This window comes from Saccharopolyspora spinosa NRRL 18395 (genome assembly GCF_000194155.1).
Classification (GTDB): Bacteria; Actinomycetota; Actinomycetes; order Mycobacteriales; family Pseudonocardiaceae; genus Saccharopolyspora; species Saccharopolyspora spinosa.
This window is the reverse complement of sequence record NZ_GL877879.1, coordinates 328818-420176: the sequence shown is the minus strand read 5'-3', so window position 1 is coordinate 420176 and position 91359 is coordinate 328818. Positions and strand designations below refer to the sequence as shown.

Below are 91359 nucleotides of genomic sequence, written 5' to 3'. Positions count from 1 at the left end.
GACCCGGGAATCGGGGTCGGGCTAGCTCGACCTGGCCGCGTCGGGCTCGACCTGGACGGCCCTCGCGAGGGTCCGGGCCAGCTCGTAGCGGTCACGCTCGAACCACGGCCCGCCGCGCTCGACCGCCGCCGCCACCCCCTGCCCCAGCCGTTCCCGGTCCCTGGCCGCCAGGTCGGCGGCCATCGTGGCGACGTAGGCGGCCAGGTTGTCCAACGGCAGCTGGGACAGCAGCTCGGTCGGGACCGGCGCGGCGTACAGCAGCGTTGTCGCCCCGTGCAGGCTCAACGTGGTCATCACGCCACCCCGTCCTGGTCGAAGCTCACGTCGAGCTGGCCGCCGATGACCGGATCGCGGGGGCTGGGCCCCCGGTTCGGGTGCACGCCGCGCCGGATCTCCTCCCACGTCACGATCGGGAAGTTCCGCGACCACACCTCGGCCAGGCCCAGCGCTTCCGGCGTGGTGCCGTAGACCGTGGCCAGCAGGTCCCGGTAGGTCTGCGAGACCGTGAGCTTGCCCTGTTCCCACCCGCAGATCAGGCCCTTGAGCGTGCCCAAAGCACCCAACCGGATGCCCCGCGCCTCCGCCGCCCTGATCACGTGGCTGGCCAGCTCGCCCTGAGTCCACCCGAGCATCTGCCGGACCTGCCGCAGCTTCGTCACCTTGGCGGCCATCACCGGCTCACCTTCGCCCGCGACCGCTTCCGCTGGGCCGGGGCCGACACCGGGGAGAAGATCTCCGCGACCCGCGCCCGGATGGCCTGCGCCAACTCGTATTCCTCGGTGCCGGGCTCCAGCTCGGCCATTTCCAGCCTGTTCGACTCGATGTTCTCCGCCGAGTCGTTGAACAGCGTGTCGAACAGCACCTCCCGGGCCCACGCCTCGTCGTCGAGGTCCGACAGCAGCCCGCCATCAGCGTGAGCTGCATGGCGGGCGGGGTGTCGTTGAACTCCCGGTGAGCTGCGGTGAACTCGGTGACCTGCCCGTTGGCCATGCCGTAAGCCTGCTTCGCCATCTCAGGCCACCTCCCCAACCTGCACACCCTGCGCGTCGTCAGCAGCCTCAGCGGCCGACTCGTCCCCGGTCACAAACGCCTCGTAGGCGGCCTGCGCACACTTCTCCAGGTAGATGTTCAGCGCCTCACCGGGGATCCGGATCGTGCCCTTGCCGGTGCCCAGCTTCAGCGCGTCCAGGTCGCCGGACTCGATCGCCCGGTAGATCGTGTTCACCGAAACGTCAAACATCTCGGCTACTGCCTTCACCCGGTACATCCCGCTATCCTCGAACTGCATCGATGCTCCCAACGTTTCGATGTCCGCCCCGGCTGGTGTTGCTGCACCGGTCGGGGCTTTCTCGTTTCCCTGTGCTCCCTGGGAGGAGTGGGACACGAGAGACGTTAGCCATGTCTGTCAAGACTGTCAACACACTTGGTTGTCTGTCAGTGTTGCTTGACCCCTCTGTACCCTGCCTGACATGGGCAAACTCGATCCGAAAAATCCCCAGCCGCCATACCTTCAGATCGCCGAAGACCTCATGTCCTCCATCCGCAACGGCGCGCTGAGTCCGGGCGATTCGCTGCCCTCCTACAACACTCTCGCCACCCAGTACGGCGTCGCGGTCGGAACCGTGCGCAGCGCGCTCGATGTCCTTCGCGATCGATCGGTGATCGTGACTCGGCACGGCACCGGCTCGTTTGTCCATCCCGACCTCGACATTGCGACGCTTCCCCCCTCGATTGATCGCCCAGTCGCGGTACAGGCCGCCGACCTCGCAGAAGTCTTGCGTCTCCTGCATGACATCAGCGAGCGCCTGGCGGTTCTGGAGAGTCGGCTCGGCACCGACTAACCACCGACGGCACGCCGTCACCGCATGACCTCTCGGAAGAACGAAACAAGCCCCTCAACGGCGCTGCCGACCAAGTCGAACGCAGCCTGAGCGAACGTTGCGGCGTCGTTGGGGTACTTGACCACCAGCACGACGAGCGCCACTCCCACCAGCGACCAGAGCAGCTTCGACAGAGCGCCCCCGCCGGCCTTCGGCATCATCGGCAACGAGTTCTTCGCCATCACAGTCTCCATCCCTCGATCAGCGACTCAGACAGTCCACTGCGGACCGCCTGATTGCTGGTTTTGCTCACGTCCCAAGGAAACCGGGGGCTGCGGGGTTGCAATAAGGTCGTGTCGAGTACCCACGCTGGGTAAACTCGCGAGTAACAAGTGCGGAGCTGCCGCCAAAGGGGGACGATCGACGTGGCAAGGCAACGACCATCGGACCACCTACCGCCTGAAGCCCTCTCCCGCCCTGAATTCGTCCAGGCATGCGCCGAACGGAACCTCGGCGAAGTGCTCCGCCTAGCGAAGCGCTGGGGCGGGGTGGGCTTCAGTGCCTCTCATCTGGCAAGGCGGTGCGAGCTGACGGTTTCCAGGGTTCAGGACTACATCAGCGGGCGGGTTCAAGCGCAGCGCGTGGAACTCTTCGAGCGAGTTGCGGACGGGTTGCATATTCCCGGATCGATGCTCGATCTCGCCCCCCGCCCTTGGGAGCGGCAGCCCGCCCAGGTGCAGGAAGTTGCCGACGCTAAGAGCACTGAAACCGCGAGCGGAAACGGAGACTCTTCGGTGTTGCGACGCGACTTCATGAAGCTAGGGGCTGGAATTGCGGCTACGGCGCTGGGAACGCAACTGCCAGGAGGTATTCCCTCAGGGACGGCGGGAAACCGTGTCGGGTCCAGCACAGTTGCCGAGCTAAAAGACAACATCGTTCGCCTTCGCCGACTTGACGACCACCTTGGTGGCGCCGACACCTACCGGCTGTATCGAGCGGAAGTCGAGAAGACAGCGAAGCTGCTAAAGGGCGGGAGCTTTTCGGGTGCGACACAGCGAGAATTGCTGAACCTCTTTGCCGAACAAGCCCAGCAAACTGGTTGGGCCGCTTTCGACGCTGGATGGCACGCGGAGGCAAAGCAACTCTTCGAGCGGAGCTACAGCGCGGCGAAAGAAGCGAACAACGCTGAGCTTGCCGGAAACGCATTAGCTCTTCGCTCGTACCAGCTTCTATCCACGGGAACTGCGGCAACTGACCTCACCGACAAGTCTCTCGCGATCGCAAAAAGCAGTGGAGAGCCAGCAGTGCAATCCCTACTTTTCCAGCGTGGCGCGTGGACCTACGCCGTCGCCGGGCAAGCCGAGCAAGCAGCCCGAGCTCTAGGAAATGCAGAAGAAGCGCTAGCGAATGGTAACAATGGCGGAACCGCCCCGGATTGGGCTGCATGGGCGCACAACTCGACCGAGTTTCAGATCATGGTGGGTCGATGCTGGACAGAACTTCGTCGACCGCTCCGCGCCGTTCCAGCCTTGGAAGCCGCAATGGCCAAGTACGACGACAGCCATGCTCGCGACAAGGCGCTGTACCTCTCGTGGCTGGCCGATTCCTACATAGATGCTGGTGAAATCGAGCCTGCGGCGACCGCGCTTGGCCGCGCATTCGACCTGTCAGCGAACATCGCTTCCGCCCGACCCCAACAGCGCCTTACTGCTGTGCTCGACAGGTTCGAAGACCACAAGGAAGTGGCAGGCGTCGCTGACTTACTTGCTCGTCGTCCGCCCAACCCAGTCCAGGTACGGCGCTAGACCAGCCGCAAGTGGCAGTGCAGTGATCTCGGGGTTCGTCCACTCATGCCGTGCAACAAGCAGCTGCTCCAGCTCCTTGTAGCGATCCTCGGTGGTCTTGAGGACGACCTGCCACTCTTCGCCGGTACCGAACTCGCCGAGGTGCCAGAACACGCTAGTCACTGGGCCGACGACCTGCCCACCAGCGGCTAGCCGGGCTTCCACGGCAGCACGCGCGAGCGCGGTCGCCAATTCCTTCGTTGGGGCGGCTACCTGTACCTGCCAAACCTGGGTCATGCGCGTGAGCGTATCGACTCGACAGGCCAGGCGGGAGGCTGAACCTGGGCCGGGGCAGGGGAGCTAGAAGAGGCTGGAACAGTGGGGGGATGGCTGGCGGCTGAGACTGCCCTCTAGGCCCTAGACCGCTGCTCACGGCCCGGATGGGTGTCTAGCGGCCCCTCTAGGTCTAGAGGGGCCGGGTTCTAGGCCTAGAGGACTGCCCGAGGCGTGGTTCAGCGGTCCGTAGGACGTCGATCGGCCGCTGAACCGCCTCGAAGCTACCGCGTGGTCTCTGTGCCTCAGCTGGGCTCTCAAAAGGCGCTGAGATCACCGTAGACGCCACGAACGCGCCGGGGCTATGTCGCTGGACCCGTCAGCACGAACACGAGCTCTCAGCCCGTCGAGATGATCGGCTCAGTTTCCGTCTCAGTCCGCACCCGTGCCAGCCATCCCCCACTGTTTCAGCCATGCCTGCGACCAGCGCGTTTGCACGGCTGAGAACCGGTGCGAACTATATTCCGGAGAACTTGTAAGCGGACGGTCAGGGGTTCGAGTCCCCTCAGCGGCTCCGACCGTACCCAACCAGCGCTTTTGACGAAGCCACCCGATCTGTCGAATTCAGCACACCGCCCCGCCCGGCAGCGGCCGAGCGGGGCGTTTCGTTCGGGCCGTCAACGCCCCTGGAGCGCCTTCACGTTGTCGGCGAAGGTCCAGGGACTTGGCGCCGTCCCAGTTGATCGACCAGGTCATCAGGCCCTTCAGGCTGCCGTTGTAGTGGTTCCAGGCCTGGGCGACCAGGTCGGGCGACATGTGACCGCCGCCCGCGCCCGGCTGGGCCGGCAGCCCGGGAACCTGCTTGTCGTAGGGAACCCGGATCGTGGTGCCCTGGACGACCAGCCCCTTGTCCAGGCAATCCGTCTGCACCGTGAATCCCTGCACCGTGCCGGCTTGGTACGAATCACCCGAACAGCCGTACATGCTGCCGTTGTAGTACTGCATGTTCAGCCACCAGAGCCGGCCGTTGTCCGCGTACTTCTTCACGATCGGCAGGTATGCGCCCCAGATCGATCCATAGGTCCCGCTGCCGCCGGTGACGTACGCGGTTTCCGGAGCCATCGTCAACCCGAATTCCGGGGGCAACTTGGCGAGCACGCCGTCGATGATGCGGATCAGGTTGGCCTGCGACGGCGAGAGTTCGTTGATGTTGCCGCTGCCGCTGAGGCCGGTCTCGATGTCGATGTCGATGCCGTCGAAGTTGTACTTCTGCAGGATTGGCACCACGGTCTCGACGAACCGGTCGGCGACGGCGCTGGAGGACAGGTCGATCCCCGCCGTCGCGCCGCCGATGGACATCAGGATCGTGAGCCCGTCCGCCTTGGCCTGGCACATCTCGGCCGGCGTGGCCACCTTCACCGTGCTGTCCATCCCGTCCTCCCACAGGACGCTGCCGTCCGAGCGGATGACCGGGAAAGCCGCGTTGATCACGTTGTAGCCGTGCTCGCGAATGGCCGGATCCGTGATTGGGGTCCAGCCGAACGGCGGGTGCACCCCGTTTACGGCGCCGTCCCAGTTTTCCCAGTACCCGTGGAGCACCTTGCCCGCCGGTTTCGATTTCACCGGACAGGTTTCCGCCGCCGGTCCAGGGTTCGAGGCGTCCGCCGCCTGCGGCGCCTCGTACCCCGCGGCGACCTGGGAGAACGACATAGCGGCGACGAACGACGCCACCAATCGGGTTCTCCGCAGGCGTTTCTTCCGACCAACCATTCCCGGCCCCCTCCGCGACAGGACCAATTTCGGAATTGGTCCGGGTCCGATGAAACCCGCTCGTCGTCCACCAAGAACTTTTATGACAAATTCCGCGACCGGAAACAAGGGTTGAAGAAATGTGGTATTTACCAATTTGCGCTGTCGTCCTCCGAGCTCTTCTCGATCATCGGCCGGGAAACGCACCATCCGATTCGCGGACCTGCCGGTCGAGGAGCGGGCGGCCCGGATGCGGGCAGCTGGCCGGCAACGCGCAAGATCGCTGGTCCGGGATTCAGCGCGCATCATGGCTTCATGGCCGCCGAAACCACGATGACGGACAAGCTGTTCCGCGTCGCCGTGCTACTCAAGGGACTGGACGGCGCGGTGCAGCTGATCGGTGGGGTGCTGCTGATCTTCTTGTCCCCCGACACCGTCACCCGGTTCGCGCACGCCGTCGTCACGCGGGACCTGCTGGGCCCGCCGGCGGGATCGCTGGCCGGGCACTTCGAGGAAGCTGCGCAGCACTTCGCCAGCGGCGGCAGCACGTTCGTGATCGCCTACCTGATCGCCCACGGCGTGATCAAGATCGGCCTGGTGATCGGCCTGCTGCTCAAGATCATGCCGCTGTACCCGGTGGCGCTGACCGCCCTGGGCCTGTTCGTGATCTTCGAGGTGCTGCGCGCGGTGCAGACGAGGTCGATCGCGCTGCCGTTCTTCGCGGCGCTGGATGTGGTGATCATCATCCTCGTGCTCCGGGAATACCTCGAATTGCGCCGCCGGTCCCAGTGACCCGGGCCGCGGATTGCGCCACGCTGGAGGTGCCGGGTTGTGGCCGACTCCGGAGGTGGCCATGCGGCGACGGCAGCACGACGAGCCGGTGCTGATCACCGATGCGGCGCCGTCCCTCGACGAGGAGCAGCGGCATCGCAAACGGGTCTACGCCGTGCTGATGGTGGTGCACCTGGTGGGCTTCACCGCCGCCGGGCTGCTGGCGCACATCTGGTGGCTCGCGCTCGGCATCGTGGCCGTCACCGGCGCTCTGCCGTGGGTCGCGGTCGTCCTGGCCAACGACCGCACGTCCCAGCGCGGTCAGCGCCGGATGCGACGCGTGGGCGGCCCCGCCATCGAGGACCGCCACCACGACCAGATCGATATTTGACGCCGCGAACCCCGTCTGGTGCGCCGCTGCCGCACCACCACCACCAGCAGCAGAATCCCGGCAAGTACGAGGCGGGCACGTCAGACCAGTCGGCTTGGCCGAGGCGGTCGGCTTCGTTATGAGTCGTCGTCATGAGTCGAGTCGGTGTCGCCGTCGTAGGCGTCGGCTTCGCCGCCCCGGGCCGCCGATACGAAGACCGAGCCACCGCTGTCGACGCGAGTTGATCTCCACCACGTTTCCGGAATACGGGAATTCAGCACGCTCGTTCAACTTCTCCCACGCCGCAGAGCTTGATCAATTTCGATCATTTCGCCAGTAATTGGCAAGTTGTGCCCAAGCGATGGACAACTTCACTCGATCGAGCGAAGAGTCTGCTTTCGGTTCGAACCAGTTGCCGCCGACCTGGCCCTGGGCAACATCGACCACGCGATGCAGACCGAGTACTCGCTGCCGGGCTCGTCCGGCGACGTCCAGCCCGGCCAGACCGTGCAGACCGTGCAGACCGTGCAGACCTACGGCTGCGGCGCGACCTGCACCGACCGCCCGGAGACCGAGTGTCAGTCGCAGATCCTCAAGGTCGCCGACGTGAACGTGACCGACATTGCGTGCAGCGACTACCGTGGCGGTACCGCGGTGTGCGCCAGCGCGGCGAAGGCATCCCGGCCGACGGTGGCTCCGGTGGCCCGATGTTCGCAGGGAACGTACAGGTGGGCGCGGCCTCGACCGGTGACCGGCAGACCACCACCGCCTACACCAACGTCACCGAGTACCGCGACTGGATCCAGTCCCTGGCGGGCATGCCGCAGCTCACGGGAGGGCGGTCCGCCCGGGCGTGTGCCAGCCTGGGAAAGCCGCCGCTTCAACATGTTCACCTGATTACCGGAGTTTGAATTTTCGAAAAACGGGTACGGTGCACTTGAGTATCGTATTAGATACACCCTTTCCCCAGGTCAGGGCGCTGACAAATGATCGAGTTCATAATCACCAACGCTCTCCTTAGCATCGACTTCGGGCGAATTGCAACGTTTCTGTAGTGCTTCTCACGTGCAAAATTACATCTCGCCTGGTAGATCGGTAGTTATCGCGTCGACAGCCTGGCGCGTTACGGATGGTCTGTTAAGTTGGCAAAGCATGACCGGCGATAAACCGAGCCATAACATCGACAACGGGAATGGCGGAGGCGGTTCAGCCGGGCGGTTGGAGATCGACACTCCGGTCGTCTCGGACGGCCCTGCGCTCTACCGAATCACTCGTGATTCGGCAGTGCTGGATGTGAACTCGTCCTACGCATATTTGTTGTGGTGCCGGGACTTCGCGCAAACCTCCGCGGTGGCACGCATCGACGGTGCGGTCGTGGGATTCGTGACCGGATACGTCCGGCCCGACGCCCCCGACACGCTCGTCGTGTGGCAGATCGCCGTCGATGCATCCCAGCGCGGTGGTGGCGTGGCAGGTCGGCTCCTGGGCCACCTGGTTGATCGCGGGCTGGCGCACGGTGTTCGCTACCTGGAGACGACGATCACGGCGGACAACGCCGCGTCGATCAACCTGTTCACCGCGCTGGCGCGCAAGCGCGCGGCGAACCTGGAGCGCAGCGAACTGTTCGCCGCCGACCTGTTCCCGGATGCGCACCTGGGGGAGGACCTGTACCGCATCGGGCCGTTCGAGCCCGTCCCGGCCGCCGCGGCCGGATCCTGACCGCTGCCGCCGTCAGTACCGGCACGAAATCTTGTTCTTGAGGTGCCGGGGCGCGCGAAGCGCGCGCTGCCCGGCCGAACGGAGGATCGTGAACGACATCTTCGCAACCCTGGAATCGGAAGTCCGCAGCTACAGCCGAACCTGGCCGACGGTCTTCGACCGCGCCGGCGGCAGCTACCTCTACGACGAAGACGGCACCGCCTACCTGGACTTCTTCGCCGGTGCCGGCGCGCTCAACTACGGGCACAACAACCCGTTGTTGAAACGAAAACTGATCGAGTACATCGAGCGCGACGGGGTGACCCACGGCCTCGACCAGTCCACTGTGGCCAAACGCGCGTTCCTGGAAGCCTTCCGGGACAACGTGCTCAAGCCGCGCGGGTACAACTACAAGGTCCAGTTCCCCGGCCCGACGGGCACCAACTCGGTGGAGTCGGCGCTGAAGCTCGTCCGCAAGATCACCGGGCGGGAATCGATCATCAGCTTCACCAACGCCTTCCACGGCATGACGCTGGGCTCACTGTCGGTCACCGGCAACTCGATGAAGCGCGGCGGCGCCGGCATCCCGCTGGTGCACGCCACCCCGATGCCCTACGACGACTACTTCGACGGCCAGGTCCCCGACTTCCTCTACTTCGAGAAGATGCTGGAAGACAGCGGCAGCGGCCTCAACGAGCCCGCCGCGGTGATCGTCGAGACGCTGCAGGGCGAGGGCGGCATCAACTCGTCGCGGCCGGAGTGGCTGCGCGGGCTCTACGACCTGTGCCAGAAGCACGGCATGCTGATGATCGTCGACGACGTGCAGATGGGCTGCGGTCGCACCGGCCCGTTCTTCAGCTTCGAGGAAGCGGGCATCCAGCCCGACATCGTCTGCCTGTCCAAGTCCATCGGGGGCTACGGGCTGCCGATGGCGCTGACGCTGATCAAGCCGGAGCACGACGTCTGGGAACCGGGCGAGCACAACGGCACCTTCCGCGGCAACAACCCGGCGTTCATCACCGCCACGGAGGCGCTGAAGCAGTACTGGGCCGACGACGCGCTGGAGAAGTCCACCATCGCCAAGGGCGAGCGGGTCGGCGAGGTGTTCGAAGAGATCGCTGCCAAGCACGGCGGCGCGGTGGCCAAGGGCCGCGGCCTGGCGCGCGGGCTCGGCTTCGAGGACACCAACGTCGCGGGCAAGGTCTCCAAGGCTGCGTTCGATCGCAAGCTGCTGCTGGAGACCTCAGGACCCAGCAACGAGGTCGTGAAGGTCATGCCGCCGTTGACCGTGTCGGATGACGAACTGGAGCAGGGGCTACAGATCGTCCGAGAATCGGTGCAGGCTGTCCTGGCCTGACTCGGCAACCGAATCGCAGCGATCGGACCGTTCACCTCGCCAGACGGCGTGAACAGGCCGATCGCTGCACTGCGGCAGAGCAGAACGAGGATCCATTGGAGGAAATGTGATCGTCCGGCACCTCTCGGACATTGAGGACACCGACGCCGACATCAAGACCGAGAACTGGCGCAGCAAGCGCATCGTGCTGGCCAAGGAGAAGGTCGGCTTCTCGGTGCATGAAACCACCCTCTACGCCGGCACGGTGAACGACTTCTGGTACGCCAACCACATCGAGGCGGTGTTCATCACCGAAGGCGACGGTGAAATCGAGGACAAGGCGACCGGCGAGCTGCTGAACAACCACGACAAGCACCAGGTCCGGCCCCGCACGACCATGCGCACGGTGTGCGTGTTCAACCCGCCCGTGACCGGGCGCGAGGTGCACGACGAGCACGGCGTGTACCCGCTGGTCGTCGAGGACGACGAGACACCCGTCGCAGGCTGATCCGGGCGACCGAGCTTGTTGACCGCGCGTGGCGGGTAACCGGAAACGGTTGCCCGCCACGCGCGTTGACGGGTCTTCCCCACGCGCGGACGTGGGGAATTGCGGGCGCATCCAGAATGCGCCGCTTCTAACCGAGGAACCGAGAAAAGGCGGCGGTGCCACCGGCACCAGCCGCTCCGGCGGGAATTCGCGAAGGAGGCGCAAACATGACCGTCGCTGATCTGAGCACCCAAGACCGCTACCCGACCCGGGTGGACGCCGAGCCGGCAATGATCCGGCGCTCCGATCCCACCGTCTGGCCCGGCGTGACGGCCGGCCCGGCCACCGCGGAGGAGCTCGCGGGGCACGAGGCCAAGGGCTTCCACGTCGTAGAGGGCTTGTTGTCCCCGGCCGAGGTGCAGACGTACTGGCGGGAGCTGGAGCGGCTCACGCGGGATCCGGGGGTGCGGGCCGACGAACGCACCATCGTGGAGCGCAGCTCCGACGAGGTCCGCTCGATCTTCGAGGTGCACTGGATGAGCGAGCTGATCGCCGAGCTGGTGCGGGACCCGCGAGTCCTGGACCGGGCCCGTCAGATCCTCGGATCTGACGTGTACGTGCACCAGAGCCGGATCAACTACATGCCCGGGTACCGGGGCACCGGCTTCTACTGGCACTCCGATTTCGAGACCTGGCACGCCGAGGACGGCATGCCGGCGATGCGCGCGGTGAGCATTTCGATCGCGCTGACCGACAACTACCCCTTCAACGGCGGCCTGATGATCATGCCCGGCTCGCACCGGACCTTCGTGTCCTGCGTGGGCGAGACACCGGACGACAACTACAAGTCGTCGCTTAAGGAACAGTGGGTCGGGGTACCGACGGAGGACGACATCACCAAGCTCGCCTACGAGCACGACATCGAGCAGTTCACCGGCCAAGCGGGGTCGGCGCTGTGGTTCGACTCGAACTGCATGCACGGATCGGGCAACAACATCACGCCGTTCCCGCGCTCGAACATCTTCGTGGTGTTCAACAGCGTGGAGAACGCCCTGGTGGACCCGTTCGCGGCGGGTCACCCGCGCCCGGGCTTCATCGCATCCCGCGACCCGGCACCGATCCTGCGCTGACCGACCGAGGCGAGGGGCACCCGCGACCCAGTTACTTGCCAGTCACTTGGTCGCGGGTGCCCTCGCCCGTTCGTTTCGCGCCGTGACATGGATTCGGTTGGCAATCCGCGGCTCAGATCACAAATAGTTTCGTAGCTCTGCGTGATCAGTCGGTTTCGGAATTGTTCGATTACCCCATTTTGACTAATCCAGCCGGGAAACCATCTAAGCCCAGCGGGTTTACTCGACGGTAAGTAATTGTCTGCGGCATATTCCAGCCAGAAAAGAGTATCCGACACACCCATAGGTGGGGTGGCGACGGTTACGCGCCGTGGCCTATGGTGTTCGTTATCAAAATTCCCGGCCTCGTCGGGAAGTTTCCCACCTGGGGTTCAGAAGGGAGGCCTGCGGTACCACCTGGCATGGGTCCTGTTGCAGCGCTTCAACAGGACTCGTCCTGTTGTTGTCAGGCCCGGCACCAGTCGGGCCGCGTTCGGCGTACGCCGAACGTTGGGATCAACAACGAAAGGAACATGCAGGTGAACCGCAAGAAGGCCCGGAAGGCACGTCAGGCTCGTCGTCGGCGGGGCGCAGCAAAGCGCCCGGCCCGGCCGCGTCGGACGACCCGGGCGCTCCTGCTGCTGATGCTGCGGGTCTCGTTGTGGTGGCTCGTCACTTGGTTCGACGACCACAGCTGATCCCCTTCGGGGGCGGGTTGAAGTGCCAGCTTCGGCCCGCCCCATCCCAGCCGACGCACCGCTAGGGCGCATCGTGCACGTGCAGTTACGGACAGTTGATCCGCAATCGCAATGCGCGGTCAGACTATCGGATTCCGGTCTCGCACGACACGGCGATCGGCAAAAAATAGTACGTGTGTCCGGCTACAAAAACTGCCGAGTTGCGCTGAAGCTGACCGGACGTTCCGCATTGCGAATTTCGATAAAAGGTCGCCGAAATCCCGGAAGGATCAGCGCACGGGGTGGGCGGCGAGGACTGCGCCTACCTGGTCGGCTACCGCCGGGTCGAGCATCGGGTAGCGGCCGCCGGCGACGAAGCGTTCGGACAGTTCGAACGTGACCACCTCGCCTTCGGCGAGCAGTTGGCCCGCCGCCACCGGGTCCACCGCGACGTTGTCCGGGTGCGTGATGGTGATGTTCGCGAACGTCGCGGCCAGGTACGGGCTGGCGAACTGGGTGAACGAGTCGCCGACCATCCGCACCGGCTGGGCGATCATGCCCGGCTTCGGCTGCGACTCCAGGTGCAGCGGCTGGTGGAAGTCGCTGGGCTTGAACTGCGTGTTGTCCGCCGCCCCGCCGTCGGGCGCCAGCGAGTACGCCTGGATCGGCACGGTCCGGTCCTGCCCGAGCAGGTCCGGGATGTCCGCGCTGTGCGGGTACTGGCGGGACGGCCGGACCTTCCAGCTGCTCGTCACGCCCGGCTGCAGGCGCTCGGCGAGCTGGTACGTCATGGTGATACCGCCCTCGTGGGTCCAGTGCGTGTCGATGTCGTGGTAGATCGGCCGCTGGTTGCGCGCCGCGACATCGCGCAGCTGGGCGCGCAGGTCGACCGCGCCGGTCGCGGCCGGCACCCGGCGCCAGAACTCCTCGCGGGCCTTCGTCGAGCAGTCCTTCCCGGCGTAGTCGTCCGGCATGTTCTCCGGGTACTCGGTGGACTTGTCAGGGGCGATGACCAGCTGGAACTTCCGGCCCGACGCCTCCACCACGGACCGCCAGCGGCGCAGTCCGGCGATCACCTGGTCCGTGGTCCGCTTCGGCACGCACCGGTAGGCCACGTCGTGGCCGAGGTACAGCCAGCCGTTCTTGCCCTCGATGACGGCGGGGAACACGTTCTCGTCGATCGGCGGCTTCTCGTCCACCTGCCCGGCACCGACCGGCGAGGTGTGCGAGCCGCTGGCCAGCCGGGCGGGCTCCCCGAATACTCCGCGGCTTAACGCGTTAACCGACTGCACCGCGCCCTTGCGGAACGGCAGGTTCTCGGTGGCCCAGGCGTTCAGCCCGGTGAAGAACCCCCAACCGTCGGTGACGCTGGGGAAAGCGGCCAGCGGGCGGTTCTCCAGCTGCTCGGCGCGCGCCCCAAAGACCCAGGTCACCACCGGCGCGGTGACGAACAGCACGGCGCAAACGAGCGCGGCCAGCTGGCGCCTGCCGTGCCGGGGCCGGTGCAGCGGATGCTCCCGCGGCAACCACGCCTCGTGGACCGGGGGAAGATCGGAGTGCTCCTGCCGCGACACGGAACCCACGTTAACCGGGTACGCAGCGCGACCGGCCGAGAACTCGCGGATCTCCTGCACAGCGGCGCGCGAGCGGGTCCGGCGGTAGCGTCCGCGCCCCCATGCTCAGCGGCTCGGGGCGCCAACCGACGACGTCCGCGTAGAAATCCGGGGATCGCCGCGAACAACGTCAACGCCGTCGGACCGGTACCGCATGGTCGGCGAGCACCTGCCAAGCGCCAAGGTCTGTTCGGGCAGTGCGACCGGTGGGTGTGATGATCGGGTGCCGGGATGACCCTTTTGCAGGTCCCTCAATAGCGTGTTACTCCTGACCTGCAACAACTCGTAGCAGCGTCTGGGGAAGGCGTACGGTAATGCATGAACATCCTTATGCGGCAACGCTTTCCGCGATCAGGTCACTCCACGTCCAGTGGTCCGCGGAAGCAGAACTGACATCCGATCCAGCGCATGCCGCTGTGTTATACCGTCGCCTGCTCGAACTTGCCGACACCGTAGCCCGGCTGGTCGCCTACGAACAGTTCCACCTCGAACAAGTGCGCAACACGATCCCGCCGCAACAATTTGTTTTGATCACTGGCACGAAGCCACGAGCAGGCAACCCCGTACATGGCGAAACGGGTTCGGTGCCAGCCGGAGTGGCAAGATGATCACTTCGGCTGCCCAGCACCGTTATTCGACGGCTCGCCCAAGTGCAGTGGAGTCAGGGCGCCCGTGGTCCAGATCTCCATCTCGGCGGCACCTGCGGGGCCCGCCTGCCTTCCGCTCGCGCCCGGCCATCGGCGGTGGGTTGGCGGGTGGCCGGTGACTGAGCGTATCCGTCTTGGGCTCGACTTGGTCCGCTACCGTGGCGCTATGAACGACCAGCGAGTGCCCGGTGGGGTGGTCCACCAGTTGCCCGCAGACCTGCGCAAGGCGCTGATCGCCAACACCACGGCACTCGATGCCTGGACGGACATCACGCCCTTGGCCCGCAACGAGTTCATCTGCTGGGTCGAGGATGCCAAGCAGGTGACAACCCGAGAGCGCCGTATTCGCCGGACCCAGGAGGAGCTGACAGAAGGCAAACGCCGGCCCTGCTGTTGGCCGGGATGCAAACACCGCGAACGCACCGGCAAGTAGCGGACGACGCACGACTGTCCACCACCGGCCCCGCAGACGATGCGGTCAATCGTGGTGCGTGCCTCACCGTTCAACGCGCTGTCCGACTACCTCGGGCAGTTCGATCCGGCTTCACACTGAAGGTCTACACCCGGCAACATGCCTGGTCAGGGCGCGATCTTCGTCAGAACTGGTAGTACAGGAAAGGGCTAAAGGAGCCGGTGGCGACGAGGAGGCCCGCGTAGCCGAGGCCGAGGGTCAGGACTCCGATCCGGAGGGCGTCGGCCTGCGGGGTTCGGACCGCTTCCAGGAACGGGCCGGTGCCCGAGTTCGCCGGGAGCGCCACGACCACCAGCGCCAGCAGGAGGAACACGAGGCGCTGATTCGTCACCGACGCCGACACGATGTCCGTCAGGCCCGCGAAATCCGGCACCAGCATGTGGCCCAGCATCACGAACGCGCTGCCCAGGTCCGGCGACCGGAAGAACACCCAGCCGACCACCACCAGCAGCAGCGTCAGCGCGCGGCGGCCGAGGCGGGCCCGGATGCCGCTCGGCGCGTGCGACCAGCCGAAGGCGCGCTCGACCATCAGCAGCGCGCCGTGGAACAGCCCCCACACCAGGTACGTCCACGCCGCGCCGTGCCAGAAACCGGTCAGCACGAAGATGATCGCCAGGTTCCGGTAGGTGCGCGCGGTGCCCCGGCGGTTGCCGCCCAGCGGGATGTAGACGTAGTCCCGGAACCAGCGCGACAGCGACATGTGCCAGCGCCGCCAGAACTCCGTGATCGTCACCGACGAGTAGGGCCGGGCGAAGTTTTCCGGCAGCCGGAACCCGAGCATCCGGCCCAGCCCGATCGCCATGTCCGAGTAGCCGGAGAAATCGAAGTACAGCTGCATCGCGTAGCCGATCGCACCGAGCCAGGCGATCGCGAAGGTCATGTCCTCGTTCGGGGTGGCGAAGCAGGCATCCACCATCGGCGCCAGCGTGTCGGCGATGACGACCTTCTTCGTCAGGCCCCACGCGAAGCGGGGGAAGCCCGCCGCGATGTCGTCGAGCCGGTGGGTGCGCCACTGCGGCAGCTGGTCGGCGATCTCCCGGTAGCGCACAATCGGACCGGCCACCAGCTGCGGGAACATCGCGATGTAGGTGACGAACGAGACCGGGTCGCGCAGCGCCGGGCGCTCTCCGCGGTAGATGTCCACCACGTAGGAGATGTGGTGGAACGTGTAGAAGGAGATCCCGATCGGCAGCGCCAGGTGCAGCACCGGGAAGTCGCCGCCGAACCACTGGGTCAGCACCGCCAGCTGCGCGGTGGCGAACCCGGCGTACTTCCACACCGCCAGGATCGTCAGGTTGAACGCGACGGTGCCGATCAGCAGCCACTTCCGCCGGTTCCGCTCGATGCCCCACTCGTCGGGTTCCAGGTGCCGCCCGGCGAAGTAGTTCACCACGATGCAGGCCAGCAGCAGCAGTGTCGTCCCGCCCGCGCCGCTGGCGTAGAACAGCAGGCTGGCGACTGCGATCACGGCGTTGCGTCCGCTGCGGGGTGCGATCAGCACAGCCGCGAGCACGGCCGGCAGGAAGTACCAGAGGAACAGCGGACTTGCGAACGACATCGGGGGCCTCGGGGTGCGGGAGGCCCGCGCCTCCCCTTTTGAGCGGGGTTCAGCTTTCTTGCTCGTCGGACTCTAGCCGAGCTCCGAACGTTCCCGGCCCGGAATGCGACGGGTCCAAATCCCGGACAGCCGGTGCCGCGATCACCTAGCCTGGGGTTCATGAACGCTCCGCCGCCTCCCGGTTGGTACCCGGACCAGGCAGATCAGCGTTATGTGCGCTGGTGGGACGGTAGGCAGTGGACCCAGCACGTCCAGCCCGCCCAGCACCCGCAGCAATACGCCCAGCAGCACCCGGCAGCACAGCAGAACGACGCGTCGGCCATCGAGCTCGCGATGGGCGGCACCGGCGACACCGCGTCCATCCAGCACCAGGTGCAGCAGCGGGCCGGCGTCGGAGGCGCGGTCGCAGGCGGCGGCACGCTGTTCACCGAGCCGGTTCTGGTGATCAACCAGAAGGCGAAGCTGATCGAGGTGGCGAACGAGTACGCGGTCTACGACCAGCACGGGCGCCAGCTCGGTTCGGTCATGCAGGTCGGCCAGAGCGGCGCGCAGAAGGCGCTGCGGATGCTCACCAAGCTCGACTCGCTGATGACCGTGACGCTGGAGATCCGCGACATCACCGGCCGCCCGGTCCTGGTGCTGACCCGCCCGGCGACCATGTGGAAGGGCACGGTCCACGTGCAGCGCCCGGACCAGTCGCCGGTCGGGGACATCAAGCTGACGAACGTCTGGGGCAAGGCCCGGTTCGACTTCGAGGTCAACGGGCAGCGCATCGGCGGCCTGCACGCCGAGAACTTGCGCGCCTGGGACATCAAGGTGCTCGACCACGCCGACGCGGAGATCGGGCGGATCACCAAGACCTGGCAGGGCCTGGCGAAGGCGGCGTTCACCACGGCGGACAACTACGTCCTGCAGATCCACCGGCCGCTGGCGGACCCGCTGCTGAGCATGGTCGTCGCATCAGCCCTGACGGTCGACACGATCCTCAGCCAGAACCAGCGGTAACCTGCAATTTAAAGGCTCTTGTGACGTATGTGTGGGTTAAGTGCGCCCGGGGAGGGCGAGTGTCGGGCCGCCGAGGTTGAGCATGACGAGGGCGATCAGGGCCTGGGGCGTGTGGAACCCGAAGGCCATGCGGGTGAAGAGTCTGATCTTGGTGTTAGTGGACTCGATCAGGCCCTGAGACAGCCCGTGCTCCAGGCTGGCCTCGATGGACGCGCGGATGCGGACCACGGACTTGCAGAGCTTCTGGATGGGTTCCAGGGTGCTGCGCCCGGCCTCTTTGATCCAGGCGTCGAGGATGCGTTTGCCCTGCTTACCCCTGGCTTGGAAGACGATGCGGAGTTTCTCTTTGAACGCGTAGGCCTCGTGGAGGCGGGGGCTGGAAGCCGTGATCCACTTCAGGGTGAGGCTTTGGTCCTGGGTGAGGTTGTCGGGATTTTTCAGCAGGGAGTAGCGGGCGTTTTTGAACTCCCTGGCCAGGTCCTGCCGTGGGGTTTCCGGCTTCGGATCATCGGCAGTGGGGCGGCCGACACGACGGTCCTGTTCTGCGCGTTCGGTGTCGGCGAGTGCTTTGAGGGCACGCCATTCCTGGCGGCGGACGGTATCGATGGCGTCGGTGGCCCAGGCCACGATGTGAAACGGGTCGGCGCACAAGATCGCTTGCGGGGCGCGTTGTGTGACCGTCGAGGCGATCCAGTGCGCCGCGTCAGCGCTGACGTGGGTCAAGGCCGCGGTGCGTTCGGGTCCGAGTTCGTCGAAGAACGTGCTCAACGTGGCGGCGCCCAGGCCCGGCGCGGCCCAGATGACCCGACCGGTGTCGTGGTCGACCACGATCGTCAGATAGCGATGGTTCTTCTTATAGGAAACCTCGTCGATCCCGATCTTGCGGACCCCGTCGAGCAGGTCGATCTCAGCGGAGATGTCGGCCCAGACCCGGTCGATGACCGACCCGACCGTTTTCCATGCGATTCGCAGCAACTCCCGCACGGTTGACTTCGAGGTTCGCACCGCCAGCCACGCCACCTGGGCGTCAAAGACAAGCGTGTGCCCGGCACCATGCCGAGCCCAGGGCACCCGAGCCACAGTCACCCCGTGCTCGGCACAGCGCACCCTGGGCGCGTCGGCTGCCAGCCACATCTGCGTCAGCCCGCAATCCACACTCCGCCACTCACGGCGCCTCCCGCCGTCGTATCCAGGGCTTCTCCGACCGCACCGGCCGCACCGGTCATTGCGGCCAGGACGGCCTTCTTCGAAAGCCACACGCTCGATCACGGTCCTGTCGTCCAGACCCGCCATCGCGCGCCATACACTGACATCCGGCACGTCGTTCGCTCCCTGATCAGCTTGTTGATCTCGCAACCAACAACCTAGCCCAAAGCGACGGCGTGCCTTCATCTTCCGGACCCAACCCCAGGCCACACGCCCACTAATCGATCACAAGAGCCAATTTAAATGAGCGTTTTCCGACCGCTTCTTGCGCAGCGGTGCGGTTAGCGGAACTTCAGCGGCCTTCTCGACTCCGGGATCCCGGACTTGTGCATGAACAATGCACGGCGTCCGGGCCGTCCTCGCGAGAAGACCGCTGAGAACCCCGGCGGTGCGAGCTGCGAGGGCGCGCTAAGGCGGCTACGCCGCTTGCGGCAGCCCCCGTACCGCAGGGCTTCCAGCCAGCATCACGGCTGCGGATCAGCCAAGTGAGGGCCGCGATTTCATCGAAGGTCCGATTTCCATTGAAATCGCAGTCCTCGGGCGTGTCGGCGCACGACACACCGGAAGATGTGGACAACTACCGCAATTTCCATTGAAATCGAGGGTTCGATTTCAATGGAAATTGCGGTTTGGTGGGGCCTGATGATCAGGACCGGCGGCGGCGGGCGACCTCGGCGAGGACCACGCCCGCGGCGACCGAGGCGTTTAGCGACTCCACACCGCTGGCCATCGGAATCGAGACCGTCTGGTCGCAGGTCTCCCGGACCAGCCGCGACAACCCGCGCCCCTCCGAGCCGACGACGACCACCAGCGGCTCCGTGGCCAGCTCCAGTTCATCCGAGGTGATGTCGGCGTCGGCGTCCAGACCGATGACCATCAGCCCGGCGTCCTTCAGGTCCTTCAACGTGCGGGTGAGGTTGACCGCCTTGGCCACCGGCAGCTTCGCTGCAGTGCCCGCGCTGGTGCGCCAGGCGACCGCCGTGATCCCGGCACTACGCCGCTGCGGCACGATCACGCCGTGCGCGCCGAACGCCGCCGCGGACCGGATTACCGCGCCCAGGTTGCGCGGGTCGGTCACGCCGTCGAGCGCGACGATCAGCGGCGGCATCCCGGAATCGCTGGCCGCCGCCAGCACGTCCTCCGGGTGCGCGTAGCTGAACTGCGGCACCTGCAGCGCAAGTCCTTGGTGCAGCGCGTTGTTCGTCATCCGGTCGAGCTCGATGCGCGGCACGTCGACCACGGAGATCCCGCGCGACTTCGCCTCCCGCACCGCCTCGGTGACCCGGTCGTCGATGTCGATGCCCTGCGCCACGTACAGCCCGGTCGCCGGCACGCCGGCCCGGATGCACTCCACCACCGGGTTGCGCCCGGCCACCAGTTCCGGCTGCGCGTCCTGCTGCGCCCGGCGCTTCGTGCGCAGCTGCTCCGTCTTGCTCCGGGCGTCGGCCCGCTTCTTCGCGGGGTGGCTGACCCGGTCCTCCGCCTTCGGCGTCGGGCCCTTGCCGCGCAGCCCCCGACGGCGCTGCCCGCCGGATCCGACGACCATGCCCTTCTTGTTGCTCTTGCGCATGCCGCCGCGGCGTTTGTCGTTGCCAGCCACGTGTTACCCGTCTTTCAATGTCCACATCGGACCGTCGGGGGTGTCCTCGACGGCAATCCCGCTGTCCTGCAACCGATCGCGCAGCAGGTCGGCGGTGGCGAAGTCGCGCTCCTTGCGCGCCTGCTGGCGTTGTTCCAGGAGGGCCTCGACCAGGTCGGACAACGCGCGGTGCGCGGCGTCGTCCGCGCCGGAGTCGTCAGCCCACTGCTCGGACAGCGGGTCCAACCCGAGCACGTTCGTCATGGCCCGCACCGACGCTGCCGCGTCCCGGGCCGCCTCGTCGCCGCCGCGGTCCAGGGCGGCGTTGCCTTCCCGGATCGCGTTGTGCACCGCCGCGATCGCCTGCGGCGTCGACAGGTCGTCGTCCATCGCCGCAGTGAACTCCGCGGCCAGCGCGCCGGGCTCGACGCTGCCGGCGCGCTGGCCGACGCGGCGGACGAACGACTCGATGCGGTGGTACGCGGCGACCGCTTCGGCCAGCCCCGCCTCGGAGAACTCGATCGTGGACCGGTAGTGCGGGGTGACCAGGTAGTAGCGCAGCTCGGCCGCGCGGGCGCGCTGGAGCACGGCCGGGATGGACAGGGTGTTGCCGAGCGACTTCGACATCTTCTCACCGCTCATGGTCACCCAGGCGTTGTGCATCCAGTACTGCGCGAAGCCGTCCCCGGCCGCATTCGACTGCGCCAGCTCGTTCTCGTGGTGCGGGAACACCAGGTCCAGGCCGCCGCCGTGGATGTCGAACTCGCTGCCGAGGTAGAAGGTGGCCATCGCCGAGCACTCCAGATGCCAGCCCGGCCGGCCGTGGCCCCACGGCGTCGGCCAGCTCGGCTCGCCCGGCTTGGCGCCCTTCCACAGCGTGAAGTCGCGCGGGTCGCGCTTGCCGCTGGCCAGGGTCTCGCCCTGCTGCACCTCTTCGAGGCGCTGCCCGGAAAGCTTGCCGTAGTGGTCGGCGTAGGAGGCCACCGAGAAATAGACGTCGCCACCAGCCGCGTAGGCGTGCCCCTTGTCGATCAGCCGCTGGATCAGGTCGGCCATCTGCGTGACGTGCCCGGTCGCGCGCGGCAGCACCGACGGCGGCTGGCAGCCGAGCTGGTCGTAGGCCCACTCGAAGGCGCGCTCGTGCGTCGCGGCCCACTCCCACCACGGGCGGCCGGCCTCGGCCGCCTTGGTGAGGATCTTGTCGTCGATGTCGGTGACGTTGCGGACCAGGCGCACGTCGTGGCCGGTGTGCTGCAGCCAGCGGCGCAACACGTCGAAGTTCAGGCCGCTGCGGACGTGTCCTACGTGGGGAATGCCCTGCACGGTGGCACCACAGACGTAGATCGAAGCCACTCCGTCGCAGCGCGGGTGGAATTCACGCGTCGTGCGGGTCGCGGTGTCATGCAGGTGCAGGCTCACGCCCCTGATGGTACGGGGGCAGGTCGACGCCCAATCACGACAGGGCCTGGCACGTCAAGGGGTAGTGATCGTCAGCGCAGCACGTCGCGGACGGCGGTCAGCAGTCCGTCCGGCCGCTCGGTGGTGGACACCGGGTCGACGATCGCGACCTGGCATCCGACCGCGGCCGCGCCGCCGTCCGCCTCCTCGCTGTCGCCGACCATCAGCGCCTCGCCGGGCGCGACGTCAAGCCGCTCGCAGGCCCGCAGGAAGATCTTCGAGTCCGGCTTGATCACGCCTTCGAGGTACGAGAGCAGGAATTCATCGACGTACCGGGTGACGCCGATCCGCTCGAAAGCAGGGCGGATGTCGAACGCGATGTTGCTGATCACGCCGATCTTGATGCCCGCCTCGTGCACCCGGCGCAGCACGTCGGCGGCGTCCGGGTACGGCGTCCAGAAGTCGGTGTCGATCAGCCGCTCGTAGAGGCGCTCTGCCTGGCCGTCCAGCACGCCGGAGCTGCGCAGCACCTCCAGGTAGACCTTGCGGTGCAGGGCGGGGTCCAGGTCGCGGTTCTCCCAGGCGTCCCGGAACTCGGGGCCGAGCTGCACGACCTGGCCGACCGGTGCGGTCATCCGGCGCATGACCTCGGCCTGCGCCGCAAGGTCGAAGAGGGTGCCGTCGGCGTCGGCGAGGTCGGAGAACCAGGACTCGTCTTCTTCCAGCCGGAGAAGAGCGTGCCGGAGAAGTCGAAGAGCACCGCGCGCAGAGTCACGAGATCCAAGGTAAGTGGACTCGACCGGGCCGAGCACGGACATGCGTCCAAGCTCACGACGCCGCCGCCCCGGCCGGTTGGTTCGCGGTTTCAATTGAAACCGCGAACCACGAGGTCCCAACCGCAGTTTCAATTGAAACTGCGGTGCGGTCAGCAGCGCGGGGTCTGGTGGTTCCGCATCGGGACGACGATCCCCGCGATGCAGATCGCCGCGCTCGCCCACAACAGGATCACGGCCGCCGCCAGCCCGAGGCCGTCGCCCCCGGACCACAACACGAACGACATCGGCCACGCCAGCACCGGCTGCACTACGAGCAGCCGACGCACCCACCGGTTCCGCTCGATCTCCATGCGTCGAGCATGGCGCGCACCGACCCCGGCATTCCAGACCGCGAGCCCTGAGTTTTCCCCGACTCCGCCTACCCGTTACACCCCGGTACCTGTCCGTTACTCCAGAAGCCGCTGATCAGCGCCCGTAAGTGCTTTTCGGTGCTACAGCGCCGGAAAACGCGGACCGGCTCAGGCCGTTGGGACGACCAGGGCGGTGGCGACGGCGGCAACGCCTTCGCCGCGGCCGGTGAGGCCCAGGCCGTCGGATGTCGTGCCGGACACCGAGACCGGCGCGCCGATCGCATCCGAGAGCACCTGCTGCGCTTCCTCGCGGCGTTTGCCGATGCGCGGCGCGTTGCCGATCACCTGCACGGTCGCGTTGCCGATCCGAAAACCCGCCGCAGCAACCCGGTCTCGCACCTCGACCAGGAAGTCCACCCCATGTGCGCCGGCCCAGCGGTCGTCATCGGTGCCGAATACCGCGCCAAGATCGCCGAGCCCAGCCGCCGACAGCAGGGCGTCACACAGCGCGTGCGCCGCGACGTCGCCGTCAGAATGCCCGGCGCAGCCGTCCGCGCCCGGCCAGAGCAGGCCCGCGATCCAGCAGTCGCGCCCAGTTTCGACGGGGTGGACGTCGACGCCTTGGCCAACGCGGGGCAGCAGCTCGGTCACTCGAGTTCTCCAGTGTTGTCCGCAACACCCGCATCCGAAGTCACGCCGGCCACGGCCAGCACCGACTCGGCGACGGCCAGATCGAAGGCGGTGGTGATCTTCAAGGCGTGCGGGTGCCCGTCGACGGTGTGCACCTTGCCCCCGACCCGCTCCACGAGCCCGGCGTCGTCGGTGGCCACATCACCGGCCGCGGCGTAGGCCTCCCGCAGCACATCGATGGCGAAGCCCTGCGGGGTCTGCACCGCCCGCAGCCGCGAGCGGTCCACGGTCGAAACGACGTCACCTGCGTCGTCGATCTGCTTGATCGTGTCTGTGACGGGCAGCACCGGGATCACCGCGGGAGCGCCCTGCTCGACCGCGGCCACGACGTCCCGGATCATCGAAGCTGGGGTGAAGGCCCGCGCCGCGTCGTGCACCAGCACCACCCGCGCGTCCGGCGCCACCCGCTCGACCGCGTCCAGCGCGCGCCGCACGGAATCGGTCCGCTCCGCTCCCCCGGGGACCACGTGCGCGGAGGGCAGCGCGGCCAGCTCCGCCGCCACTACCTCGACCTGATCGGCCGGTGCCGCGACCACGACGTGCTGCACGCAGCCCGAGGCCAGCAGGCCACGGACCGCGCGCAACAACAACGATTCACCGTTCACCGGGACCAGCGCCTTCGGCATCCCGGCACCCAAGCGCACCCCGCGACCCGCCGCGGGGACCAGCGCGACTACGCTCACGCTCTTCTGTTCCCGATGATCACACTGCGGTGGCGAGGACTTCGTCCAGCAGGGTCTCCGCTTTGCCTTCGTCGGTACCCTCAGCCAATGCCAGCTCGCTGACCAGGATCTGCCGTGCTTTCGCCAACATCCGCTTCTCGCCTGCGGACAGGCCACGATCCTTCTCGCGTCGCCAGAGGTCGCGCACCACTTCGGCCACCTTGTTCACATCGCCGGAGGCGAGCTTCTCCAGGTTGGCCTTGTACCGCCGAGACCAGTTCGTGGGCTCTTCGGTGTGCGGGGCCCGCAGCACATCGAAGACCCGATCGAGTCCCTCCTGACCGACAACGTCCCGGACACCGACGATCTCGGCGTTGTCCGCGGGAACGCGCACGGTCAGGTCGCCCTGCGCGACCTTGAGGACGAGGTACTGCTTCTCCTCGCCCTTGATCACACGAGTCTCGATTGCTTCGATGAGCGCGGCACCGTGATGCGGGTAGACGACGGTCTCTCCGACCTTGAAAACCATGTGTCCTCTGCCCCTTTCGCTATGCCCACTTTAACACGTGGAGCAACTGGGCCTCGACCACCTCACCATCCGTAATCGCAGGTCAGGCCGTGGACAGGGGTTGACAACAATGCCTCGGACGTGCAAGGACGCACATTTCGGCCCCCTGAAACCGTCCACTATGGACACTACGATGGGGGTGTCTTGGCGGCGCTCGGTGACCCCGAAATAGGTAGTTCGGCTAGCCCCCGGAACGCCCCGTGCAGGCGGGGATTAAGCTTCCCCCGGTTGTCCGGCAATCAGGAAGGACGCTGCAACCGTGAGCCGCCCTCAGCATCTCAAGGCCGTCCGCCTGCGGTTGATCCCGGCCGCTATCGGGCTCGGCGCCGTCGTCGCCCTCGCTGGGTGCAGTGCCGGTCAGGTGACCGAGACCGACACCCAGGTCGCCGCCGTCAACGGTGGTAGCGGCGATCTCAAGCAGATCGCGATCCGCAACGCCACGTTCACCTTCCCGACCTCCGACGCCAGCTACCCGGCCGGTTCCTCCGCGCCGATCCAGCTGGTGCTGATCAACGAGGGCCCGAACGACAAGCTGGTCCAGGTCACCAGCCCCTACGCCGCGTCGGCCACCCTCGGCGGCATCACCGAAGTGCCGAGCCGGACCGCGCTGCACGCCGTCGGCCAGTCCGCGGCGGTCCAGCAGGGCGAGACGCCCGCGGACCGCGAGGTGCAAATCACGCTGAACGGCTTCAAGCAGGACATCACGCCGGGCGTGACGGTCCCGGTGACCTTCGTCTTCGAGAAGGCCGGTTCGGTCACCGTGCAGGTCCCGATTGGCCCAGACCACACGCCGCGCCCCGAGCACGGCAGCCCGCTGCCGGACGCCGCGCAGGGCGGCGGGCACTGACCGCAGGCTTCACCGAAATCGGGCCGTCCCCGCGCAGGGACGGCCCGTTTCCGCATCTCAGGTGTCTTGCGCGCCTGGCCCGGCACCGCCCTTCGGGTCCGCTCGGCTGGTGTGAGGCAACGGACCTGCCCGCCGCTTGATCCACTCGAAGGTGGGGAATCCGGCGTGGTCGCCGCGACGCCGGTGATCGGGCCTGTCGTCGCGGGCGGATAACCTCGCGGCGTGCCCCCGAAGAACGCCCGCGCCGCCCGGCCCGCATACCGCTGCGCCGATTGCGGCCACGAGGTCGCCAAGTGGGTCGGCCGCTGCCCGAGCTGCCAGGCGTGGGGCACCGTCGACGAGATGGCCGCGGCCCGCCCGGTGCTGACGAAGGTCGCGGCGGGCGCACCCGCCACCCCTGCCCGCCCCATCGCCGAGGTCGACCTCGACTCCGCCCGCGCCGTGTCCACCGGCATCGCGGAGCTGGACCGGGTGCTGGGCGGTGGCATCGTGCCGGGCGCGGTCGTGCTGCTGGCCGGCGAGCCAGGTGTGGGCAAGTCCACACTGCTGCTGGAGGTCGCGCACCGCTGGGCCGCGGGCGCATCACCGGGCCCGTCGCTCTACGTCACCGGCGAGGAATCCGCAGGTCAGGTTCGCCTTCGCGCGGAGCGCACCAACTCGGTGCACTCGGAGCTCTTCCTAGGCGCCGAGAGCAACCTCTCCGCCGTGCTCGGGCACGTCGACGCGGTGAAACCGGGCCTGCTGATCGTCGACTCGGTGCAGACCGTGCAGTCGCCCGAGGCCGACGGCAGCCCCGGCGGCGTCACGCAGGTCCGCGCGGTGACCACGGCGCTGGTGGCGCTCGCCAAGGAGCGCGGCCTGCCGGTGGTGCTGGTGGGGCACGTCACGAAGGACGGCGCGGTGGCCGGTCCGCGCGTGCTGGAGCACCTGGTCGACGTCGTGCTGCACTTCGAGGGCGACCGGCACTCGGCGCTGCGGATGCTGCGCGGCGTGAAGAACCGGTTCGGCCCCGCCGACGAGGTCGGCTGCTTCGAGCAGCGCGACGACGGCATCGCCGAAGTCCCGGACCCGTCCGGGCTGTTCATCAACCGCCAGGAGACACAGGTCGACGGCACCGCGGTGACCGTGATGGTGGAGGGCAAGCGCCCGCTGCTGGTGGAGGTCCAGTCGCTGGTGATGAAGACCCAGATGGCCATGCCGAGGCGCTCGGTCAGCGGCCTGGACTCGGCGCGGGTGTCGATGATGCTCGCGGTGCTGGGCAAGCACGGCCAGGTGCACACCGGCGACTGCGACGTGTTCGCCGCGACGGTCGGCGGCACGAAGGTGCACGAGCCCGCCGCGGACCTCGCGATCGCGCTGGCCATCGCCTCGTCGAGGAAGGGCAAGGCGCTCCCGGCGAACCTGATCGCGGTCGGTGAGGTGGGGCTGGCCGGGGAGATCCGGCGGGTCAGCGGCGTCGGGCGGCGGCTGGCGGAAGCGGCCAGGCTCGGCTTCGACCGGGCGCTGGTGCCGCCGGACGCAGGCCCGCTGCCGAAGGGCGTGCGCGCCACGGTGGTGTCGAACCTCGGCGAGGCGCTCACGATCGTGAGGTGCAAATGAGCCACGAGCAGCTGCGCGGCACACTCGCCCGGCTGGCGCCCGGAACCGCGCTGCGGGACGGGCTGGAGCGCATCCTGCGCGGGCGCACCGGCGGCCTGATCGTGCTCGGTTACGACCCGGCGGTCGAGGCGCTCTGCGACGGCGGATTCCACCTGGACATCGAGTTCAGCGCCACCCGGCTGCGCGAACTGTCCAAGATGGACGGCGCGGTGGTGCTGTCCACGGATGCCAAGCGGATCATGCGGGCGAACGTGCACCTGGTGCCCGACGCAAGCACCCCCACCGAGGAATCCGGCACCCGGCACCGCACGGCGGAGCGCACCGCGATCCAGACCGGCTACCCGGTGGTGTCCGTCAGCCAGTCGATGAGCATCATCAGCGTCTACACGCAGGGCCACCGGCACGTGCTGATCGGCTCGCCGGAGATCCTGTCCCGCGCGAACCAGGCGCTGGCGACCCTGGAGCGCTACACCGCGCGGCTGGCCGAGGTCGCGCAGACGCTGTCGGCGCTGGAGATCGAGGATTACGTGACGTTGCGCGACGCGATGACCGTCGTGCAACGGATGGAGATGGTGCGGCGGATCGCCGACGAGATCGAGGGCGACGTCGTCGAGCTGGGCAAGGACGGCCGGCTCATCGAGCTGCAGCTGGACGAGCTGATCGGCTCCTCGCGGGAAGCGCGCGACCGCCGGGGCCACGCCCGCGACGGCATCGACCTCGACCGGGAGCTGATCGTGCAGGAGTACCTGCCGACCAGCGGCGCGATGCCTACGTCGGAGCAGGTCGAGACGGCGCTGCGCAAGCTCGACGGCACGGAGCTGCTGGACCTGACCGCGATCGCCGGCGCCTTCGGCTACCCGGACACGCCGGAGGCGCTGGACCAGCACCTGACCCCGCGCGGCTACCGGCTGCTCGCCAGGGTGCCGCGGCTGCCCGCCACCGTCCGCCGGCAGCTGGTGGAGCACTTCGGCTCGCTGCAACGGCTGCTCGCGGCGACGGTGGACGAGCTGCGCGCGGTGGAGTCGATCGGCGACACGCGGGCGAGCCTGGTCCGGGAAGGCCTCTCCCGGCTCGCCGAATCATCCATAGTGGACCGGTTCCCCTGAGCCGCTGCAGTCTCGCCGATTTCGCCCGGGCTGCGTGCTCTGCCGGTCAGGATGCGGCGGTCAGGCGGAACGGGGTGGGCGAGCTGTTGAGCGCCGCGACCCTGGCCACCACCTGGTAGTCGCCCGCCGGTGCGCGCCCCGGCTCGTCCCGGCAGTCCGCTGTGGACATCTGGCCGGACCACTGGACGTCGTTGCGCACCGACTGCCCAGGCTGCAGCAGCGGCTGCTCGTTGGTCGACTCCGAGTAGCAGTCGTTGCTGGACCACACGTGCTTGCCGCCCGGGGTCGACACGGTCAGCTCGCGCAGCATCCGGTTGATGTCCCGCACGCACGCCCGGTCGCCCGCGTTGGTCACCACGATGCTCATGCCGATCCGCTCGCCCACCTTGAACTCCGGGCGGGCCACCTCGGCGACGACACGCATCGACTCGTCCGTGCACGGCGGCGGGGCGTCGGCCGCCACCGCGACCGGCGGACCCGGCGGTTTCGCCTGGGCCGCCTGGGGCTCCGAGGTGCCGCCGATCAAGGCGATCGCACCCCAGCCGATGAGGACCGCTGCGAGTACGGCCGCACCAATTGCCACCGCGCGGCGACGCCAGTACACCGCGGGCGGGAGCGGCCCGGTCGGATCAAGCACGACACGACAGTAACTCGATGACTACTCCGAACGGCATTACAATTGATCACCCAATTGGGCGTATCGCATTCGATCATGGCTACAGCACCCGATTCCGGGCCTCGCACCCGAGCACGCGGTTTCGCGGTGCCTGCGTGGACGGCGGTTTCTCGCGAAACCGCGCCCCCCGGAAGCGCGCGGGGGGCATTTTTGCAGGTAGCCAGGGCCGTCTCGGTTCCAGTCGGGTGGAACTCCGTGCGGCGGGCGGGGCGGCGCCAGGCGACAGGCTCGGACGTGGTTCCGCGAGGGTTCGGGGACCTGGCAGGATCGGTCGTGCCATGAAGACCACCGCCGCACATCCCACCGTCCCGCCCCTGGACCCGGTCGACTTGATCGATTGGTTCGCCGCGACCGCCCGACCGCTGCCGTGGCGCGCGCCCGGCACGACGGGTTGGGGCGTGCTGGTCAGCGAGACGATGCTGCAGCAGACCCCGGTCAACCGGGTCCAGCCGATCTGGGAGGAGTGGATGCGCCGCTGGCCGCGTCCCTCCGACCTCGCCACCGAGCCGCAGGGCGAGGTGCTGCGCGCCTGGGGGAAGCTCGGCTACCCGCGCCGGGCACTGCGGCTGCACGAGGCGGCCGCGACCATCGCCGCCGAGCACGGCGATGTCGTCCCGTCCGACGTCGACACCCTGCTGGCGCTGCCGGGCATCGGCGCCTACACCGCCCGGGCCGTGGCAGCCTTCGCCTACGGCAAGCGGGCGCCGGTGGTCGACACGAACGTCCGGCGGGTGGTAGCGCGCGCCGTGCACGGCGCCGGCGATGCCGGTCCGCCGTCGACCAAGCGCGATCTCGACGACGTCGACGTCCTGCTCCCGGCCGACGACGCCAGCGCCGCGAAGCTGTCGGCGGCGTTGATGGAGCTCGGCCAGGTGGTGTGCACCGTGCGGTCGCCGCGGTGCGAGGCCTGCCCGATCGCGCCCGACTGCGCGTGGCAGCACGCTGGCCGACCGGCCTACGCCGGGCCGCCGAAGAAGGTGCAGAAGTTCGCCGGCACCGATCGCCAAGTGCGCGGCAAGCTGCTGGACGTGCTGCGCGGTTCGACCGGCCCGGTGCTGCGCGAGCAGCTGGACGCCGTGTGGTCGGACGCCGGGCAGCGGGACCGGTGCCTGGACTCCCTGCTGGTGGACGGGCTCGTCGAGCAGACCGACGACGGCCGCTTCGCGCTCCCCGGCGAGCACTGATGGCGCAGGCGTTGGTGTCGTTCTTCGACGACGCAGCGGAATCCGGGATCCGGGCGTTCTGGCGCCGCTTGGACGACGCCGGGGTGCCGAGCATCGCCACCCGATCCGACGGCAAGCACCGTCCGCACGTGACCTTCGCGGCGGCGGCCGGGATTCCTACCGCCGCGCGCAAGGCGCTGCGCACCGAACTGGAGCTGCTGTCCATTCCGGACCTCTGGCTGCACACCCTGGGGACGTTCCCCGGCGAGGACCGGGTCCTTCTGCTGGGAGCGGTCGTAGACACCGAGCTGCTGGCGGTTCACTCGGCGGTGCACGACGCGCTGGCCGGGCGCGTACAGCACCCGTCCGCCTACTACTTCCCCGGCGCCTGGATCCCGCACTGCACGCTCGCCCAGGGCATCACCGACAACCAGCTGGCAGTGGGCTTCCGGGCCCTGCAACCGCCGGAGCCGGTGCGGGCGGGGATCAGCGAGATCGCCATCGTCGACACGCGAACCGGCGACACCGAAACCATCATCACCCGCTGATCTCGGGTTCCACGCAGCGCCGCTGCCGCGGACCGGACACGCCGACGGTGCGGATTTCGGCAAGAGCGACCCACCTGGCACGAGGCCGAACGTCGGCCTTAATCCACTTTGGACATGAGTTGCCGAGATCCGCGCGAGCAGCCACTTTGGACGCAGTCGTGCGCTCAGGAGGGTCAATGTACGTCGACGGCGTGGCCATCCTCGCCCGCGGAATCGCCGCCAGGGGCCCCGCGGGCATCGTCTTCGCCAACCTGGACCTGCGCGTCGAACCCGGCGCGCTCGCCGTGGTGGCCGGGCCCGCCGGCACGGGCCGCACGTCGCTGCTGCTCGCCCTGTCCGGTCGCCTCCCGCTGATCACGGGGTACCTGGACGTCTCCGGGCACGTGCTGCCCGCGCAGGCCAAGGCAGTGCGCCAGCTGATCCTCCCAGCCCGGCTGCGCCCGGGCTACGAGCTGGAGAACAAGCACCGGGTCCGCGAGGCGATCATGGAACGCCGCCTGATCAGCGGCGTCTCCGAGCGTTCCATCGATGCCGCGCTCGACAAGGTGCGGATCGCCCCGGACCGCACCGCGCTGATCGACGAGCTGCATCCCGCCGAACGGCTGCTGCTCGCCGTGGCGCTGACGGTCGCCGCCGAGCCCGCCGGGATCCTCGTCGACGACGTGGACGCCGGTCTCCCCATGTCCGCACGGGCGCAGGTGTGGGCGGGGCTGCGCGAGGTGACCCGCACCGGGATGACGGTGCTGGCCAGCGCCACCGATCCACCCTCCGGTGACGTCGAGCTGATCCCGCTGCCCGCGCGCGAACCCGACCGCCCCACGAAGGTGCTCGACCTGCAGGAAGAGGTCACCCGGTGAAAGCGTTCAAGCTGGCCTGGCTGGAGGTGCGGCGCTTCCGCGGGCCGCTGCGCCGTCTCGTGCCGTTCGTGCTGGTCCTGGTCCCGCTGCTGTACGGGTCGCTGTACCTGTGGTCGAACTGGGATCCCTACGGCCGGTTGAACCGGGTGCCGGTCGCGGTGGTCAACTCGGACCAGCCGGTGGACAGCCGCGGCGAGCACATCAACGCCGGCGAGCAGTTCGTCCAGCAGCTCAAGGCCACCGACATCTTCGAGTGGAACTTCGTGGACTCCGCCGAGGCCCGGCACGGGCTGCAGGAGGGCCGGTACTACTTCACGATCGAGGTCCCGTCGGACTTCAGCACGAAGCTGGCGACCGCGGCCGACCACAACCCGGAGCGCGCCTCGCTGCAGTTCGTCAAGAACGACGCGAACGGCTACACCGCCGGGATCATGGCCGACACGGTGCAGACCGAGCTGCAGAACCAGATCAACGCCGCCGCGCACGCCACCTACGCCCGCGCGCTCTACGGCGAGCTCGACCAGGCGCGCGGGAAGCTGCAGCTCGCTTCGGAAGCGTCGAAGCAGCTCGTCGAGGGCACTGATCTGAGCAAGCAGGGCACCGCCGCGCTTTCCAAGGGCCTCAACGGGGTTCGCGACGGCACCGGCGAGGTTTCGCGCGGCGTGCAGAGCATCTCCGACGCCACCGCGCAGTTGGACCAGCAGCTGCGCACGATCAACAACTTCACCGCCGAACGGCTGCCGGACGCGGTCAACGCACTGGTCAACGCGAGCAACGTGGCGGTCAACAGCCTGAGCACGATCAAGGCCACCACCGGTTTCCTCGGCCAGCGCGCGGCAGAAGGCCGTGCGGCCATCGAGGAACTCGGCCAGAAGCACCCCGAGATCGCACAGGATTCCGCGTACCAGCGAGCGCTGGACAACGCCCGCAAGCTCGCCGACTCCGCGTCCGGCGCCGACAAGGACGCCCAACAGGCCCTGGCCACCGCGCAGGACGCCAACGGCCAAGCGCTGGCCCTGCAGAAAAACGTCGGTCCGCTGCAGAGCCAGATCCGCGCGATCACCGCTCCGGCGGACACGCTGCGCGCGGGCGCGGCGGAACTCTCGGGCGGTTCCAACGGCATCACCAACGGCCTCAACACGCTGGCCGCGAGCAGCGGGGTGCTGGAGACCGGCACCGGACAGCTCAACGACGGCGCGAAGAACCTGCAGAAACTGGTCGACGACACGCTGGACAAGATCCCGCCGACGAACCCCACTGAGGTCGCTAACGCCGCGGATGTCCTCGGGTCGCCGACCGAGATCCACACCGAGAACCTCAACCCGGCCAACGTGTACGGGCGGGGGCTGGCGCCGTTCTTTTTCGCGATCGCCCTCTGGGTGTTCGGCCTGCTCGCGTACCTGCTGCTCAAACCGGTGAACCTGCGCGCGCTCGCGGACCGCGTCGGGGCGTTCACGATCGCGTTCGCCGGGTTCCTGCCCGCGGCGGTGCTGGGCGTGCTTGGCGGGCTCGTGCTGTACACGGTGGTCGACTTCGGGCTCGGGCTCGACCCGGTGCACGTTTGGTGGACGATCGGGCTGGTCAGCCTGGCCGCCGTCGCGTTCGTGGCGATCGACCACTTCCTGCGCACGGCGCTCGGCGCGGTCGGCGGCCTGTTGTCGCTGGTGCTGCTGATCATCCAGATCACCGCCTCGGGCGGCCTGTACCCGATGGAGACGACTCCGGTGCCGTTCCAGGCGATCCACCCGTTCCTGCCGATGAGCTACCTGGTGGACGGGCTGCGGGTGACGATCTCCGGCGGTATGGCGGAGCACCTGCTGCGCGACGTCGCGGTGCTGACGGGATTCCTGGTGGTCTTCCTGGCCTTCACCACGGTGGCGGTGCAACGCCAGCGGTCCTGGACGATCGCCCGCCTGCACCCGCAATTCGAGCTGTAACGATCACCGGTGACCTCCGGCCGCGCGGTCGCAGGTCACCCCTTCAGGCTCGTAGGCTGACTACATGGCTGTTGTGAAGATCAATGCAATCGAGGTTCCCGAGGGCTCCGGCCCGGAGTTGGAGAAGCGGTTCGCTTCGCGGCACGGCTCCGTGGACAGCGCTCCCGGCTTCCTCGGCTTCGAGCTGCTGCGCCCGGTCAAGGGCGAGGACCGGTACTTCGTCTACACGAAGTGGGAGTCCGAGGAGGCGTTCCAGGCGTGGGCCAGCGGCCCGGCCAAGGCGGCGCACGCGGGTGAGGCCAAGAACCCGGTGGCCACCGGCTCCAGCCTCCTGGAGTTCGAGGTCGTCCAGGAGTCCCACCCGGGTGCCTGACTCGCTCAGGGCTCGTGACTGCTTCGGGCTGCCCTGGCGGCCCGAAGCGCTCCCGAGCAATGGGCTGGGCGAACGCTGATCGTGCTGGGGTGTGTCAGCGCGTCAGGACGAGCGTGGCGAGGATCGCGCGGTGGTCGGCGCCCGCCACGTCGAAGGTCCGGTAGGACTGCGCGGCGATGCCCTTGCTGGTGAGCACGTGGTCGATCGTGACCGGCGGCGGGAACCAGGAGCCCGGACCCGGCCAGGTCGGGTGCAGACCGGCACCGGTGACCTCGGCGGCGTCGGTGTAGCCCTGGTTGAGCAGGTACTTGAGGCGGGTGTGGTCGAGGGTCGCGTTGAAGTCGCCCGCCAGCATCCGGGGCGTTCCGTCGGCGGCCGGTCCCGGTAACGCGCGCAGGTCGCTGGCCCAGACCTCGGCGGTGTCGTGGCCCATCGGGTACAGCGGGTGCGCCGCCACGATCTCGAAGTCCCGCGCCCCCGGCACCTGCACCCGTGCCGAAGGCTGGGCCAGCGTCGTCTGCGGCACCAGCGCCAGTTCCTGCAGCGGATAGCGGGAGGCGATCCCGGTGCCGTCCGCCTTCGGCCCCGGTTGGAACACCCGGTGCGGCAACACTTCGGCGAGTCCGGCGGCGTCCAGCGAGGCCACCATCTCGGGCGTGAGTTCCTGCAGGCTGAGCACGTCGACCTGGTTCTGCCGCACCAGGTTCACGACCTGCGCGGCGTCCGCGCCGCCGAAGTAGGCGTTCAGCGACAGCACCCGCAGCGGCACGCCCTGCGCCGGGGTCGTGTTTGGAATCGCCCTAGGCACGACCGACAGCGCCAGGGCCGCGGTGACCAGGCCGACGACGAGCGCGGTCAACCAGCGCCGCAGCACCAAGCCGAGCAACGCCAGCACGATGCCGACCAGCAACGCGTACTGGGTGAGCGCCACCAGCGCGACCGTGTACCGGTCGCCGTCCAATCCGGCCAGCGGCAGCGCCGCCCACACCAGGAAGCCGAACGTGGCCAACAGCAGCAGCACCGTGATCGCACGCCCACCGGGCTTTCGGCGCGGCCGGTGCTCCTGCTCCGGCTCGGCCAGCAACGTCTGATCCATGTGACTCCCCTTGTCGTCCGCCTCACCCAGCCTGTCAGCGAGCTGTGCGCGGCCTGTCAGGACCCTCGGCGACATTGGTGGGCGCAAGCCGAAGGAGGTTGCATGTCATTCGCGATCCACGTCAAGGGCCTGGTCAAACGGTTCGGCTCCACCACCGCGCTGGCCGGGGTCGATCTCGCCGTGCCCGCCGGGACGATCCTCGGCGTGCCCGCCGGGACGATCCTCGGCGTGCTCGGCCCCAACGGTGCGGGCAAGACCACAACGGGTCCGCATCTGGCCACGCTACTTCGGCCCGATGCCGGAACGGCCAGCGTCGCCGGGTACGACGTGCTCCGCCAGCCGGTCGCGGTGCGCAGCCGCATCGGGCTCACCGGCCAGTACGCCTCGGTCGACGAGGATCTGACGGGCTGGCTGCAGGCCTGGGTGAACGTCAACCCGGTCACCAAGCTCGCGGACACCGCGCGGCCTGATGATCGGCGGCCCGGTCGTCGGACCGCCGACAGCCACCCTGATCTGGACGGTGGCGATCATGGCGGTGTTCTTCCCGCTGGCGATGTGGGCCTACCGCCGCTGGATGTGATCAAGCGCCGCGTGCAAGCTTCGGGCCGCTATAGCAAGCCCAACGCACGCACGAGACCTGACCAAGCGGTGGCGGTGGCCTGATGAGTGGGTCGCCCGGGATCTCCCCCCCGACCGAAGCGGAATAATCTTCACGACAGCCCACGGTCGATCCCTCCCGCGTCGGGGGCGGGAGGGATCGATCGAGGGTTTTGCCACAACCCGCTGTCGCAGGTGGCGCACCTCGGACAAGATGATCAAACGGGACACGTCGACCCGCCGCAGCGACCGGCGTACTGGGCTTTCCAGCGGCGGAAGTAGCGGTAGGCGAGCACGGCCCACACCACGAATCCGAAGATCATCACGGCCAGTGGAACATCGCGTTCCCAAGCCCTTCGCGGGTACATCGAAACCGCGAACAGGGTCAGCACGGAGCCGGTCACCGCGATCGTGCCGGGAAGTCAGCGCGGACACCGCTTTCAGCTGGGCCTTGAGCTCGTCGTGCTGCGCGGACAGCGACCAGTACCAGGTCATCGCCGCCCCCAACCGGATTCCCGGTCCGCGTCGCCGACCTCGGTCGCCCAGTGCAGTGCCGCGATGATGTTGTCGTGATCGGCGTCCAGCCGGTTCAGCCACCCAACCTGCTCCGAGTAGTGCAGGCCGGGCTGCGGCGGTCTGAGCGTCCGGTGCCGCGGCATGGAGGTGCGATTCCCGTTGGTGAGCAACCGAAATCGGTCGTCGAGCCGATCGGCGACCTGGCGGATGCTCATCGCCCGCAGCCGGGCTGTCGCCCTGCGACGGAACTCGGCGGCGGCCTCGATCACGTGCTCGCAGTTGTCCAGCACCACCAACGCCGGTTCCGCCGCGAAACAGGGGCTGGCTGCTGATCGACGAATCGTCCTAAATGGACAGATGGTTCGAGCGGGCGTTGCAGCACCCGCAACCGTGGGTTCGGCGGGCCGTTCGCCCGCCACCGGCGGCGAACGGCCTGTCCGCAGCGCTAGAGGGAACCAGCGGTCCGTTCGCTCCATCCGGTTCCTGGCGCGAACGGACCGTTCGCGCCACCAAACGAAGTGAACAGGCCGTTCGCTCCGATGGACGGAGCAACGGGCCCGGATATGGCATAGATCACCGCCGCGCCGGCGGGAAGGCTGCTGCGGGCTGGAATCATGGAGCAAACGGACATTCTGCCGATCAGTCGTTCCGCCGTTGCGGCTCGCGTGCTCGCGGCCGCCTGCGGGGCGCGCAATCCCGGAGCCGCTCGCATGGATCTGACGACGTTAGCCGCCACCCCCGCCGAACCGACCGGCTTCACCGCCTGGGTGATCGCGGTGATGGAAGCTCTCGGCGGTCCCGGCGCCGGGCTGATTATCGCGCTAGAGAACCTGTTCCCGCCGCTGCCCAGCGAGGTGATCCTGCCGCTGGCCGGGTTCACCGCCAGCCAGGGCAGCATGTCGGTGATCGGCGCGATCTTCTGGACCACGCTCGGCTCGCTGGTGGGCGCGCTGGCGCTCTACGGGTTCGGCGCGACACTCGGCCGCGAGCGCACCCGCGCCATCGCCGCGAAGATCCCGCTGGTCAAGATCTCCGACATCGACAAGACCGAGGCCTGGTTCGCCAAGCACGGCGTCAAGGCGGTGTTCTTCGGGCGGATGATCCCGCTGTTCCGCAGCTTCGTCTCGCTGCCCGCCGGGGTCGAGCGCATGCGCCTGACCGCGTTCGTTCTGTTCACCACGCTCGGCAGCCTGATCTGGAACACCGCCTTCGTGCTGGCGGGCTACCTGCTGGGCCAGCACTGGTACCTGGTCGAGGAGTACGCGGGCCTGCTCTCCCGGGCGGTCCTGATCACGGCGGTCCTGACGGTCGTGGCGTTCGTGGTGGTCCGCGTCCGCAACAACCGCCGGGAACGCCAGCTGTCCGAATCCCCCACCGTTCAGCTCGCCCGGGTCAGCGCCGACGCCCCCACCGAAGAAATCCGCCGCATCCGCTGACCACACCACTCGTCCGGCCCAAGGGTGCCCCTCACCTCGAAAAGTCAGCGGAAGTCCGACGCCCAGGCCAGCCCGGAATCGAGCACTGCCCGCTCGGCCGACGCGTGCAGCCGGACCAGCGGAGGTCGGAGCCGCCCGGGACCGTGACGACGTTTGCCGACAGCAGCACGAGGTGCTCCACGCCTGCGGCTCGGGCGTCGTCCAGGAAACCGCCCACTCCGCCGCGATCGGGGTAGCGGAACACCTTGGAAATCCCGTCCAGCACCGACGCCGGTGGTCCGGCCAGATCACCGCGAACTATCTCGACCTGCTCCGGCAGCCGGACGGCGGCGGGATCGCGGCTGATCACCCGCGCGACCGCTCTGCGCCTCGAGCCCGACATCGACAGGCCCGACGCGAATCCGCGTCGACCCCGGAGAAAATCGGCCAACTCAGGCCGCACCCAGCCCCTTCCACCGTTCCCGTTGCTCAAGCCCCGTGCGTGCTTTCAGCCGCCATAGCACGCCATAGCACCCGAAAGCACTCACGGACCCCGACCGGCCGAACCCAGCTCCGGCGACAGCAGAAGGCCCCGCGCCCTTAGTGGGCGCGGGGCCTTCTGGTGGTGCGTCAGGCGGACTCGGTGCCCGTGTCCTCCTGCTTGTCGTCGGAGCTCGCCGAGACCGCGACCGGCGGGGCGTCCGGGACCAGCGACGGCTTCTGCTCGCCGCGGAAGGTGAAGTGGGCCTTGTCGTCGGCTCCTTCGCCGTCCCAGCCCTCGACGTCGACGATCACGATCTGGCCCGGCTGGACCTCGCCGAAGAGGATCTTCTCGGACAGCTTGTCCTCGATCTCCCGCTGGATCGTCCGGCGCAGCGGCCGCGCACCCAGCACCGGGTCGAACCCGCGCTTGGCCAGCAACTTCTTCGCCTTGTCCGTCAGCTCCAGGTCCATGTCCTTGGCCTTGAGCGCCTTCTCCACCCGGCCCGCGAGCAGATCAACCATCTGGATGATCTCGGCCTCCGTGAGCTGGTGGAACACGATCACATCATCGATGCGGTTGAGGAACTCCGGCCGGAAATGCTTCTTCATCTCCTCATTGACCTTGTTCTTCATCCGCTCGTAGTTGGAATCGGCGCCCTGACCACTGGAGAAGCCCAGACCAACAGCCTTGGAGATGTCCTGCGTACCGAGGTTCGAGGTGAAGATCAGCACCGTGTTCTTGAAGTCCACCGTCCGGCCCTGACCATCGGTCAGGCGGCCGTCCTCCAACACCTGCAACAGCGTGTTGTAGATCTCCTGGTGGGCCTTCTCGATCTCGTCGAAGAGCACCACCGAGAACGGCTTGCGCCGCACCTTCTCGGTGAGCTGGCCACCCTCCTCGTAACCGACGTACCCGGGCGGGGCACCGAAGAGCCGCGACGCGGTGTAGCGGTCGTGGAACTCGCCCATGTCGATCTGCACCAGCGCGTCGTCGTCACCGAAGAGGAACTCCGCCAACGCCTTCGACAGCTCTGTCTTCCCCACACCGGAGGGGCCAGCGAAGATGAACGACCCCGACGGACGCTTCGGGTCCTTCAGGCCCGCACGAGTGCGGCGGATCGCCTGCGACACGGCCTTGACCGCATCGTTCTGGCCGATGATGCGCTTGTGGAGCTCGTCCTCCATGCGCAGCAGCCGGGTTGTCTCCTCCTCGGTGAGCTTGAACACCGGGATACCCGTCCAGTTCGCCAGCACCTCGGCGATCTGCTCGTCGTCGACCTCGGCGACCACGTCCAGGTCACCGGCCTTCCACTGCTTCTCCCGCTCCTCCTTCTGGCCGAGGAGCTGCTTCTCCTCGTCCCGCAGGCGGGCGGCCCGCTCGAAGTCCTGCGCGTCGATCGCGGACTCCTTCTCCCGACGCACATCAGCGATCTTCTCGTCGAACTCCCGCAGGTCCGGCGGCGCGGTCATCCGGCGGATCCGCATCCGGGCACCGGCCTCGTCGATCAAGTCGATCGCCTTGTCCGGCAGGAACCGGTCGTTGATGTAGCGGTCGGCCAGACTCGCCGCCGCCACCAGCGCCGAATCCGTGATCGACACCCGGTGGTGCGCCTCGTAGCGGTCCCGCAGGCCCTTGAGGATCTCCACCGTGTGCTGCAACGACGGCTCACCGACCTGGATCGGCTGGAACCGGCGCTCCAACGCCGGGTCCTTCTCCACGTACTTGCGGTACTCCTCCAGCGTGGTGGCACCAATGGTCTGCAACTCACCACGGGCCAGCATCGGCTTGAGGATGCTCGCCGCATCAATCGCGCCCTCGGCGGCACCCGCACCCACCAGAGTGTGGATCTCGTCGATGAACAAGATGATGTCGCCGCGGGTCTTGATCTCCTTGAGCACCTTCTTCAAGCGCTCTTCGAAATCACCGCGGTAACGCGAACCAGCGACCAGCGATCCCAGATCCAGGGTGTAGAGCTGCTTGTCCTTCAGCGTCTCAGGCACCTCGCCCTTGACGACCTTCTGCGCCAATCCCTCAACGACCGCCGTCTTACCGACACCGGCCTCACCGATGAGCACCGGGTTGTTCTTGGTGCGCCGCGAGAGGACCTGCATGATCCGCTCGATTTCCTTCTCCCGGCCGATCACCGGGTCCAGCTTGCCTTCGCGGGCGCTCTGCGTCAGGTTCCGCCCGAACTGGTCCAGCACCAGCGACGACGACGGCGTGCCTTCACCGCGGCCACCAGCCTCGGCCGGCTCCTTGCCCTGGTAACCCGACAGCAACTGCAGCACCTGCTGGCGCACCCGGTTCAAATCCGCACCAAGCTTGACCAGCACCTGCGCGGCCACGCCCTCGCCCTCGCGGATCAACCCGAGCAGGATGTGTTCCGTACCGATGTAGTTGTGGCCGAGCTGCAACGCCTCACGCAGCGACAGCTCCAGCACCTTTTTCGCCCGTGGGGTGAACGGGATGTGTCCGCTCGGAGCCTGCTGCCCCTGGCCGATGATCTCCTCGACCTGTTGGCGCACGCCCTCAAGCGCGATACCCAGCGACTCCAACGCCTTGGCGGCGACACCCTCACCCTCGTGGATCAAGCCCAGGAGAATGTGCTCGGTGCCGATGTAGTTGTGGTTGAGCATCCGGGCCTCTTCTTGGGCCAGGACGACCACCCGCCTCGCGCGGTCGGTGAACCTCTCGAACATTCGCACTCCCTGACTGCTGCGCCGGCGGTCTCGTTCCGGGACACGGCTCCTGCATCGCCGATGCCCACGACGGGTTCAGCACTCTTGAGGACCACTGTAGTAGCCCCACCCGGTCGCGGTCCGTGCCCGCTACGGCCTACTGCCCAAATTCTTGCCTGGCACCCTGACCAACGACCCGCTGGCCTGCGGGATTCCGGATTTCGGCCGATCGGATAGCCCTGTCCGCTCAGCGCGAACAGACCCTACGAGCTGGACTGATCGGCGGACGCACCACGTCGGCCGCCGATCGGGACCACCATCGGGGTACCCGCCACGGGATCAGCAATCACCCGCGCGTTCAGCTCAAAAACCTCGGCCAACAGTTCCTCGGTGAGCACTTCGCCCGGCTCGCCCTCGGCGACGATCGCGCCGCCCTTCATCGCCACCAGCCGGTCGGCGTAGCGGGCGGCCAGGTTCAGGTCGTGCAGCACCATCACGACGGTACGGCCACTCTCGTCGTGCAGTCGTCCGACGAGCTCCAGCACGTCCACCTGGTGGGACAGGTCGAGGTAGGTGGTCGGCTCGTCGAGCAGCAGCAGGTCGGTGCCCTGCGCCAACGCCATAGACAGCCAGGCGCGCTGCCGCTGGCCGCCGGAGAGCTCGTCCAGCGTGCGGTCGGCGAGGTCCTCGATGCCGGTCATGCCCAGCGCCTCGGCCACCGCCGACTCGTCGTCCGAGGACCACTGCCGGTACCAGGACTGGTGCGGGTGCCGACCGCGGGCGACCAGGTCGGCCACGGTCAGGCCCTCGGGCGCCACCGGCGACTGCGGGAGCACCCCGAGCACCTTGGCGACTTCCTTGGTGGACATCTTGTGGATCTGCTTGCCGTCCAGCAGCACGTTGCCGCGCTTCGGGTGCAACAGGCGCCCCAGCGCGCGCAGCAGCGTCGACTTGCCACAGCCGTTCGGGCCGATCACCGCGGTGATGGTGCCGTCCACGACGTCGAAGTCCAGGCCGTCGACGATGACGCGGTCGCCGTAGGCCAACTGCAGGTCGCTGGCGTGCAGCCGCTGCCGTTCCCCATTGGCCGACACGGCGCGCTGGTCCTCAGCCTTCTCGCTGGACGTGGCGGATGCGGTCATGCGCGGACCTCCCGGTACCGACGGACGAGCAGGTAGATCAGGTACGGAGCGCCGAGGATGGCGGTGATGATGCCGACCGGGAGCTCCAGGCCGCCGAAGGCGGTCCGGGAGATCACGTCGGAGCCGACGACCAGCGCGGCACCCAGCACCGCCGCGGTGAGCAGCGGCGGGCGCGAGGTGCGCGCGACGCGCAGCGCGATCTGCGGGGTGGCCAGTGCGACGAACTGGATCGGCCCGGCCGCGGCGGTGGCGATCGACGCCAGCGCGACCGATGCCAGCAGCAGCGCGCCGCGCGAGAAGTCCATCCGGACGCCCAGCCCGCGTACCATGTCGTCGTCGAACTGCAGCGCCCCGAGCACATGCGTGCCGATCAGCGTCAGCGGGATCAGCACGACGAGGACGATGGCCACCGGGATCACGTGCTCCCAGCCGCGCGCGTTGAGGCTGCCCGTCAGCCACACCAGGGCCCGGCTCGCGTCGGTGACGTCGCCGACGGTCAGCAGCCAGTAGGTCGCGTTGCCCGCCAGCGCGCTGACACCGACGCCGACCAGCACCAGCCGGAAGGAGTCCACGCCGCGGCGGTAGGCCAGCGCGTAGACCGCGATGCCGGTGATCAGCCCGCCCGCCAGCGCCACCAGCGGCAGGCCGTAGTTCGCCAGCGCGCCCGCGAGGCTGCCCGCCGTGCCGCCGAGCACAATCACCAGGGTCGCGGCGGTGCCCGCGCCCCAGGTGATGCCGAGCATGTCCGGGCTGGCCAGCGGGTTGCGGGCGAGCGCCTGCATGATCGCTCCGGAGAGGCCGAGCGCGGCGCCGACCAACAGACCGGTCAGCGACCTCGGCAACCGCAATTCCCAGATGATGATCTGCTGCGCCCGATCGCCGCCGCCAAACAGCGTGTTGAGCACCTCCAGCGGGCTGATCTGGTACTCGCCGAGGCCGACGTTGAGCACGAAGACCGCCAGCAGCACGACCAAACCGCCCAGCAGCGCCACCAGGGGCCGCCAGCGCAGCACCGCGGAGAACGGGCCGAGCCGGACCGGTCGGCGACCGGCGACGCCTGACTGCTCGTTGTCGAGAACCCGGGTCACAACCGCACCAACTTCCGGCGGCGCACGAGCGCGATGAAAAACGGTGCGCCGACCATCGCCAGCATCACCCCGACCTGCACCTCGGACGGCCGCGCCACGATCCGGCCGAGGACGTCGGCGAGCAGCACCAGCGACGCGCCCAGCAGCCCGGCGAACGGGAGCAGCCAGCGGTAGTCGGCGCCGGTGAAGAAGCGGGCCGCGTGCGGCACGATCAGCCCGACGAACCCGATCGGCCCGCAGATCGCGACCGCCCCGCCCACCAGGATCGCGATCCCGGCGATGCCCGCCCGGCGCGCCCACTCGACGCGGTGGCCGAGCGAGCGGGCCACGTCGTCGCCCAGCGACAGGGCGTTGAGGCTGGACGCGTTGGCCAGCGCCAGCACGACGCCCACCACCAAGAACGGCAGCACCTGCGGGATCACCGCGGTGTCGGTGATCGCGATGGATCCGACCTTCCAGAACCGGTAGGTGTCCATAGTCTGCTGGTCTGAGATCACCAGCGCCGAGGTGATGGCCTGCAGCAGGTGGCTGATCGCGGTGCCGGCCAGCGCCAGCGTCACCGGTGTCGGGCCGCCGCGGCCGAGGGAGCCGATCGCGAACACCGCGAGCGCGCCCAGCAGCGCGCCGGCGAAGCCGAACCAGATGAAGCCGAGCAACGTGGTGACGCCGAAGGTGTAGACCGCGAGGACGACGGCCAGCGCCGCGCCCTGCGTGATGCCGAGGATGCCGGGGTCGGCGATCGGGTTGCGGGTGTGGCCCTGCATCAGCGCGCCCGCCAGGCCCAGCGCCGCGCCCGCGAGGACGCCGACGATCGTGCGCGGCACCCGCAGCTCGCGGATGATCAGGTCGTTCTCGGTACCGGTGGGCGCGAACAGCCCGGCCCACACGTCCTGCAGCGGGATCGTCTTGGCCCCGATCACCACGCTGAGCACGCAGGCGACCACCAGCACGGCCAGCAGGACCGCGATGCCGACGACCCGGCGGCGCCGGCGTTGTCGCAGGCGGGTGCCGCCAGCGGACACGAGCGCCGCACCGTGCCCGGATGCGCGAGGGCTGCCGACGGCCACGCTGCGACTCACGTCCCACTCCCTCTGCCACTCGTCCGGACCGCACTTAGGTTAGGCCCACCTAATGCCGAATCAACAGGGGTGGGTGGATTGTCCGATGTCACATATCGGCGCCCGGCGACGGCGACCGACGCCGGGCGCATCCGGAAAAAGGGCGACTGGGGCGACAATCGGACAGAACCTCGCGTTGATGATCGGTCGCGCTTTTCCGCCCGCTAAGCGGTGAATAGGGTTATCCGAACGCAACGAGGGGCGTTTGCCGGCTGGTGAGCCGCGCAAACGCCCCTCGACGGTTCCTTCAGTTCGCCTGGTGGTACTGCTCCACGATGTCGGCGGGGATACGACCCCGGTCCGACACCTTCAGGCCGCGCTTGCGAGCCCATTCCCGAATAGCCTGGTTCTGCTCGCGATCGGCACTCGTGGAGCCGCCAGCGGCACGCGCCGTGGCACCCGGGCGCGGCCCCGGCTTCTTGCGTCCGCCGGCCCGACGCGCGTTGGAGACGTAGTTCGCCAGGGCATCCCGCAACTCGCCGGCATTGTCGGCGGAAAGGTCGATCTGGTAGGCGACGCCGTCCAATCCGAACTCAACGGTTTCGTCGGCCTGCCCGCCGTCCAGATCGTCGACAAGAGTGACAGTAACCTTCTGCGCCATCTTCGAAGTCCTCCCCGGAGCCAAAAATTGTCAATTAGCGGGACAGCGACCATCCGCTAGGAGCGCAACTCCCTTGCGAGTACGTCAATAGCCGTCACCGGAACATTCTGAGCTCAGGTTAGCGCAGTAACTGCCCTATTGCACTCACCCGGGCCGGAAAATTCACCGATGTCCGCCCTGATCGGGTCATTCCGGGCGGACCAGTGGGAAGAGGATCGTCTCCCGGATACCCAGCCCGGTCAACGCCATCAACAACCGGTCGATACCCATTCCGACCCCACCGCTGGGTGGCATTCCATACTCCAGCGCCCGGAGAAAGTCCTCGTCGATCGGCATGGCCTCGTCATCACCCGCGGCCGCGAGAGCCGCCTGGTCCTCGAGCCGGGCGCGTTCCACGACCGGATCGACGAGTTCGGAGTATCCGGTGGCCAGCTCAAACCCGCGAACGTACAGGTCCCATTTCTCCGCCAACCCCGGCTCGCTGCGGTGTTGCCGGGTCAACGGCGAGGTCTCCAACGGGAAGTCTCGAACGAAGGTGGGCGCGGTCAAATGATCGCCGACCAGGTGCTCCCACAGCTCCTCGACGAGCTTTCCGTGACCGTGCGCGGGATCGGTCTGCAATCCGTAGGAGTCCGCGTGCTTGCGCAACGCCTCAACCGAAGTTTCCGGAGTGATCTCCGAATCCAGCGCTTCCGACAAGGAGTCGTACATCTTGATCGACTCCCACTCACCGGACAAGTCGTACTCGGCCCCATCGAACCAGGTGACCACCTGCGAACCCGCGACCGCTTCGGCCGCTTCCTGGATCAGCGACCTGGTGAGCGTCGCCATGTCGTCGTAATCCGCATACGCCTGGTAGAACTCCAACATCGCGAACTCGGGCGAGTGGGAAGAATCACTACCCTCGTTGCGAAAGTTCCGGTTGATCTCGAAAACCTTCTCGATCCCGCCGACGACGCATCGCTTCAGATACAACTCCGGCGCGATCCGCAGGAACAGGTCGATGTCGAAGGCGTTGGAATGCGTCGTGAACGGACGCGCGGCGGCACCGCCTTGCAACGTCTGCAACATCGGTGTTTCCACCTCGACGAAACCGCGCCGATTGAACGAATCGCGCAGCGAACTCTGCACCGCGGCGCGAGTACGAACCGTGTCGGCGGCTTGCTTGCGGACGATCAAGTCGACGTAGCGCTGCCGGACCCGGGTCTCCTCGCCGAGGTCCTTGTGCATCACCGGCAGCGGGCGCAGCGTCTTGGCCGCCATCCGCCACTCGTCGGCCATCACGGACAGCTCGCCGCGCCGGGAGGTGATCACCTCGCCGTGCACGAAGACGTGGTCGCCGAGGTCCACATCGCTCTTCCAGGACGCCAGGGCGTCCTCGCCGACCTGCTTGAGGCTGAGCATCGCCTGCAGCTCGGTGCCGTCGCCGCCGCGCAGCGTGGCGAAGCATAGCTTTCCGGTGTTGCGCAGGAACATCACGCGGCCCGCGACGCCGACCTGCTCGCCGGTGGCGGTATCGGGTGCCAGGTCCTGGTGGGTGGCGCGCACCTGGGACAGGCTGTGCGTGATCGGCAGGTTCACCGGGTACGGGTCGACTCCGGCGGCGAGCAGGCGCTCCCGCTTCTCCCGCCGGATCCGCATCTGTTCCGGCAGGTCATCGACGCCGTCAGCGCTGGCTGCCGGTGGGTTGGGAAGGTCCTGGTCAGTCACGGCCTCCAAGGGTACGTTTCGCCCTCCCACCACCCACCACCAGGAGCCTTTTCAGCGGTCGACACCACGATCCTGTTCCAGCTCGGCCCCGCTGCGGCGCGAGGGGTGGAACCTCGGACGCCTTCCCGACCCCGGGATCCCCGGTACGCGCACGACCAGTCCTCTCGGATCCCGAGGAGTCGGGACCTCCGGTGTCAGCGGAAGTTCCGGTCGAAGACGAGGCGGAGGCCGAGGAGGGTCAGGTCCGGGACGTGGTGGGTGATCGTCGTCGACTCGGTCACCACCAGCGGCGCCAGGCCGCCGGTGGCGATGACGGTGGTGGGGCCGCCGTGGGTGGACTCCAGCTCCGCGACGATGCGGCGCACCAGTCCGTCGACCTGACCCGCGAAGCCGAACAGGATGCCGGACTGCAGGCACTCCACGGTGTTCTTGCCGATCACCGATCGCGGCCGGACCAGCTCGACCTTGCGCAGCTGCGCGGCCCGCGAGGCCAAAGCGTCCAGCGAGATCTCGATGCCCGGGGCGAACGCCCCGCCCAGGAACTCGCCCTTGGCCGAGATGACGTCGATGTTCGTGGACGTGCCGAAGTCGACCACCGCGCAGTTGGTCGCGTGCAGGTGGTGCGCCGCCAGGGTGTTGATCACCCGGTCCGCGCCGACCTCCTTCGGGTTGTCCACCAGCAGCGGCACCCCCGTGCGTACGCCCGGCTCGACGACCACGCACGGCACGTCGCTCCAGTAGCGGCCAAGCATGACGCGGAGTTCGCGCAGCAGGGCGGGCACTGTGGACAGCGCCGCAATGCCGGTGATCTCGTCCGCGTAGTCCCCGAGCAGCCCGCGCATCGTCAGCGCCATCTCGTCGGCGGTCATCCGCGGCTCGGTGCGCACCCGCCAGTCCCGCACCAGCGTCGTGGCGACGTCCGCGACCTCGGGGCGGTCCGCGTAGAGGCCGAGCACGATGTTGGTGTTTCCGACGTCGATGGCGAGCAGCACCGTCGTTCGTCCCTTCGGTTGTCAGCGATCACGCGGGCGGTGGCGCCGCCGCGCTCGGCTGGGCTCTGACGTCAGGCAAGCGGCGACGCCGCTTCCTCTTTCACCACGCACTCAACCCGCACCGCCGCGCAAACCGGCCACGAACCCGCCGCGCAGAGCTCAGTGCTCCGGCTGTTGCAGGAGTGCGTCGAGCTTCGCGGCGTCGTCCGTCTCGGCCGTGGGGTCGGCGAGCACCGCCGCGCTGGTGAGGCCGGAACCCTCCGGGGCGCTACCCGGGTCGTCGCCCTGCTCCAGGATCCGGTTGTCCGCGTCGACGAAGATCACCTTCGGCCGCACCGAACGCGCCTCCATCTCGTCCATCACGCCGTAGGACAGCAGGATCACGATGTCGCCGGGCTCGATCAGGTGCGCGGCGGCGCCGTTGATACCGATCACCCCCGAGCCGCGCTCGCCGGTGATCACGTAGGTCTCCAGCCGCGCGCCGTTGGTGACGTCGACGATGGCGACCTGCTCGCCTTCCAGCAGGTCCGCGGCATCCATCAGGTTGGCGTCGACGGTCACCGAACCGACGTAGTGCAGATCGGCCTGGGTCACCGTGGCGCGGTGGATCTTGGACTTCAGCATGGTGCGGAACATCGCAGACCTCCTACTGCTGATACCGCGGTTTGCCGACGTATCTTGCGCGACGCCCGATCCGTCTCGACAGGCACCCGCGCGTTCGCCGCTTCATCTCTATTCCGACACGCCGGGGCTGCCCAGCAGCACCAGTGCGTTGTCGATCAACCTCGTCGATCCGACCTTGGCCGCCACCAGCAGCCGCGCCTCGCCACCTGCTGGGGCCGGGCCCAGCTCGGTGTCGCGCAGCTCCAGGTAGTCGACGTCCACCGACGGCTCCGTGGCCAGCACGGCACCGGCGGCGTTGAGCGCCGCATCCGCTCCCGCCGCCGCGGCGTGCGCCGCGGCGGTCAACGACGCGGAGAGCACCAGCGCCGCCTCGCGCTGCTCGGCGTTGAGGTAGGCGTTGCGGGAGGACAGCGCCAAGCCGTCCGCTTCCCGCACGGTGGGGATGCCCTGGATCCGGGCGTCCAGGTTCAGCTCCCGCGCCATCCGGCGGATCAGCACGAGCTGCTGGTAGTCCTTCTCGCCGAAGAACGCCAGGTCCGGCCGCACGACGTTGAGCAGCTTCAGGACCACTGTGAGCATCCCGTCGAAGTGCCCCTGCCGGGAGGCGCCCTCCAGCTGCACGCCCAGCGGTCCGGAGTGGACGGTGATCTGCGGGTCGGGGCCGTACATCGTGTCGACCGACGGCGCGAAGACCAGCTCCACCCCGGCTTCCCGGCACGCTTCCAGATCGGCCTCAAAGGTGCGCGGATAGCGGTCGAAGTCCTCGTTCGGTCCGAACTGCAGCGGGTTCACGAAGATCGACACGACGGTGACGGCGTTGATGTCCCGGGCCCGGCGGATCAGCTTCAGGTGGCCGCGGTGCAGCGCGCCCATCGTCGGCACCAGGTGGATCCGGCGGCCGGTGGCCCGCAGGGCGCGGGTGACGCGGGCCAGTTCGGCGGGCTCGCGGTGCACGGTCAGCTCGCCCCGCGCGAAACCCGGGCTTTCGCTCATGACGACTCCAGTGTCTGCAATGCTCATGAGGGCTCCTCGTCCAGCGCTTCGCGGACCGCCGCGGCCCCGTCCGCGCGCAGGATTCCGGCCTGCTCGGCGCGCTCCGCGGTCCGCTTCGCCAGCTCGCGGTAGCTGGCCACGGTTTCGGGGTTCTCCCCGCCCAGTGCGGCCAGGTGCGCGCGGACCGTGCCGGCGTCGCCGCGCATCACCGGACCGGTGATGGCGCGGTCGCCGAGGCGTAGCGCGTTGTCCAGCGAGGCGGACAGGATCGGTGCCATGACCCGGTCCGGGATTTCGATACCCGCGCCACGCAGCAGCTCGGCGCACTCGTTGACCAGGGTGATCAGGTGGTTGGCACCGTGGGTGAGCGCGGCGTGGTAGAGGCGGCGGGACTCCTCCGGCACCCGCACCGGCTCCATCCCGAGCTCCAGCGCCAACGCCTCCGCGACGTGCCAACCCGCGTCGTCCACACCGGACGCCGTGACGGCCATGCAGGCGTTGGCGAGGCGTTCGACGTCTTCCGCGCGGCCGGTGAAGGTCATGGCCGGGTGCAGCGCCAAGGGCAGCACGCCTACGTCGGCGGCCGGGGCGAGGACGTCCACGCCGTGCGCGCCGCAGGTGTGCACGAGAATCTGCCCGGCGCGCAGGGATCCGGTGGCGACCAGACCGCGGGCCAGCCCGGCGATGGCGTCGTCCGGCACCGCCAGCAGCACCAGATCGGCTTGCAGGGCCACCTCGTCGGGCGGCAGCACGGCGACCCCGGGGAGCAGTTCCTCGGCCCGGCGCAGCGACGCCTCGGAGACGGCGGAGACCGCGACGACCTGGTGACCCGCGCGTTGCAGCGCGGCACCCAGCACGGCACCGACCCGGCCGGCCGAGATGACTCCGACCCGCAGCCGAGGGCCCGTGCGACCAGCAGCCATTACCACGTCGTCCTCCCCTACCGTTCCAGTCCCAACCACCGGGTACCAGACAGCAGCGCGAGAGTAGCCCGCCGATCCCGCCGCCGTGTCCCCCAGGTGGCGAGAACCACGCAATCCCGGTCCTGACGCACACCCGTGGGTCCGCAATTTCAATGGAAATCGAAGATCCGATTTCCATTGAAATCGCACGGAGTTGTCCACACCCTCCGGCATGTCGTGGCCCGACACGCCGGAGGTCCGCGATTTCAATGGAAAACGACGGTCCGATTTCCATTGAAATCGCGGTCAGTCCCGGGAGCGCTGGATCGGGGGCCTCGGGTTCCTGGGGCCCGGCGGGCGCCGGAGGTTGTGCTGGGTCAGCTCCGTGAGCTTGATGCGGGCCGTCTGGATCGCCTGCTGCGTGCCCGCCGCCGACCGTCGCGCGTGCTTCAGGTCCTCGATCAGCTTCTCGCGACGAGCCCGGCGCGCCGCGCTGGTGGTCTGCCCCTGCGCGGCCCGGTGCTGTAGGAACGCCAGCTCGGTGACCGCGATCTGGTAGTCCCGCACCGCCTTCGCCGCCTCGTTCCCGGCGCTGCGCCGCACCTTGCGCAGCCAGCCGCGCCGACCCGCGAGCGTCGCGAGCATGTCCATCTCGCTGCGCACGATCAGCCCGGCCCGTTCCAGCACCGGCAGCTGCTGGATGACGATCCGCTGCTCCCGCTTGCGCTGCCACACCACGAGCCAGAAGGTGCCCAGGAAGATCGGCACCATGATCAGGAAGTAGACGTTCAGGAACTCCGTGCCACCGAGCAGCGTCGACGTGTTCCACACCGCGTGCACGAGCACCGCGCCAGCGAACCCGACCAGCAGGTACAGCAGCCGCAGCCGCTTGCTGTCGGTCCGCGAGGCCAACCCGATGCCGATGCCGAACATCGAGCTGAACAGCGGGTGCGAGAACGGCGCGAGCACCCCGCGCAGGATGAACACCGCCACGACTCCGCCACCGACGCTGCCCAGCCCGCCGGCGGCGAAAGCCTTGCCGAAGTACAGGATGTTCTCGGTGAAGGCGAAGCCCGCCGCGGTTAGCGACGCGTAGACGATGCCGTCGACCAGCCCGTTGAACTCCGACCGGCGGCGGAACCACAGCGCCACGACGAACAGCGCCTTCGCCGCCTCCTCCACCAGCGGGCCCGCCACCGCCGTGAGGAAGAACCGGTTGTCCGGGCCGAACAGGACGTTGCCGAGGTCGGTGATGGCGTCATTGAGCAGCAGCGAACACGCGGTCGCCCCGCCGGCGCCCCACAGGAACGCGCCGAGCAGCAGCATCGGCGGTTCCGGCTCCCAGCGGTCGATCCAGATGATCGCGGCGAACACCACGCCCACCGGCAGCAGGGCGGCCACCGCCCCGACCAGCGCGGGCGCCACCCCAACCTTCGAGGTGGTGACGCCGGCCATCACCAACCCGCACATTCCGAGCACGATCAGGCCGGCGACGGGCCATCCGACGGCGTGGTGCTTGCGGCTCTGGAGCCTGCGCGCGCCGGACAGATCGGCAGGCTGTCTCTGAAGATCAGGACTCGACACGGACAAAACCCTAGATAACGGCTCGGACAGGTGCCCGGATAGTCACCGTCTCAGGCGCGTCGGCGGCGTCGGCGTTGCGCATCGGAGGTACCCCCGTACGCGGCTAGCAAGTCGTTCACCGAGGTCCCCTCGGCGTGCGCGCCCGCCGGATCCGGCTCCGGCGGCGGGGCGACCGGTTCGGGCTTGGCCTCCGACGGCGCCGACGGCTCGGCGCGACGCGATGCCTCCGGGCGCTTGGCCGCGGCGGGGCGGGACGGGTGCACCTGGGCTGGCTGCGGCTTGGGCCGCTGCCGCTGCTTGGGCCGCCGCTCCGGCTGCTCCCCGGACAACGTGGTGATCAGCTCGGTGGTGGGCTGGGCGCCGTTGGAAGGCGTTGGTGCGGCGGGAAGTTCGCGCCCTGGCGGCGGGACGAGCTGGCCCTCCACCTTGCCGCGCTCGGGCAGCGAGCGGACCCGGGTGGATTCGGCGCGCAGCGCGACCCGCTCGAACAGCACGTCGCCGCCGAGCACCTTCTCCAGGCTCTCGCGCAGTCGGCGCAGCTCCGCCTGCAGCGCCTGCAATTCGCTCTCCGACTCGTCGGCGGCCTTGCGCCGCGCCTCGGCCTCGGCCTCCAGCTCGAACTCCCTGCGGGCCGCGATCTCCCGCTCCAGTTCGAGTTCGTAGATACGCTGGCTGTCCGCCGCGTGCTGCTCGCCTTCCACCACGCGGTTGCGCAACTTGGCGACCGCGAAGGCGCCGATCAGCGCCGACCACAGCGCGGCGACGAGCCCGAGGCGCAGCAGGCGGGCGTCGTTGGTGAGCACGAGCACCACCGTGGCGGCCGCGGCGAGCACTAGCACGAGCATCCACAAGGCTGTCGATCGCCCCCTGCGGGATCCGGATTCGGTGCTGCCGCGTTCGGACATGCCCACTACGGTACCGGGCGGTTATCAGTTCGAGATCTCTAGGGAAGAGACCGGTCTCCGCTTTGGCCGGTGCGGCGCAGCGCACCGCCGACCGAACGGCCGAACGAGTCGGCTCATTCCTCGTCGTCGTAAGGCTCTTCCGGCTCATCCGGATTACGCAGGCAGTTCTCCAGCCAGAGCCCGGCCGCGATCAACGCGCCCGCGCTGATCGCCCCGATCACCGCGGCGAAGGTGTCCGCCCGGGCTGCCTCGACAGTGCCGAGCCGCGGCAACAGGAAAGCGATCAGCCCCACCCACGCCCCGGCCATGATCGCGCCAGCCAGCGACGACGCCTTGGCCAACGCGACCGCGCGCGCGGCGGTCAGCCCGTCGACCGGTTCGGTGCCCGGCTTGCGCTTGACCCGCGGCCGCATGTTCAACGCCAGGAACAGGTCGATGAGCGCGATCAACAGCAGCGTCGCCCCGGCCAGCAGCGGCAGCGGCGGCAGCTCGCCGTACGCCAGCCTGGAGAGCAGGTAGACCACGACGGCCGCGGCCAAGCCGCCCACGATGAGCTGCCGGGGCTTGGTGAAGGTCAGGTGCTCTGCGTGTCGCGGTGCCACGGTTCCAGCATGGCACCTCACCTCACCCTGACCATCCGCGGGCGAAAATGCCCTTGAGTCTCCACCGACTGGAGGGTCGAAGGTGAATCCCGTGGACGACACCGTGCTCTACACGATCGGCGAGCTGGCCCGGCGAACCGGGCTGAGCGTCAAGACGATCCGGTTCTACTCCGACAGCGGCGTGGTGCCGCCCACCGACCGAACCGCAGCCGGCTACCGGCGCTACGACGTGACGGCCATCAGCCGGCTGGAGCTGGTGCGCACCCTGCGCGAGCTGGGCGCCGGGCTGAACGAGGTGCAGCGGTTCCTCGCCAGCGAGACCACGCTCTCGAACCTGGCCAAGGCGCACCTGGAGCTGCTGGAGGAGCAGATGCGCGTGCTGCAGACCCGGAGGGCGGTGCTGCGGGCGGTCGTGAAGCTCGACCGATCGACCGAGGAGGTACGACTCATGCACAAGCTGGCGCAAATGTCCGACGAGGAGCGCAACCGGCTGATCGACGAGTTCTGGGACGAGGTCAGCGCGGACCTCAACATCACCCCGGGATTCACGGATTGGCTACGCCAGGCCAAACCGAACCTGCCCGCCGACCCGACGGCCGAACAGCTGGAGGCCTGGATCGAGCTGGCCAAACTGGTGCGGGAACCCGACTTCCGGCGCGCCGTCCGGGCGCTGTACCAGGAGCACTCCGACCGCCGCGACGCCGGCGAAACGCTGGTGGCGGACCAGGAAGAAGCACAGAAGTGGTGGGCGGTCACCGACGAGGCGCGGGTGCTCGTCGAGTCGGGGACGTCACCGGAGGGCGCCGAGGCTCAGGCCCTGGCCAAGCGGATGATGGCGCTGTGGGGCCGGGCCGACACCGCGGCGTCCCGCCGCGAGCTCGCGGCAGACTACGAGAACCGCACCGACGAGCGGATGTCGCGCTACTGGGAACTGCTGGCGACCATCAACAACTGGCCGAAGCACCCGGTCACGGCGGCCACCACCCGATGGCTGGCCGCCGCCCTCCGCGCGTCGAACGAGTAAGCGGCGCATCACCCGGGCGGGCGCGATCTCGCGAGGAGCCGCATCCGGGCAGTGGTCGATTTCGCGGAAAATCGACCACTGCCCGGCGGAAACTGGGATCGCCCGGGACAGCGCAGCTTCTCGCCAAACTGCGCCGGACCCAGGATTCCTCAGTGGACGATCAGCGGAGCGCCAAGTCGGCGCGGCGGTGGACGTCGTCGATCTCGTTGCGGGGCAAGGCTTCTAGGAGGTCCGCGACGCGGCCGTGGCCGGGCAGTTCGGCGTTCGGCTCGATCGCCAGCCACGGGATCAGCACGGTGGCGCGGCTCGGCGTGCCGGGGTGCGGCAGCAGCAGCTCGGGGTCCTCGCTGCGGACACCGTCCACAGTGACCACATCGACGTCCAAAGTCCTAGGGCCCCAACGCTGTTCGCGGCGGCGTTCGGCCTGCCGCTCCAGCGCCTGGCCCCGGCGCAACCAGCCCCACTCGTCGAGTTCCGGCGATTCCACGATGAGCACCGCGTTGAGGAAGTCCGGCTGGTCGGTGACCCCCCACGGCGCCGTCTCGTACACCGGGGACGCCGCGACCAGCACGTCCGAGAGGCCTTCGACGGCGAGCCGGAGGTACGCCAGCCGGTCCCCGAGGTTCGACCCGAGCGAAAGCACCGCCCTGCTCAAAGCAACCTCCCGATATCGCACGGCCCGCGAAGGGCACCGTTTTGCTGAACACCCGTGACCGCTTTTCGGCCCCGTAGCTAGAGGCGCCGTAGCACCCGAAAGCGCTCACTGAACCCCACGGCTCACGCCGGGACGACGTTGCCGCGACCGCCGCGGCGGGAGCGGCGGATGGTCACCGCCACGTCCGCGAAGGTCAGCCGGATCGGCGCGCTCGGCTTGTGGATGGTGACCTCGGCGGCGTGCACCCGCTCGTCGGACATGACGTCGTCCGCGATCTCGCCGGCCACCGCCTCGATCAGGTCCTTCGGCGGCCCGGCGACGATCGCCGCGGCCCGCTCGGCCAGCTCGCCGTAGTGCAGCGTCTTCGCCAGGTCGTCGCTCGTTGCGGCGTCCCCGAGGTCGATCCAAACCGTGATGTCGACGAAGAAGTCCTGCCCGTCGCGCTTCTCGTGATCGAAGACGCCGTGGTTGCCCCGCACCTTCAGGCCGGTCAACGTGATCCGGTCAGCCACCGAGTTCTCCTCCGTTGCGCCACGCGGCGGTCACCGCGACGGCATCCAAGGATTGCCGGACGTCGTGCACCCGCACGCCCCAGGCCCCGCGATCCGCCGCCAGCGCCGACACCACGGCGGTCGCCGTCTCCCGCCCGGCGGGCGGCCGCGGCTTGCCGTCGGCGTCGGCCAGCAGTCGCCCGAGGAACCGCTTGCGCGAGGCCCCGACCAGCACCGGGAAACCCAGGCCCGCGAAGACGTCGAGCCGCTGCAGCAGCTGCCAGTCGTGCGCCCCGCTCTTGGCGAACCCGAGCCCCGGGTCCAGCACGATCGCGTCCTCGGCCACGCCGGCGGTCAGCGCCGCGTCGACCTGCTGCAGCAGCTCATCGCGCACCTCCGCGACGACGTCCTGGTACACCGCGAGGCTGATCATGTCCTTGCTGTGGCCGCGCCAGTGCATCAGCACCCACGGCAGCCCGGTGTCCGCCGCGACGTGCACCATGTCCGGGTCGGCCAGGCCGCCCGAGACGTCGTTGATCATCGCCGCGCCGGCCTCTGCGGTCGCCGCCGCGACCTTGGCGCGGGTGGTGTCCACGCTCACCGGAACACCGGCGGCGACCAGCTCGCGCACAACCGGCAGCACGCGCTCGATCTCGGTGGCGGCGTCGACGCGTTCCGAGCCGGGCCGGGTCGACTCACCGCCCACGTCGATGATGTCCGCGCCCAGCCGGTGCATCTCGATGCCGTGCGCGACGGCCGCCGCCCGGTCCAGGTAGCGCCCGCCGTCGGAGAACGAATCCGGGGTCACGTTGAGCACGCCCATCACCGCGCAGCGCGGCGGGTGCGGCATCAGCGAATGCATCATCGACCCCTGATCAGCGACAACGCCTCGGAGCGCGAGGAAGCCGAGCTGCGGAACTGACCGCGCACCGCGGAGGTCGTGGTCGTCGAACCGGCCTTGCGAACCCCGCGCATGCCCATGCACAGGTGCTCGGCGTCGATCACCACGATCACCCCGCGAGGCTCCAACCTGCGCACCAGCGCATCGGCGACCTGCGAGGTCAACCGCTCCTGCACCTGCGGGCGCTTGGCGTAGAGGTCCACCAGCCTGGCCAGCTTGGACAGCCCGGTCACCCGACCCATTTCATTAGGAATATATCCAATGTGAGCAACTCCATGAAATGGCAAAAGGTGATGCTCACAGTTGTGGGTCAGATGTCCATTAATCAGAAATGTCGGATGCGGATCGCATTTAAAACTATGAACCGTGTACGGCTCTGCTCCAGACGCTTCCAGCGAACGAACCGATTCGACTTTAACCCACTGCGACTCGATAAGATCGGTACGGTGCGATTCCTGGGCGAATCCGTGGCGGAGAATCCAGTCGTCCGAAACGTACAATTCCGAAGCCTGCGTCAGACTTGGCGTGAACCTCGCGGAGATCACCCGCGCGATGTCATCGAGGAACGGCACGTTGCGTCCTGTGATCACCCGGAAGCGACGACTACTCATTCGGCACCCGTCGCCGTCCACGCAGCCGTCCAGGAAGCCCCTGAACGTGGTCTCGTTCGACATCACGACTCGCGGGAACCGCTGCCGCTGGTGGTGCGCGTCCCCTCCGACGTACTGGCGCACCAGGTCAGCCAGGTAGGAGGAAACGACTCGCACGCGGAAGCCCTCGACCTGGCGTTGCAGGTGGCCGGACGGCCGCTCGATCTCCTCGATCGCGGCGTCTGTGCCGAAGGCCTGGTCGAGTGCGTAGGCGAAGTTCTTCGCGACGTCGCGATCGTTCACCACCAACGACACGTAATGGTCGCCGACCGTGCCGTCCGAGCACAACGCTCCCAGCGCGTAACCGAATTCGTAACCGATCTTCGGCTGCCAGCGCTGGCGGCACAGCTTCTTCGGCGGCGTCCACTCGATGTAGGTACCCGCCACATCCTTGGCTTCCTGCCACCCCTGCGGCGTTGCCAGCGGATGGTCAGGAGTGACCTGGAATCGGCCCTTCTCCGTGACGACCTCGACGAGTTCGCGCTTCTGGTGCGAACTGACCTCGACGACCTCGGTCTGCTCGACCTTGCCGTCGACGAGGGTCCAGAAACGATCACCGATCCGGACGTCCCGAGCGGGCTTCGCGCCACCGACCAGGTTGACGGTCTGCTTGCTCGGCACGCACTGGGAGTACACCGGGATGTCGCGGACCAGGACGAGTTCCTCGTGGGCCTCGTCGAAGGTCTTGTCCAGGACCTCGTCGGGGTTCGTATACAGCCCCGCGAACAGCTCGTGGTAGGCGCGGGCGACGCGGGCCGGGGTGTCCCGAAGGCCCTCCCGGTCCGGGTCCTCACCGGCCGCGAGCAGCAGCTCCCGGACGGCCGCCTCGGCGCGGGCGTGGTCGAACTGGGGAATGTGGAAAGAGCCGTCGGGACGGGAGTCGCCTCCCGCCCCGATCGGCTCGTCGACCGTGCTGGTCAATTTGTCTTTCCTCCACCGGCTGAGGCGCCCGGAGGCGCCGAGTGCACCGGAGTGATCAGCGGCTGGAGTTGCCGCTGCCGTTGTCCTGAGCCGAGTCCTGGCCCGTCTCGGGGTTGGGCCGCGGGGCTTCCTCCGCCTTCGGCTCGCCCTGCTGCGGTGCCGGGTGCTCGGCCGGAGCCTGCTGCCCGCGCTCCCAGGACGGGGTCCAGTTGTACTGGCCGCCGCCCCCACCGGGGTAGCTCGAACCGGACGGGTTGGTCGCCGGGGTCCACCCGGGCGGCGCGCCGTAGTTCGGCGGAACCGCCTGCGGCACCTGGCCGTGCTGGCCCGACTGCTGCTGCCCCTGGTTCGGGTTCTGGAACTGCACCGCGCCCTGGTGCGCACCCGCACCGGCACCGGCCGGGGTCGGCTGCTCGTGGTGCGGCGGAGCACCGTTCTGGTTGCCCGCTGCACCCGCCGGGGACGGCGTCGGAGTCGGCTCCTCCTTGACCGGGGGCCACGGCTCGCCGCGCTCCTTGGCCAGCTCGCCAGCGGTCTTGATCGGCGGCTTGTCCGACGGAGTGCGACCACCGAAGTCGTTGAACGCGGTGATCCTGGGGCGCTTCTGCACTCGGGCGAAGATCCGCTCCAGGTCCTTGCGGTTCAGCGTCTCCTTGTCGATGAGCTCCAGCACGACGTCGTCGAGCACGTCGCGGTAGGTGTTGAGCACCTCCCACGCCTCGGTGTGCGCGGCCTCGATCAGCCGGCGCACCTCCTCGTCGATCTCGTGCGCCACTTCCAGCGAGTAGTTCGGCTGCTGACCGGCGGTACGGCCGAGGAAGGGGTCACCCTCTTCCTTGCCGTACTTGACCGCGCCCAGCCGGGCGGTCATGCCGTACTCGGTGACCATCGCGCGGGCGATCTTGGTGGCCTGCTCGATGTCGCTGGACGCACCCGTGGTCGGCTCGTGGAAGACCAGCTCCTCGGCGGAGCGGCCACCCAGCGCGAACACCAGGCGGGCGATCATCTCCGAGCGGGTCATCATGTCCTTGTCGTCTTCGGGGACGACGAGGGCGTGCCCGCCGGTGCGACCGCGCGGCAGGATCGTCAGCTTGTACACCGGCTCGAGGTCGGGCATCGCCCAGGCGGCCAGCGCGTGCCCACCCTCGTGGTAGGCGGTGATCTTCTTGTCCCGCTCCGAAATGATCTTGCTCTTCCGGCGCGGGCCGCCGATCACGCGATCGACCGCTTCCTCCAGCGCGGCGGCCGTGATCAGCTGGCCGTTCTCCCGCGCGGTGAGCAGGGCGGCCTCGTTGACCACGTTCTCCAGGTCGGCGCCGGAGAACCCGACGGTGCGCTTGGCCAGGCTGTCCAGGTCAGCGTCCTGCGCCAACGGCTTGCCCTTGGAGTGCACGTTCAGGATCGCGCGGCGACCGCGCATGTCCGGCGCGGACACCGGGATCTGCCGGTCGAAGCGGCCCGGGCGCAGCAGCGCCGGGTCCAGGATGTCCGGCCGGTTCGTCGCGGCGATCAGGATGATGCCGCCGCGCGAGTCGAAGCCGTCCATCTCGACCAGCAGCTGGTTGAGGGTCTGCTCCCGCTCGTCGTGCCCACCGCCGAGGCCGGCGCCGCGCTGGCGGCCGACCGCGTCGATCTCGTCGACGAAGATGATGCACGGCGCGTTCTGCTTGGCCTGTTCGAACAGGTCGCGGACGCGGGAGGCACCGACACCGACGAACATCTCGACGAAGTCGGAACCGGAAATCGAGTAGAACGGCACACCGGCCTCACCGGCGACGGCTCGGGCGAGCAGCGTCTTACCGGTGCCCGGCGGGCCGTACAGCAGGACGCCCTTCGGGATCTTGGCACCGAGGGCCTGGTAGCGGCCGGGGTTCTGCAGGAAGTCCTTGATCTCGTGCAGTTCCTCGACGGCCTCGTCGGCACCCGCGACGTCCGAGAACATCGTCTTGGGCATGTCCTTGGTGAGCTGCTTGGCCTTGGACTTGCCGAAGTTCAGGACGCGGTTACCGCCGCCCTGGACGTTGTTCATCATCCACATCAGCAGCAGCACGAGCAGGCCGATCGGGACGAGGTAGAACAGCATCTGCACCCAGAACGAGTCCTGGGTGACCTTGGTGTTCCACGTCGGCACGTGCGCATTGCGGATCTCGGCGACCACCTGGTCGGTGGCACCGGCCGGGTACTGCGCGATCAGCTGTTCGCTGCCCTGGAAGCCTTGGCCGGGGTTGAGGGTCAGCCGAACCCGCTGCTCCTTGTCCTCGATGGTCGCTTCCTTGACCTTGCCCTGGGCGATCTGTTCCAGGGCCTGCGAGGTGGAGACCTCGCGGTAGGAGCGAGTCTCGTCAAAGAGCACGCTGAACGCGTAGATCAGCAGAAACGCTGTCAGGATCCACAGCAGCGGGTTGCGGAGCAGGCGCTTTCGGTCCATTCACTTGCGGCCGTCGGGCGGCCTCGACCCTCCCTGACTGTCACTTCGGGCAACGGCTGTTGGTAGACATACTTCGTCATCGCCGTCAACCCCTTCAGACCAGCGTACCGGCCGATGCGAGGGCACGACCATGCCGAGCTGACGCAGGACGCTCAGCGTACTCGGCCACCGGGGCGCAATGGGGCGGGAGGGCCGAACCGGACACGCCTGCCCGGCCGCTCCCGGCTCACACGCCGGACGTGTAAACCTTCGGATCGAGCGTGCCGATGTAAGGCAGGTCACGGTAGCGCTCGGCATAGTCCAGCCCGTACCCGACCACGAACTCGTTCGGGATGTCGAAGCCCACGTACTTCACCGGGACGTCCACCTGCACCGCGTCGGGCTTGCGCAGCAGGGTGCACACCTCCAGCGAGGCGGGATTGCGCGAACTCAGGTTCTTTAACAGCCAGGACAGCGTCAGCCCGGAGTCGATGATGTCCTCGACGATCAGCACGTGCCGGTTGGCGATGTCCCGGTCGAGGTCCTTGAGGATGCGCACCACGCCGGACGACGAGGTGGACGAGCCGTAGGAGCTGACCGCCATGAACTCCAGCTGGGCCGGCTGGGGCAGCGCCCGCGCGAAGTCGGTCATGAACATGACCGCGCCCTTGAGCACACCGACCAGCAGCAAATCACCACCCGCGTCCTGGTAGTCCTCGTCGACCTGCTTTGCCAGCTCGGTGACCTTGTCGTTGATCTGCTGCTCGGTGATGAGCACAGAAGCGATGTCGCCGTCGTACACGGCCCGGCTTCCCCTCTTGTCGAATCGACGGGACACCGGTTCCCGGCGCTGGTAACCCAGCCGCCCGAACCGAACGCCTCGGCGTCCCGTCAACCATTCGGCGGCTTGCAACCCGCCGCTTCCACCAAAAGCGTGCCATGCGCCCGGCGCAGCACAAAGTCGCCTGGCAAGGCGGGCCCGCCTTGGCCGCGCCAGTCGGACACCAACGCGTCCGCCGCGCGCAGGTGTTCGTCGGTGATCTCCGGGATCCCGCGCTCCAGTAACCACACCCGCAGCACCCGGCGCCGCAGCGCGCCCGGAACTTCCTGCAATGCCACGGCATCGAGCACCTCACCGGCCTCGACGCGACCGCGCACCTCGGCGGCCAGCGAGTCCAGCGCGTCGGCGTCCTCACGCAGCTGCCGAGCGGTGCGCGCGAGCGCCTCCCGCACCCCGCCCTGCAATGCATCTTCAAGCAGCGGAAGGACTTCTGTGCGCAACCGCACACGCGTGAAACGCGCATCGGAGTTGTGCGGGTCCAGCCACGGCTCCAGGCCGAGCGCCGCGCAGGCGGCCTCGGTCGTGGCCCGGCGGACGCTCAGGAACGGGCGCGCCCACGGCGGATCCACCGGCCGCATCCCGGCGATCGACCGAGCCCCCGAACCCCGCCCGAGCCCGAGCAGCACGGTTTCGGCCTGGTCATCGAGGGTGTGTCCGAGCAGCACCAACGAACCCGGCGGGCGCTCCGCGCGCAGCGCCGCGTAGCGCGCGCGACGTGCAGCAGCCTCAAGCCCACCGCCGCGCCCGACCTCGACCTCGATCACCCGGGCCGAGCAGCCCAGACCGCGGAGCTGCTCGGCGGCGCGGTCGGCGACGTCGGCGGAGCCGACCTGGAGCCCGTGGTCCACGACCAGACCATGCACCGCGACGCCCTCGCGGCGAGCGACGTGCGAGGCGGCAGCGGCGCGGGCGCCAGCGAGTCCGCGCCGCCGGAGCACGCGACCGCCAGCGGAGCGCCGCGAAACGGCGCCGCCTCGGCGGAGCCGAGCAGGCGCCGGAGCGCGCCGCGAACGGCGCTGACGGCGGGATCGGGCGGCGGCACGCCGCTATTCTCCCGCGTGCGATTTCAATGGAAATCGCACCTCTGATTTCCATTGAAATCGAAGTCACCCTCCCGGCGGACCCGGGTCAGCCGTGGACCCGGCGGATCCAGGCTGCCGGGTCGCTGATCTCGGCGCGGGTCGGCAGGTGGTCCGGGGACGTCCAGATCGCGTTGAAGTCGGCCATCCCGATGGCGTCCACGACGTGCCGGGCGAACGCCGCGCCCTGCGCGTACTGGCGGATCTTCGCATCCACCCCGAGCAGGCTGCGCAGCACCCGGTCGAGGAGGCCGCCGCCCTTCCGGCGCTCCGTGAAGCGCTGGCGAATGGTGGCCACGCTGGGCACCACCCGCGGACCCACCGCGTCCATCACGTGGTCGGCGTGGCCTTCCAGCAGCGTGGAGATGGCGATGATGCGGTCCAGCGCGGCCCGCTGGCTCGGCGTCTGCAGCAGCTCGATCACCCCGAGCATGCCCGGGCTGGAGTCGCTGCTGGAGCGGGTCGAGCGGGCTTCCCGCAGCACCGCAGGCAGCCGGGTCAGCAGCTCACCGGTCGTGCCCTCCATCTCCGCAAGCAGCGTGCCCAGGCTTTCCGCGAAGTGCTCGCGCAGCCACGGCACCGCGTTGAACTGCAGCCGGTGCGTCGACTCGTGCAGGCACACCCACATCCGGAAGTCGTCGCCGGGCACCCCGAGGGACTTCTGCGCCGCGACAATGTTCGGCGCCACCAGCAGCAGCCGGCCGTGCTGCCCGGCGACGCCGGATTCGCCGTACGGGTCGAACTGGCCGAGCACCTTGCCGCCCAGGTAGGCGAGCACCACCCCGGCCTGCACCCCCGCGCCGCGCGCGCTGATGCCGCCGAAGAGGTCGTTGCCCCGCAGCACCTGAGAGTCCGCTGTGGACAGTGCGGCGTCGGTGAGTTCGGCGAGGCCGTCCGCGGCGCCGCGCACCCAGGCGGGCCGGTCGACGACGTCCCCCTCGGCGATCGGCAGGTGCTGGCCCAGGCCGGTCAGCTCGCGGACGTGGGATTCGGCTTCGACGCTGAACTGCCGCAGCGAGCGCACCGCCTGCTCGGCTTCCGACCGGGGCACCTCCGGCCCCGGCTTCATCAGCCGGACCGCGGTGGCGACGGCGACGTTCCAGTCCAGCGCCCGATGCTCCCCGGTGGTGCCCCGGTCCGGGGACGGGGACAGGGTGGAAGGTCGGGCGTTCACACGACCGACCGTACCCCGCCCACAGCCCCGCAGGTACCTCACTTTCGAGGCCACATCTGCTGAGCCACGCACCGTTTCTGCTGGTCAATGACCGCGCGTGGTGGTGGGCGCCATCGCGCCCGAGCGCACTCACGGTGCCTGACCTGCGAAAACATCCGTGCGTCGGTCAGCGGCAGCCGCAGCCGCGCAGGGCTTCGGCCACGCCGTCCAGCGCGGGCCTGGCGACCGCTGGGCTCGTGCCGTTGGACATGAGCGCGAACACCAGCAGCCTGCCGTCCTTCGTCACCACCGTGCCGGCCAGGCTGTTGACGCCGTTCAGGGTGCCGGTCTTCGCCCGCACCCAGCCCTGGCCGGGGCTCCCGCCGTAACGGTCGCTCAGGCTGCCGCTGCCACCGGCGATCGGCATCCCGGTGAGCAGCCCGCGCAGCTTCGCCGACTGTGGTGCCAGTCCGCCCTCCGGGCTCGCCGGGGCGGTCGCCGAGGCCAGCAGCGCGGAGAGCAGCTTGGGCGTGGTCCGATCGTCCAGGGACAACCCGCTGCCGTCGGACATGGTCGTGCCGGTGACGTCGAAGCCGTGCTGCGCCAGCACATCGCGCACCGCCTTGGCCGAGCCCCCGAACGACGGGGCGTTGCCGGTTGCGATGGCCACCTCGCGCGCCAGCGCCTCGGCGAGCAAGTTGTCCGAGTGCTGCATCGCGATGTCGACCATCTCCTGCACGGTCGGCGACTGCACCTGGGCGAGGACCTGCGCGTTCGGCGGCGCCACGCCCTTCGACACCTGCGTCGCGCCGAGCCCGGCGGCGAGCCGCTGCGCGGCCTCCATCGCCGGGGTCGAGGTCCGGGGGCTGTAGTCCTTGGTCGGGTCGTCCCGGCCCCCGTCCAACATCACCGGTTCCATCGGCGCCATCATCCCGCCGGCCACGTCCTGCGGCAGCCAGCCCGGCGCGAGGCCGGGTCCGGTGTACCGGCTGGTGTCCACCAGCACAGACGTCACGTCGCCCCCGGCCGCGGCCCGGGCCTGGGCGATCAGGTCGTCGAACCGGGCGGCCCCCGGATAGACCGACTCCTTGCCGACGGGCAGCGTGGACAGCGTTAGGTCACCACCGCCGACCAGCACCACGGTGCCCGGTTGGCTGCCGCGCACCACCTTGGTGGTGAGCCGCTGGTCGTGGTCCAGGACGAGCAGCGCCGCGCTCATGGCCAGCAGCTTCCCGGTAGACGCCGGGACCATCACCTGACCGGCGTTCTGCTGCCGCAGCACCTGTCCTGTCTGGGCGTCCAGCACCACACCGGCGAAGGTGCCCAGACCAGGGTTGCTCAGCGCTCCGGCGAGAGCGTTGTCGAGGCCCGCCTTCGTGGGCAGCGGCGCGTTCTGGTCGAGCGGCTTGATCGCCGGGTTGAGCCGGACCGGCGCAGGCGGATCGGCGAGCTGCGCTTTCAGCAGCGCGTCGACCAGCGTCGGACCGAACGCGATGCCGGCCCCGAGCAGCACGACGACGATCACGGCGACCGCGATCAGCCCCCGGCGACGGCGATGCAGCGGCGCTGCCTTCGGCGGTTCTTCGCCCAATGGCGGCACGGGCTCGGCGCTCGGCGGGATGCGCTGCGGCTGCGCCCGCGATCCGGTCAGGCCCGCGAAGTCCGCCGGCGAAGCGGGCTTCGCCCCGGCGAGGCCGGCGAAGTACGCCGGCGAAGCGGGTTGCGGCGGGATGCGCTGCGGCTGCGCCCGGGGCGGCGTCAGGCCAGGGAAGTCCGCTGGCGAAGCGGCAGCAGGCGGGGTGAGGCCGGCCGAGTCCTGCGGCGAACCGTCGGACGGCTTGGCGTGCGGGGCGGTCAGGCCCGCGAAGTCCGCGGCGGACGCGGGGCGCGGCGGCGGGCCGTCGAAGTCCGGCCGGGCGAACTGCTGTGTCTGCTCGGCGGGAGCGACCGGCGGCACGGGCTTGATGTGCTGCGTCGCAGGCCCCGGGTCCACGGCGCGCAGCGCTTCGAGGTCCTTGAAGTCGATCCGAGTGGTCTTCTCGGCCTCGGTCTCCGCCGGGAGCTTCGCGATCTGCTGCGTCGAGTCGATGGGCCGGGCGGCGACTCGCGGGATCTGCTGCGTCTCGTCGATGCGCGGCGGCTCGACGGGCCCGGCGAGCTCGACCCGGCTGATCTGCTGGGTCTGCTCGACGTTGCTGCGCGGCGGCGTCGCATCGGTGATCGGCGAGAACCGCTGCGTCAGCTCGACGGCGGTGACCGGCGGCTCGACGATGCGCTCCTGGTCGCCGGTCGGCCGATCATCCGCCTCCGGCTCCTCGCCCCCGGCAGGCCGATCGTTCAGCTCCGGCGCTACGTCGCCAGGCCGATCATCCGGATCCGGCACCTCGTCACCAGTCGGCCAGTCGTCCCGCTCCGGTTCCTCTTCGCCGCGCGCCGTTCCTGGCTTGCGACCGGCGTCCGGCCCGGTCGTCGTCCCTGCCGCCGCACCGGCGGCGACTGCGGCTGCTGCCCCGGGCGAAGTCCCAGCAGCGGGTTCCTCGCTCGACGCGGCCCCGGTACTGGCCCCGGTACGAGCTTTCGGGGCAATGCTCGTTTCATCCCCGGCCCCTGCCGTGGCTTCCCCGGCAGGCTCGGCCGACGTTGCGGATTCGGCACCCGCGGTCTTCGGCCCAACAGCGGCTTCAGCGGATTCCTTGGGGGAATCAGGACCGCCGTCGGTTCGCGTTCCTGACTCGGGAGCTTCTCCCGGCTTGGTCCCAGCACCGGCCGACCCGGAGTCTGCGGCCGTTTCGGTCCTGGCCTCCGCATCGTCGGCCGGCTCGGCACCAGCATCGTCCGCCGGCTCGGCACCAGCATCGACAGTGGGCCCGGCAGCTGCTTCCGCACCAGCTCCAGAGGCGTCTTCCGCGTCCGCCTCGGAACCAGTGCCCTCGGCCCCATCAGCGGGAACTGGTTCAGTCTTCGTCCCAGCGTCGGCTACCGCCCCAGATCCAGCAGCAGCCCCAGATCCAGCAGCGTCGTTAGATCCAGCAGCAGTTCCAGTTTCGGCAGCAGTTCCAGTTTCGGCAGGCGCGTCGGAGCCGGTGTGCGTGTCGGTTTCCGTTCCAGATTCGGTGTCCGCGCCGGAATCCGATCCTGCGTCAGGGCCGGAAACCGTGGACTCGGCTGCCGTTGCGGACTCCGCGTCAGCGCCGGAATCCGCTTCAAGTTCGACTTCCGCGCCGGTTTCTGCTTCTGGTTCGGTGTCCGCGCCGGAATCCTCTTTTGGGGCCCGTTCGGTGTCGGAGCCGGAAGTCGCTGCCGCGTCGGAACTTTCGGCGGCAGCGGTCGTCTCTGCGGACTCAGCCGCCGTTCCGGCGTCCGCCCCGGTTTCCGTTCCAGAGTCCGCGCCGGAAACCGCTGTCGCTTCGGAATCTCCGGCAGCGGCGTCGGACTCGACGGCCGCTGCGTTCTCAGCGCGTTCGGGTGCAGCTGCAGCTCCGGCGGCCTCGACCGTGCCGCGGGGCGCGCTGCTGGCCTCCGCGCCGGAAGCGGAAGCAGTGCCCGGGTTCTCGGCCTTCTCGCCGGACTCGCCGTCGGCCAAGGCGCCGGCCTTGCCGCCGTCGGCCTCCTCGCCAGCGTTGCCGGCCTTGTCTTCGGACTTGCCGCCGGGATCGACCTCGCCATCGGTCTGCTCGCCGGACTCCGCCTTCGAGGCGGCTTCGTCAACCTCTTCTCCGGAGTCATCGGCGCCAGCCCCTTGTCCGGACCGGTCCTCGGCCGGCGGGCCATCAGCCTCGGCCGCATCGGATGCGGACGTCGGCATCGCCGGTTCTCCGCCGAGGCTTCCCGCGACGGGCTTCGACGCGCTGGCCACAGCGTCCTTCGCGGACGCAGTGCCGACACCGTCGGCTGCAGGCGGCTGGGTCGCCTGGACCGCGTCGGCCTTCTCCGCCCCCTTGGCCTCGACGGTGCCGTCGGCCTCGGCGTCAACGGTCGTCGGCCGGGCGGTCTGCTGCACGGCAGCCTGCTCGGAGTCGGCACCGTCCTGCGGTGAAGGGGAATCCTCGGCGTCCGGCTGATCGGCGCTGTCGCGGCCCCGCTCCCCGCCAGGAGCACGATCAACGGTCTTCAGCCGGGCGGTCTCGCCCGGCGAGTCCGTCGCTGCCTCCGACGACTCGGCCGCAGCGGCTGTGTCCGTGGTCTCATCGGCATCGGCCCGCGCCGCCGGCTTCCGGGGCGCGCCGCTCGCCTCCGCGACCTCGGATTCCGCGGCGTTCGACGAAGTCACGGCGTCGGTCGGCGGGCTGGTTCCGGTCCGGGGCGGGGTGGTCTCCGACGTCTCCGCGGCTTGGTCTCCGGCAGGCCGGTCCGGCTGCGAGCCGTCCGGGGACGACGCATCGGTTCGGGTCGGGCTCTCGCTATCCGATGTTGACGCACGGACGTCGGGTTCGGACACCTCACCCCCGCTGTTCTGGGGTTCGGGCACGTGCTCCTCCTCGACGGTTCGCCAGACTTCCAAATTGCGAGCTCCCGCACTGCGGTGGGGCCCGGAGAGCTGCCGTGGTCCACACTAGACGTGGTCGCACGCGCGAGCGGCCGGCTGCATCCGACGCAAGACGAGTGAGGAACCGCGTGGACTTCGACGTCACGATCGAGATCCCCAAGGGGAACCGGAACAAGTACGAGGTGGACCACGAGACGGGGCGAATCCGTCTCGACCGGACGCTGTTCACCGCCACCCAGTACCCGGCAGACTACGGGTTCGTCGAGGACACCCTCGGCGAGGACGGCGACCCGTTGGACGCGCTGGTCCTGGTCCAGGAACCGACGTTCCCCGGCTGCTTGATCAAGTCGCGCGCCATCGGCATGTTCCGGATGCGCGACGAGAAGGGCGGCGACGACAAGGTCATCTGCGTTCCCTCGGACGACCCGCGGCAGGAGCACCTGCGCGACATCCACCACCTCGCCGAGTTCTACAGGCTGGAGATCCAGCACTTCTTCGAGGTGTACAAGGACCTGGAACCGGGCAAGAGCGTGGAGGGCGCGACGTGGGTCGGCCGCACCGAGGCCGAAGCGGAGATCAAGCGCTCGTACGAGCGGGCCAAGGAACAGGGGCACTGAACCACCGCCCCGGGCCCTCGCCGCGCTGGATGCGGTGAGGGCCCTTTCACTTGTGGAGCACCGAGTCCGTGAGCGCTTCTGGGCATCCCCGCTCACAGGACCTGACCAGGCACTTCGTGAACTTGTCCACAGGCCTGGGGATAACTGAGCTTTCTGTGGACAAATCTGGGGACAGATCATTCCAGTCAGTCCAGGCGGATGTCGCGGAGCAGCCAGGTGAAGGCGAAGGCGACCAGGACCACGCAGCCACCGACGAAGAACACCGTGTCCATCGAACTGGCGAAGCCCTCCAGGATCGGCCGCGCCAGCCGCGGGTCCAGGCCGTACAGGAACGACGTGTCGTTGATGTCGAGGCCGGCCCCACCACCTTGCTGCATAGCTTCGGCGAACGACCGGTTCACCGGGTTCGCCAGCACCTCCGGGTCGCGCAGCGCCGCGGTGAACTCCGGCGTGGCGAACGCCGCTTGCGTAGCATCCGCGATCCGGCCGCCGACCGTGCTGAACAGCACCGACAGGAACGCCGTCGCGCCGACGGTGCCGCCGGTCTGCCGGAACAGGTTCACCGACGCCGTCGCCACGCCCATGTCGCGCGGGGTGGCGCCGGTCTGCACCACGAGCGTCAGGGTCTGCATGAGCATGCCCAGCCCGCAGCCCATCACCACCGCCGTCAGCCCCACCTGGACCAGCGACGTGTCCACCCCGATCAGGCTGAACAAGAACAGCGAGGTGGCCATGAAAGCGGCACCGATGATCGGGAAGATCTTCAGCCGGCCCGTCTTGGCGATCAGCTTGCCGACGACGCCGGTCGCGACCATGATCCCGGCGGTCATCGGCAGCAGCATCAGCCCCGCCTCGGTCGGGCTCAGACCCTTGACGATCTGCAGGTACAGCGGCACCGAGCTCAGCCCGCCGAACATGCCGATGCCGACCAGGAAGTTGAGCAGGTTGCCCATCCGGAACGACGACTGCCGGAACATCCGCAGCGGCAGCAGCGCCTCGGCTCCCATCCGGCGCTCTGCGACGACGAACAGCAGCAGCCCGACCGCGCCGATGGCGTACATGGCCAGCGAGGTCGACGACAGCCAACCCCACTCGCGGCCCTGCTCGGCGACGGTCAGCAGCGGCACCAGCAGCACGACCAGCGCCGCCGCGCCCACGTAGTCGATCCGGTGCCGGACGCGTTCGGTCGCCACGTTGAGCACCTTCGCGACGACGGCCAGCGCGGCCAGCCCGACCGGCAGGTTCACCAGGAACACCCAGCGCCAGCCGTCGATGCCTAGGAAGCTGTCCATGCCGGCGAACAGGCCACCGATCACCGGCCCGATCACGCTGGAGGTGCCGAACACCGCCATGAAGTAGCCCTGGTAGCGGCTGCGCTGCCGGGCGGGGAGCAGGTCCGCGATGATCGTCAGCGCCAGCGACATCAGGCCACCGCCGCCGAGGCCCTGGATGGCGCGGAACGCGGCGAGCTCGTAGATCGAGTTCGCCATCCCGCACAGCAGCGAACCGACCAGGAACAGCGAGATCGCGGTCAGGTACAGCGGCTTGCGGCCGTAGATGTCGGAGAGCTTGCCGTACAGCGGCGTGGTGATGGTCGCCGTGATGAGGTATGCGGTGGTGACCCAGGCTTGCGCGGTCTGCCCGTGCAGCTGGTCGGCGACAACGCGGACCGCCGAGCTGACGATGGTCTGGTCGAGCGCGCCCAGGAACATGCCCAGCATCAGGCCGGTGAGCACGGTCAGGATCTGGCGGTGGCTCAGCGCGGATCCGGCGGTCTGCGCAGTTGGCACAGCCGTTTCCGACATGGTTTTCCCCTTCAGGGGTGCTCCTCGTGATGCGCCGACGGGCGAGTCCGGCGGGAGCGCTGCGGCACGAACACCCCCAGGAATTTGCGTGCAGCACTCAACTAGTTGCCGGGATCAACTATGGCCTGCGAACAAATACGAGGCAACTTCGTTTCCTGTGCCTTGGGCCACGTCAGCGCCGACGCGCACCCGCCTATCTGGGCGTCGCCAAGGCAGTGCCACCGGACCGGCGCAGCACGACGACCGTCGAGGCGCGCTTCCCGCTGCCCGGCGTGAACCGCTCGCACCGCTCGCGCGGCGATCGCGGTTGGTAGAACCAGGCCAGCTCGGCCCACACCCGCACCACCACCACCCACCGCCGGCGCAGGTGCCTGCAGATCGCCGGAGCCAGCACGACCAGACCGGACATCGTCGCCAGCGGCACCATCCACCAATGCATCCCGCTCCCTCCTCGCGGGAGCGGAATGGCGCTCCGCCCGGCACGTGATGCGGCGATCGCCAGCATCACCCAATTGTCCAACATAAATTCAACGCACGTTGATTTCTTGGTCCGCTCCGCGCTACCTTGCTTGCAACGGCGCGGGAGGTTGGCCATGAGCACGCTAGAGACCCGGGTCCTGCTCGACCTCGGCGAGATCGGCGCGAGCGACGGCGAGCTGGCCGGCGGCAAGGCCGCCAACCTGGGCGAGCTGTCGGCGGCGGGATTCCGGGTGCCACCCGGCTTCTGCATCAGCACGCTCGCCTACGACGAGGTCTGCCGCGAACTCACCGGCGACCTGATCGACCGGTTGCCCGGGTCGGCAGCCGAGATCCGCTACCGGCTCGCCGACGCCGAAATCCCCGCCGAGCTGGCCGCCGCGATCACCGCCGCCTACGCCGAACTCGGCCCGGACGCGCCGGTGGCGGTGCGTTCGTCCGCCACCGCCGAGGACCTACCGCACGCCAGCTTCGCCGGCCAGCAGGACACCTACCTGAACGTCATCGGCGAGGCGGCGCTGCTGGACGCCGTGCGCCGCTGCTGGAGTTCACTGTGGACGGACCGGGCGGTGGCCTACCGGGCGGCCAACGACATCGACCACCGCGCGGTGCGGCTGGCGGTGGTCGTGCAGCGCATGGTCGACGCGACGGCGGCCGGCGTGCTGTTCACCGCGAACCCGGTCACCGGACGGCGAACCGAAACCGTGATCGACGCGAACACCGGACTCGGCGAATCGGTGGTGTCCGGCGCGGTCACCCCGGACCACTTCGCGGTGGAGTCCGGCCGGATCACCGCGCGGCGGCTCGGGGACAAGCCCACCAGCGTCCACCCGAAGCCCGGCGGCGGCACGGAAACCGTTGCGCAGCAGGGAAATCAGCCTTCGATAACGGATGATCAGGCCTGCGGGCTCGCCGCGCTGGGTTCGGAAGTGGCGCGGCACTGCGGCGGGCCGCAGGACATCGAGTGGGCCATCGACGGCGACGGCACCACGTGGCTGACCCAGTCTCGGCCGATCACCACGCTGTTCCCGCTGCCTGCCGAACCGCACGACGGCCTGCACGTCTACCTGTCGATCAACGTCGCGCAGGGCGTCTACCGGCCGATCACGCCGATGGGGGCGGCGACGCTGGCACTGACGTTCAACAACCTCATGCGCAACCTCGGCATCCCGACCGACGGACCGCGGCCGAAGCTGTGGCGGCAGGCCGACGGTTGGCTGTTCGCCGACATCACCAGCATGACCCGGAACAAGATCGGCCGCGCCGTGGCCCCCAAGGTGTTCGCGATGGCCGAAGCCCGCACCGGAAAGGTCTTCGAGTCGCTGCTCGACGACCCGCGCCTGCCGCTGGATCCGAAGGTGCCGTGGCCGCTGCTGCGCCGGCTCGCCGGGATCTTCGCGCGCACCAAGGCGCCGATCGAGGCGATGCGCACGCTGCGCGACCCCAAGCGCGCTCGCGAGCGGATCTTCGGCATGGTCCGGGAAATCCGGGCGGAGCTGGCCGCCGGCCCCGAGCCGTCCTCCGCTCGGGAGCGGCTGGCCGCGGCGCGGCGGAGCGTCACGGAGATCGCGGTCCCGCGAATCGCGCAGATCCCGCCGAGGATGCTGCCCGCTCTCGTCCTCAGCCGACTGCTCCCGAAGCTGGCGGGCAAGGCCGCCACCGCCGAAGAAGTGCAGATCGTGCTGCGCGGCATCCCGCACAACGTCACCACCGAGATGGACCTGGAACTTTGGGGGATCGCGCAGCTCGCCCGCCGGGATCCCGAAACCGCCCGGCTGTTCGCCGGATCCTCCATCGACGAGCTCGCCGAGCACTACCAGTCCCGGAAGCTGCCGGTAGAAGTCCAAAATGAACTCGATGCGTTCCTCGAGCGCTACGGGCATCGGACAGTGGCGGAGATCGACATCGGGGTTCCGCGCTGGTCCGAGGCCCCGGCGCACGTGCTCGGGCTCGTCGCGAACTACGTGCAGACCGGCGAAAGCGGCCACGACGCAGACGAGCAGTACCGGCGCGGGGTGGCCGACGCGGAGCGGATGGCCGCCGAGATCGTGTCCCGGCTCAAGAACCCGCTGCGGGCTCGGGTCGTCGGCTTCGCGATGGACAGGGTGCGGCAGCTCGCCGGGCTCCGCGAAATGCCGAAGTACTGCATCGTGCTGGCGATCGCGAACGCCCGCAAGCACCTGCTGGCCGTCGGCCGGGAACTCGCCTCCACCGGTCGCCTGGAGCGCGCGGAGGACGTGTTCTTCCTCGACTACGACGAGCTCGCCGAGGCGGTCTCGGGCGCCGATCACCGGAATCTGGTGGCACAGCAACGAGAAACCCACGAACGCGAACTGCGGCGCCGGCACCCGCCGCGGGTGCTGCTCTCAGACGGCACCGAACCCGAGGCGACGCTGCCCACGCCGGCGGTCGACGGTCAGCTGATCGGGACATCGGCTTCGGCGGGCACCGTGACCGGGACGGCACGAGTGGTGCGCGACCCGGTCCGCGCGCGGCTCGCCCTCGGCGAGATCTTGGTGGCGCCGTCCACGGATCCCGGCTGGACGCCGCTGTTCCTGACCGCGGGCGGCCTGGTGATGGAGATGGGCGGGCCGAACTCGCACGGCGCGACGGTGGCCCGGGAGTACGGAATCCCCGCCGTGGTGGGAGTTCCGGAAGCCACGACCCGAATCACTGACGGCCAGCGGATAACCGTCCACGGCGCCACTGGCACCGTCGAACTAGACCGGTGAGCCCGGCGATCGCCCCGCTCGGGCACGGAATCGACTGCTGGACGCGGGCTGGGTGGCGATTTCACGCGAAACCGCCACCCAGCCATCCCCGGAGCGGCTCCTCCCCTCCCCGCAGCTCCGTTCCCGCTGGTCAACGCCCGTGAGCGCGGTTGGGGCCATAGAGCGTTTTGGAAGTGATCGACCAAGGTGCGGTAGTGCGGGCTCTTGTCTTTGAAGTCCCGAAGCCGCGTAATTCTGGTCCCGCAAATCGGGGATCCCGCATTCCAGGTGGCGTTTGAGGTTCCGCCACCCGCAGCGCCACACAGAACGAGAGTGAAAGCAGTCGCTGCAGCACCGAAAAGCACTCACGGCGGCTGATCAGCTACAACCGGGGGCCTACGTGGTGATGGCCCCTGCCGGTTCCGGCGGGGGCCATCGAGTCCGTTCGGGGGCGCCGTCGGCGGGGGAAACCCGCTGTTCCAGCGGGGTGAGCTGCGCTGGGGTCGACCGTGTTGCCGGGCCGTCACTTCCGGTGTCGTTCTGTTTCGGCGTGGAGGACCGCCGGGCCGATCAGCCGCCGAGCTGGTTGACGCCACCGAGCGGGCCGTGGCTGGCCACGTCGTTGACCTTGTCCAGCGTCGTGTCCGGGGCGACCTTGCCGACCGCAGCGTCGTGTCCGGGGCGACCTTGCCGACCGGGAGGGTGTCGGTCACACCGTCCAGCGCTGCCGCTCCTCGCCGCCGGCAGCGTCGAAGCGACCGGGGAACCGGCCACCACGCCGTGCACCGTCTCGCCCACCAGGTTGACCTCCTGCGGCGCGGGCGGCAGCTGCGCGGGCTTGGTCTGCGGCGCGCCCACCTGGGTGCTGTCCAGCACCGAGCCCAAGCCGGCCGGCAGCTCGTTGACCGGGCCGCCGTGCCTGGCGACCGGGCTGACCGCCACGGCGGGGACGACGTCGCCCACCGGCAGCGCGGCGGTGTCGAGGCTCTTGCCGCCGGTCACACCGCCGAGCAGGCCCGTGACCGGGTTGCTGTCGCCGAGCACGCCGACGCCGCCAAGCACGCCGTCGAGCGGGCCGCCGGCGTTGCTGCGCCCGGTGAGCTGCTTCTCGACCGGGACGACGTCGCCCACGGCCTGCTGCGCGGAGGCAAGCGTGCCCGCGACGTGGTACGTGGTCTGCGCGAGGTTGCTGTCGGTGGGCAGCTCAGCGGGCAGCTGCGGGATCTCGGCCGCGTTCGCGGCAGCGGCGAAGCCGACCGCGCCAGCGCCGCCGACCAACACAGCGGCCGCTGCGGTAAGAGTGCGCTTCATCGCATTGCTCCTCTCTGCACAGGCCGATTCCTGTGCGCCGCGCCGGAGATTACGGAAGGATCACTCACCACCATTCAGCGATCGCATAAGTGGGGAATGTAGACAACCAGTGATCATTATTTGCCTAATTCTCCACGCTTTCGTGGAGCACGACATGGGAGTGATTACTGACCGATCCCCTCCCCTGCGGTTGAGGGCAACCGGCGCACCTGTTCGGCTCGCAGCGCCTCGACCGCGTCGGCGAATTCCGCATAGGCCTCGTGCTCGCTGTCGAACCGGCGGTACCGACCGACCCGCAGCTCGACCGACTCGTACTCGCGGTCCAACGCGTCGGCGGTCTGCTGGCACGCGACCGCCCGGTCCCGGAACTTCGCGTGCCCGGCGAATGCCGCGGCCACCGCGACGACCAGGCACAACGCCACCGCGACCCACCGTGCGTCCACAACGGACACCGATACCGCCGCCACCGTCGCGGCGATGATCGAGCCGCCGATGACCACCGCCTGCAGGACGTTGTCCTTCGAGCGGTCCCGCCGGGCCTCGCCCCGGTAGCGCTCGACGAGATCCGGCAGCTGCGCCCGGTAGCGCCTGTGCGTACCCAGCAGATCCCCGGACCCCAGTTCGTCCAGCATGTTCTCGCGGTACGCGTATTCGAGCGCGCGCAGTTCTGACTCCACCGCGCGAACCTTAAAGTGCTGCTGGTAGACGAATCTCGCCGACGCCGCCATCGAGGCCACGGCCAGCGCGAAAACCACCCCCGCCGGTATTGCGGACACCCATAACGACAGCGCCATCGCGGCGGTGCCGATCAGCAACAGGTTGCCCGGCACCGCCCAGGCCAGCAGGAGCCGCTGCACCATCCGGGCGCGGTAATGCTGTTCGGACCGCTCGGCGATCCGGCGTTCCCAGTCCGGCGGCTGGCGGTCCCCGGCGAGCACTCCGCCGCCGACGATTCCGGCCGTATCCACTCGCTCCATCACATCGAATCCTTCCGGCGCGTTAATGCGATCGAAGTAGCTCCCGGCGCACCACGACAATCGGCCGGGAGGGTGATGATCTGCTCGGCCGATCGGTCCATTGCCGGATGCACCGGGTGATCACTGCTGGGTTCGCACGCCGCTCGCAGTTCGATAATGGGCAGTGATAACAGCCAGTGGTGCACGCCGGACATCGGTTGGCGGTGTCCGGGGTCCGCCACTCTGGCAGCGCCGCACGCGGACGGGTCAACCGGGTCCACCAATCGGGCGTCGACTCGCCGTCGAGAACACACGAAAGGCCTACCGACCCGTCAACTCGGCGTCCGCGTCGCGGTAGAACTCCTCCGGATCCACCGGCCGCCCGGCCACCTCGATCTGGAAGTGCAGGTGCGGCCCGGTCGATTCGCCGCGATCGCCCATCGTCGCGATCAACTCCCCGGCCTGAACCCGTTGTCCGACCGAGACGAAGTCCTCGTCGATGTGCCCGTAAATCGAAACGACGTCGTCGCGGTGCGCAATTCTGATCCACATGCCATAACCGCTCGCCGGACCGGAATCGATGACGATGCCCGTCGACGCCGCGCGGATCGGGGTGCCGATGTCGTTGGCGATGTCGACACCGTTGTGCATCTCGCCCCAGCGCCCACCGAAGCGACTGCTGATCTCGCCGTCCGCTGGCGACACCCATTCCGCTACTGGAGCAGCAGGTGGATCGGGCTCAGTGGGCAGCTTCGCGGCGAAGTCGGCGGCGAATCCCAGGCCGATCGCCGCGCGTTTCGGCTGGTCATCCTGCACAGCCGGGGCCGCCAGGGCACCAGCGGCGCCGAGCACGCTGCCCACGACCAGTCCGACCAGTCCGGCGATCACCGTATTATGTCGCATTGCCATCGCGTTTCCACTCCTCCCGCCGTCCACGGTTATTCGCGCGACGGCCGGGCCGAATTCCGCGTTCGGACGCCGGGCATTCCGAAACCGACGTCCGGGCGGTTCGGAAAGATTGCATCCGAACCGCGCCGGAAATGCATTTCGGAATTGGCTCAATGGAATGACGTGCCGACAATTCGCCGCGTCCCGCGCACAGGTGTCGGGAGGTCCACCACAAGAAATCACCGCGGACACGCACGGTCCACAGTGGTCACGATTCCCGGTGAACCGCGCGCGGGCCGAACCCGAAGAGCCTTCCAGCCATCACGGAGGGTGTCGGACGCGGCCGAGCCGCCGACGTCACCTCCCCGATCCGCACACCACTCGACCGGTAGTCACCCAATCAGACTAAGAGCGAGGTGCACCCGTGCCCTCTTGCTAAGTCACCGGTGGCCCTCACCATCCATCGATCGAGTGCTTACAAGTCGGCGGAAGGGTTCTCAGGGTGGCGGCGAGGCTGCGCGGCGCAGTCGCCGGATCGAACGCCCGCAAAGCGTCCGGGGAGGTCCAGGTGGCTCGGATCGAGACGGTGGCGGTGCACCGTGGCGAGCGGCGGACGAAGCCCAAGGGACTCGACCCCGTCGCAGGCGTACTTGCACGACAAGTTCGCCGGGATGGGAGGCGCGAATCTGCGCTGATGACTAATTCCGGGCTGGTCAGCCTGATCGACAACACCTTAGCGACGCCGGTGAACTTCCGGCCGACGGCAACGGGGTTCGACCTGTCCCGGCACCGCGCGACGAAGTACCTCAACGGCCACTCGGACATCGTGGCCGGTGCGACCGTCGTCCAGGCGGAACGCGTGGAGCGCGCCCGGAACACCTCGAACCACTTCGGCGGCAGCCTCGACCCGCACGCCGGCTTCGTCCTCGCCCGCGGTGTGAACACACTGGCACTGAAGGTCCTGACGCAGCACGAAAACGCGCTGGCGCTGGCCGAATTCCTCGCCGCACGAAAGGAAATCAGCGCTGGAAGTGGCCCGAGCGCTGATCGACGCGGTGCAACTCCCCTACGACACACCAAGTCTCGGCGGAGTGGAGTCCTTGATCACGCGCCCGGCGGCCACGTCGCACGCCGGAATGAGCCGAGCAGACCGGGAATCCCTGGGCACCACCGACGACCTGGTCCGGGTCAGCGTGGGCATCGAGAACCGCGAAGACCTGATCGCCGACTTCGCCCAAGCCCTGAAGAACCTCTGACGCGGCAACGGGGCCGTGAGCGCTTTCGAGCTGCCGCAGAGGCTGTTTTCGAAGTGATCGTCCAGGGTGCGGTTGGGCGGGCTTTTCTTTGAAGCGCCGGCGGCGCTTAGCCCGCCATCGCAACCTGCACGGTCGCGGATTCTCAGACCGTGCCCACCCCGTCAGGGCTCTTGGCGAGGCCAGTCCCCGAAGCCGCGCACTGGACATGCACAAAATCGGGGATCCCCGCAGACCGCCTGAGGTTCCGCCACCGGCACCGCCACGCAGGACGATGACGGAAAACAGCCTCTTACAGCAACCCAAAGGGCTCGCGGCCCCGCGACCTCGTCACTTCGGTTCGACGAACTGGACGTCGAGCTGGATCTTCACCACGTTGCCGAGCAGAGCTTCGCCCGCGCCGAAGTTGATGCCGTAATCGCTTCGGCGGATCTCGCCGTTCGCCTCGAAGCCGGCGTGGCGGCTTCCGTCGAAGACGTCCCCGATCCCGCCGAACTCGACCTCGAAGGTGATCGGCTTGGTCACCTCCCCGATGGTCAGCTCGCCGTCGAGAAACCAGTCCTCGCCTTCGCCGCGCAGCCGGGTCGAGCGGAAGGTCATGGTCGGGCGCTTCTCGACGTCGAGCAGGTCGGAGGCGATGACGTGCGCGTCGCGGTCGGCATTTCCGGTGTCGATGGACGCGACGGAGACGGTGGCGGTGATCGTGCTCTCGTCGAGGGTCTCGCCCACCACGAGTTCGGCCTCGAGCTCGGCGAAGCGGCCGCGCACCTTCGACACGCCCAGGTGCCGGATCGAGAAGCCGACCGAGGAGTGGAACGGGTCGAGGGCCCAGCGGCCGGCGGTCAGCGGGAGTGCGGTCGTTTCAGCAGTCATGGCCCCAATCTCGCGGTTTCGCCGCACCGGAGGGAGACCGCGCTGAGGCTGGTCCTCGCAGGGCCACCCACAAGCGCGCCCCGAGCAGGTAGGTTCCTGTCGTGCGCGACAACGAATTCGGGGCTTTCCTGCGTGCCCGTCGGGAAGCCATCACCCCCGCCGAGGTGGGGCTGCCCACCGGACCGCGACGGCGCACGCCCGGGCTGCGGCGCGCGGAGCTGGCGATGCTCGCCGGGATCAGCGTCGAATACCTCACCCGGCTGGAGCAGGGCCGGGACCGCCACCCGTCGTCCGAGGTGCTGGGCGCCCTCGTCGACGCTCTGCGGCTGTCCTCCGAGCAGCGAGCGCAGTTGTGGCTGATCCTGGGCACGAACAAGCCGAGCGCGCTGTGCCCGCGGGTCGCCGAGCCGCCGGTGCAGACGGTTCGCGAAGGTGTGCAGGCGATCCTCCAGCGGCTCGAGCCGAGTCCGGCGCTGGTGGTCAACCGGATTGGCGACGTCCTCGCCAGCACGGACGGCTACCAGCGATTGGCGGGCCCGGTCGGGGTCCTGGACGCCGAGCAGCCCAACCTGTTGCGCTTCGTGTTCACCGACGACCGCGCCCGCACCGCGCACCCCGAGTGGGCACGCATCGCAGACGCCCAGGTCAACTTCCTCAAGCTCGGTTTCCACTGCGACGACCCGCATTCCGCGGGCCTCGTCGAGGAACTGAGCGCCGCCGCCGGAGCCCCGTTCACCAGCCGGTTCGAGGCGCAGCAGGTCGTACCGGAGCGCACCGGGGTGGAGCGCTGGGTGCATCCCGAGGTCGGCGAGCTGCGGCTGGGTTTCGAGGTCCTGGAGGTGTCGGGCACCGACGACCAGCGCCTGATCGTCTACCTGCCAGCCGACGACTCGACCGCGGCAGCGCTGGACCGCCTCGACGGACGCCACCCCGGCGGCCTGCGGGCAGTCTCCGGCTGACCGTCGTGCGTGGCCACTCCGGTTCTCACCGGAAGCGCTGCCCACCAACGCAGGTGGCGGGTCGAGTCCGGTTCTCCCCGGAAGCGCCGCTCATGAGTCCGCCCAGTCGCGCGGGGACAGGGTGAGGGCTCCGGGGATCGCCGCGAAGGCTCCCCGGACGCATTCGACCAGGTCGTCGAGGGTGTGCGATTCGTCCCGCGCCAGCCACGCCTCCAGCGCGCAGTGGAACGCCGCGACCAGGAGGTCCAGCGCCAGGCGGGCGCGCAGGTCGGCCTGGTCGGGCAGGCCGAAGCGGCGGTGCAGGACCTCGATCGCGGAACGGGTGGTCCGGGCACAGAACTCCCGGCCGTGCGCGTCCATCGACGGCGTCGCGGCGGCCAGCCGCCTGCTGACCAGCACCCGCTCCGCCCAGCCCTCCTCGGGCATCCGCGCCAGCGCCGCGAGCACGGCGTCCTGGATCACCTCCAGCAGCGGCCGGTCGTCCCGTTCGCGGGCTTCGAGGTCGGCCAGGAACGCCGTCCAGAGGTCCTCCGTCGGCGCCAGTGCCACGTCTTCCTTGCAGCCGAAGTAGCGGAAGAACGTGGTCTTGGAAACCTCGACCGCCCCGCACAGCGCGTCGACCGTGGTGGCGTCGAAGCCCTGCTCGGTGAACTTCGCCAGGGCAGTGTCGATCATCGCTTGCCGGGTGCGCAGCTTCTTGCGCTCGCGCAGCGAGACGGAGCGGGGCTGGACGTTCATCGCGGACAGAGTACCGGAGCACTAGCACTACCCAGAAACTTATGATACTTAGTAACATAAGTTACCAGAACGCAATTCAAGCGAGGATTCATGCGCGCACTGCTCGTCGACCGTTCGGCACCCGGCGGCCTCCGGCTCGGCCAAGCCCCCGCCCCCGTTCCCGCGCCGAACCAGGCGCTGGTGCGGGTCACGGCGACTTCCCTCAACTACGGCGAAGTGCGGTTCGGCATCGAGAACGCCTCGGAAGGCAGCGTCCTCGGCTGGGACGCGGCGGGGATCGTCGAACGCGCGGCCGCCGATGGCTCCGGCCCGGCCGAAGGCACTGCGGTCGTCACCCTGGGCCTCAACGGTGCGTGGGCCGAACTCCGAGCCGTCGACACCGAACTGATCGGCACCGTCCCGCAGGGCGCTGACCTCGGCGCGATCAGTACCATCCCGGTGGCCGCCGGGACCGCGTTGCGCGCGCTGCACCGCCTCGGTCCGATCCTCGGCAAGCGCGTGCTGATCACCGGCGCCACCGGCGGTGTCGGGCGATTTGCCGTGCAGCTCGCGCGGATGGGCGGTGCGCACGTCACCGCGTCCACCGGCGATCCCGCCGCGCACGGGGCCAGCCTGCGCGGGATCGGCGCCCACGAAGTCGTCCCGGAGCCGTCCGCATCGGCCACAGTGGATGGTGTGATCGACATGGTCGGGGCCGGGCAGCTGGTGGCCGCCTACGACCGGCTCGCCGAGGGCGGCACCCTGGTCTCGGTCGGTCACGCCACCGGCGAGGGCGAGAACTTCCCGTTCGGCACGCTCGTCGGCGACCAGGGACGGCACGACCGGTCGATCGTCACCTTCTTCCTGCTCAGCTGCACCGGCCTGGCCGCGGACCTGACCTGGTTGGCCGACCGCGTCGCGGCCGGCGACCTGGACCCGCAGGTGTCCTGGCGCGACGCCTGGGACCGCGCCCCAGAGGCGATCGAAGCGCTCCTCAGCCGGACCCTCCACGGCAAGGCCGTCCTCGACGTCGGCTGATGCCGCCGGGCCGTAGGTTTGCGTGCATGGCAAGGAAGATCGTGGTTGTCGGCGCGGGATCGTCGGGACTTCGATCGCGGCGCAGCTGCCCGAGGACGTGTCGGTGACGGTGCTCGACCAAGGCGCATCCGGACGGCTGCAGGGTTCGACCGGGCTCGCGCCCGGTTTCGTGGGCCCGCTCAACGAGGTTCCGGTGTCGACCGAGCTGGCGCGGGCGAGCGCCGAGCTGTACGACGACCTCGAACTGGACGGTGTGCGGGGCTTCGACCGGGTCGGCGGCGTGGAGGTCGCCAGCACGCCGGAGATCGTTGCCAAGCTGGGAGAACGAGCGGAACTCGCGGCGCGGGCAGGACTTCCGCACGGGCTGCTCGACACGGCCGAGACGGTGGCCCTGGCACCCGAACTGATCGACCCGGCGAATTGCAGCCGCGGCCTGCACTACACCCAGGACGGCACCGCAAGGGCCGGGATCATCACCGCAGCGCTGCGTAAGCGCAACCGCGCCCGATTCGTCGACGACGCCGCGGTCGTCGGCATCGAGCTCCGCGGCAACCGCGTGGCGTCGGTGCGGACGACGATGGATTCGTTCCCGCCGGACGACGTCGTGGTGTCCTCCGGCATCTGGGGGCCGGTGGTGGCGTCACTGGTGGATCAGCGGATTCCACTCACGTCCGTCACGCATCCCTACGTCTACGGCCCGAAGCGGGCGGATCCGCGGTGCCGACGCCGTTCGTACGCTGGCCCGAGCAGCACGTCTACGCGCGTGACCAAGACGATCGCATCATCGGCCTCCGCACCTACGACCACACCCCGCAGCCGGTGCCGCTCGACCAGCTCGGCAGAATCGCGGAACAATCGTGGCCCGGCGAGCTGTTCGACGACGCCGTCGGGCGCGCGATGGAACTGCTGCCGGAGGCACACCGGTTCCCCATCTCCGAACGGCTCAGCGAGGTGTTCTCGATGACGCCCGACAACCTCCCGCTCCTCGGCGCGTTCCCGGACGTCACCAGGCTCTGGTCGGCGGTGGCGATCTCGGTGACCAGCGCCGGAGCTGCGGCGCGGGGCCTGGTGGAGCTCATGTGCGACAAGCCGTCGAGCTTCCCCGACCTCGACCGCCTCCGCCCGCACCGCTTCGCCGGCCAGGACCCGGCGGACCTCGAAGCCCGAGCGCTGCGGCTGGACCGCGACATCTATTCCAGCCTGAGACGAACGGCCGTGGGTTCTGCGAGCAGCCACAGCAACCCGAAGGCCCCACCGCCCGCGCAGTGCCCTCCGCCGTGCGGTACTCCGCAGGGCGGTGACCGGCGTCGCCCGTTTCGTTGCTCCCGGCGGACGCAGGGTCAAGCCGAGGCACTGAGGGATGCGATGGCTTCGGTGATTCCCTTCTTGTCGTAGCTGCTGGTGGGCATGGCGTCGCCGTGAGCGTGGCGGATGATGCCCTGGGCGTCGATCAGGACACTGCCGGACTGCTGCATCGATCCGAAGACCTTCCTGCTCAGGCCGATCATCTCGTGCGGGGTGCCGCGACGGCTGGTGGGAATGGGGAACGGGATCTGGCGTTCGGCCTTCCATGCGGCCGCTTTCTCCCGGACCTTGGGGACCGCGAAGAGGACCGCTGATCACGCTGGCGTCCACAAGGGACACCTGTTTCAGGACGGGCAGCATAGGTGTACGCCGCGACGTGCCCGGACACCAGCAGAAAGATGACGAACAACCCGGTCCGCACCGCTGCGCTGCGCAGCAACTGCGGCACGACGCCCAACCGCATCGGTTCCTCCGCGGGCAGCGGCGACAACAGCACCGCAAGCGCAACCGTCACCACCAGCGCTACTACGCCCACGATGCCGAACGGCGTGCACGAACCGCCGAGCTCGCCGAGGCCCGGTGCGATCGCGGTCGGCGACGGGGCAGGACTGCCGGATTGTGTGCACGCTGCGGGCGGACAGCCGCGCCAGCGTCAAGCGGTCGACCAGGGCGCCGCCGTCGCGGTAGCGCACGGTCGGAGGGCGGGCCATGTGGCGAGATTTCTTCGGCTGCTCAACTGAAGCGCTAACCCGGGGCTTTCATGGCGGTGTGGGATCGGCGGTGTGCCGTGAACGGAGAATGGTGCTCTGAACTGCGATAATACGGCTTGCTGAAGGTCGTATCGGTCGCAGATTCAGGAGCACCATTCAGGTGGGTCAGTGTAGTTCGCCGTACCCGCGGCTGGCCGTGGACGGGTCGGGTTCGGGTGTCGTGTCGCAGGCCGGGGCGGTACTGCTGTTACGCACAGCCGAAACAGTGAGCGTGACCAGCGGATTGTCCGAAGCGTTATCGCCGTGGAGGAAACCTCTCGCGGTACATGATCCAGGCAAGATCGTGCTGGATCTCGCGATCGCGGTCGCTGGAGGCCCTGACTGCCTGGCCGATATCGCACTGGTGCGGGCCGAGTCGGGCGTGTTCGGTTCTGTGGCCTCGGATCCGACCGTGTCCCGGCTGATCACCGAGCTGGCCGGTGATGCGGGAAAGGCGGTGGCGGCCATCCGTGTGGCAACGCGCCCGGTCACGGCATCGACGCCGATAGTCCATTGGTCATCGATCTGGATGCCACCCTGGTGGCCGCGCATTCGGACAAACAACACGCCGCGCCGACGTTCAAGAAGACCTTCGGTCACCACCCGCTCGGCGCTTGGGCCGACCACGGCCCCACCGGTACGGGCGAGCCGCTGGCGATCATGCTGCGACCGGGTCGTGCCGGCAGTAACACCGCCGCCGACCCCAAACAGGTCCTGGCCGACGCGCTGGCCCAGTTACCGTGGCAGCCGGGTTACCGGGTCGGGCGGAAAGGGCTCATCCGTTGCGATTCCGCCGGTGGGACCCACGAATTCCTGCGCTACTGCGAAAACCGGCGGCTGCAGTACTCGGTCGGCTACACACTCACCGAAACCACCGCTACCGCAGTCGATCTCATCCCCGCTCAGGCGTGGACACCCGCTTACAACAGCGATGGTGACGTCCGTGATGGGGCGTGGGTGGCGGAGCTGACCGGGCTGATCGACCTCACCGACCGGCCGCCCGGCATGCGCGTGATCGTCCGGAAGGAACGCCCCCATCCCGGCGCGCAGCTGCGATTCACCGACCGCGACGGGCTCCGCCTGACCGCGTTCGCCACCAACACGTCTCGCGGCCAGCTGCCAGATCTGGAGCTACGGCACCGCCGCCGCGCCCGCTGCGAGGACCGCATCCGCGCCGCGAAAGACACCGGGCTGCGCAACCTGCCCCTGCACGGCTTCGACGCCAACCGCATCTGGATCGAAATCGCCTGCCTGGCAACAGAACTCACCACCTGGATGCAGACCCTCGCCCTGCACGACCACCAAGCTCGCCGCTGGGAACCCAAACGCCTACGCCTACGGCTGCTTTCCGCCGCAGCCCGACTGGCCCGCCACGCCCGGCAAACCCGCCTCCGATTCGCAGCCCACTGGCCCTACACCGAGCTGATCATCGCCGCGCTGGCCCGCCTGCAACCCGGCTGACCAGCACCGACCCGACCCTACGACCAAAGAAAGGAAACCCCACCGGGCCCGTGGAACCCAGCAGCCACCCGCTGAACGGGCCACCGACCACACCCAACGACCAGAAACCACGATCAAAAACCCGACCCACGCCCGCACAGGCCAACCCACCCACCGCGCGAAAGATCCGGGCTAATGTATGAATTCTAAGAAAATAAGAGGAAGATCACGATGATGGTTTGCATCGTGCTCTTTTCGAGTGATTGAAGCGGGTTTTGCAGGTGCGCGGTCCTCATCTGGTTAGCGTGGACCCCATGACATCACTACAACGTGCTGGCACTGTTGTCTGCGCAGCTGCTGGTTTCCTGCTGGGGCGGTTCCAGCTTCGGCTAACGCCGCTGCGGCGCAGAGTTCGGCCGACGTCGATATAAAAGCTGTGCGCGCCTGGGCGTGTTTTTATGGATCTGCCCTCCCAAGTTCCATCGTCGCCGAGTCCGGCTCCCCTTCAGGGCAAACCCTGAAGATGCGGTGCGGTGACCCCACCAAGGGCGTGGTCCATGTGGACCTTGATCACGAAATTACGGAACAGACCGCCGATGCTTTCCAGAACTGCCTGTCGGACACTATGCAATTTGGCGGGTACGATCGTCCCGGCACGAATCCTAGTCTTTCAGTCTGGCGCTGGCAGTTCGGTCCCGGCCGGGGCGACGCCGCAGAGTTCGTGTATGAAAGCGCTAACGGCGAACGGATCACCTTCTACAACCTGGGCGTGGCGTCGGGGAACGAGTGGCAACGTTGCGCTGGCGCTCGATGAGCGAGATCTTTACAGCCCATGAGTGAAGATCAGCAGCGCGCGGTGTCGGAGACGTTCGAGGTTCGCCTGTCAGGCGAGCGCGGCGGCGTCATGCTTGCAGTGACGGACGCTGGGGAGTTCACCTTCAGTACGTCCGCTACGCGGAGTTCTCTGAACAACCTTGCGGAGGTGGTGCTTGCACTCGCGCACGGGGCTGATGTCGGCTGCGTGTTGTGGGCCACTGAAGGCCCAAGCGATAGAAGTGTGTTCCTGGACTTCGCGCTGGATTGGCAGGGTACGCTCGCGGTCGCCGTGCATCGCCTTGCCAGCTGGGAATGGCTCCAGCCAACGACCATGTGGACACCGCGTCGAGCGGACTGACCCTTTCCGGGTAAGCATCTGTGGCTCTGGGTAGTCGTCGTGGCTGCGGCTGGTGCGTGTGGCGGTGACACGCCGAAGTTGTTGTGATGCAAAGTTAAAGCGCGGAACCCCGGGTATGAATTTGGTCCTACCACAGATCAACTTCATAGGAGTTCCGCGCCTGATGAGTGTGACATACACCGCGACGTTGCCGGTACGCGACCTGACCGTGCTGTACCTGTCGAGCTTGCTGCACACCCAACGCCTGCGGTGCGGCACCCGCAAGCACCGGAGATCGCTGAGCACATACAAGCAGGCGATCCTGGTGCTGCGCTGGTTTCTCGACGGCACTCGCGTGAAACAGCTGGCCGTCGATCACACGATCAGCTCCTCCACCGCATACACCTATCTCCATGAGGGATTCGCAGTGCTCGCCGCCCAGGCTCCAGCACTGGAATCAGCACTGCTGGCAGCGAAAATCGCAGGCCACGGCCACATCTCCATCGATGGCACCCTGATCGAAACCGATCGGGTCCGTACACCCGGCCCCACTCGTGGCGTGGACCTGTGGTGGTCGGGAAAACACTCCAACCACGGAGGCAACATCCAGGTCATCACCGCCCCCGACGGCTGGCCGCTATGGACCTCCCAGGTGCGCCCGGGCCGCGAGCACGACACCACCGCGCTCCGCGCCCACCCCGAAATCATGCCCGCCCTCACCGCCTGGACCAGCGATGACCTGCCCGTCCTGGGCGATTTAGGCTACGAAGGCGAATCCGGCACCATCACCGTCGCCTTCAAGAAACCGAAAGGCGGCGAACTCACCGACGACCAGAAAGCCCACAACAAGACCCACAACGGCAAACGAGCCATCGGGGAACGCGGAAACTCCGTGCTCAAAACGACCTTCAAAGCACTCCGCAACATAAGCCTGTGCCCCCGGAAAATCGGCACCATCGTCAAAGCCGCCCTCGTCATCCTTCACACCGAACACGACCGCACAACATGATCACCCACAGCGACCAACCGTTACCCGGAAAGGCTCACTGTGTCGTCGAAGCAAGAGTTCCGTTCTCTCAGTTCGTCGTCAACGTCACGCGCGAGCTTCAGCTCCTCCGGAAGGAAGAAACCGACCCTGCCGGGTATATGTCCAATTGGGGTCATTACTTCCCGGTGTCGTTGTTTGAGCAGCTCCAACGAGTCGGTGCGAGATATGGCTACCTGGCTAGCGCTGACCCACGTCAATTCAGGGGGCATGAAAATTGAGAAGAACACTGGTAGGTGCGACCGCGGTTGCGATGATGTTGCTGGGGGTTCCTGGGGCAGCGACCGCAGAAGGCGACGACGTTGATGTCGCTTCGCCGCCCGCTCCTGGCTGTATGACGTGGCGCGTGGTCAAAAAGATTCCACCTCTCTACACGACCTTCCGCATCCACAACGGCTGTGTGGCGCCGTACACCGTGCGCCTAGACATTGCCTATGCGCCCGACACGGCGTGTGTGCGCGTGGATCCCTTCAGATTCGTTGATCAGGATAATGACTGGAACTACGGCGAGCCGTCGATTCAAGGCGTAGTTCTCTGTGAGTGACCTCTGGTCTGATGAGTGATCGCGGGTGTGGTGGTCTCCGGCAATCAGACGGGACGCCATCACACCCGTTTAGCGCGGTGCTTCTGGAGACTGACCATCAGTGCGGCGCCGTGCTACGCAAGTGCCGCTCCGAGACGCAGTGGGTCGAAGCCGCAGAGTGTGGCCCGGCAGGCACCGCAGCGGACCACGACGGTGTCGGTGCCGCCGATCGGGAACAGCGGGCCGTCACAGCTCGGGCACGGGGCGACCGGCTGCGGTGGGATGTCCCGGGCCAGGCGCCGGACTTGGGTATGGAGGTCGCGGAGGTCCGCGGCGAGTTCGTCAACCCATACCTGTCGGGTGCACCAGTCGATCCGGCCGCGCAGGTATCCGGCTTCGCTGGTGATCGTCGCTGTCCGTGATGGCCACGATTCTGGCGGCTCGCCTGTGCGGTTGCGTTCGCGGCAGACTCACGCGGCAAAGGCCGTCAGGGTGACGAGGATCGGGCGCACGTTGCCGTCGACGTCGTCGGGGGCGACTGCATGCAGGCGCTGCAGGCCCGCACGGTGCCGGTCGATTCGGTTCCGTCGGGGAACCGTGCGAGCAGGCTTAGATTTCGGCCGTCCTGGATGCCTGCCGCGCCGAGTCCCTGCTGTACGGCGCGGTCGGCGATGTGCTGGCGTTCGGCCAAGTCGTCACCCTCGTTAGGGCTTGTAATCCCCAACAGCAGGGGCGGCGTGCTCCACTACGGCAACTTTCAGCGGGACGTCTTCAAGCGGGCCGTCACTACCACCAGCCTGACAGGCGTCACATCGCACGATCTCCGGCACACCTACGCGTCGTGGGTGGGTGCACGAGGTGCTGTCGAAGCTTCCGGGGGATGCCTCTGTGCAAACCACCGAGCAGTAAGCCCACCTTGCCGACGCCCAGTGGGACGCCGTCCGCGCTGCCTTCGGCGAGCCGCAGAACGCCCAGCCAACCTCCTCCGAGCAGGACGTCGCCGACGAGTTTGCCGCGAACGCTGCAACCCGTTTGCACCCCCGAAAACGACACTGCGGCGGGAGCCGAGATCATCGATCTCTTCTCCCGCCGCAGGTCAGCGGGTTGACCGCTGCGGAGCCGCCTAAGGGAATCGAACCCTTGACCTACGCATTACGAGATCTTCGGTAGTCGGTCCACACGGGTGCCTAGTCGTACCTTTGCGCTGGTCAGCGTCATTGCTGGAACATTGGGGGATGGTTGGCACGGGTGCGGACTGAGACGGAAACTGAGCCGAGCCGATCATCTCGACGGCTGAGAGCTCGGGTTCGTGCTGGGGGGTCCAGCGACATAGCCCCGGCGAGTTCGTGGCGTCTACCGCGATCTCAGAGCCTCTTGAGAGCCTCGCTGAGACTCGGAGCTCACGCGGTAGCTCCGAGTCGGTTCACTGGCCGATCTACGTCCTACAGGCTGCTGAGCGCACCTCGGGCCCAGTCCCTAGGCCTAGATGGGCCGCTATACACCGATCCGGGGGCCGTGAGCAGCGGGCTAGGGCATAGAGGTGGTCCCGGCCGCCCGTCCATCCCCCAATGTTCCAGCCTCTTCGGGCGCTGTCCCGGTTACTGCTCGATCACCTTGGGGCCAAGCTCTGACTGGACTTTTGCCCCCCGTTGGAAGCAGGCACCGGAAGGGTCCGCTGGATCATCAGCAACGATCCGAACCAATTCGAATCCACGTGCCAAGTAGTAATGATGGAGCGAGGTATTCGAGCGCCATGCATCAAGTCGCAACCATGAGCGGCCATCTGCCGCCGCTCGCCGTCCAGCCCAATCGAGCAATGCGCTGCCAAGCTCGAAACCGCTTGCCCATCTTTCGGTGACCATGCGATGTGCGTACAGAGCATCGGCTGGATTGTCGAGCTTCCAATAACGCGGTTCAGCGTCCGTATCGACGGTAAGCATTCCGGCTGGACGGCCGCCATCCACGTCTGCGATCCAGACACTTCCGGCCTTAACTGTGCGTGTAATGTTGTGCATCTTGACCGGATATTGCCATTGGTCGAATCCATGTTTAGCCAACCACTGTGATGAGCGCGTCCACATCGCAGCGATCATATCGATGTCGGGTACCTCTGCCCGACGCAGGTACACGGCTTCGATCATGGCTCCACCATGTGGTGATCACGCTGGAAGAGGATCACATGTCGATCTCCCGGCAACACGAAGTACTCGACACGAACCACTTTGTCGTCAGCCGTATAGCCGGTCACGTAATGGACGGCGACGGGCGTACCGGCACTAAGGTCTAGGCGACTCGTTTCCTCAGGCGTCGGCATACGAACGTAGAATTCATCAATTGCCTTGACTTCGCGGCCGAGGATGTTTTCGATAACCGAATTTGAGCCCTGCGGAAGGTCGGCAGGTTCCATGACGGCGGTGTCCTTGGCTACAGAGTGCAGATAAAACGTGTCGTTAATGTTGTACGGCTCGTCATCGATCCACCGGACACGTTTTCTGGCCACGACCGGCGTTCCCTCCGGGACACCGAATCGTTCGGCAACAATACCCTTCGCTTGCTCAACCGCAATTTCGATACTTTGCGAAGGCTTCCGACCGTCCTGGACCAGCCCAGCCATGAACCGGTCCATCGTGGACGAGATACGCGGCTCTTTCTCCTGCTGAGGCCGGTACACCATGTTACGTCGAGCGCGAACGATCCGACCGAGACCGGCCCTGGCAGCGACTAGCCCCTCCTGCTCAAGGGTTCGAAGCGCCTGCCGAACTGTGATGCGGCTCACATCATACTCGCGGCCAAGTTCAGCTTCGGAAGGCAGCTTTTGCCCGGGAGTCAACTTCCCCTCGATGATCCGTTTCCGCAGGTCATCGCTAATGCGACTGTGCAACGTACCGCTTGACATTGGTCCCTCCGAGTGATCCGGCCGGACTCCTTGACACCGAGCATACCCGTCATTACATTCGAGCTCACCTGATATGACAGGTACAACAGGCACTACAGGCAAGTCAGGTGCTTGGAGACACAAGAAGGCCCCGCCCGGTGCTGGCACACCGGAACGGGGCGGGACATCTCAAGGATGGGACCGAAAGATGCAGTTCGAGGATAGCGGGATGTACCGGGTGAAGGCAGTAGCCGAGATGTTTGACGTTTCGGTGAACACGATCTACCGGGCGATCGAGTCCGGCGACCTGGCCGCGCTGAAGCTGGGCACGGGCAAGGGCACGATCCGCATCGAGGGTTCGGCCCTGAGTGTCTACAAGGAGAAGTGCGCGGAGGCCGCGTACGAGGCGTTCGTGACCGGGGACGAGCTGGCCGCTGAGGCTGCCGACGACGCGCAGGTTGGGGAGGTGGCCTGAGATGGCGCAGAACAAGGCTTACGGCATGGCCAACGGGCAGGTCACCGAGTTCACCGCAGCTCACCGGGAGTTCAACGACACCCCGCCCGCCATGCAGCTCACGCTGACGGTACCGATGGAGGATGAGGACATCGCGGCGGTGTACTACCTGGTCATGAACGGTGGCGGGCTGCTGTCGGACCTCGACGACGAGGCGTGGGCCCGGGAGGTGCTGTTCGACACGCTGTTCAACGACTCGGCGGAGAACATCGAGTCGAACAGGCTGGAAATGGCCGAGCTGGAGCCCGGCACCGAGGAATACGAGTTGGCGCAGGCCATCCGGGCGCGGGTCGCGGAGATCTTCTCCCCGGTGTCGGCCCCGGCCCAGCGGAAGCGGTCGCGGGCGAAGGTGAGCCGGTGATGGCCGCCAAGGTGACGAAGCTGCGGCAGGTCCGGCAGATGCTCGGGTGGACTCAGGGCGAGCTGGCCAGCCACGTGATCAGGGCGGCGGAGGCGCGGGGCATCCGGTTGGGTGCTTTGGGCACGCTCAAGGGCCTGATCTGCGGGTGGGAACAGGGCAAGCTCACGGTCTCGCAGACCTACCGGGACCTGCTGGCCACGGTCTACGGCACCACGCCGGAAGCGCTGGGCCTGGCCGAGGTGTGGTCGCGGAACTTCCCGATTGTGACGTGGGAGGAGATCCGGCGCGGTGTGCACCCGAACAGGGGGCCCAGCCCTCGCGACCCGGTCATCGGCGGCCAGCTCGGCGTGAGCTTCGACCGGGACGGGGTGGCGTGATGACCACGTTGAGCCTGCACGGGGCGACAACGCTGCTGTACGCCGCGCCGGTC

Annotated in this window: 86 protein-coding genes and 8 pseudogenes; 40 read left to right on the top strand and 54 right to left on the bottom strand. The window is 68.3% G+C overall.

The window, feature by feature from the left end; genetic code table 11:
* Nucleotides 1–21: 21 nt before the first annotated feature.
* The 4 genes from SSPN_RS0121080 to SSPN_RS0121065 all read right to left on the bottom strand — a co-directional run bounded on the left by SSPN_RS0121080 (nucleotide 22) and on the right by SSPN_RS0121065 (nucleotide 1267).
* Entirely contained in the window at nucleotides 22–294 is a 273-nt protein-coding gene (locus SSPN_RS0121080; RefSeq protein WP_010308323.1) for a hypothetical protein, read from the bottom strand.
* Nucleotides 294–671: a helix-turn-helix domain-containing protein gene (locus SSPN_RS44855; RefSeq protein ID WP_010308319.1), complete on the bottom strand. Its 378-nt coding sequence runs from the start codon at nucleotides 669–671 to the stop codon at nucleotides 294–296. Before SSPN_RS44855 ends, SSPN_RS0121080 begins: the two co-directional genes overlap by 1 nt.
* Entirely contained in the window at nucleotides 671–862 is a 192-nt protein-coding gene (locus SSPN_RS0121070; RefSeq protein ID WP_010308314.1) for a hypothetical protein, read from the bottom strand. Before SSPN_RS0121070 ends, SSPN_RS44855 begins: the two co-directional genes overlap by 1 nt.
* Before the next feature lie 150 nt (nucleotides 863–1012).
* Nucleotides 1013–1267: a helix-turn-helix domain-containing protein gene (locus SSPN_RS0121065; RefSeq protein WP_010308310.1), complete on the bottom strand. Its 255-nt coding sequence runs from the start codon at nucleotides 1265–1267 to the stop codon at nucleotides 1013–1015.
* A gap of 202 nt (nucleotides 1268–1469) precedes the next feature.
* On the opposite strand from SSPN_RS0121065, the gene SSPN_RS0121060 reads away from it, so the two are divergent.
* Nucleotides 1470–1841 (top strand): GntR family transcriptional regulator, encoded by a 372-nt coding sequence (locus SSPN_RS0121060; RefSeq protein ID WP_010308307.1) that lies wholly within the window; start codon nucleotides 1470–1472, stop codon nucleotides 1839–1841.
* 17 nt (nucleotides 1842–1858) lie between these two features.
* Here the strand turns inward: SSPN_RS0121060 and SSPN_RS0121055 are convergent, their stop codons facing one another.
* Nucleotides 1859–2062 (bottom strand): hypothetical protein, encoded by a 204-nt coding sequence (locus SSPN_RS0121055; protein WP_029535568.1) that lies wholly within the window; start codon nucleotides 2060–2062, stop codon nucleotides 1859–1861.
* A 306-nt stretch (nucleotides 2063–2368) separates the two neighbouring features.
* Between SSPN_RS0121055 and SSPN_RS55120 the strand changes: the two genes are divergently transcribed.
* A complete protein-coding gene (locus tag SSPN_RS55120; protein ID WP_148272019.1) occupies nucleotides 2369–3625 on the top strand; it encodes an NsdA family TPR-like regulatory protein in 1257 nt (418 codons plus the stop codon).
* Here the strand turns inward: SSPN_RS55120 and cutA are convergent.
* The gene (gene cutA, locus SSPN_RS0121050; protein ID WP_010308301.1) at nucleotides 3581–3856 is read right to left on the bottom strand and encodes a divalent-cation tolerance protein CutA; all 276 of its coding nucleotides are present in this window, start codon (nucleotides 3854–3856) and stop codon (nucleotides 3581–3583) included. The genes SSPN_RS55120 and cutA overlap by 45 nt on opposite strands.
* 698 nt (nucleotides 3857–4554) lie before the next feature.
* A pseudogene (locus SSPN_RS44850) lies at nucleotides 4555–5521 on the bottom strand (chitinase); the annotation flags it as partial.
* Nucleotides 5522–5941: 420 nt separating this feature from the next.
* On the opposite strand from SSPN_RS44850, the gene SSPN_RS0121040 reads away from it, so the two are divergent.
* The 8 genes from SSPN_RS0121040 to SSPN_RS56935 all read left to right on the top strand — a co-directional run bounded on the left by SSPN_RS0121040 (nucleotide 5942) and on the right by SSPN_RS56935 (nucleotide 12095).
* On the top strand, nucleotides 5942–6418 hold the full coding sequence (locus tag SSPN_RS0121040; RefSeq protein ID WP_010308295.1) for a DUF2127 domain-containing protein: 477 nt from the start codon (nucleotides 5942–5944) through the stop codon (nucleotides 6416–6418).
* 61 nt (nucleotides 6419–6479) lie between these two features.
* A complete protein-coding gene (locus SSPN_RS0121035) occupies nucleotides 6480–6788 on the top strand; it encodes a DUF3099 domain-containing protein (RefSeq protein WP_010308293.1) in 309 nt (102 codons plus the stop codon).
* A 429-nt stretch (nucleotides 6789–7217) separates the two neighbouring features.
* Entirely contained in the window at nucleotides 7218–7664 is a 447-nt protein-coding gene (locus SSPN_RS44845; RefSeq protein WP_237710675.1) for a hypothetical protein, read from the top strand.
* A 255-nt stretch (nucleotides 7665–7919) separates the two neighbouring features.
* A complete protein-coding gene (gene ectA, locus SSPN_RS0121025; RefSeq protein WP_044574705.1) occupies nucleotides 7920–8486 on the top strand; it encodes a diaminobutyrate acetyltransferase in 567 nt (188 codons plus the stop codon).
* Between the two features lie 88 nt (nucleotides 8487–8574).
* Nucleotides 8575–9822: a diaminobutyrate--2-oxoglutarate transaminase gene (gene ectB / locus SSPN_RS0121020; RefSeq protein ID WP_010308280.1), complete on the top strand. Its 1248-nt coding sequence runs from the start codon at nucleotides 8575–8577 to the stop codon at nucleotides 9820–9822.
* A gap of 106 nt (nucleotides 9823–9928) precedes the next feature.
* Entirely contained in the window at nucleotides 9929–10309 is a 381-nt protein-coding gene (locus tag SSPN_RS0121015) for an ectoine synthase (protein WP_010308276.1), read from the top strand.
* Nucleotides 10310–10515: 206 nt separating this feature from the next.
* Entirely contained in the window at nucleotides 10516–11418 is a 903-nt protein-coding gene (thpD, locus tag SSPN_RS0121010) for an ectoine hydroxylase (RefSeq protein ID WP_010308273.1), read from the top strand.
* Nucleotides 11419–11936: 518 nt separating this feature from the next.
* Complete coding sequence (locus tag SSPN_RS56935) at nucleotides 11937–12095, top strand: hypothetical protein (protein ID WP_170121532.1); 159 nt, start codon at nucleotides 11937–11939, stop codon at nucleotides 12093–12095.
* A 269-nt stretch (nucleotides 12096–12364) separates the two neighbouring features.
* Here the strand turns inward: SSPN_RS56935 and SSPN_RS0121000 are convergent, their stop codons facing one another.
* Nucleotides 12365–13648 (bottom strand): alginate O-acetyltransferase AlgX-related protein, encoded by a 1284-nt coding sequence (locus SSPN_RS0121000; RefSeq protein ID WP_029535566.1) that lies wholly within the window; start codon nucleotides 13646–13648, stop codon nucleotides 12365–12367.
* Between the two features lie 353 nt (nucleotides 13649–14001).
* On the opposite strand from SSPN_RS0121000, the gene SSPN_RS55115 reads away from it, so the two are divergent.
* Together SSPN_RS55115 and SSPN_RS0120990 are read left to right on the top strand one after the other, a co-directional pair.
* Nucleotides 14002–14295 carry a hypothetical protein gene (locus SSPN_RS55115; protein ID WP_143539457.1) on the top strand — a complete coding sequence of 98 codons (294 nt, stop codon included), beginning with the start codon at nucleotides 14002–14004 and terminating at the stop codon, nucleotides 14293–14295.
* Between the two features lie 205 nt (nucleotides 14296–14500).
* Nucleotides 14501–14767 (top strand): YdeI/OmpD-associated family protein, encoded by a 267-nt coding sequence (locus SSPN_RS0120990; RefSeq protein WP_010308262.1) that lies wholly within the window; start codon nucleotides 14501–14503, stop codon nucleotides 14765–14767.
* 163 nt (nucleotides 14768–14930) lie between these two features.
* Here the strand turns inward: SSPN_RS0120990 and SSPN_RS0120980 are convergent, their stop codons facing one another.
* Complete coding sequence (locus SSPN_RS0120980; RefSeq protein ID WP_010308259.1) at nucleotides 14931–16364, bottom strand: MBOAT family O-acyltransferase; 1434 nt, start codon at nucleotides 16362–16364, stop codon at nucleotides 14931–14933.
* A 159-nt stretch (nucleotides 16365–16523) separates the two neighbouring features.
* Here SSPN_RS0120980 and SSPN_RS0120975 point away from each other — a divergent pair, with 159 nt between their 5' ends.
* Complete coding sequence (locus SSPN_RS0120975; protein WP_029535565.1) at nucleotides 16524–17369, top strand: phospholipid scramblase-related protein; 846 nt, start codon at nucleotides 16524–16526, stop codon at nucleotides 17367–17369.
* A 36-nt stretch (nucleotides 17370–17405) separates the two neighbouring features.
* On the opposite strand, the gene SSPN_RS0120970 is transcribed toward SSPN_RS0120975, so the two are convergent.
* From SSPN_RS0120970 to SSPN_RS0120935, 8 genes and pseudogenes are all read right to left on the bottom strand, one after another.
* On the bottom strand, nucleotides 17406–18689 hold the full coding sequence (locus SSPN_RS0120970) for an ISL3 family transposase (protein ID WP_029535564.1): 1284 nt from the start codon (nucleotides 18687–18689) through the stop codon (nucleotides 17406–17408).
* Nucleotides 18690–19221: 532 nt separating this feature from the next.
* Nucleotides 19222–20175, bottom strand: coding sequence for a 23S rRNA (guanosine(2251)-2'-O)-methyltransferase RlmB (rlmB, locus tag SSPN_RS0120965; protein WP_010308250.1), 954 nt, complete (start codon nucleotides 20173–20175; stop codon nucleotides 19222–19224).
* Nucleotides 20176–20178: 3 nt separating this feature from the next.
* Nucleotides 20179–21573 (bottom strand): cysteine--tRNA ligase, encoded by a 1395-nt coding sequence (gene cysS, locus SSPN_RS0120960; protein ID WP_010308245.1) that lies wholly within the window; start codon nucleotides 21571–21573, stop codon nucleotides 20179–20181.
* Nucleotides 21574–21644: 71 nt separating this feature from the next.
* Nucleotides 21645–22327 (bottom strand): annotated as a pseudogene (locus tag SSPN_RS44840) (HAD family hydrolase).
* Between the two features lie 150 nt (nucleotides 22328–22477).
* Complete coding sequence (locus SSPN_RS0120950; protein WP_010308237.1) at nucleotides 22478–22678, bottom strand: hypothetical protein; 201 nt, start codon at nucleotides 22676–22678, stop codon at nucleotides 22478–22480.
* Nucleotides 22679–22846: 168 nt separating this feature from the next.
* Nucleotides 22847–23329 (bottom strand): 2-C-methyl-D-erythritol 2,4-cyclodiphosphate synthase, encoded by a 483-nt coding sequence (ispF, locus tag SSPN_RS0120945; protein WP_010308232.1) that lies wholly within the window; start codon nucleotides 23327–23329, stop codon nucleotides 22847–22849.
* Entirely contained in the window at nucleotides 23326–24051 is a 726-nt protein-coding gene (gene ispD, locus SSPN_RS0120940) for a 2-C-methyl-D-erythritol 4-phosphate cytidylyltransferase (protein WP_010308228.1), read from the bottom strand. Before ispD ends, ispF begins: the two co-directional genes overlap by 4 nt.
* Nucleotides 24052–24070: 19 nt before the next feature.
* On the bottom strand, nucleotides 24071–24559 hold the full coding sequence (locus SSPN_RS0120935) for a CarD family transcriptional regulator (protein ID WP_009947449.1): 489 nt from the start codon (nucleotides 24557–24559) through the stop codon (nucleotides 24071–24073).
* 298 nt (nucleotides 24560–24857) lie between these two features.
* Here SSPN_RS0120935 and SSPN_RS0120930 point away from each other — a divergent pair, with 298 nt between their 5' ends.
* The 3 genes from SSPN_RS0120930 to disA all read left to right on the top strand — a co-directional run bounded on the left by SSPN_RS0120930 (nucleotide 24858) and on the right by disA (nucleotide 28150).
* A complete protein-coding gene (locus SSPN_RS0120930; protein WP_010308211.1) occupies nucleotides 24858–25445 on the top strand; it encodes a copper chaperone PCu(A)C domain-containing protein in 588 nt (195 codons plus the stop codon).
* A 222-nt stretch (nucleotides 25446–25667) separates the two neighbouring features.
* On the top strand, nucleotides 25668–27044 hold the full coding sequence (gene radA, locus SSPN_RS0120925) for a DNA repair protein RadA (RefSeq protein ID WP_010308208.1): 1377 nt from the start codon (nucleotides 25668–25670) through the stop codon (nucleotides 27042–27044).
* Entirely contained in the window at nucleotides 27041–28150 is a 1110-nt protein-coding gene (gene disA, locus SSPN_RS0120920; protein WP_010308205.1) for a DNA integrity scanning diadenylate cyclase DisA, read from the top strand. Before radA ends, disA begins: the two co-directional genes overlap by 4 nt.
* Before the next feature lie 46 nt (nucleotides 28151–28196).
* Here the strand turns inward: disA and SSPN_RS0120915 are convergent, their stop codons facing one another.
* A complete protein-coding gene (locus tag SSPN_RS0120915; protein ID WP_010308201.1) occupies nucleotides 28197–28787 on the bottom strand; it encodes a hypothetical protein in 591 nt (196 codons plus the stop codon).
* Between the two features lie 317 nt (nucleotides 28788–29104).
* Here SSPN_RS0120915 and SSPN_RS0120910 point away from each other — a divergent pair, with 317 nt between their 5' ends.
* From SSPN_RS0120910 to SSPN_RS0120890, 5 genes are all read left to right on the top strand, one after another.
* Nucleotides 29105–30010, top strand: a complete 906-nt coding sequence (locus SSPN_RS0120910; protein ID WP_010308197.1) for an HhH-GPD family protein — start codon at nucleotides 29105–29107, stop codon at nucleotides 30008–30010.
* Nucleotides 30010–30537, top strand: coding sequence for a 2'-5' RNA ligase family protein (locus SSPN_RS0120905; RefSeq protein ID WP_010308193.1), 528 nt, complete (start codon nucleotides 30010–30012; stop codon nucleotides 30535–30537). The genes SSPN_RS0120910 and SSPN_RS0120905 overlap by 1 nt, the downstream gene beginning before the upstream one ends.
* Nucleotides 30538–30713: 176 nt before the next feature.
* Nucleotides 30714–31394, top strand: a complete 681-nt coding sequence (locus SSPN_RS0120900) for an ATP-binding cassette domain-containing protein (RefSeq protein ID WP_010308187.1) — start codon at nucleotides 30714–30716, stop codon at nucleotides 31392–31394.
* The gene (locus SSPN_RS0120895; protein WP_010308182.1) at nucleotides 31391–33331 is read left to right on the top strand and encodes a YhgE/Pip domain-containing protein; all 1941 of its coding nucleotides are present in this window, start codon (nucleotides 31391–31393) and stop codon (nucleotides 33329–33331) included. The genes SSPN_RS0120900 and SSPN_RS0120895 overlap by 4 nt, the downstream gene beginning before the upstream one ends.
* 64 nt (nucleotides 33332–33395) lie before the next feature.
* Complete coding sequence (locus SSPN_RS0120890) at nucleotides 33396–33704, top strand: antibiotic biosynthesis monooxygenase family protein (RefSeq protein ID WP_029535561.1); 309 nt, start codon at nucleotides 33396–33398, stop codon at nucleotides 33702–33704.
* A gap of 94 nt (nucleotides 33705–33798) precedes the next feature.
* On the opposite strand, the gene SSPN_RS0120885 is transcribed toward SSPN_RS0120890, so the two are convergent.
* On the bottom strand, nucleotides 33799–34800 hold the full coding sequence (locus SSPN_RS0120885) for an endonuclease/exonuclease/phosphatase family protein (RefSeq protein ID WP_010308175.1): 1002 nt from the start codon (nucleotides 34798–34800) through the stop codon (nucleotides 33799–33801).
* 102 nt (nucleotides 34801–34902) lie between these two features.
* Between SSPN_RS0120885 and SSPN_RS51475 the strand changes: the two are divergent.
* Nucleotides 34903–35208, top strand: a pseudogene (locus tag SSPN_RS51475) (ATP-binding cassette domain-containing protein); the annotation flags it as partial.
* Between the two features lie 407 nt (nucleotides 35209–35615).
* On the opposite strand, the gene SSPN_RS0120875 reads toward SSPN_RS51475, so the two are convergent.
* On the bottom strand, nucleotides 35616–35801 hold the full coding sequence (locus tag SSPN_RS0120875; RefSeq protein WP_010308170.1) for a hypothetical protein: 186 nt from the start codon (nucleotides 35799–35801) through the stop codon (nucleotides 35616–35618).
* 87 nt (nucleotides 35802–35888) lie between these two features.
* The gene (locus tag SSPN_RS0120870) at nucleotides 35889–36209 is read right to left on the bottom strand and encodes a transcriptional regulator (RefSeq protein ID WP_010308169.1); all 321 of its coding nucleotides are present in this window, start codon (nucleotides 36207–36209) and stop codon (nucleotides 35889–35891) included.
* Between the two features lie 414 nt (nucleotides 36210–36623).
* On the opposite strand from SSPN_RS0120870, the gene SSPN_RS0120865 reads away from it, so the two are divergent.
* Nucleotides 36624–37349: a DedA family protein gene (locus SSPN_RS0120865; protein WP_044575236.1), complete on the top strand. Its 726-nt coding sequence runs from the start codon at nucleotides 36624–36626 to the stop codon at nucleotides 37347–37349.
* Nucleotides 37350–37380: 31 nt separating this feature from the next.
* On the opposite strand, the gene SSPN_RS0120860 is transcribed toward SSPN_RS0120865, so the two are convergent.
* The 14 genes from SSPN_RS0120860 to SSPN_RS0120795 form a co-directional block, all read right to left on the bottom strand.
* Nucleotides 37381–37698, bottom strand: coding sequence for an SDR family oxidoreductase (locus SSPN_RS0120860; RefSeq protein WP_010308162.1), 318 nt, complete (start codon nucleotides 37696–37698; stop codon nucleotides 37381–37383).
* 260 nt (nucleotides 37699–37958) lie between these two features.
* Nucleotides 37959–40511: an ATP-dependent Clp protease ATP-binding subunit gene (locus SSPN_RS0120855; RefSeq protein WP_010308159.1), complete on the bottom strand. Its 2553-nt coding sequence runs from the start codon at nucleotides 40509–40511 to the stop codon at nucleotides 37959–37961.
* A gap of 242 nt (nucleotides 40512–40753) precedes the next feature.
* Complete coding sequence (locus tag SSPN_RS0120850) at nucleotides 40754–41632, bottom strand: ABC transporter ATP-binding protein (protein ID WP_010308156.1); 879 nt, start codon at nucleotides 41630–41632, stop codon at nucleotides 40754–40756.
* Complete coding sequence (locus SSPN_RS0120845) at nucleotides 41629–42720, bottom strand: FecCD family ABC transporter permease (RefSeq protein WP_010308154.1); 1092 nt, start codon at nucleotides 42718–42720, stop codon at nucleotides 41629–41631. Before SSPN_RS0120845 ends, SSPN_RS0120850 begins: the two co-directional genes overlap by 4 nt.
* A complete protein-coding gene (locus tag SSPN_RS0120840) occupies nucleotides 42717–43799 on the bottom strand; it encodes a FecCD family ABC transporter permease (RefSeq protein ID WP_010308151.1) in 1083 nt (360 codons plus the stop codon). Before SSPN_RS0120840 ends, SSPN_RS0120845 begins: the two co-directional genes overlap by 4 nt.
* Nucleotides 43800–44085: 286 nt before the next feature.
* Entirely contained in the window at nucleotides 44086–44439 is a 354-nt protein-coding gene (locus tag SSPN_RS0120835) for a histone-like nucleoid-structuring protein Lsr2 (RefSeq protein WP_010308148.1), read from the bottom strand.
* Nucleotides 44440–44625: 186 nt separating this feature from the next.
* A complete protein-coding gene (lysS, locus tag SSPN_RS0120830; RefSeq protein ID WP_085982145.1) occupies nucleotides 44626–46080 on the bottom strand; it encodes a lysine--tRNA ligase in 1455 nt (484 codons plus the stop codon).
* 263 nt (nucleotides 46081–46343) lie between these two features.
* Nucleotides 46344–47141 carry a type III pantothenate kinase gene (locus SSPN_RS0120825; RefSeq protein ID WP_010308142.1) on the bottom strand — a complete coding sequence of 266 codons (798 nt, stop codon included), beginning with the start codon at nucleotides 47139–47141 and terminating at the stop codon, nucleotides 46344–46346.
* A gap of 159 nt (nucleotides 47142–47300) precedes the next feature.
* Nucleotides 47301–47777: an aspartate 1-decarboxylase gene (gene panD, locus SSPN_RS0120820; RefSeq protein WP_010308140.1), complete on the bottom strand. Its 477-nt coding sequence runs from the start codon at nucleotides 47775–47777 to the stop codon at nucleotides 47301–47303.
* Nucleotides 47778–47873: 96 nt separating this feature from the next.
* Nucleotides 47874–48785 carry a pantoate--beta-alanine ligase gene (gene panC / locus SSPN_RS0120815; protein ID WP_010308138.1) on the bottom strand — a complete coding sequence of 304 codons (912 nt, stop codon included), beginning with the start codon at nucleotides 48783–48785 and terminating at the stop codon, nucleotides 47874–47876.
* Nucleotides 48782–49681 carry a Rossmann-like and DUF2520 domain-containing protein gene (locus SSPN_RS0120810; protein ID WP_010308136.1) on the bottom strand — a complete coding sequence of 300 codons (900 nt, stop codon included), beginning with the start codon at nucleotides 49679–49681 and terminating at the stop codon, nucleotides 48782–48784. The genes panC and SSPN_RS0120810 overlap by 4 nt, the downstream gene beginning before the upstream one ends.
* A gap of 285 nt (nucleotides 49682–49966) precedes the next feature.
* The gene (locus tag SSPN_RS44830) at nucleotides 49967–51244 is read right to left on the bottom strand and encodes a PrsW family intramembrane metalloprotease (protein ID WP_044575229.1); all 1278 of its coding nucleotides are present in this window, start codon (nucleotides 51242–51244) and stop codon (nucleotides 49967–49969) included.
* 50 nt (nucleotides 51245–51294) lie between these two features.
* On the bottom strand, nucleotides 51295–52089 hold the full coding sequence (locus tag SSPN_RS0120800) for a DUF6779 domain-containing protein (protein ID WP_010308131.1): 795 nt from the start codon (nucleotides 52087–52089) through the stop codon (nucleotides 51295–51297).
* Nucleotides 52090–52262: 173 nt separating this feature from the next.
* On the bottom strand, nucleotides 52263–52727 hold the full coding sequence (locus SSPN_RS0120795) for a DUF3180 domain-containing protein (protein ID WP_029535557.1): 465 nt from the start codon (nucleotides 52725–52727) through the stop codon (nucleotides 52263–52265).
* A 115-nt stretch (nucleotides 52728–52842) separates the two neighbouring features.
* Here SSPN_RS0120795 and SSPN_RS0120790 point away from each other — a divergent pair, with 115 nt between their 5' ends.
* Nucleotides 52843–53775, top strand: coding sequence for a MerR family transcriptional regulator (locus SSPN_RS0120790; RefSeq protein WP_010308123.1), 933 nt, complete (start codon nucleotides 52843–52845; stop codon nucleotides 53773–53775).
* A gap of 160 nt (nucleotides 53776–53935) precedes the next feature.
* On the opposite strand, the gene folK is transcribed toward SSPN_RS0120790, so the two are convergent.
* The 10 genes and pseudogenes from folK to dacB form a co-directional block, all read right to left on the bottom strand.
* The gene (gene folK, locus SSPN_RS0120785; protein ID WP_029535556.1) at nucleotides 53936–54430 is read right to left on the bottom strand and encodes a 2-amino-4-hydroxy-6-hydroxymethyldihydropteridine diphosphokinase; all 495 of its coding nucleotides are present in this window, start codon (nucleotides 54428–54430) and stop codon (nucleotides 53936–53938) included.
* Between the two features lie 122 nt (nucleotides 54431–54552).
* A complete protein-coding gene (gene folB, locus SSPN_RS0120780) occupies nucleotides 54553–54942 on the bottom strand; it encodes a dihydroneopterin aldolase (RefSeq protein WP_010308116.1) in 390 nt (129 codons plus the stop codon).
* Entirely contained in the window at nucleotides 54935–55786 is an 852-nt protein-coding gene (gene folP / locus SSPN_RS0120775) for a dihydropteroate synthase (RefSeq protein WP_029535555.1), read from the bottom strand. Before folP ends, folB begins: the two co-directional genes overlap by 8 nt.
* Nucleotides 55783–56124: pseudogene (folE, locus tag SSPN_RS44825) on the bottom strand (GTP cyclohydrolase I); the annotation flags it as partial. The gene folP and the pseudogene folE, both read right to left, overlap by 4 nt.
* Before the next feature lie 969 nt (nucleotides 56125–57093).
* A pseudogene (locus SSPN_RS44815) lies at nucleotides 57094–57369 on the bottom strand (GTP cyclohydrolase I); the annotation flags it as partial.
* Nucleotides 57370–57448: 79 nt separating this feature from the next.
* The gene (gene ftsH, locus SSPN_RS0120755; RefSeq protein ID WP_010308102.1) at nucleotides 57449–59821 is read right to left on the bottom strand and encodes an ATP-dependent zinc metalloprotease FtsH; all 2373 of its coding nucleotides are present in this window, start codon (nucleotides 59819–59821) and stop codon (nucleotides 57449–57451) included.
* 226 nt (nucleotides 59822–60047) lie between these two features.
* Nucleotides 60048–60602: a hypoxanthine phosphoribosyltransferase gene (gene hpt / locus SSPN_RS0120750; RefSeq protein WP_010308098.1), complete on the bottom strand. Its 555-nt coding sequence runs from the start codon at nucleotides 60600–60602 to the stop codon at nucleotides 60048–60050.
* A gap of 89 nt (nucleotides 60603–60691) precedes the next feature.
* A pseudogene (gene tilS, locus SSPN_RS44810) lies at nucleotides 60692–61683 on the bottom strand (tRNA lysidine(34) synthetase TilS).
* Between the two features lie 86 nt (nucleotides 61684–61769).
* A complete protein-coding gene (locus SSPN_RS0120740; RefSeq protein WP_010308091.1) occupies nucleotides 61770–62894 on the bottom strand; it encodes a zinc-dependent metalloprotease in 1125 nt (374 codons plus the stop codon).
* A 166-nt stretch (nucleotides 62895–63060) separates the two neighbouring features.
* Nucleotides 63061–67341, bottom strand: coding sequence for a D-alanyl-D-alanine carboxypeptidase/D-alanyl-D-alanine endopeptidase (gene dacB / locus SSPN_RS49130; RefSeq protein WP_049887644.1), 4281 nt, complete (start codon nucleotides 67339–67341; stop codon nucleotides 63061–63063).
* Between the two features lie 146 nt (nucleotides 67342–67487).
* Here dacB and SSPN_RS0120730 point away from each other — a divergent pair, with 146 nt between their 5' ends.
* On the top strand, nucleotides 67488–67976 hold the full coding sequence (locus SSPN_RS0120730) for an inorganic diphosphatase (RefSeq protein ID WP_010308085.1): 489 nt from the start codon (nucleotides 67488–67490) through the stop codon (nucleotides 67974–67976).
* 185 nt (nucleotides 67977–68161) lie between these two features.
* On the opposite strand, the gene SSPN_RS0120725 is transcribed toward SSPN_RS0120730, so the two are convergent.
* Complete coding sequence (locus SSPN_RS0120725; RefSeq protein ID WP_010308082.1) at nucleotides 68162–69781, bottom strand: MDR family MFS transporter; 1620 nt, start codon at nucleotides 69779–69781, stop codon at nucleotides 68162–68164.
* Between the two features lie 193 nt (nucleotides 69782–69974).
* Nucleotides 69975–70220: a hypothetical protein gene (locus SSPN_RS0120720; protein WP_010308080.1), complete on the bottom strand. Its 246-nt coding sequence runs from the start codon at nucleotides 70218–70220 to the stop codon at nucleotides 69975–69977.
* 154 nt (nucleotides 70221–70374) lie between these two features.
* Here SSPN_RS0120720 and SSPN_RS0120715 point away from each other — a divergent pair, with 154 nt between their 5' ends.
* Nucleotides 70375–72990: a PEP/pyruvate-binding domain-containing protein gene (locus SSPN_RS0120715; RefSeq protein ID WP_010308076.1), complete on the top strand. Its 2616-nt coding sequence runs from the start codon at nucleotides 70375–70377 to the stop codon at nucleotides 72988–72990.
* Between the two features lie 549 nt (nucleotides 72991–73539).
* Here SSPN_RS0120715 and SSPN_RS57765 read toward each other — a convergent pair.
* From SSPN_RS57765 to SSPN_RS44795, 3 genes are all read right to left on the bottom strand, one after another.
* Complete coding sequence (locus tag SSPN_RS57765; protein ID WP_010308072.1) at nucleotides 73540–74280, bottom strand: hypothetical protein; 741 nt, start codon at nucleotides 74278–74280, stop codon at nucleotides 73540–73542.
* Nucleotides 74281–74444: 164 nt separating this feature from the next.
* Complete coding sequence (locus tag SSPN_RS0120705; RefSeq protein ID WP_010308067.1) at nucleotides 74445–75257, bottom strand: SLATT domain-containing protein; 813 nt, start codon at nucleotides 75255–75257, stop codon at nucleotides 74445–74447.
* A gap of 300 nt (nucleotides 75258–75557) precedes the next feature.
* On the bottom strand, nucleotides 75558–76145 hold the full coding sequence (locus SSPN_RS44795) for a M23 family metallopeptidase (RefSeq protein WP_083821986.1): 588 nt from the start codon (nucleotides 76143–76145) through the stop codon (nucleotides 75558–75560).
* Between the two features lie 673 nt (nucleotides 76146–76818).
* Between SSPN_RS44795 and SSPN_RS60075 the strand changes: the two are divergent.
* A pseudogene (locus SSPN_RS60075) lies at nucleotides 76819–77380 on the top strand (PLP-dependent transferase).
* 327 nt (nucleotides 77381–77707) lie between these two features.
* On the opposite strand, the gene SSPN_RS0120690 reads toward SSPN_RS60075, so the two are convergent.
* Complete coding sequence (locus tag SSPN_RS0120690; RefSeq protein ID WP_010308054.1) at nucleotides 77708–78250, bottom strand: YceI family protein; 543 nt, start codon at nucleotides 78248–78250, stop codon at nucleotides 77708–77710.
* A 101-nt stretch (nucleotides 78251–78351) separates the two neighbouring features.
* Here SSPN_RS0120690 and SSPN_RS0120685 point away from each other — a divergent pair, with 101 nt between their 5' ends.
* Nucleotides 78352–79209 carry a helix-turn-helix transcriptional regulator gene (locus SSPN_RS0120685; protein WP_010308050.1) on the top strand — a complete coding sequence of 286 codons (858 nt, stop codon included), beginning with the start codon at nucleotides 78352–78354 and terminating at the stop codon, nucleotides 79207–79209.
* A gap of 90 nt (nucleotides 79210–79299) precedes the next feature.
* On the opposite strand, the gene SSPN_RS0120680 is transcribed toward SSPN_RS0120685, so the two are convergent.
* A complete protein-coding gene (locus SSPN_RS0120680; protein ID WP_010308047.1) occupies nucleotides 79300–79947 on the bottom strand; it encodes a TetR/AcrR family transcriptional regulator in 648 nt (215 codons plus the stop codon).
* Between the two features lie 90 nt (nucleotides 79948–80037).
* Between SSPN_RS0120680 and SSPN_RS0120675 the strand changes: the two genes are divergently transcribed.
* The 9 genes and pseudogenes from SSPN_RS0120675 (at nucleotide 80038) to SSPN_RS55100 (ending at nucleotide 87200) form a co-directional block, all read left to right on the top strand.
* The gene (locus SSPN_RS0120675; RefSeq protein ID WP_010308042.1) at nucleotides 80038–80964 is read left to right on the top strand and encodes a zinc-binding dehydrogenase; all 927 of its coding nucleotides are present in this window, start codon (nucleotides 80038–80040) and stop codon (nucleotides 80962–80964) included.
* Nucleotides 80965–80986: 22 nt separating this feature from the next.
* The gene (locus SSPN_RS44785; protein ID WP_010308038.1) at nucleotides 80987–81928 is read left to right on the top strand and encodes an NAD(P)/FAD-dependent oxidoreductase; all 942 of its coding nucleotides are present in this window, start codon (nucleotides 80987–80989) and stop codon (nucleotides 81926–81928) included.
* Nucleotides 81925–82359, top strand: coding sequence for an FAD-binding oxidoreductase (locus SSPN_RS58495; protein WP_202798882.1), 435 nt, complete (start codon nucleotides 81925–81927; stop codon nucleotides 82357–82359). The genes SSPN_RS44785 and SSPN_RS58495 overlap by 4 nt, the downstream gene beginning before the upstream one ends.
* Nucleotides 82360–82667: 308 nt before the next feature.
* The gene (locus SSPN_RS0120660) at nucleotides 82668–83009 is read left to right on the top strand and encodes a hypothetical protein (RefSeq protein ID WP_143539455.1); all 342 of its coding nucleotides are present in this window, start codon (nucleotides 82668–82670) and stop codon (nucleotides 83007–83009) included.
* A gap of 130 nt (nucleotides 83010–83139) precedes the next feature.
* Nucleotides 83140–84479: pseudogene (locus tag SSPN_RS44775) on the top strand (IS1380 family transposase).
* Nucleotides 84480–84894: 415 nt separating this feature from the next.
* On the top strand, nucleotides 84895–85272 hold the full coding sequence (locus SSPN_RS55105) for a hypothetical protein (protein ID WP_143539454.1): 378 nt from the start codon (nucleotides 84895–84897) through the stop codon (nucleotides 85270–85272).
* Between the two features lie 18 nt (nucleotides 85273–85290).
* Nucleotides 85291–85632 carry a hypothetical protein gene (locus SSPN_RS0120650; protein ID WP_010308021.1) on the top strand — a complete coding sequence of 114 codons (342 nt, stop codon included), beginning with the start codon at nucleotides 85291–85293 and terminating at the stop codon, nucleotides 85630–85632.
* Nucleotides 85633–85795: 163 nt separating this feature from the next.
* A complete protein-coding gene (locus SSPN_RS0120645) occupies nucleotides 85796–86620 on the top strand; it encodes an HARBI1 family protein (RefSeq protein WP_029535146.1) in 825 nt (274 codons plus the stop codon).
* 289 nt (nucleotides 86621–86909) lie between these two features.
* Nucleotides 86910–87200: a hypothetical protein gene (locus tag SSPN_RS55100; protein ID WP_143539453.1), complete on the top strand. Its 291-nt coding sequence runs from the start codon at nucleotides 86910–86912 to the stop codon at nucleotides 87198–87200.
* 1577 nt (nucleotides 87201–88777) lie between these two features.
* On the opposite strand, the gene SSPN_RS55095 is transcribed toward SSPN_RS55100, so the two are convergent.
* Complete coding sequence (locus tag SSPN_RS55095) at nucleotides 88778–89320, bottom strand: GNAT family N-acetyltransferase (RefSeq protein WP_143539452.1); 543 nt, start codon at nucleotides 89318–89320, stop codon at nucleotides 88778–88780.
* Nucleotides 89317–90075, bottom strand: a complete 759-nt coding sequence (locus SSPN_RS0120635; protein ID WP_010308010.1) for a GntR family transcriptional regulator — start codon at nucleotides 90073–90075, stop codon at nucleotides 89317–89319. The genes SSPN_RS55095 and SSPN_RS0120635 overlap by 4 nt, the downstream gene beginning before the upstream one ends.
* Nucleotides 90076–90262: 187 nt before the next feature.
* Here SSPN_RS0120635 and SSPN_RS0120630 point away from each other — a divergent pair, with 187 nt between their 5' ends.
* Genes SSPN_RS0120630 through SSPN_RS0120620 form a run of 3 tightly spaced genes read left to right on the top strand, consistent with a single transcriptional unit; the run spans nucleotide 90263 to nucleotide 91306 of the window.
* Nucleotides 90263–90529: a helix-turn-helix domain-containing protein gene (locus tag SSPN_RS0120630; protein ID WP_010308006.1), complete on the top strand. Its 267-nt coding sequence runs from the start codon at nucleotides 90263–90265 to the stop codon at nucleotides 90527–90529.
* Between the two features lies 1 nt (nucleotide 90530).
* The gene (locus SSPN_RS0120625) at nucleotides 90531–90929 is read left to right on the top strand and encodes a hypothetical protein (protein WP_010308002.1); all 399 of its coding nucleotides are present in this window, start codon (nucleotides 90531–90533) and stop codon (nucleotides 90927–90929) included.
* A complete protein-coding gene (locus SSPN_RS0120620; protein WP_010307999.1) occupies nucleotides 90929–91306 on the top strand; it encodes a helix-turn-helix domain-containing protein in 378 nt (125 codons plus the stop codon). Before SSPN_RS0120625 ends, SSPN_RS0120620 begins: the two co-directional genes overlap by 1 nt.
* Nucleotides 91307–91359 lie beyond the last annotated feature (53 nt).

Bases quoted from the DNA above. Each gene is read 5' to 3' on its own strand.
- SSPN_RS0121080 (WP_010308323.1), bottom strand. From the start codon at position 294: ATGACCACGTTGAGCCTGCACGGGGCGACAACGCTGCTGTACGCCGCG.
- SSPN_RS44855 (WP_010308319.1), bottom strand. From the start codon at position 671: ATGGCCGCCAAGGTGACGAAGCTGCGGCAGGTCCGGCAGATGCTCGGG.
- SSPN_RS0121065 (WP_010308310.1), bottom strand. From the start codon at position 1,267: ATGTACCGGGTGAAGGCAGTAGCCGAGATGTTTGACGTTTCGGTGAAC.
- SSPN_RS0121060 (WP_010308307.1), top strand. From the start codon at position 1,470: ATGGGCAAACTCGATCCGAAAAATCCCCAGCCGCCATACCTTCAGATC.
- SSPN_RS0121055 (WP_029535568.1), bottom strand. From the start codon at position 2,062: ATGGCGAAGAACTCGTTGCCGATGATGCCGAAGGCCGGCGGGGGCGCT.
- SSPN_RS0121040 (WP_010308295.1), top strand. From the start codon at position 5,942: ATGGCCGCCGAAACCACGATGACGGACAAGCTGTTCCGCGTCGCCGTG.
- SSPN_RS0121035 (WP_010308293.1), top strand. From the start codon at position 6,480: ATGCGGCGACGGCAGCACGACGAGCCGGTGCTGATCACCGATGCGGCG.
- SSPN_RS44845 (WP_237710675.1), top strand. From the start codon at position 7,218: ATGCAGACCGAGTACTCGCTGCCGGGCTCGTCCGGCGACGTCCAGCCC.
- ectA (WP_044574705.1), top strand. From the start codon at position 7,920: ATGACCGGCGATAAACCGAGCCATAACATCGACAACGGGAATGGCGGA.
- thpD (WP_010308273.1), top strand. From the start codon at position 10,516: ATGACCGTCGCTGATCTGAGCACCCAAGACCGCTACCCGACCCGGGTG.
- SSPN_RS55115 (WP_143539457.1), top strand. From the start codon at position 14,002: ATGCATGAACATCCTTATGCGGCAACGCTTTCCGCGATCAGGTCACTC.
- SSPN_RS0120990 (WP_010308262.1), top strand. From the start codon at position 14,501: ATGAACGACCAGCGAGTGCCCGGTGGGGTGGTCCACCAGTTGCCCGCA.
- SSPN_RS0120980 (WP_010308259.1), bottom strand. From the start codon at position 16,364: ATGTCGTTCGCAAGTCCGCTGTTCCTCTGGTACTTCCTGCCGGCCGTG.
- SSPN_RS0120975 (WP_029535565.1), top strand. From the start codon at position 16,524: ATGAACGCTCCGCCGCCTCCCGGTTGGTACCCGGACCAGGCAGATCAG.
- SSPN_RS0120950 (WP_010308237.1), bottom strand. From the start codon at position 22,678: ATGGAGATCGAGCGGAACCGGTGGGTGCGTCGGCTGCTCGTAGTGCAG.
- SSPN_RS0120935 (WP_009947449.1), bottom strand. From the start codon at position 24,559: ATGGTTTTCAAGGTCGGAGAGACCGTCGTCTACCCGCATCACGGTGCC.
- disA (WP_010308205.1), top strand. From the start codon at position 27,041: ATGAGCCACGAGCAGCTGCGCGGCACACTCGCCCGGCTGGCGCCCGGA.
- SSPN_RS0120910 (WP_010308197.1), top strand. From the start codon at position 29,105: ATGAAGACCACCGCCGCACATCCCACCGTCCCGCCCCTGGACCCGGTC.
- SSPN_RS0120905 (WP_010308193.1), top strand. From the start codon at position 30,010: ATGGCGCAGGCGTTGGTGTCGTTCTTCGACGACGCAGCGGAATCCGGG.
- SSPN_RS0120900 (WP_010308187.1), top strand. From the start codon at position 30,714: ATGTACGTCGACGGCGTGGCCATCCTCGCCCGCGGAATCGCCGCCAGG.
- SSPN_RS0120890 (WP_029535561.1), top strand. From the start codon at position 33,396: ATGGCTGTTGTGAAGATCAATGCAATCGAGGTTCCCGAGGGCTCCGGC.
- SSPN_RS0120885 (WP_010308175.1), bottom strand. From the start codon at position 34,800: ATGGATCAGACGTTGCTGGCCGAGCCGGAGCAGGAGCACCGGCCGCGC.
- SSPN_RS0120865 (WP_044575236.1), top strand. From the start codon at position 36,624: ATGGATCTGACGACGTTAGCCGCCACCCCCGCCGAACCGACCGGCTTC.
- SSPN_RS0120855 (WP_010308159.1), bottom strand. From the start codon at position 40,511: ATGTTCGAGAGGTTCACCGACCGCGCGAGGCGGGTGGTCGTCCTGGCC.
- SSPN_RS0120850 (WP_010308156.1), bottom strand. From the start codon at position 41,632: ATGACCGCATCCGCCACGTCCAGCGAGAAGGCTGAGGACCAGCGCGCC.
- SSPN_RS0120835 (WP_010308148.1), bottom strand. From the start codon at position 44,439: ATGGCGCAGAAGGTTACTGTCACTCTTGTCGACGATCTGGACGGCGGG.
- lysS (WP_085982145.1), bottom strand. From the start codon at position 46,080: ATGCGGATCCGGCGGGAGAAGCGGGAGCGCCTGCTCGCCGCCGGAGTC.
- panD (WP_010308140.1), bottom strand. From the start codon at position 47,777: ATGTTCCGCACCATGCTGAAGTCCAAGATCCACCGCGCCACGGTGACC.
- panC (WP_010308138.1), bottom strand. From the start codon at position 48,785: ATGAGCATTGCAGACACTGGAGTCGTCATGAGCGAAAGCCCGGGTTTC.
- SSPN_RS0120810 (WP_010308136.1), bottom strand. From the start codon at position 49,681: ATGGCTGCTGGTCGCACGGGCCCTCGGCTGCGGGTCGGAGTCATCTCG.
- SSPN_RS0120800 (WP_010308131.1), bottom strand. From the start codon at position 52,089: ATGCTCGTGCTAGTGCTCGCCGCGGCCGCCACGGTGGTGCTCGTGCTC.
- folP (WP_029535555.1), bottom strand. From the start codon at position 55,786: ATGATGCATTCGCTGATGCCGCACCCGCCGCGCTGCGCGGTGATGGGC.
- ftsH (WP_010308102.1), bottom strand. From the start codon at position 59,821: ATGGACCGAAAGCGCCTGCTCCGCAACCCGCTGCTGTGGATCCTGACA.
- SSPN_RS0120725 (WP_010308082.1), bottom strand. From the start codon at position 69,781: ATGTCGGAAACGGCTGTGCCAACTGCGCAGACCGCCGGATCCGCGCTG.
- SSPN_RS0120720 (WP_010308080.1), bottom strand. From the start codon at position 70,220: ATGCATTGGTGGATGGTGCCGCTGGCGACGATGTCCGGTCTGGTCGTG.
- SSPN_RS0120715 (WP_010308076.1), top strand. From the start codon at position 70,375: ATGAGCACGCTAGAGACCCGGGTCCTGCTCGACCTCGGCGAGATCGGC.
- SSPN_RS57765 (WP_010308072.1), bottom strand. From the start codon at position 74,280: ATGAAGCGCACTCTTACCGCAGCGGCCGCTGTGTTGGTCGGCGGCGCT.
- SSPN_RS0120705 (WP_010308067.1), bottom strand. From the start codon at position 75,257: ATGGAGCGAGTGGATACGGCCGGAATCGTCGGCGGCGGAGTGCTCGCC.
- SSPN_RS44795 (WP_083821986.1), bottom strand. From the start codon at position 76,145: ATGGCAATGCGACATAATACGGTGATCGCCGGACTGGTCGGACTGGTC.
- SSPN_RS0120690 (WP_010308054.1), bottom strand. From the start codon at position 78,250: ATGACTGCTGAAACGACCGCACTCCCGCTGACCGCCGGCCGCTGGGCC.
- SSPN_RS0120680 (WP_010308047.1), bottom strand. From the start codon at position 79,947: ATGAACGTCCAGCCCCGCTCCGTCTCGCTGCGCGAGCGCAAGAAGCTG.
- SSPN_RS0120675 (WP_010308042.1), top strand. From the start codon at position 80,038: ATGCGCGCACTGCTCGTCGACCGTTCGGCACCCGGCGGCCTCCGGCTC.
- SSPN_RS58495 (WP_202798882.1), top strand. From the start codon at position 81,925: ATGACGCCCGACAACCTCCCGCTCCTCGGCGCGTTCCCGGACGTCACC.
- SSPN_RS0120660 (WP_143539455.1), top strand. From the start codon at position 82,668: ATGACGAACAACCCGGTCCGCACCGCTGCGCTGCGCAGCAACTGCGGC.
- SSPN_RS0120650 (WP_010308021.1), top strand. From the start codon at position 85,291: ATGAGTGAAGATCAGCAGCGCGCGGTGTCGGAGACGTTCGAGGTTCGC.
- SSPN_RS0120645 (WP_029535146.1), top strand. From the start codon at position 85,796: ATGAGTGTGACATACACCGCGACGTTGCCGGTACGCGACCTGACCGTG.
- SSPN_RS55100 (WP_143539453.1), top strand. From the start codon at position 86,910: ATGATGTTGCTGGGGGTTCCTGGGGCAGCGACCGCAGAAGGCGACGAC.
- SSPN_RS55095 (WP_143539452.1), bottom strand. From the start codon at position 89,320: ATGATCGAAGCCGTGTACCTGCGTCGGGCAGAGGTACCCGACATCGAT.
- SSPN_RS0120635 (WP_010308010.1), bottom strand. From the start codon at position 90,075: ATGTCAAGCGGTACGTTGCACAGTCGCATTAGCGATGACCTGCGGAAA.
- SSPN_RS0120630 (WP_010308006.1), top strand. From the start codon at position 90,263: ATGCAGTTCGAGGATAGCGGGATGTACCGGGTGAAGGCAGTAGCCGAG.
- SSPN_RS0120625 (WP_010308002.1), top strand. From the start codon at position 90,531: ATGGCGCAGAACAAGGCTTACGGCATGGCCAACGGGCAGGTCACCGAG.
- SSPN_RS0120620 (WP_010307999.1), top strand. From the start codon at position 90,929: ATGGCCGCCAAGGTGACGAAGCTGCGGCAGGTCCGGCAGATGCTCGGG.